Source organism: Algoriphagus zhangzhouensis (assembly GCF_900148515.1).
Taxonomy (GTDB): Bacteria; Bacteroidota; Bacteroidia; order Cytophagales; family Cyclobacteriaceae; genus Algoriphagus; species Algoriphagus zhangzhouensis.
Window position 1 is genome coordinate 576,715 of record NZ_FRXN01000002.1, and the last position, 115,343, is coordinate 692,057.

Here is a 115,343-nt window from a genome sequence, read left to right on the forward strand (position 1 = left end):
AACCGTAAAAACCTGCATCTTCCAACTTTACAATCAAAGTATCCTGAATATCACGACTTTGATGAGCTATGGTAAATGTATGCCTCAAGGGCAGGTCATAAACTTGATATGAGAGTTTCATAGTTTGAATTTTAGCTTTTTTATTCAGAATCAGGAGAAATTGAACAGATTTACCTAGTTTTAATTCCCTATCATTTGAAGACATGAAATTAATCAACAGAAATCAATTTAGCCTGTTTTTGCTGTTTTTAGTTTTTATAAGTGGATGCAAAACAGCAACAGATAATGAATTACCTCATTTGGAAGTTTCGCAACTCGAGCAAGCCTATGAGGAGAACAAGGAAGCGGCTATTACACATCGCCGATTCAAGCATGCCGACCTTCAGCCCCTGATTGAAAAGCACGCCAATTCATTCAAAGTAGAAGAATTGGGCAAGTCTGTGGAAGGAAAAAGTATTTCTTCATTGGATTGGGGAAATGGCCCAACCAAGGTCATGCTTTGGTCTCAAATGCATGGAAATGAAAGTACAGCCACCATGGCCTTATTTGATTTATTCAACTTTTTGGAAGCCTCTGGAGATGGATTCGACGAATTAAGAACCACTCTGAATGAAAACTTACACATCAAGTTTATCCCAATGATAAATCCTGATGGGTCAGATAAATTTCAGCGAAGAAATGCATTGGACATTGACTTAAATCGGGATGCCATTTCTCAGATTTCTCCAGAAGCAATCATCTTAAAAGGTGCCAGAGATTCATTTGAACCGGAATTCGGATTCAACCTTCACGATCAGCAGATTTATTACAATGTAGTCAACACACCTCAGCAGGTAACGATCTCTGTTTTGGCTCCAGGATACAATTATGAAAGGGATGTCAATGATGTAAGAGCCAAAGCAATGCAAATCATCGTTGGTATGGACAAAGTTCTTCAGCACGTAATTCCTAACGGAGTCGGGAAATATGACGATTCCTTTGAGCCAAGAGCATTTGGAGACAACATCCAAAAATGGGGAACAAGCACCATCTTGATCGAGTCTGGAGGCTATGTGGGTGACCCGGAGAAACAATACATCCGGAAACTCAATTTCATGATCATTTTGAATGCATTGGAGCAAATTGCTACCAAAGGCTATGAGCAATTTACCACAGAGCAATACTTTGCAATCCCAGACAACGATCTACAAATGGTGGATTTGAAAATCGAAGAGATGAATGTAGAAGTGGAAGGAAAGACTTTCCCAGTAGATTTGTCAATCCGAAGAAACGAAACTAATGCAGGTGACAGCTATTATGTGACTGGATCCGTCGTTGATTTAGGAGATATGCAGGTTTACTTTGGCTTCGAAGAAAAGGATGCAACCGGCTTGAATTATCAAGAAGGGAAAGTTTATGAAACTACTTTTGATGACATCTCAGACATCAGTTCCGAAAAAGCCTATGAGCTACTAAATCAAGGCTTTTTGGCAGTCAAGGTTAAAAACGGAGAAGCGGGAGACCTCCACAACTTGCCAATCTTAGTTTTGAAAAGCACCAACACTTTCCCGGCTGGATGGAAAACAGGATCTAAACCGAATTTTTACCTTTCAGATGGAACAAACTTAAAATTCGCAATAGTCAATGGTTACTGGATTGACTTGGCAAATCCTAAAGATCAATTGTTCAAGCAGGTGATCTATTAAGGTTAAAATTTCTTATTAATCCAAAAACCCGTCTCAATGGCGGGTTTTTTGTTTTCTACTTTTTAATTAGTTTTTACCTTTAAATCAACCAGTTATGAAATCAATTACCGCAATCATTTTTTCTGTTGCTATCGTCTTGGCCGCCATCGTCCTTGGCAATGCAGTAATCAATAGGAACAAACATCAAGGCACTATCAATGTGACCGGACTGGGAGAAAGTAATTTTACATCGGACCTGATTGTCTGGGAGGGAAATTTCAGCAGAAATAGTTCGGACATTCAATCTGCCTATGCCAATCTGGAAAAAGATAGAAAAGCCGTGACAGAATATCTGGTCAGCAAAGGGATTCCTGCCTCTCAATTGGTTTTCAATGCAGTCACAACAAACCCTCAATACCGACAAAACTACTCGGATGACGGTAGGTATTTGGGACAGACATTTACTGGATATCAGCTCAACCAATCCTTACAAATCGAATCCAAAGAGGTAGAAAAAGTAGAAAAAATCAGCCGCGAAATCACAGAACTACTCAATCAGGGAATTGCATTCTATTCACAGCAACCTCGGTATTACTATACTGAATTGGAATCTTTGAAACTGGAAATGATTGCAAAGGCCACCGAAGATGCCAGAATTCGCGCCGAAAAAATTGCTGAAAATTCAGGGTCCGAACTGGATGATTTGATTTCTGCCAATATGGGAGTATTCCAGATCACAGGCCAAAACTCAGGGGAGGATTATTCTTGGGGAGGCGCTTTCAATACGAATTCCAAAAACAAAACCGCATCCATCACCATGAAACTGGTTTTTGAGGTAGATTAAAATCTAGGGCTTACCTTTGTCTATGGCCGAAAAATCCGGACTTCATCCTAGAAATCTCCATCAAGAAAGATACGATCTCAAAAAGCTCAGTGAAGCATTTCCTGAGCTTTCTGATTTTGTTTTTACCAATGAATACGGCAATGAAACCTTGGATTTCTCAAATCCAAAAGCCGTAATCAGTCTCAACAAAGCCTTACTCTTAGCTTTTTACCAAATCGAATTTTGGGAAATTCCTGATGGATTTCTTTGTCCTCCTGTCCCCGGAAGAGCCGATTACATTCATTATTCAGCCGATTTATTAGCTGAGAAAAATAAAGGGAAAGTCCCAACAGGGAATAAGGTTGAAATTTTGGATATCGGTACGGGAGCCAATTTGATTTATCCGATTTTGGGTAGTTCGATTTACAAATGGAATTTCACTGGGGCTGAAATGGATTTAGTTTCCATCCAAAATGCTCAAAATATTCTTTCAAAAAACTCGAGATTGAGCCAAAATCTCGAGCTTCGAAAGCAGTCCAACCCCAATCATATTTTTGAAGGAATCATCCAGAGCGACGACTTTTTCGATTTAACGGTCTGTAACCCTCCTTTCCATGAATCAGAAGCTGAAGCCCAAAAAGGAACGCAGCGAAAACTGAAAAATCTAAATCTGAAGAAATCTGAACTGAACTTTGGAGGCCAGTCTGGGGAATTATGGTGTGAGGGAGGTGAAAGACAGTTTCTCAGCAATATGATTCAAGAAAGCCAAAAATTTAATCATCAAGTCTTTTGGTTCACATCCTTGTTATCAAAAGAATCTAATCTCAAACCATTAAAATCACTATTGAATAAAGCAGGAATTGTAGAAAGCAAAGTAATCTCCATGTCTCAGGGAAATAAAAAATCCAGACTTTTGGCCTGGACGTACCTTTCCCCAAAACAGCAGGAAAATTGGAGAAAATTTCGATGGGCTTAATTTAAAGGGCCAAGGCCATCGGAATCAAAACCAAATAACCTGCAAATCCGATTGCCCATCCGAATCCCATTTTCAAACCAGAAGAATACCTCAACTCCTCCGTGTTTTTAAAGATAATTCCACTGACACCTGCAGCAATCGGAGTTAGAATCAAAGGCAATAAAACCCCTTCAAATCCAAAGCCTTGGAAGAATCCTGCAATCAACAGAATCACAAGTGTAATGGCCGCATGGATGAAAAAAGTAATCCTATTAGAACCAGAGTTCTTGAATGGATGTGTGGTAGCTTCCATAGTATAGTGGTTTAGTATTCAATGACTTTTGTATAAAGTCCAATACCTATACCGAATAAAACAAAAACAGGTTCCGAAGAACCTGAATTTTTTTTCAATATTTTATCAAAAATCAATTGAGTGTGTACTCAACTGAAATTTCGGTATTCAAAACTTTTGAAATCGGGCAATTTTCCTCGGCATCTTTTACCTGCTCAGCAAATTGCTCTTCGCTGATTCCAGGCACTGTAGCTTTCAATACCAAATGGGATTTTTTCAAAACGCCTTCTTCAAAAGTGATGTTGCATGTCACATCCAATTCATCAGGAACAAAGCCTATTCCGCTCAAATTGAAGCTCAATTTCATGGCAAAACATCCTGAGTGTGCCGCAGCAATCAGCTCTTCTGGATTAGTACCAACTCCATCTTCAAATCTGGATAAATAAGAATATTGGGTCTTGTCCAAAACAGTACTTGGTGTACTCACATGGCCTTTGCCATCTTTTCCGCTGCCTTTCCATACGGCAGTTGCTTTTCTAATCATGGTTAAAGTATTTAGGGTTAAAAATTTACTTCACTAGTATAAGAGATTCGATCCGAAAATAGTTTGAATCATTTCTCATTTCTTGACAAATAAGCCTTTTATCCTCCGGAAAATCTGTTTTTCTTTTTCCCAGAAAAAATGAAACTGACCGAAGATAAAGCCATAAATCAACAAGAAAATCTGGTATAGAGGAAGAACGAGCAATAAATACAACATGGTATTTACAAAGCCCCCTTTTTCCACTTCAAAAAATTCCAAAATCGGACTTTTGATAAATAAGATTGTAAAACCTGTACAGGCAAAAACAACCAAAACCATGATCACCTGAAAGACACTGTCAAGCTTCCATTTGCTTTGAAGCCGTTTTAGAAATGGTTCCTTTTTTGGTGATTTGGACATAAAACAAAAATAATAGGAAATGGTCTAAATAAAAGTGGTTCCTTTCTAAAGCAAAAAACGTCATCGCGAGTGAAGCGAAGCGATCCCAAAGTCTATTTAAATAAACCAGAATAGATTGCTTCTCTTCGGTCGCAATGACGAATCTAATCTTTAATCCCAAACAAAAACCCCTTCATTCAATTGCTGAAGAGCGTCTTTTTTGAATTTGGAATCTATCAATAAGGATACATTGTGTCTACTTCCTCCATAGGAAACCATTCGAATCGGGAAATTATCCACGCTATCCAGCACAGATCTAACAACTCCTTGAGTTTCGGAAACCAAATTACCTACAATACAAACGATGGTTTGGTTTTGATCTACTTCCACTGATCCCAAAACTTCCAATTCTTCCAAGATTTGGCTCAAATGGGATAAATCATCAATCGTCACAGACACAGCTACCTCAGAAGTGGTAATCATGTCGATTGGTGTCTTGTATTTTTCGAAAATCTCAAAAACCCTTCTCAAGAAACCATAAGCCAAAAGCATACGGCTAGACTTAATCTTGATGGCAGTGATCCCATCCTTTGCAGCAATCGCTTTTACTCCAGTAGTTTCTACATTTTCCTTGATCAAAGTACCATGAGCCTCTGGATCCATGGTATTCAATAATCTTACGGGAACATTGTATTGCTGTGCCGGCCAAATAGACGCTGGGTGGAGGATTTTCGCTCCAAAATATGCCAACTCTGCTGCCTCATCAAATGAAAGCTCCGCAATAGGACGAGTCCTGTCTACAATTCGAGGATCATTATTATGCATCCCATCGATATCAGTCCAGATTTCACATACGGATGCATTGATGGCAGCTGCTACCAAAGAAGCTGTGTAATCAGAACCTCCACGCTTCAAGTTATCAACTTCGTTTCTGTGGTTTTTACAGATATAACCTTGAGTCACGAATAATTTTTGGCCAGGATGCTGAGCCAAAATAGCTTTCAGCTTCTCAGAAATTTTATTCAGTTCAGGCTCAGAATTTTCATCTATGCTCATGAAATCCAAAGCACTCAAGAATACAGCTGGAATTTCTAGTTCGCCCAAAAGCGTATAGAAAAGCTTCGTCGACAACAATTCTCCTTGAGCCAAAATATCACGATTGATAGCTTCATTGAAAGAAATCTTCAAGATGATATTCAAGAACTCAAAGTGCTCCTTAATAATGGATTCAGCGATTTGTCTAGCTTCATCAGTTTTCAAAAGCTTTGGATAAAAATCCAAGTAATGGGCATGAAGCTCATCGATTCTTTCTTTAGCCAAAACTCGATCAGCGCTTGCCAAAGCATCTCCGATTCCTACCAAAGCATTGGTAGTACCAGAAAGTGCAGAAAGAACCACAATAGTCGGCTCATCTCCGCGGGTTACCAGGTCTTTTACCTGGTGCATACGTTCGGGCTTCCCTACTGAGGTCCCTCCGAATTTCATTATTTTCATAAATAAACAGGTATTTGTAATAGGTATAGCTTGAGAGCAGGTCTCTTAAAATCCGAGCATTTTGATAGCGGTAATTGCAGCTTCGTCACCTTTGTTTCCATGCTTTCCTCCAGCTCTGTCAAGTGCTTGTTGCTGCGTATTAGGAGTCAAAACACCAAAGATTACTGGCTTATTGTATTTCAAGCTTACATTGGTAATTCCCTGAGCTACTGCATCACAGATAAAATCAAAGTGCTTGGTTTCTCCTTGGATCACACAACCCAAGCAGATCACAGCATCGATTTCCTCTTGCTGAGCCATCCATTGACCTCCCAATGAAAGCTCAAATGAACCAGGGACATTCTTTCTTATGATATTTTCTTTAGCAGCACCGTACTGAACCAAAGTTTGGTAAGCTCCAGAGTACAAAGCTTCTGTCACGTCTTCATTCCACTCAGATACTACAATTGCAAATTTCTTATTGCTGATATCCAAGATGTTTTTTGAGCTATGCTCACTTAGGCTTTTAAGAGATGTAGCCATAGGTATGATGTTTTTGATAGATATTGACTATAACAAAAAAAGAGTAAGACCTTTTGGGCCTTACTCCTCTAATTTCTGCGTATAAATAAGCATTACTTAGCGGCAAGGCCTTCCAAGCGAGCTTTTTGTTTTCGTGCTCCAGCAAACTCATAAGACTCGAAGTATTTCTCTTCGATCTCTGCGTAAGCATCGATAGCGTCCTGAGTTTTACCAGCTGTTTCATATGCTACAGCTAATTTGTAAAGATACTTAGGAGTGAAATATTTGTTTGGCTCATAGCTAGTAGCTTTCTCATAGTTAGAGATAGCCTTGTCTACATTACCAGTCTCCAAGTAAGCATCTCCCAACAAAGCATCCGCTTGTCCTTGGATCAAATAGTCATCAGCAGAGAACTGCTCCAAATAAGTGATCGCATCTGTGAAGTTTTTCTCAGAAAGGTAGATAGAGCCAATGTAGAAGTTTGCAAGGTTTGCAGCTTCAGTTCTTGGATACTCATCCACGATCTGAAGTAAACCTGCATTGATACCGTCACCATTCAAGGCAAAATCTAAACTATCCTGCTCGTAGAAGTAAACTGCCTGGAACATTTCTTCCTGAGCTTCTTCATTTTTATTAGCATTGCTGATTTGGAAAAATAAGATCCCTCCGATCAAAATGATCGCTGCAATCAATACTCCTCCTAATACTTTGCTATTCTTTTTCAAAAAAGCTTCACCACGACCAATAGACTCCGCAAGTGCTGCTGGATCCTCCAAAAGGTCATTATGATGGTCTGGGTGTACTTTTTTAGATTGTTTCGTTGCCATGTTACTCAATTTTCGAGTCGCAAATATACGCTTTTTATGATTTTCACAAAGCCCAATAAAAAAGCCATGAAACCAAATGAGAATCACGGCTTTTGAACTTCGTTATTAGGTTTATTCCATTACAAAAGGATAGTCCTCCTGAACATATACATCTTTGAATGCATCTTGTCCATCAGGCCATGGTGACTCTTCAGCAAATTTCACTGCGTCAGCCACTTTTTTCTTCACTTTGGCGATGATGTCGTTGATTTCTTCTTCAGTCAAAATATTATTGTCCTGAATGGTTTTCAATACCTGCTCAACTGGATCTTTTTGCTTGTATTCTTCTACTTCCTCTTTGGTTCTGTATTTCTGAGGATCGGACATAGAGTGACCTTTGTATCTGTAAGTTCTGAATTCCAACAAAGTTGGACCATCTCCTTTTCTCGCTCTCTCAGCTGCTTCAGAAACTGCCTCATGAACAGCTTCAACATTCATCCCGTCAACTGGGAAAGAAGGCATGTCATAAGATTCTCCGATTTGATAGAGTTCGGTCACATTGGAAGTACGGGCCACAGAAGTACCCATCGCGTATCCATTGTTTTCGATTACAAAAATCACTGGAGTTTTGTAAAGCATCGCCAAGTTGAAAGCTTCGTGAACAGCTCCCTGACGAACGGCTCCATCACCCATGTAGCAAATTGCTAGGTTTTTGGTGCCTTTGTATTTTTCGGCGAAGCCTAGACCCAAGCCCATAGGAACCTGAGCACCCACGATACCGTGTCCACCTACAAAGTTTTTCTCCTTGTCAAATATGTGCATAGAACCACCTTTCCCTTTGGTAGTTCCAGTTGCTTTACCGAAGAGCTCTGCCATCACTGCTCCTGGATCTGTACCCAATCCTAGTGGATGAGCATGACATCTATAAGCGGTGATCCACTTATCACCTTCTTCCAATGCAGAGATAGAACCAGAAGCACAAGCTTCCTGGCCAATATAAAGGTGACAGAAACCTCTGATTTTTTGCTGACCATAAAGTTGTCCGGCTTTTTCTTCGAAACGTCTCATTAAGAGCATGCTTTCATACCAGAATGCATAAGTTTCTTTCGAATATTTCACCTTAGACTTAGTCGCTACAGTTTTCTTTGCCATATCGTAATGATCAAAATATGCTATTTTAGGCCCCAAATATAACCAACCTCTCCTAAAAATAAGGCTGCCGCTAAAATAATTACCCAAACGGATGTATCTAAAGTCTCTGGAACTCTTACAATTTAAAAATCATCAGAAAACCCGACTGGACTTTAGCCCCCAGATTAATTGCTTTACTGGCCTCAATGGAAGCGGAAAAACCAACATTCTGGATGGGATTCATTATTTGTCATTGACCAAAAGCGCCATCCAATCTAGCGACACCTTGAACGTACTCCATGAGCATGATTTTTTTGCAATCAAAGGTCAATTTGAGTTAGATCATAAGCCTTTGGAAGTACGATGCACTTTTGAATTGGGGAAAAAGAAAATAATCTGGCAAAACGCAAAAGCCCTGGACAAGACCGCAGAACACGTCGGCTTGATCCCTTTGGTACTCATTGCACCGGATGATACAGAACTCATCAAAGGAGGAAGCGATGGGAGAAGAAAATTCTTCGATGGTCTTCTGTCCCAATTGGATAGAAATTATCTAAATCAACTGATTCGCTATCATCACTTCTTAAAGCAAAGAAATGCCCTCCTCAAACAATTTGCAGAAACAGGAAGAAGAGACTTGACCTTGCTAGGAGGCTATGACGAGCAAATGATTGCCTTAAGCCAAACTTTGGCAAAAAGAAGGTCGGAACTAATGCTGGAAGTAGCTCCGATGCTTCAGGCACACTATGAAGAAATTTCTCAGGGCCAGGAAAAAGTAACAATCGTTTATGATTCAAAAGCCTTGGATGAAAACTTTCCAGCTTATTTCAACTCCCTTCGAAAGAAAGATTTCATCACCAAAAACTCCAATGCCGGGATTCATAAGGATGATTACAATTTTCAAATTGGAGAACATCCGATCCGAAAGATTGGAAGTCAAGGTCAACAAAAATCTTTCATCATTGCCTTGAAATTGGCTCAATTCCAAGTTTTTGAAAAAGAGAAAGGAGAAAAACCTCTTTTGCTATTAGATGATATTTTTGACAAGCTGGATGATACAAGAATTGCTCAGATGATGCAGTTGATCTCAAAGCATACATTTGGACAGATCTTTTTGACGGATGCCCGACCAGAAAGATCACATTCTATTTTAACCGAGCTGGATTCTGAGGTTTACTTTTTTGGAGTGGAAAACGGGAAAGTAAAAGCGGAGCAATAAATCCCTCAATTTTTATCAGCTTTTGCGTTTACCTTATTTCTTTGAATTTCCTTTAGAATTCCCCAAGCTTTCTTTATCACAATCACCACAATTGAGATTAAAAATAAGGCTATCAAAAATATTACAGCCAGATATAGTAATGTCTTTATATACTCCATTACTTAATTTTTACTCTCAAGAATCTAATGATCAAATAAGCGAAGTATATGAGTACCGCTACTCCAAAAATTTGCCAAATAATTAAGCCCCAGGAGGGAGAGACCAAATCATACTTTCCCATTTTGAACTTTTGATTGTTTTAAAAATTTATTGATCGGTATAAAAACCAATTGCTAAGGCCATTAAGCTACTCCTAATTTTTCAGTTTAAAAAATTTGAAGTCAAGATCTATTTAAAAATCAATGGTCTAAAAATAAAAAAGAGGCCGAAGCCTCTTTCAATTTATTACCAAAGTTGAGCTGGATACTCCCCTTCATCATGCAATTTCTGCAAAGCAGCAATCACGATTGGTTTATCATCTGAGTAAGTTACTCCAAACCAAGTTTTTCCTCCCGGCAAAATCTCATAGGCTGCTTTTCCTTCTTTAATCAAGTTATTCGCGACGGTCGGGATATAGAACTCCGATTTAAGGTTGTCCAAATTGGCTGGAAGAAATTCTGCCCACATTCTTTCGATCTCACCAAATACACATTGGTGAAAGCCCCAGAAGTTCATACTTACAGGAGTATCTTCAGGAATCTCAAATACTTCTCCTTCACCACGGCTGATGATTTTATCACCTTCTCTTGCGATTGAGGTTCTTTCTACCATTCCTATTAATTGACCTTTTTCGTTGGTTTCGCAGACACCTCTACTTACTGTTCCATTATCAGATAGGACATTTTGCACTGCATATCCTACCATCGCATGAAGATCAGGCTTCACATCTGTTGCAAGGAACTTACCTAATACATCAAATGCCTCTTTTCCATAAAAATCATCTGCATTGATCACAGCGAAAGGCTCATTGATGGCATCTTTTGCACACAAAACAGCATGTGCAGTACCAAAAGGTTTCTTTCTGTCTTTCTGTTTCAATTCCTCAGGAACGAAGCTATTCAAGGTTTGAACAACCCAATCCACTTCAATTTTTCCCTCTAGCTTAGGCAAGAATATTTCTTTAGCCTCTTCTAGAATCTCCTGACGTACAATAAAAACTACTTTCCCAAACCCAGCCTTGATGGCGTCATATATGGAATATTCCAAAATGGTCTCCCCATTTGGTCCGAAACCATCAATTTGTTTGTCTCCTCCATATCTGCTCCCCATTCCGGCAGCTAAAACTAGTAATGTTGGTTTTTGAGTCATTGCTCTGTGTTTCTGTTAAAAGCGTGGGCAAAATTAATTGAATTGCTGTGCGGCGCAAGGATAATTCCATCCTTCATTCAAAATGGGAGGTTCATTTTACACCCTACTTCAAGAAATAAGAAAATTATTTTTCAGAGAAATGGATTCAAAAAACACTGTAAACAAACTTTTATACATGTTTTTTCTATAGTCAGGATATTTTTTTACCCTTATTTTGATTTTGATACAATTTTTGAATTACTTTCATGCCGAATTCTCAACAAACCATTAAACCCATTGAAAAAATGAAAAAAATAGAAGCGATCATCAGGACCTCGCGCTTTGAGCAAATACATACTTGTATTTCTGGTCTTGGAGTAAAATTTCTTTCCTTCTATGAAATCAAAGGGATGGGCTTTGAGCACGCACGTCAAGAAAAATATCGTGGTGTTGCTTACGAACCGGCATACATCCCTAGAACCAAATTAGAAATCGTAACCACTGATGACCTAGTAGAGCCTGTGATCCAATGCATCTTGAAAGAAGGTAAAACTGGAGAAATCGGAGACGGTAAAATCTTTGTTTTTGATGTCTTGGATGCTTACAGAATCAGAAACAACGACACAGGAGAAAACGCTCTTTAATCACCAATCGAACCTATTTAAACCTATGCAAGAATTATTTACCGTCAACAACCTATGGATGATGGTGGCTACCATTTTGGTATTCATCATGCACCTAGGATTTGCCAGTCTTGAAGCAGGACTAACCAGAGCAAAAAACACAGTAAACATCCTATTTAAGAACACCATTATCCCTGCAATCGGTCTTTTGACTTATGCTTTTGTAGGATTCAACTTGATGTATCCAGGAGCAGCTTTCGAAGGATCATTCTTCGGATTTGCAGGATTTGGCTTAAGCCTTCCAGAAGGCTGGGACACTTCCAACTACAACGAGGGATATACATTCTTCACAGATTTCATTTTCCAAGCGATGTTTGCGGCAACTGCAGCGACAATCGTATCCGGAGCTGTAGCTGAAAGAATCAAATTGGGACCATTTATCTTTTTCTCCATTCTCTATGTAGCCATCTGTTATCCTATTGTAGGTATGTGGAAATGGGGAGGAGGATTCCTTAATACCCTAGATATTCCTTTCTATGATTTCGCAGGATCTACCATTGTTCACTCTGTAGGTGGATGGGGAGCCTTAGTTGGCGCCTACCTTTTAGGCCCAAGATTTGGAAAGTATACTGAGAAAGGAATGAATGCGATTCCTGGTCACAACTTGCCATTGGCTACTTTGGGGGTATTCCTATTGTGGTTCGGATGGTTCGGATTCAACGGTGGATCTGTATTGAGCGCTGACCCAGGATTAGTTTCCAAAGTATTTGTTACCACCTCTCTAGCAGCCGCTGCCGGAGCATTTGGAGCTTTGATAGTTTCCTACATCAAATTCAAAAACTATGATATCACTATGGTTCTCAACGGAATCTTGGCTGGTCTTGTAGGTATCACCGCTGGTGCTGATGTGATGGGTCTTATGGACTCAGTAATCATCGGATTCATCGGAGGAGGATTGATCGTATTTGCAGTTGTATTCTTCGACAAAATAAAAGTAGATGATCCAGTGGGTGCTATCTCTGTTCACCTTGTAGGTGGAATCTGGGGAACCCTTGCAGTAGGTCTTTTTGGAGATCTTGCAGGTATGGGCCAAGTAATTTCCCAATTGATCGGGATTGCAGCTGTAGGAGTATTCTGCGTTCTATTCGCAGGAGTAATATTCTATACATTGAAGAAAACTGTCGGCATCAAGGTCGACGAAAGAGAAGAGATCGAAGGATTGGATATCAACGAACATGGTATGAGAGCCTATCCTGATTTCGCTTCTAAAGATTAACCAGATTACATTAACCAAACCACCAACCGAAGAGCCCCGGTCCGAAAGGATTGGGGTTTTTTACTTTCTCAATAAATAAATCTGAAATCAGTTTAAAAATTTGCCATATATCAAAAAACCCTGCTTTTGGCAGGGTTCAAATTTTAGATTGCGGGCTGAAAATAACGGTTGAGAATTGTCTTATGGACCTTCCCAAACATTTGATAACACCAGTCTTTAAATTCATCAACTTCATCCGGTAAAATAAGTCTCAGGCCTTTTCTCAGCTCTCTCTCAAATAAATAGGTAGAAAAGCTGACTTTCTGCAAAATGGTCTTCACATATTCTATCATAGTTTAAAGAGTTTTGGTTTATTAACTGATTTTAAGTTTCAATACGAAGGCATTTCCTCCATTGTTACGTAAAATTGAGTCAAGAGATATTTAAATATCCTTAATTTCGCAACTATGTCTAAAACGCTTATCACTTCTTGTTTGGTATTGCTTTGCACCTTTTTTACAGGAATTCTGCATGCGCAGGAGGTAGAAGTGGAATTGGGTCCGGATCAAATCGGACTAAACGAAACCTTCACCATCAAAATAAGTGTAGCCAACGAGAAAATCAAATCTTACGACCAATTCCCCGATATTCCTTCTTTCCAAAAGCAGGGGATTTCCCAATCCTCTTCCATGAATGTCATCAATGGTCAAGTGACGAGCTCCAACAGTATCATTCAATACTACAAACCATCCAAAAAAGGAACATTTACACTTCCAGCTTTTTCCATAACTATCAATGGCAATTCATTTGATTTTCAAGGAAAAACCATCACGGTAGGTGATGCAGTCAGCTCCCAAGGACTGGGAGGAGGAGATCCTTTTCAGGACTTTTTCAATAGAAATACTGAAGAACCAGAGTATATAGAATTGGATGATGAGGCCTTTTTCTCAGTGACTGTAGACAAGGAAGAAATCTATGCCGGAGAAGGATTCAACATCACTTTGGCATTTTACATGTCTGAAAACAATCAGGCACCTTTCAATTTCTATAAGCCAGGTGATCAACTCGATGAGGTTTTGAAAAAAATCAAACCGACCAACGCTTGGGAAGAGAACTACAATATTTCCAATATCGAGCCGGAGCAGGTTACCATCAATGGAAAAAGATGGGTTAGATATAAAGTATACGAAGCGACATTCTTCCCATTCTCGGACGGAAAGATTGAGATCCCAACCATTCCTTGGGAAATGATTAAATATAGGGTAGCAAAGAATCCGACTTTCTTCGGAGCCAATCGCCAAGAAGATTTTAAAACCTTCTATTCTGCTCCAAAGACCATCACGGTAAAGCCTCTTCCTCCACATCCTCTAAAAAATGAAGTCGCAGTTGGTCAGTTCCAGCTACGCGAGAATTTCAAGGATATCGAAGTAGAAACCGGCCAAGGTTTCGATTACAGTTTTGGAATTACTGGTGTAGGAAATATCAATGCGATCAATGCACCGAAGCTGATTTCTTCCCAAAACTTCAACACCTATGATCCAAATGTGCGTCAGCAAATCAATCGTGGGTATGGAAGAGTATCTGGAATCAAAGAGTTTAATTATTATATCACCATCAATGAGGCAGCAGATGTATCTCTAGACAAATACTTCGAATGGATCTATTTTGATCCAGCAAGAGCTGTTTATGATACATTGAAACCTCAAGCAAAAGTGAGGGTTGTCGGAGAAAGTAAAGTCAATCAGGCGATCTCTAGTCAAAGGCTCGGAGGAATCTATGACAGGATCAATAGTGAGGACAACCAATTTTTAAACGAGGAATATAAATACTATTTTACGACCGCAATTAACCTGCTTCTATTGGCCTCAGTGGTCTTTTTGGCGGTTGTAATCATTCGAAAAAAATAATGGGTAATTCATTCGGAAAGCTATTCAAAATCACCACGTTTGGTGAATCACACGGGGTAGCTTTAGGTGTCACAATTGAAGGTTGTCCAGCGGGTCTGGAAATAGATGAAAACTTCATCAGGACTGAGATGCAACGTAGGAAACCTGGGCAATCCAAGATCACTACGCAAAGAAAAGAGGAAGATGAAATAGAAATTCTTTCAGGAGTTTTTGAAGGAAAATCCACTGGAACACCTATCGGAATTGTCATCAGAAACGCAGATCAGAAGAGTAAGGATTACTCGCATATCGCAGACAAATTCCGTCCTTCCCATGCAGATTATACCTACTTCGAAAAATACGGAATTCGTGATTATCGGGGTGGCGGAAGAAGCTCAGCAAGAGAAACTGCTGCCAGAGTAGCTGCTGGAGCAGTCGCAAAAATGCTTTTGGCACATAAAGGAATTGAAATCCAAGCTTATGTCTCTCAAGTAGGTGGATTGGCTTTGGAAAAATCTTATCAAGAGCTGGACCTTTCCAAAACGGAAGACAATATTGTCAGATGCCCGGATCCTGTGGTGGCTGAGGAAATGATTGAATTAATTGATTCAGTAAGAAAAGATCGTGACACCATCGGCGGGGTCGTTTCCTGTGTAATCAAAAACACTCCTGCTGGATTGGGGGAACCAGTTTTCGATCGACTTCATGCCGAACTAGGAAAAGCTATGTTAGGAATCAATGCTGTCAAAGGCTTTGAGTACGGATCTGGCTTTGAAGGGGTAAAAATGAGAGGCAGCCAGCACAATGATCCTTTCGTAAAAGAAGGTGATCAAATCAAAACAACGACCAATTACTCCGGCGGAATTCAAGGGGGAATTTCCAATGGTGAGGACATATATTTCCGTGTTGCATTCAAGCCTGTTGCCACTATCATGCAAGACCAAGAGTCTGTGAATGAGGCAGGTGATGTTGTAACTGTATCCGGAAAAGGTCGCCATGACCCTTGTGTAGTTCCTAGAGCTGTACCAATCGTGGAAGCAATGGCCGCATTGGTCATAGCCGATTATTTATTATTGGCTAAAAGCAATAAACTAGTCGACTTATAAATCAAGCTACATGCTAAAAAAGATACCTTTACATACTCAGATTATTATTGGACTGGTTTTAGGATTAGTCTTTGGATTGGTGGTTATCAAAACCAGTATCCCCAACTCATTCACAATTGATTTCATCAAACCAATTGGTACCATTTTCATCAATTCTTTGAAGATGATTGCCGTTCCCTTGGTATTCGCTTCTTTGATAGTAGGGGTGTCTAATTTGGGAGATATCTCCAAACTTAGCCGAATCGGAGGAAAGACAATTGGCACCTATCTATTTACCACTGTTTTAGCAATTACCATTGGATTGGTTTTGGTTAATATTTTCCAACCGGGAAAAAGTCTTCCTGTGGACACTAGAGAGAACCTGATGAAATTGTATGAAGGAGATGCAGGCTCTAGAGTAAGTACAGCCGCTGAACTCCAGAAGCAAAGCCCTCTTCAACCACTGGTGGACATCGTTCCTCAAAATATTTTCGATGCAGCATCCAATAATGGGGCAATGCTTCAAGTAGTATTCTTCGCCATTTTGGTTGGTATCGCCTTACTTCAAATCCCAAAAGAAAAAGGAGATCCTGTGATAGCCTTTTTTGATGGAATGAATGAAGTAATCATCCGAATTGTGAATTACATCATGATGATCGCTCCTTATGGAGTATTCGCCTTAATGGCTTCCCTGATTGTGGAAATCGCAGGGGACAATCCTGATTCAGCCATAGAATTGTTACTTGCTCTATTGAAATATAGCCTAGTAGTTTTGGGAGGCCTTTTCACTATGATTTTATTGGTTTATCCATTGATTTTGATGGGATTTACCAAAGTGAAATACAAAGACTTCTTCAAAGCAATCAGACCTGCTCAGCTTTTGGCATTTTCTACCAGTTCCAGTTCTGCGACTCTTCCTGTTACTATGAAACAAGTGGAAGAGGAATTGGGAGTATCGGAAGAAGTTTCCAGCTTCGTTCTTCCATTGGGAGCAACTGTGAACATGGACGGAACAAGCCTTTACCAAGGTGTAGCAGCTGTATTTATCGCTCAGGCTTTGGGAATGGAGTTGTCTTTGACCCAACAGTTGATGATTGTATTGACGGCAACTTTGGCTTCCATCGGTTCCGCAGGCGTTCCGGGTGCTGGATTGATCATGTTGATTATCGTATTGGAATCTATTGGTGTTCCTGCTGCAGGAATTGCATTGATCATTGCTCCTGATAGAATATTGGACATGTTTAGAACAGTCGTGAATGTAACTGGAGATGCCACAGTTTGTACGATCGTGGCCAGTACAGAAGGAGAATTACCAGATGGATTGATCAGAAAAAGCAACCCGCTCACTCCAAACGAGTAAATCACAGAAAATTTCAATCAAAAAGGTCAGGGTCTCAGGGCTCTGACCTTTTGTCTTTTCTGAGAAAAACCGACGTTTTCAGGAACTTATGCCTTATTTTTGCGCTTGAAAAAGCAAAAAATACCCTATGCGCCAATCCTGGTGGAAAATTCTAGCCATTGGCCTGCTGCTGTACACGATCATTGCAGGTCTTCTAATGGATGTCCCTCGACTAGCCATCTTAAATGAGACGATCCGTGCCTTACACTTTCATGTGACCATGTGGTTTGGAATGATCTTCTTACTCATCATTTCGGTTTATTATAGCATCCGCTATTTGAGAACAAATAATCTGAAAGATGATGACATGGCTATAGAATTCACAAATTCCGCCATCCTATTCGGAGTTTTGGGAATTGCCACCGGGATGCTTTGGGCCAAATTCACTTGGGGAGATTACTGGAGTGGAGATCCTAAGCAAAACGCTGCTGCAATTGGAATCTTGATGTATTTCGCTTACTTGATTCTTAGAAATTCGCTGACCGATTTGCAGCAAAGAGCAAGAATTGGCGCGATCTACAATATCTTTGCTTTCGCAGCCTTTATCCCTCTGATATTTGTCCTACCAAGATTGACTGACAGCCTGCACCCAGGCAATGGAGGCAACCCTGGATTCAATGCTTACGACTTGGATTCCAAACTTCGAATGGTTTTTTATCCGGCTATCATAGGATGGACACTTTTGGGAGGTTGGATAGCAACCGTAAGAGTTAGAATGCGTAGGGTTGAAAGGGTTTTAGAAGATAAATTGATTAATTCCTGATAAATGAAAAAATTACTAACCGTATTGATGCTAGCTTTCAGCCTTTCTGCATTGGCCCAGGAAAAAATTCCGGTGACAGAATCAGACTATAGCAACAATTCTGTGGAAATGGCTGATAAAATGAGAGAAGATGGCAAAATCTACGTACTAGTAGGTGTGATCGCTATCATCTTTGTTGGCATCACGGTCTATTTGATCGGCACAGACAGGAAAATCTCCAAACTAGAAAAAACTATTTCCCCAAAATAACAAGACCATGAAAAAAGGACACATCATCGGAATCGGTATCATTGCCATCGCCATTGTGATCATTATGACTTCCATTGGGGATGCAAGTAGCTACGAGACATTTGATACTGCTTGGGAAATGAAAGAAGATGGCCTGGATAAAGCCATTCACGTAGTAGGTCAATTGAAAAAAGATACTGCTGGTGAAGTAACTGGACTCAATGTACGTGAAGACAAAACTTCTTTCACTTTCGTCTTGGTTGACAATGACGGCACAGAGCAGGAAGTATTCTATAACGAACCAGTACCAGCTGATTTTACCAGATCTGAATCTGTAGTAGTAATCGGCTCCTATAAAAACAAAGACATTTTCATCGCAGACAAAATCTTGATGAAATGTCCATCCAAGTACCAGGAAACAGAAGTGCAGGCGGCAGGCATGTGAGGTAGCAGCAAGACTTAAGAATTCATGATCAACACCTTTATCGGTAATCTCGGCCACATGATGACCATCGTGGCCTTTGTGAGTGCATTGGTGACAGCCTTTGCATACTTCCAGTATTTCAAGGCGAATGAATTAGAAAAAGCTAGCTGGAAACGCTTCAGTAGAGTTTCATTCTACATTCATGCGGTATCCAGTATCATGATTGCATTTTCTCTTTTTGAGATCATCTACAATCATCGATTTGAATACTTCTATGCCTACTCACACTCGAGTATGGCCTTGCCTGTCCATTACATGATTTCCAGCTTCTGGGAAGGTCAAGAAGGTGCTTTTATCCTCTGGATCTTCTGGAATGTAATTCTCGGGTTCTTCCTGATTCATACCAACAAAGTTTGGGAAGCACCAGTGATGATTGTTTTCGCCTTGGTACAGGCGTTCTTGGTCTCCATGATCTTAGGTGTAGTCATTGTGGACTTCAAAATCGGTAGCTCTCCATTTATCCTTTTAAGGGATGCCACCCAGGCACCGATTTTCCAGATGAACCCAGACTTCATTCCTGAAGATGGAACTGGACTGAACCCATTATTGCAGAATATCTGGATGGTGATTCACCCACCAACATTATTTTTGGGATATGCTTCTACTTTGATCCCTTTTGCTTATCTGATCGGAGGATTAGTCACCAAAAAATATTCAGAATGGATTAGACCGGCACTTCCTTGGGCGATTTTCTCCGCTATGATTTTGGGAATGGGCATCTTGATGGGTGCTTATTGGGCCTATGTAACATTGAACTTTGGAGGGTATTGGAACTGGGATCCGGTGGAAAACGCAGTATACGTTCCTTGGCTGATTATGGTAGCAGCGATTCACACCATGATCACTTTCAAGAAAAGTGCTACTGCTCTGAAAACTTCAATTGTCCTTGTAATCCTTTCTTTCATCTTGGTTCTCTATGCCACTTTCTTGACTAGATCAGGAATTTTGGGAGATGCATCTGTCCACTCATTCACAGATTTGGGATTGTCAGGACAGTTATTTATTTATTTGATTTTCTTCACCCTTGTGGCAATCTTCCTTTCAGCCCGCGCTTGGAAACATATTCCTAGCTCTGAAAAAGAGGCTTCAGTTTACTCTAGAGAATTCTGGATTTTCATCGGAGCGACTACATTGGGTTTGATGGGATTCCAAGTGATTTTGCCAACCTCAATTCCGGCTTGGAATGCAATGGTAGAAAGCTTTGGAGGAATCTCCAATATGGCTCCACCAGCTGATCAGGTTGAGTTTTACACCAAATTCCAGCTTTGGTTCGGAATTGCTTTGGCACTTTTGACAGCTGTTGGCCAGTTCTTCTGGTGGCAAAAAATGGACAAAAAGGCATTGAAAGATGCTTTGTTGACTCCATATATTATTTCCGTAGTGATTTCAGCCTTGATTATTGTCTTGGCCAAGGTCTATGATTGGAAATACATGATTTTGGTAGTGGCAGGGACTTTTACCATCGTAGCCAATGCCGTAATCCTTTCCAGACTGATGAAGAAATCTACCTTCAAATTGGCAGGTGGATCTTTGGCACATATCGGATTGGGAATGATGCTGGTGGGGATCATGTTTAGCTCTGGTTATTCTGAGACTATTTCTATCAATATGTCAGGTCTGACTTACAGCAATAGCTGGGAGGATGAATTGAATAAAGAGCACGTTCTTCTTTGGATCAATAAGCCTTTGCAGATGAAAGATTACACCGTCATCTACAGAGGAAGACAAAAGAAAGTGGTGGGTATTCCTGAATTTGTACCAGCCAAAATCCTTGAATCTACTGATCAAGTGAATGAGGCCATTGCATTGGAGGACTACAAAGATTATTTCAAAAAAGGAGATAAGGTCGATATCGTTTTGGAAGAGAATGACTATTTCAAAATCGATTATTACCAAAATGAAGTGATGAAGTTCTCTCTGAGCCCAATGTCCCAGTTCAATGCTGGAATGGGCGGATTGATTTCTTCTCCAGATTCCAAGATTTTCATCGATAAGGATCTATATACCTACGTAGCCGCGATGAATGACTACGAAGATCCAGAATGGAAGGAAGATCAATTTTATGAAGTCTCTCCAGGCGAGCAGTTCCACATTGCTGACTATGTTACCTATTTTGACGGAGCAGAAGTTTTAAGAGAAATCGATGATTATGTACTCCAAGAAGGTGATGTAGCAGTAAAGGCAAAGCTTAGAATCTTAGATTATGATGTGGAGAAAAAGATTGAGCCGACTTTCATCATCAGAAACAACCAAGTTGGGAAACTCCATGTGGTGGATAATGAATTAGGTATCAAAGTGACCCTAGACAATATCTTACCTGAGCAAAACAAATTCGTCTTCAAAGTCAATCAATATCAAAAGGACTATGTGGTGATGAAGGCAATTGTGAAGCCATATATCAATGTCCTTTGGATCGGTTCTCTGATCATGTTGATCGGGTTTACGGTAGCGATTTACCGTCGATTTGATGAATTCAAAAAAATGAGAGATAAAGGATTGGAATAAGAATTATCCTACATAATTTTGGAAAGGAAGGTGAATCACCTTCCTTTTTTCATTTAAAATGGACTTTTCAAAGAATTTTATCTATCCAACTGAGAAGAAACTAGTATATTTTGAATATTAAACACTACACCTAAACCCATTACGAATTATGAAGATCAGTAAGGATGACTTTTTGAAAATGCAGGAGAAGTACGATAAAGAAGTCAAAAAGGGCAAGCCAGCCAAAGACAAGAAAAACAAAGACATAGACAATCAAACCAATTGGGTGTTTTTTGACAAAAAGACTTTACAGGATATTTTGGATAAAGCAGATGATGTGAAAGGCGGCATCAAATTCTACATGACCGAATATACGGAAGACACAGCTCCAGTAGTAGATACTGATGAATATGTAGGTAGACTAACTTTGGTTCTTTCCCCGACAACATTGGAGGCTAGTGCAGGTTTAGGTGATCCAGAGGAAGAGGAATATTATAACAAGGGCCAAATGTGTCCCCCAAGTTGCCCTACACCCTAAAAAATGTTAAAGGAAGTTTTAGATCTAATTTCTGAAAATCCATATTTTATTGGAGTCCATATCCTAGCAATAACTGGTACAATTGCTTTCTTGTTTTTATCAAAAGAAAAGAAAAAAGAGCCCGAGTATTATTGGGCTTTTATTATTCTTTTGATTTCTTCAGTATATGAATTGATATCGTCAATTTCCTTGGTTAATAGAGATTTAAATGAATCAATCCATACTTTTATTTCAGACACACCTTATAAAGGTTATAATATTTGGGTCTATAATATTTTATATTATCAGGTATCAATGGTTCTTTTAATCCTCTGGATTAATTTTTTCATAGTAAACAAAAAACTCATTCGAATTAATATCTATCTCACTCTGGCTTACATCGGCGCTGCATTACTATTGGAATTAACCAAAATCCAAGAAATAACTGAGTTCCAACCAGTCATTTACTTTATGGGATATGTTCTTAGCATTATAGCCAGTGGACTTTTCTTCATGGATTTGATCAGCTCTGATAAAAACATTGACATCAATCCACTTAGATTTATCCCCTTTTGGTTTATCACTTTTAACTTATTCCAAAATGTTTTATCAATATTGGCAGATATTGCCTTAGATTACCTAGCGTTTAACAATCTCCAATTGTATTATTTCTTTAATTACATTTCGCAATTCCTATACATTCTAATGCTAATTTCAATTGTTGTAATATTTATTAATAAGGGTCTATTTATTGAAAAAAAAGTGAAAACAGCCTAGAGTAAAATGCTAAATAAAGTATTGGACAGGATTCTATCTCACCCCTATTTATTTGGGATTTTTTCTCTTGCCCTTATAGGAATCATTGCGTTTTTTTTTTACCTGTACAAAAGAAAAAACAACCAGAATTTTATTTGGCCTTCCTTTTCCTTTTGATTGTTTCATTTTATGAATTGATGGCGATCTATTTAGTTGAAAGTCAAGAATTAAACAAAAAAATCCACGAACTGATTTCGGATTCAGACTTTATGGGATATAATATTTGGGTCTTTAATATTTTCAATTACCAATTGTCGAAAATTCCTTTGATCCTATGGATCAATCGGTTCATTAATAATGTTAATTATCGAAAGATCAATCTTTCTCTTTTAGGAATTTTTATTTTCGCAGCACAAGTTTTAACCCTAACCAAAATTCAAGAAATCTCAGGATTTCAACCCCTGAATTATTTAATGAGTTATATCCTTGGAATTGTTGCATGTGGACTTTTTTTCGTAGACTTAATTAGTTCTGAAAAGTCCCTAGAAATTCACCCCCTAAGATTTATTCCATTTTGGTTCATAACCCTAACTTTATTCCAGCAAGTCATTGTATTCCTAGCCGAAATGTCCAATGATTACTTGGCCTTTAACGAAATCACTTTATACTACTTTTTCAATTATATCTCTATGACGCTCTATGTACTAATGTTGACTGCTATTGTTGTGCTGATTATTAATCAAGGTTTATTTATTGAAAAGAAAGCAAAAACAGCCTAATGGAAGAAGAAAGTCAGATTGTTTTTATCTTATTTGCCGGAGCCTTCTTGGCCGCCTTAATGGCAACTTTTGTTGTCGCCATGGTGATTTTGCATAGGCAAAGACAGGTGCAGAACAAGCAAAAAATGGAACAACTCCAGCTAGAACATGAGCGGACTTTGCTGAATATAGAAAATGAAATCCAGCAGGAAACCATGAGTCATATCGGGCGTGAATTGCATGATAACATCGGTCAGCTCCTTTCATTATCCAAACTGTATCTGGGTTCCTCCAAACCTGAAAAACAGGCAGAGGGTCGGGAACTCATTACCAAAGTAATTTCTGAAGTAAGGGGGCTTTCCAAAACCTTAAATCTAGATTGGGTGGAAAGCATTTCTATCCGCGAATTTGCAAAACAGCAATTAGATAGAATTCAAGCCACTGGTTTTTGCCAAACTGAACTTGATCAAGAAGGAGATCCTTGGGAATTAGAGAAAAATCAAAAACTGGTTTTTATCAGAGTGATTCAAGAGTGTCTGAACAATGCCATCAAGCATGCCTCTCCCAATCATGTTTCAATCCAAATCATCAAAAATGAATCGGGAAGAAAGATTATCATCAAAGATGATGGAAAGGGATTCGACACCACCATTCCTTCCAAGGGTAGCGGTATGACAAACCTCAAGAAACGGATGGAAACCATTGGTGGAGAATTTTTAATCCATTCTTCACTCGGAAATGGCACAGAGATCAAACTACTTTTGCCAAATTGATATTATAAACCTAATTTAGGTTTCACCCTTATTTATTATGATTCGGATAGCTATAGCCGATGACCATACTTTATTTGCCAAAGGCATTGAGGGATTATTGGAAGAACATGAGGACCTTTTGGTCATGGGGCTTTTTCCAAATGGTCAGGAATTGGTTGAATTTTTAGAGTCCAATACTGCAGATGTGGTGTTGACAGATCTCAATATGCCTATTTTAGATGGTTTCGGAGTGCTTTCTACTTTGAAACAACAAGAAGTTTGCCCCAAAATAGTGGTGCTTTCTATGTATGACGAGGAAAAAATCTACAAAGAATGCCTAGATAAAGGTGCCGACGGATTTATCCTCAAAGATGCAGATCCCGATGAATTGGTTTTCACCATCCGAGAAGTGCACGAAGGACGTCACGTTCTCAATTTTGACCGAGTTATAGAGCAGGCCAGACCCAATGCATTCTTTGATTCCTTTAGAGACAAATACCGTCTTTCTCGCAGGGAAGTGCAAATTGTTTCCTTGGTAAAAGAGGGCCATACAAATAAAGAAATCGCAGGTCAATTAGGTCTAAGCCCTAGCACGATTGAAACACACAGAAAAAATATCCATCAAAAACTAGGTGTAAATTCTCGAATTGAATTAGTGAAAAAAGCCTACGAAATGAATTTGTAATGAGCCTATTTTCTCCCATCAGAACTGGTATTGTAGGATTTGGTACAGTTGCCGAAAAAGTCCATGCTCCATTAATTGATGTTTGTCCAGACTTGGTTCTTTCGGCAGTAGTTGAAAGAAAAAGCAACAAATGCGAGCAAATCTATCCAGATGTGACCACCTATAGAAGTTTGGAAGAGCTTTTGGAACAAGATGGAGCAGATTTGATTGTCATCACAACGCCTAATGAATATCATTTTCCTTATGCCAAACTTGCTTTGGAAGCTGGAAAGCATGTAGTCGTGGACAAACCAGTGACGATTTTTTCTCATGAAGCTGAGGAATTAAAAACCCTTGCCGAGGAGAAGGGAAAAATCATTACTGTCTTCCAAAATCGAAGATTTGATGGAGACTTCCTGACTATTCAGGAATTAATCAAAAGTGAAACTTTAGGAAGAGTCGTCTATCTGGAATCTCATTTTGATAGATTCAGGCCTGAAGTCTCAGATAACTGGAGAGAAAAAGAAGTTCCCGGAAATGGGATTACTTATGATCTAGGCACTCACTTAATAGATCAAGCTATTGTTGCTTTTGGTTTACCGGAAAGCTTGCAAGCTGATATTCGAAAAGAGCGGGAACATGCTATTGCTGACGATCATTTTGACATCACCTTATTTTACTCAGATAAAAAAGTTAGGGTTACCGCTGGAGTATTAGTCGCTGCACCCACGCCAAAGTTTTTGCTATTAGGTGAAAAAGGTTCTTATCTCAAGTATGGTTTGGACGTCCAAGAAGCCGCATTAAAATCCGGTCAGAGACCGGAAGGAGCAGAATGGGGCCATGAATCTGAGGAAAAGTGGGGCAAACTGTACTTGGAGAATGAGGAAAAATCTCTGCACACCGTCCCCGGAGATTATCGGATTTTTTATCAAAACGTAGCTGACGCTCTGCTAAAGCAAAAATCTCTAAAAGTGGAATTATCGCAGGCTATCAGCGTTTTGAGGCTGATTGAGGCATCATTCCACAGTTCTAAAACAGGAAATAGAATCTCAAGGACCCAAGGAAATTGGTAATCGGAATTGAATTTGAATTAAGAGGGCAATTCAAATTCAATTCTTATGAAAAAGACATTAACCATTTTCTTCTTTTTATTCGGTCTAATCGCAACCGCAAAAGCTCAGGTAAGTGCTGGGGTTGATATTTTCTCCTCAGATACCTTTGTGACAATCGGAACCAATCCTGACAATGACCTTTTTGGTGAAGGTAGAATCAGTACTGGAGGTGATATCGGTATTGAGTTGATGGGGGGATACAACCTGATCAAAAAGCAAGATGTAAACTTTTACCTAGGTCTTGGCTTGGGAGTCAACGATGATAGAAGAGGAAATGACTTCTACATCGGGGTACCATTTGGGCTTTTGGTAAAACCCTTTGGAGGTGCACCAAACCTTGGACTTGTGTTAGAAGCTGCTCCGATCATTCCAGATGAAACTGACTCCTATTTTAGAGCCGGATTTGGTTTCAAGTATACTTTCAGGTAAGTAATTCAGAAGGGTAATTTCCCTAAATCGACATTACCGCCGGAGAGAATGATTGCTACTTTCTTTCCGGCAAATTTTTCTTTATTGGCCAACAAAGCCGCCAGAGGGACCGCAGAGGAGGGTTCAATCACGATTTTCATTCTTTCATACACCAACCTCATGGCTTCTATAATTTCTGATTCGCTAGCTAAAAGGATCTCCTCCACTAAATCGGAAATCAATTCAAAATTCAATTTGCCCAAGGAAGTCAAAAGCCCATCAGCAATGGTTTTTGGGCCTGTCTGAGGGATTAATTTACCAGCTTGGAAAGATTGAAAGGCATCATCAGCACCCTCGGGCTCTCCTGCGATCACTTTAATCTCAGGCTTCATCAAATGAACCAGCAAAGCCGTACCTCCCAATAAACCTCCACCACCAACTGGTGCCATCAGGATATCCAAATCTGGTTTTTCTTCCAAAATTTCCAATGCACATGTTGCCTGTCCTTCAATCACATCCATGAAATCATAGGGAGGTATAAAAGTGGCACCTGTCTCCTCCACCACTTTTTCCAAAGTCGTTTCTCTTGCTTGAAGGTTGGGTTCGCATTCGATGATGATCCCACCATACCCTTTTACAGCTTTTTTCTTGATCTCTGGGGCATTGGAAGGCATCACGATATAGGCTGGAATTCCAGCAACTTTTGCTGCTCTTGCCAAAGCAGCGGCGTGATTTCCACTGCTATGAGTTGCTACTCCAAGACTTCGTTCCTCTTCAGAAAGTTTCAAAACAGCATTTGCCGCACCTCTTGCCTTAAATGCACCTACCTTTTGGAAATTTTCGCATTTAAAGAAAATCTCACAACCGGCAATTTCATTGATGGCCGAAGATGACAATATTGGGGTGTGATGAACAAAAGGCTTGATTCTTTCTGCAGCTGACTTGATAGCCTCTAGACTTGGAAATTGAGTCGATTCCATGGGATTGATTTGTGACTAGGACTCAAATTAAAGGATAGATTTTGATTTCTTCCCATTCAATTTTTTGAAGCCGATAAATTCTTCTTTCTTCGGATATGAATTGGAATTCCTTTGATTTCTTCCCTCTCATGGGAGAAAAGCTAAACTCTCAAAATACGATGTCTCTTGATTTTTCACCCTCCAACACCTCCTTGGATGAAGTGGAAATTACTGATACTTCCACTTTCAACCTGTTTGTATTTGATCAGCTGAAAACAAGCGAGAAAAAGTATGGAATAGGTGGATATTTGGAGCATCGAGCGATTTACAGAAGGTCCCAAGTCTTTGCGACAGCAGAATCCGATTTTAGAGATATTCATTTGGGAATTGACATTTGGTGTGAAGCCGGAAGTCCTATTTACTCTCCCTTTGATGCGGTGATTCACAGTTTTCAGGATAATGCCAGTTTTGGAAACTATGGCCCCACCATCATCCTGGAGCATGATCTGGATGGAAAAAAACTTTACTCTCTCTATGGTCATTTAACTAGAACAGATCTTGACTCAATCCAAGTAGGTCAAAAACTGGAAAAAGGAGAGAAATTCTGCCATGTAGGCCCTTTTCCTGAAAATGGAGATTGGCCTCCCCATCTTCATTATCAATTGATGTGGGACATGCTTGGGAATTCTGGTGATTTTCCTGGAGTAGCTTCCAGAAAGGATTTGAATAAATTCTCTGAAATCTGTCCGGATCCCAATTGGATCATAGGCTTTGATTTGCCTGAGTAATCAATCTTAAGCCATTCAATGTTAGGTTCCGATCAATCAGATCGAATTCCTTCTCCAAAGGAGTCAAAATTTCAGACAACCCTCCAGTGGCGATTACCTTGTATTCCTGCTTTGTTTCTTCTTTGATTCGCTTGACCATTCCTTGGACCAAACCTGTATATCCATACAGAATCCCTGCTTGGATCGCATGAATGGTATCCTTCCCAATCGCAGATTCTGGAAGTTTTAATTCCACTTCTGGCAATTTAGAAGTATTGGTAAATAAGGATTTGATGGCCGTTCTTAAGCCCGGAACAATAGAAACACCTTGAACCTCTCCTTGGTCATTGACTACGGTAAATGTCAAAGCTGTTCCAAAATCCACAACGATCGCTGCTTGTTTAAATTTATCCCACGCAGCCACAACATTGCACATGAGATCTGTTCCCATTTCTTGTGGCCTTTGAGTTTTCACTTCCAAAGCATTATATGCTGTTGGAGAAATGAGGAAAGGCTCAATTCCAAAATAGTTTTTACAGAAATCTACGATCAGCCCATTGACTTCAGGAACTACCGAGCTAAATCCAATTTCGCGTATATCGGCAGCGCTCAAACCATGCTCCAAAAAGTATACAGGGACCTTTTTTGCCAATTGAGAAATCAATTTGGGAGTCTTAGTCTCTAATCTAAATTGGTTGGTCCAAGTCTGGGATTCTTGATTGTACAAGGCAAAAACTACATTGGAGTTACCGGCATCTATCGCTAAAAACATTCTTTTTTCATTTTTGACTAATTTAGGATTTCAAGAAAGGAAAATCCAAAAACACGAATCAAATATGTATTCACTTAGAGAAGGAAAAATCGAGGATTTGCCTCGCGTATTAGAATTAGTTAAGGAGCTGGCACTTTACGAAAAAGCTCCTGAACAAGTCACCAATACCATAGAAATGATGGAAAAGGACGGCTTTGGTCCCAATCCGGTTTATGGACTTTTTGTATGTGAAAAGGAGGAAACAAATGAGATCATTGGAATCGCCATCTATTACTACAGATACAGTACCTGGAAAGGAAGAAGAATGTATCTGGAGGATATTGTCGTGACAGAATCGGAAAGAGGAAATGGTGCAGGAAAATTGTTGTTTGACAGAGTGATGACCAAATCTCTGGAAGAAGGGTGTACCGGCATGATGTGGCAGGTTTTGGATTGGAATGAACCCGCAATCAACTTTTACAAAAAATACGGAGCTTACCTTGAAGCAGGTTGGCTAAATGCCCACTTACAAGACTTTGAGATCAAGCAATATTTTGATTAAAAAAAGAAGCCCGACCATTTGGCCGGGCTTACTTATTATGACTTCACACTATAGTTAGGAGCTTCTCTAGTAACACTCACATCGTGAGGGTGAGATTCTTTCACTCCAGCAGCAGTGATTTTTACAAATTTTCCATTCCTCTGAAGATCTTCAATAGTTTTGGTACCACAATAGCCCATACCTGCTTGAAGCCCCCCAACCAATTGGTACAATACTTCAGCAACTTGGCCTTTGTAAGGAACTCTACCAACGATTCCTTCAGGAACCAATTTTTTGATATTATCCTCAGCATCTTGGAAGTATCTGTCTTTTGAGCCTGATTCCATGGCTTCCAATGAACCCATACCTCTATAAGTCTTGAATTTTCTTCCTTCGAAAATGATCATTTCTCCAGGAGCTTCTTCAGTTCCTCCCAAAAGAGAACCAATCATGATTGAGCTACCACCAGCTGCAATGGCTTTTACCAAATCACCTGAATATCGGATACCGCCGTCAGCGATCACAGGAACGCCTCTATCTTTCAATGCCTCGGCACATTCAAATACAGCAGAAAGCTGAGGAACCCCAACACCTGCGATAATTCTTGTAGTACAGATAGAACCTGGTCCAACACCCACTTTCACAGCATCCGCACCTGCATCTGCCAAAGCGATAGCTGCCTCTGGAGTTGCAATATTTCCAACAATGACTTCCAGATCAGGGAAAGCATCTTTGATTTTTCTACAAGTATCGATTACACCTTTAGAGTGTCCGTGTGCCGTATCGATGGAAACAACGTCAACACCTGCATTTTTCAATGCTTCCACACGTTCTACGATATCTGCGGTCACACCCACTGCAGCTCCTACTCTCAATCTTCCGTATTCGTCCTTACATGCATTTGGCTTATCCTTTCTCTTTAGGATATCCTTGTAAGTGATCAAACCTGTTAGTTTATTCTCCTCGTCGACGATTGGAAGCTTTTCGATTTTGTATTCTTGAAGGATTTCTTCAGCTTCTTCCAATGATACTCCAGCCTTAGCAGTCACCAAGTTGTCGATAGTCATAATCTCCTTGATAGGACGATTAGCGTCTTTGATAAAACGAAGATCACGGTTTGTGATGATTCCTTTCAAAACACGGTTTTCATCCACTACTGGAATACCTCCAATGTGGTACTCCTTCATGATGCTTTCCGCATCTCTTACTTTGGCATTGATATCCAAGGTAATCGGGTCCAAGATCATCCCAGCCTGAGAACGCTTTACTTTTCTCACTTGAGCAGCTTGCTTCTCAATTGACATGTTTTTGTGGATGAAGCCCAAACCACCTTCTAATGCAATAGCAATAGCAAGTTCAGCCTCAGTCACCGTATCCATGGCAGCGGAAACAAGAGGAATGTTCAATCTGATTTTTTTGGTAAGCTGGGTGGAAGTGTTTGTCTCGCGTGGAAGAACTTCAGAATACCCAGGAACAAGAAGCACGTCGTCGTAGGTAAGTGCTTCGTAGAGGAATTTATCGGAGTTTCGATTCATAGCAAATATCGGTTGTAGGTAACCCTATTTGCCCGTCAAAGATACAAACAATTATCAATGTGATGCTAAGCCAAAAGAAAAAATCTTCCGTATCAGAAGATTTTTTCATCAATTTTAGAATTTCCTTCTTTTAACAAGCATTTTCTAATGCTCTCTCATTCCGACTGAAAGTCCAAGAATGAATTAAATTCTTTAAAATTATTCAGGAAGCTGAATCGAATAAGTCTTCCCTCTTCTGACATTCAGATTCTTATCTCTGAGCCAAGGATTATAAATTTTCAGTTCCTTGTAAGATGAACCCTGATCTTTTGCCCACTGAGCCAAGCTTTTGATATCCTGATCTACAGTGACCTCTTTCAACGCTGGTTCTTTGTAATAATCCTCAGGTCTAAGTCCAAATCCATATTTTTTCGGGTTTTCGAAAATAACTTTAAACGCTAAGATGCGAAACATATAACGACTCGTCTCATCATTGAGTAGAAGGTCATAATAGTTTTCTTGTAATTGCTCATTTTGTCTTCTGTTGAATCCTGTCTGACCCATATTATAGCTAGCAGCAACCGCAGTCCAGCTTCCGAACTTTTGATGGGACTGATTCAGGTATTTGGTAGCGGCCACTGTGGATTTTTGCCAATTATATCTTTCATCCACATCTTTAGAAACCTCCAAACCAAATTCCTTCGCGGTAGGTGCCATAAACTGCCAGAATCCTTTCGCTCCAGCTGGAGATGAAACATTCATCAATGCTGATTCCGCAATCGCCAGATATTTGAAATCATCTGGAACACCATTGGCTTTCAATATCTCACTGATTTCTTCCAAATATTTTCCAGAGCGCTTCATCAGTAAAACCATATTGGATTGCCAATAGGCATTCACATAGATCTCTCGCTCTAGTCTTTCATATACATCCTGGATTTCCAGTGGGACCTTTTCACCCGCAAATTCCAAAGAGGAAGGAATTTCAAAAATCCTCACAGAATCTGGAGGAAGAGTCGGAAGTCCCATCGCTCCCAATACAGGAGGCTCAACTTCAGGTTCTTTGGGAGTAGTTTTTTGCCACATTACTCCGACTAAAACTAGACAGATTAATACTAAGCCATATAAAATGTACGCGTGATTTTTTTGCATTAGAAATTAGGGCTAAGCAAGTACTTGCTATAGAAATCGTCAATCACCTGAACTGCCTCAGTCGCATCTTCGACGACAGAGAAAAGATCAAGATCTTCTTCATTAATGTATTTATGTTCCAAAAGGGTTTTCTTAATCCAATCCACCAGACCTTCCCAATAGCTCTTACCAACAAGCACGATTGGGAATCTTCCGATTTTGTTGGTTTGGATCAAAGTAAGCGCCTCAAAAAACTCATCCATCGTGCCAAAACCACCTGGAAGGACAACAAATCCTTGAGAATAGCGGATAAACATTACTTTCCTCACAAAGAAATAATCGAAGGTTATCAGCTTATCTCTATCGATATAGATGTTATTAAACTGCTCAAATGGCAATTCTATATTCAACCCCACAGATTTACCACCTTCTGAGTGTGCTCCTTTGTTTCCAGCTTCCATTATACCAGGACCACCTCCGGTAATCACTCCATATCCATGTCGGACTAATTTAGCAGCGATTTCTTCTGCCATTTTGTAATGGTTGTGATCCCTTGGTGTTCTAGCAGATCCAAAAATGGATACACATGGTCCAATTTTGGCCAACTTTTCAAAGCCATCTACAAACTCGGCCATTACTTTAAAAATCGCCCAAGAATCAGCACTTTTTATTTCACTCCAATCTTTCTCTTTAAAGGCCCTCCTAATTCGATCCTCTTGTTCTTTTGATTCTAGGTTACTCATGGTTTATTTACTTTTACTTAAAGAAAACGATCTTCATAGAGAATCGTCGACTTATTTAAAAACTATTGAATTATTCAATTTTTAATCACTTGAAAATCAAGTTAAAAAAATCTTGACGAGAAAGAATCAAATTGGTCTTTCCCTCGCTAATTTTGTTGCGCTTTTAAAAAATATTTGAATCTAAAAGATAAATCTCAAGCAGTCTTGGCCTTGTATCAGGAGCTTGGGGCGGAGGCAAAATCATTTGCTTCTGAGGGCAAATTAGGCTGTTATTCTGGATGCGGGCTATGTTGCGCCAATCCAAAAATCCCCGCGTCTCCACTAGAATTTTTACCATTGGCATTTGAGCTCTATGAAAAAGGGGCAGCAGATGCAACTTTAAGGATTATAGAGGAAAATCCATCAGCAAATTGTGTGCTTTTCAGAGCCCAAGACCCACAGGGAAACCAGGGTTTTTGCAGCAATTATAAAAATCGAGGATTAATCTGTAGACTATTCGGGTCAGCAGCAAGACGAAACAAAGTTGGCCAAAAGGAGTTGATCATTTGTAAAAAGCTCAAAGAAGGAAAGCCTGAGGAGTTTCTAGAAACAACTCAAAAAATCAATCAAGACCTAGAGGTTCCGATGGCCATGGCATATTACACTCAGCTTCGAGATATCGATGAAAATCTTGCCGAAGAATTCCCCATCAATGAAGCCATCCGCCGTTCTATTGAACTAGTTTTGCGTTTTAAGTATTATGAGGAAGAAGAAAAGGCAACTGAATTCTAATTTTTTTGCTCATAGCAATTAAATTATATTAGAGTTGTCAAAAGAATGCTTCATTTTTATTCTATAGTATGCTAAAGGTTACTGAAATAGTGCAGACTGTAAAAAGTCTGGTAGAAACCCGAATCAACATTGTCAAACAGGAGGTTCAAGATGAATTCTTAGGAATCGTCTCTCGCACCATCCTATTGATAGTGATTGGCGGATTGACATTACTTGTATTGTTATTTTTCAGTCTTTCATTGGCTTTCTATCTCAGCACCCATTTTGAATCTCCTTTCTTGGGCTTCCTAATCGTTGGGCTATTGTATTTGGTACTATTATTAGCTCTTTATATGGGAAGATATTCCATTGGAATTCAGGAAAAGGTTCAAGGAGGGCTCAAGGATTTTATTTTTAGCAAGATCAAAAAAAGAGAAGAAAAAGAAGATGAGTAAGGAATTGGAAAATCAGGCAGAAGAGTTAGAGCAAACCCTTCAAAAACAATTGGATCTCCTGAAGAAAGATTCTGAAGATTGGGTAAAAGTCGGAGGTGCAGTAGTAGCCGGTGGACTTTTGGCTTATGCAATTGTCAAGTTGGCAAAAGGGAAAAAAACCAAAAAGAACCTGAAAGCTCTTGAGGTACTTGAAAGAGAAGGTCTCCTTACAGAGGAGCTTGAAAAGAAGATTACTCAACCCAAAAAATCTACTTTTTGGCCAAGTTTGAGTCAGCGTCTTTTGATTTTGGGACTTGCCTTGGCAAAGGAAAAATACTTCAAAGACTTATTCACCAGCCCTGAATCTGATGAAGAGCAAAAAGAAAGTCATCGCTAAAACATTAAAAGCTCTTTCAAAACAAAATAAAAAGGGTATTGCATGGTTGATTGACCCTGACAAGTTTTCTCTAGCTGGTGGACTTAATTGGGACAGAATTCAAAACTCTAGCCTGGATTTTATTTTTGTTGGCGGAAGCCACTTTGACCAAGACAATTTTGAGGAGATAATTTCTCAAGTGAAAAAATTAGCCAAAGACATTCCTGTAGTACTTTTTCCTGGATCAAAGCTACAAGTCTCTTCCATAGCTGATGGTATTTTGTTTCTTAGTTTGATTTCGGGAAGAAATCCCGATTATTTGATCTCTCAACAAGTAAAAGCGGCAAAAAAGGTACATTCCTCTAATTTGGAAGTGCTTCCTACCGCCTATTTGCTAGTCAATGATGGTGAAATCAAAAGCGTTCACAGAGAATCCAATACCCTACCTATCCCTAATTCCAATGAAGAGCTGATTATCAGCACGGCTTTGGCAGGAAAATTATTAGGTATGGACTATTGCTTTTTGGATGCAGGAAGTGGAGCAAAAAACACTGTATCACCAAGCGTAATTTCCTCTGTTAAGAAACACCTCAATTCCCCACTGATTATTGGAGGTGGAATAGATTCTCTCCAAAAAATCAATCAGGCCTTTGAGTCTGGAGCTGATCTGGTGGTCATCGGAAATCAAATTGAAAAGGACCCCGATTTTCTATCAGAGGTCCTTTCATTTAAAGATTGGTATAATCAGAGTCTACACGTTAATTAGACTTTCTCTCCTTCTCATTTTACCTGCTGGTACTCCGTACATCATTTTGAATCTACGGCAGAAATAGGCAGTGTCTTTATATCCTACCTCTTTTCCAATGTCTCGAATAGATTTTTTAGTAGTCCTCAATAGATCTACAGCTGCCTCCATTCTCTGATATTCAATATAATCCTGAGGGTTGATACCTGTCAACATTTTGAAATATTGACCCACATAGTCTTCGGAAACGTTTGCAACCTTCGCAAGAACTTTATTGGAAAGATCGCCACCCAAATTTGTCTTGATAAATTTGAATAATTCGATCAATCGAGGATCCTTGAAATATGTCACATTGGTAGATAGCTCCTCTAGGAACAATCTATTTTTAAGGATATGTCTTAGTAATTCGATCACCAAAACCTCTGTCAGGGATCGTAAAACCCTTTCTTTACCCACGCTACTCTGCTCCAGCTCTTTCATGATATCCTCTATCAACATCCCAATTCGATCATTGAATCGGATGACAAAAGCAGGAATATCCAATGAGTTGAAGAAATTAACTACATCGAAAACCTTAGACTCAAAGCTGACTACAGAAACGCAATCTTCTTGTGCATTTCTAATATCCTTTATACTGACACTTTGCAGATACTTCTTCTTGTTCTCCTGATAATTATCCATGGAGATCTCAGCCTTTTTGGATCCACCTCCAAAAGTCAAAGATGTCTTTTTCTCACCAGGTAAGAAAAGTACTTCTCCTTCATTTAGAAGCTCTTGATCCTCTCCAAACTTCAGGCTTCCATGATGAAGTAGAATCAACATATTGTCAAATTCCTTATGATCGGAAATAGTCACTGGCTTTTCAACCAGGAAATTATTCCCTCTAAGAAATCTAACATTTACCGATTCTATGACCTTGTTGTAATATTCCATGAATTTTTTGAAGAAAAATTGTTTAACAAAAATATAATTTTTCCTATTATAAACCAGTATTTAATTACAGGATCAGTTAATTTCCATTAAAAAAGGTAATATTTTGTGCAATTAGACTAAAATAAACTAACTAATTCTTATTTAAGGACCCCTCTAGATATAACTATTCTTTGAATTTCTGATGTTCCCTCATAGATCTGGGTAATCTTAGCGTCTCTCATAAGTCGCTCCACATGGTATTCTTTCACGTATCCATAGCCTCCATGAACCTGAACTGCTTCAACTGTCACATTCATAGCAACTTCAGATGCATAAAGCTTAGCCATGGCAGAAGCATGGGCATAATCCTGTCCTTGATCCTTTAGCCAAGCTGCCTTATAAACCAGCATTCTAGCTGCCTCAATTTGGGTCGCCATGTCTGCCAATTTGAATTGAATAGCTTGATGCTGACTGATAGGTTTTCCAAAAGCCTTTCTTTCTTTCGAATATGCCAAAGCCAATTCATAAGCACCGGCAGCTATTCCCAAAGCCTGAGCAGCAATTCCAATCCTACCTCCATTCAAAGTCTCCATGGCATAGGTGAAACCGAAACCTTCATCTCCAATCCTATTTTCAGCTGGAACTTTGACATCAGTAAACATCAACGAATGAGTATCGCTTCCTCGTATACCTAGCTTGTCTTCTTTTTTACCGATCACAAAACCTTCCCAGCCTTTTTCTACAATAAAGCATGAGATTCCTTTATGACCTTTGCTTGCATCAGTTTGAGCAATAACCAAATAAACCGAAGCAGTGGATCCATTTGTAATCCAGTTTTTGGTTCCATTTAAGATGTAAAACTCTCCATCTCTTTTTGCTTCTGTACGCTGAGAAGTTGCATCAGACCCAGCTTCTGGTTCTGAAAGACAAAAAGCTCCAATCACCTCACCGCTTGCTAGTCTTTTAAGGTACTTCTCTTTTTGAGCTTCTGTCCCATATTTTTCAAGCCCCCAACAAACCAGTGAATTATTGACAGACATAGAAACTGATGCTGAGGCATCAATTTTGGATAATTCTTCCATCGCCAACACATAGGAAATAGTATCCATTCCTCCACCATTGTAGGCTGGATCTACCATCATTCCCATAAATCCCAGCTCTCCCATTTTTTGGACCTGTTCTTTTGGAAATTTGGCTTCAGAATCTCTTTCTATTACTCCTGGTAAAAGCTCCGTTTTAGCAAATTCTCTAGCTGCTTCTTGTACAGCCAGATGTTCTTCTGTCAATTGAAAATTCATTGGAAATAAATGGGTTTATTACTTTTTGGGAATTTAGGCTAAAAATAAAAAAGGGGCAAAAACTTGCCCCTTTCCGAATTTTATTTTGATTTGAATCAATCTCGATTTCCAAAGAAAACAAAAATGTAGTAAGCCAAAGTAGCTAATGATGCAAGGGCAGCAACTACATAGGTCATTGCTGCCCAAGTAAGAGCGTCTTTTGACATTGCATATTCAGAGGAAGTAACGATGTTTCTATTTTTCACCCAAGCCAATGCCCTATTAGAAGCATCAAATTCTACAGGTAAGGTCACCAAAGTAAACAAGGTCATAATTCCATATGCTCCTACTACTATGTACCCGATGAATTCATAAGGTAAGCCTAAAGCAAAACCACCAAATAAGGAGGCGATTAAGACGATGTTCAATATTTTTCCAGAAACATTCTGAAGTGGAACAAGTTTAGATCTCAGATTCAACCAAGCATATTGTGTAGCATGTTGAACTGCGTGACCACATTCGTGTGAAGCAACAGCAGCGGCTGCGGCATTCCTTCCATAATATACGTCTGGACTCAAATTGACCGTTTTATTGGCTGGATTGTAGTGGTCTGTCAATTGACCTTCTACAGATACTACCTGAACATCATGGATATTATTGTCAGCCAACATCAATTTGGCGATTTCGGCACCCGAAAGATTTGCTTCCAAGGCCGTCTGAGAGTATTTGCGGAATTTACTCTTCAGTTTGCTGCTGACTACCATGCCAGCGATAGCAAATACGACTACGATAAGTATTAATAGCATAATTATAAAGTTTGCAGGGATAAATACGAAGTTAGGCTTTGTTAGGTTTATTCCCAACCTGCTTTTGCATCATAACAAGCCAGCTCACAAAACCTCCTGCTAGCACCAAAATCACCTGCGTCCCATGAATGATAGCGGCAAAGATTTTCCCGTCTTGTTCTGATATCCCTAATTGTATCAAAATAAAGGCCACCAGTGCATGAAAGGTACCTATTCCGCCTTGAACAGGTGCAATCATGCCAATACTTCCCATTACCATCACCAAAAGGACCTCTCCAGGAGACAAATTGGCAGTACTCTGAAATCCCAAGGAAACAGTATACATGGTCAAAAAGTAAATCACCCAAATCACAATAGAGCTAATCCAAAACCCGGCAGGATTTTTCAACTTTGAGATGCCTTTGATTCCGCTGTACATTTCTCTTAAGAAATGTTGGATTTTTTGAATGAAACCATGATCTCTAAATCGTTGAAGAAGGAAATAAATCACTAAAACAAAAATCAACCCTCCGCCAATTAAAATTGGAAGATTTCGAAGCGCCAATTCGCCTAGGCTTTCCAGATTTACCAATTGATTAGCCAGACTTACAAACAGTTGGTTTTCCACCACAAATGCCAAAAAAATCGTAGCCATCATAAAGACTAGATCTATTGTCCTTTCTATGATGACTGTTCCCAACAAATGGCCAACAGATTGTCCATTGGTACGATTTAGTATGCCACATCGAGCAACTTCTCCAGCTCTTGGCACTAACAAATTTGCCAAATAACCTACCATCACAGCATGGTAAGCATCAGAGGTAGTCACTTTCCTACCCTCTGATTCGGTGATCAATAAAGTCCATCTCCATCCACGCAACCAATAGCCTCCTAATGCGATCAACATGGACAAACCAATCCAAGCCCAATTACTGGAAAGAACTTGGTTAACCAGGCTTTCAAATTCTATGTCTTTGTATAAAAACCAAAAAATCCAGACAGCGATCACTAATGAGATCGATATCTGGATAGCTTGTTTGATTCGAGGATTGATCATCAAATCAATTTATTGTGATCATCTGGAAAAATGACAACAGGTTTGAATTTTTTTGCTTCTTCGAATTCCATTCCTGCATAAGAAATGATAATTACAATGTCTCCAACGGAAGCTTTTCTAGCGGCAGGACCATTTAAGCAAATCTGTCCACTTCCTCTTTCTCCTTTGATTACATAGGTCTCCAAGCGCTCTCCGTTGTTCACATTGACGATTTGGACCTTTTCGTTTTCTATCAGATTAGCAGCATCCATCAAATCTTCATCGATGGTAATGGATCCTACATAGTGCAATTCCGCCTGGGTAATTTTCACCCGGTGGATTTTGGACTTCATGATTTGAATATGCATTGGCTTAGTTTTTCCGGCCGCGAAATTAAGAATTTATTGTAAGGTTATCTATTAATCTCACGTCTCCTATATACGCTGCAACACAAATAGAAGATTTCTTTGTGAGATCAAACTCTTTGAATACCTCAAACTTATCAGTTTCAACCAATTCAAAGTATTCCAATTCAGCACCTTCCAACTCTTCAAAATTTCGGGTAATTATTTGCTGGACATCTAACCAGTTTTGACCCTTTTCAAGTTCCTTCTTTGCAAAAACCAGCGAATCATGGAGAATAAGGGCCTTTTTCCTCTGTTCTGGATTTAGTCTTCTATTTCTGGAAGACATTGCTAGTCCATCTTCCTCGCGCCTAGTTGGTACCAGTCTTAGCTCCAAAGGAAAGGACAGATCATTTACCAACTTTCTAATAATTGCTACCTGCTGAAGATCCTTTTGACCAAAAAATGCAATATCTGGACTAATTGAATGAAATAGTTTTGAAACAATGACTCCAACTCCATTAAAATGTCCAGGTCTGAAAGCTCCTTCCAGAATTCTCTCCAAATCACCGAAATCAAATTGGAGTTTTGTAGGTGTAGGATACATCGTCTCCACTGATGGTACAAAAACGTAGTCGACACCTGCCTTTTCCAATAATTCGAGATCCGCATCCAGCGTATTGGGATACTTATCAAAATCCTCTTTATTGTTGAATTGAGTGGGATTTACGAAGATAGAAACTACAGCAACATCTGCATTTTTGATGCATTGATCCACCAAGTCAAGATGTCCTTGATGTAGGGCCCCCATAGTAGGGACTAATCCGATGGTTTTCGGGGCTTGAAGTAATTGGAGCCTGATTTCTTTCCATTCAGCTCCTGTGTGGAATACCTTCACTGGCTAGGGCAATACTTAGGGGAAATTGCCGCAAAAGTAGATTAATATTCAGAAAAACAATGCTTTCCGGCCTTTTTTTATTATCTTTGCGTCGTTGTTTATCACTTTACATTAAAAAACTATAGTATGTCTAAATTACGTATCCTCTACGTTGCCAGTGAAATCAACCCTTTTCTCCAAACTTCAGAAGTAGCCAATTTCTTACGAACCCTTCCTCAAGCCATGCAAGAGCGCGGTATGGAAATCCGTATTTTGGTACCTCGGTTTGGGCTCATCAACGAGCGCAAAAACCGTCTTCATGAAGTAGTGAGACTTTCAGGAATCAACATTGCCGTCGGCGAAGAAGAAAAGCCGTTGGTGATCAAAGTTGCTTCTATTCCAAATGCAAAGCTTCAAGTATACTTCATTGACAACGAGGATTACTTCCAGAGAAAGAGTGTTTTCCACGATAAGCAGCAAAAATTCTACGAAGACAATGACGAAAGAGCCATCTTCTTCTGCAAAGGAGTCATTGAAACCGTAAAAAAACTTGGCTGGGCTCCAGATATCGTTCATTGCAACGATTGGATGACTTCCTTGATTCCAATGTATCTAAAGACGACTTATAAGAATGAGCCGCTATTCAAGGATACAAAATCAGTATTTGCTATCTACAACAACGGATTTTCTCATACCTTTGGCGACGATTTGTTAAACAAGGTTAAGATGGTGGACATAGATGACACTATTTTAGCACCTTTGGAAAGCAAAGACTTCGAAGGCTTTATCCGTATGGGCATGGAATATGCCGATTTGATTGTAAAAGGCGGAGAAGTTTCAGATGAATTAAGCAAATTAATTGAAGATTTCTCAAAAGACAAGAAGTTTGAAATCAGTATTGAAGAAGAAGAACAAGCTCACGAAGAGCTTTACGGCATTTATACAAACCTCGCAGGCTAAGCTAGCCAGCTTGGCCCTCTTGTCCATCATTGTAAACAGTTCCTGTTCAGATCCATCTTCCGTAGGTCTCGAATTAGACCCAGGAAACAACCAAGTAGGTGTTTTCTTTGTCGATTTCGAACTTCCTGCGGAAGTTGTTTTATTGGACTCTTTCAACACTACCAATCAAGATATTTTGGTAGTTGGAAACGAAGAGGATTCCTATTTTGGAAAGACAATTAGCACTGGATATTCAAGAATGCATTTTAGCTCCACGGCCACTAAGCCGGAAAGCGATGCTATCCTTGATTCTGTCATGTTTGATTTAAGTTTTGTCAGCGTCAATGGGCAAAATTTGGATGAAGCAAAGACTTATACAATCCACCAACTTTCTGAGCAAATTCAGGATACAGTCTATTACAACTTTGACAAAATCCCTTTCGAGGAAACCCCTTTTGCTTCAACTGAAATTACTTTTGGTGAAGTGAAGGACACTGTCAATACCTTCCATGTTGAAGAGGAGTTTGGCTTAGATTTGTTTGACAAGTTGAAAAGAAGCAGTGTTTTTGATAATATTTTCACCTTTAGAGAATATTTCCCTGGGATCGCTGTTCAAGCTAAAGAAGGTGACAATACCACTGCAGGAATTGAAACAGGAGCTGACACCAAGCTTTCATTCTATTATCATTATGTAGGAGATACAGTTTCTACATCCTTTGCAATCACTACCTCTTCTTCCAGAAATTTCAATGGAATAGAAAGTGATCGATCCGGAACAGCAACTGAAGCAATACAAGATCTTAATACATCCTACGAAACAGGAAGCCTAGTAGGAATGAAAGCAGGGCTTGGATTGGCAATTAGATTAGATACATCTCCCTTAGATGTTTTCTTAGATACTCTTTCAGGTGTAGTATTCAAGCAGGCCAATCTTTTGATTGGAGAAATAGAGGATGTACCGGAAGGTCAAAATCCAACAGCTGCCTTTGTCGCATATTTTGTTGATGCAAATAATAAGATCATAAGAAGATCCAGTGACGGCGCTAGGCTAACTGTCCAAAGAGATGGCCAACCTCAAACAGAATTGGTGGATGAAGATGTTGAAGAACCTACCTATAGTGCGTACGCTACGGGAACCATCAATACTGACACGAATATCTATACCATGGGAATTACCTCCCATGTAAATGCTTTGTTTAGAAATGAACTGACGAGGAAAGACTGGATGTTGTATGGAGGTTATGTTTCTACTGTATCTGCAGATGAATTCAAAAGATCTCTTCGACAGTTTAAGGTTGGGACCAATAAAATAAAAGTTCAGGCAATCTATTCTAAGATTCAATAATTAGATTTTAAAAAAGAATACCGAATCCACTTTCAAATTTTAAGAAAGTGGATTCTTTTTTTTGGCACGAAAGGTGTTTCTTTGTGGAAGTTCAATTTCACCATAAGAATTTTTCAATATGTGCGGAATCGTAGCCTATGTTGGACAGCAAGAAGCTCTACCAATTATTATCAAAGGTCTTAAAAGATTAGAATATCGGGGATATGATAGTGCTGGAGTAGCATTATTGGATCAAAAAGGCCTTAGCATTTACAAAAAGAAAGGTAAAGTCACCGAACTTGAGAAGCATCTTTCTTCTCAAGGAGATGTCTTTTCAACAATTGGAATCGGACATACCAGATGGGCCACACACGGCGAACCCAATGATGTCAATGCCCATCCCCATTATTCATCTTCTGAAAAAATAGCAATGATCCACAATGGAATCATTGAAAACTATGAGGTACTCAAAAAAGATCTCATACATAAAGGATATACTTTCCAATCAGAAACGGATACAGAAGTCTTCATCAAGTTTATTGAAGACATTCAGCTTAATAATCAATGTTCATTAGAAGAAGCTCTGAGATTAGCACTTCATAAAGTTGTTGGAGCATATGCTATCGTTCTAATCAACAAAGAAGAACCAAACACATTAATTGCGGCAAGAAAAGGCTCCCCTCTGGTTATTGGAGTAGGAGATGAAGAATATTTCTTGGCCTCGGATGCTACCCCAATTATCGAATACACCAATAAAGTGGTCTATTTGGATGACTATGAAATAGCAGTCATTCGAAACAACAGACTTCAAGTCAAAACGATAGAAAATGTAGAAACCAATCCATATATCAATCAATTGGAAATGGAACTGGAGGCTATTGAAAAAGGAGGTTATGAGCACTTTATGCTCAAGGAAATCTACGAGCAGCCCAAATCCATCGCTGATTGTCTTAGAGGAAGATTGGACGCAAAATCAGGAAGATTAGTCTTAGGAGGCTTAAGGGATTACATGAACAAATTCCAAAATGCAGAACGCATCATCATCACAGCATGCGGAACATCATGGCATGCAGGATTAGTTGCAGAATATCTCTTTGAAGAATTTGCGAGGGTACCTGTTGAAGTAGAATACGCCTCTGAATTCAGATATAGAAACCCTGTTATCAACGAACGTGACTTTGTCATTGCTATATCTCAATCAGGAGAAACTGCCGATACATTGGCTGCCATAGAGCTGGCAAAATCTAAAGGAGCAACAATCTTCGGGGTTTGTAATGTAGTAGGCTCTTCCATTCCAAGAGCAACGCATGCTGGTTCATACACCCATGCTGGCCCTGAGATCGGAGTAGCTTCTACAAAAGCCTTTACAGCCCAAATATCTGTTTTAGCAATGATGGCCTTAAAATTAGGCTATCAAAGAGGAACACTCCCTGAAAGCAAATACATTCAGCTCTTGCATGAACTAGCAGCCATTCCAACTAAAGTTGAAACTGCTCTAAAGTCCAATGAACAAATCGAATATATCGCTTCTGAATACAAAGACGTAAGAAATGCACTTTACCTAGGCAGGGGTTACAACTTTCCTGTAGCTTTGGAAGGCGCTTTGAAGCTAAAAGAAATATCATATATCCATGCTGAAGGCTATCCAGCAGCGGAAATGAAACATGGACCAATCGCTTTAATTGATGAAGAAATGCCAGTGATATTCATTGCTACCCAAGACAGTTCTTATGAAAAAGTTGTTTCCAATATTCAGGAAGTAAAAGCACGAAAAGGAAAAGTAATAGCTGTAGTGACAGAGGGAGATACTCAGGTCAAGGAGATGGCAGACCATGTCATTGAAATCCCAGAAACTCATGAGGCATTTGCTCCTTTGGTAGCTGTTATTCCTTTACAATTACTCTCTTACCATATCGCAGTGATGAGAGGTTGCAACGTCGACCAGCCAAGGAATTTGGCCAAATCAGTAACTGTGGAATAAACCTAGATCAGGCTGTCAGAAATGGCAGCCTTTTTTTATTCACATTCGCCCTCGGTCCAAGAAAGTAGACCCGAATTTTTAGCATGGCACGAATTACTGTAAGTCTTCCCGTCACATCCACAAACAGGCTGATAAATTTCAATACATCCATCATCTGAAACTTTATCGGGGTCAAAACAATCATTCTTCCTTGAATCTTCATCATTACAGCTAAAAGCAATGAAGACCAAAAGTGAAAGGCCGGTGAATTTCAAGAATTTCATAATTGAAGAACGACAATAAAAGGTAGATTGCTACTCAACCCTTCAGGAACAGGACACAATTTTATTTTTAAATTGTTCTTTTCGAAAAATCAAAACCCAAAAAATCCATGAAAGTCTTTCTTTCGCTCCTTCTTAGCTTTTTTTTAATCAGTAATTTTCATGAAGAAAACCCTAAATGGGTAGCAATCGGTGACTCTATTACTTACCTCAATGATCACCAAGATGAAACTGGAAATCGGGTTACAAAGGGTTATTTGACCCTAATTGGAGAGGAGTTTCCAGAATTGGACATAGTCAATAAAGGTTATAATGGATGGACTGCCGTGGCTATTGCAGAAAAATTTAAAGATCTAGAAATTCCAAAAGCTGATTTTTATTCGATTTTCTTGGGGACAAATGATTGGTGGGGGAGTAAGCCACTTGGCACCTTCAAAGATTTTCAAAATGCTACTGGAAACTCTACAGTTAATGGAGCTTTTAGAACTATTCTGGACAATATAAAATCACTAAATCCGGATGCAAAAATAATCTTGATCACACCCATGAAGCGTGTTGATTTTGTTTATATCAATAATTATAAAAACAATGCTTTTGGCTCTTACAAAACTAAAAATGATCAAGATTTAGAAGATTTTGCAAAAGCAATTAAAAAAATTGGCAAGAAAGAAGGAATACCAGTCATAGACCTTTACCACCATAAGCAAATGGATTTTCCAGATTTGATCAATTTCAAAAGATTGAAAAACCCAGAAACTGGAAACTACCAGAATTATCCTTTTCCCGAATTCATCGACATTCCTTTTGACCCAGAAAATGATCAATACCCATATCCAGAAGAAAGCATTAATATTACCTTTGATGGGCTTCATCCTTCAGACAAAGGGTATCAACTGATTTTTGAGGGCTTGTCCCCCTTATTCAAAGGCTGGCTTGAAAGGTAATCTTCGAGCGATTATTCTGATTAATGCAGCGGATTGGAAACTACCTTTCCTTTCTGATGGAGAAATTTCCCTACTTTTGCGACAGCGAATAAAACTATGCTGGATAAATTACAAACCCTCAAAGATAGATTTGAAGAAGTAGGACAATTGATCATTTTGCCTGATTCCATGGCAGACATGAGCAAATATGCCAAGCTTACCAAAGAATACAAGGATTTGGAAAAGGTCGTTCAGGCCTATGACGAATACCTTTTAGTTCTTCAAAACATAGATAGCTCTAAGGAGATCTTGGAAAATGAAAAAGACCCAGATTTCCGCGAAATGGCAAAAATGGAGCTGGATGAACTAAGAGGCAGGAAAGTAACTTTGGAGGAAGAATTAAAGCAATTACTTATTCCTAAGGATCCAAATGATTCCAAAGACTGTATTCTTGAAATCAGAGGAGGAACCGGAGGAGACGAAGCCGCGATTTTTGCAGGAGATTTATTCAGGATGTATGAGCGCTTCTGCGAAATGCAAGGGTGGAAGCTGACTGTTTTGGATTTGACCTTTGGATCTGCTGGTGGCTACAAAGAAATCATCGCTACTGTTTCCGGAGCAGACGTCTATGGAATGCTGAAATATGAATCCGGTGTACATCGAGTTCAAAGGGTTCCCGCTACAGAATCTCAAGGGAGAGTTCATACTTCCGCAGCATCGGTTGCTGTACTTCCGGAAATGGATGAGGTAGAAGTTCATTTGGACATGAATGACATCCGTAAGGACACCTATTGTTCTTCTGGACCGGGTGGACAGTCCGTCAACACTACCTATTCAGCAGTTCGTTTGACCCACAATCCAACAGGATTGGTGGTGACATGTCAGGATGAAAAGTCTCAAATCAAAAACTTTGAGAAGGCTCTAAAAGTTCTTCGATCTAGATTATATGAAATTGAGCTAGCCAAACACAACGAATCTGTAGGAGCTCAAAGAAAATCAATGGTGGGCAGCGGTGATAGATCTGATAAAATCAGAACATACAATTATCCCCAATCAAGGGTAACGGATCATCGTATCAACAAAACCGTCTACAATCTTCCAGAGGTAATGGATGGACACATTGAGGAGTTTATCTCCGCATTGAGACTAGCCGAGAACTTGGAAAAGATGCAAAGCTCAGGATTGGAGGATTAGGATCACCTTTTGCATAATTGTTTCGGGTTTTTTGCAGAATGTGCATTTTGCCTATTATCTTGAGTAATTAACCGTTAAGTTTTTATGATCATCTCCGGAGAAAGAGATATTAACCTGGTCACTTGGAATGAGGCTCACTTTCATCAGCTTTATCCTCTGGCTAATAACCCAAAAATCGCAATGAATCTGCGGGACAGTTTTCCGCAGCCATATACTATTCATGATGCCCGTCACTGGATAGAGCATAATCAGAAATTTAATCCTCCACACAATTTCGCAATTGAGTTTGAAGGCAAATTAGCTGGCTCCATTGGATGTGATCGAGGCAAAGATGAACTAAGAACTAACATGGAACTCGGATTTTGGGTTGGAGAACAATTCTGGGGAAAAGGTATAGCAACAGAGGCCGTGAAACTATTTACTCAGCATCTTTTAGATCGGTTTGATATTCAAAGAATTTATGCTCAAGTGTATGATTTCAATGTCGAATCCATGAATGTGCTTGAAAAAGCTGGCTACATCCCAGAGGCTATTTTGAAAAAAGCCTTTATAAAAAGAGGCGTCGTCGGAGATATATTCCAATACGTCAAAATCAGAGGAGAATCTTAATAAAAAGGTGAGCTTAAAAGCTCACCTTTTCTTTTGTAGTACTATTTCAATACTTATCTATCAATTTGATCCAAGGCCTGAGAAATATCCCAAATCAGGTCTTCAAAATGTTCAACCCCAATTGACAGGCGAACCAGATTTTCTGAAATACCGATTTCTATTCTATCTTTTTCATCCACATCGCTATGAGTCATAGTTGCTGGATGTTCGGCCAATGACTCGGTACTTCCCAAGGAAACTGCCAATTTGAATAACTTGAGACTATCTAGGAATCGGAATGCCTCCTTTTCTCCCCCTTTTACATCAAATGAAACCATCGCTCCAGCACATGTTAAATGGCTTTTGAAAATCTGATATTGAGGATCGCTTTCTGTCAAATGCCCCAAATAATATACTTTGGAAACTTTTGGGTGGTCTCTCAAAAAATCAGCTACTTTTTCGGCATTCAATGCCTGTTGGCTCATTCTGACTTTTAGAGTTTCCAAACTTCTCATCAACAACCAACCTGTCCACGGACCAGCCATATTTCCCAAGAAAGTTCGAAGTCTTCTAACTCGGCTCATCAATTCACTCCTACCCAATACTGCTCCAGCAATCAAATCGGAATGTCCCCCAATGTATTTGGTAGCAGAATAAACAACTAAATCTGCTCCTAACTCCAAGGGATGCTGCCAAAGAGGCCCCATATAAGTATTATCAACAACAACATAAACTGGGCTTTCTGAAGTGCTCAATTGATCTGCTACTTTTCGGCACAACTTTAAATCAAAAAGTGCATTGGTAGGATTTGCAGGTGTTTCGACGTAGATCAGCTTGATATTTTTCCCTTTTGCCAAAGCCAGCATTTCTTCCTCATTCATAGAATTGGTAAAGCCCAATCCCTTAATCTGATATTGCGGCATAAGCTTATTTATAAAATGATCGGTACCTCCATAAACCGGTTTGCTATATAGCATTCCATCTCCTGGCCTTAAAAACTCGAGTAGAACTGTGGAAATCGCAGACATGCCACTTTCAAAGACAGCGCATTCATCGGCTTTATCCCAAAGGGCAAGTCGCTCCTCCAAGATTTGAAGATCAGGATTGTTCAACCGAGAATAGATCAATCCCGGTTGCTCGCCTGGATTCTTTTCTCGTTTTCCATAGGCTAATTCAAAAAAGTCCTTTCCTTCTTGAGCTGATTTGAAGACAAAAGTAGAGGTTTGAAATATGGGGCATTTGACTGCACCTTCTGATAATTCAGGCTTATAGCCATGAGACATCATCAGGCTTTCTGGGGCGAAAGATCTCATCATAATATTTGGGTTTAATTCCCCCAAATGATGGAATATTTTATCAAATTTTCAAATCACATTTCGAAACAATATTCTGAATGAATATTATAATCAGGAACATATTTTGAATATTTGAAATAAAAAGTATATGATTTTATATTTGCCAAATAAAATTTTGTTTCCATCGATTTATTGGGTACTCGAAAATATACTATGCTGTGGAAAATTTTATTAAAAATTATTGAACTAAAAGCTTTCTTACCACACTTCCACTGTGCCCATCCAATCTCAAATAGTACACACCTGGTTTTAAATCATAAAACTCCAATTTCCTCTGACCGGAATGTATCGAGGTTTGGCTTAGAATCTGTCCAAAACTGGTGATCAAAACTGCATCATTCCATTGATCTAAAAATTCAGCTTCCACTATAAATCGTCCATGAGAAGGGTTTGGATAGACTTTTAATCCTTCCAGATCTGGGCCAGGCTCTAAACCCGTGATCAAGCTTACTTTGACAGCTAAATCTCTTTCCGGGCTATCATCACAAGAATTCTGACCTTTTACCTGAAGTACATAATCCCCTTCTTCTTCCCAAACAACTTGAATGGAAGCAGTACCTTGACCAGAAATAATGGTTCCGCCACCATTCAAATCCCATTGATAGCTGATCCCTTCTTCAGCAACAACCGAGTAAATCTGTTCTCCAAAAGCGACCAAGGACTCACCTGTAATTTCACTTGGTTGCACAGGAAGCGGATTAATGGTAATTGGTAAAGAAATAGTCTCAGCTTTACCGCAAGAATTTTCGGGAGTTACAGTAATAATACCTGCACCAGAAGTATTCCATTTGACTGTCAAACTCGCTGTGCCTTGACCATCTATTATTTCCCCTCCATCTATTGTCCAAGAATAGCTTATCCCTTCCAGTTCAGGCATAGTATAAGTTTCCTCATTTCCTTGACAAACAATCCCATTCCCAGCAATTACTTCTTCTGGAGCAGGCAAATCAGAAACAATCACTTCTATATAAGAGGTCTCTCCTGCTCCACAAAAATTTCTTCTATCTACAAAAACTCCCCTTCGACCTACATCCTTCCAGTTTACCTCAATGGTATTCGTCCCCTGACCAGAAATAATATCTCCACCATCCACTCTCCAATTCAATTGTGTACCTGGAATGATGCCATCTGTTATGCTATATTTTTGAATCTCAAGACAGGATTGAGTTAAGCCACTTATTTCACTCAAAGCCCCTTCAGCTGGCATACAATTGTAAACAAGAATACTTCCATCTTCCCCTACGGCATATGCCATTGTGGGAGAAGTTGCACTTACAGAAACCAGATCCCGGCTAGTTCCACTTTCAATTTGAGTCCAAGAATTGCCCCCATCTTTCGTGACTAAAGTAAACCCTTCTTTCCCAGACACAAATCCATAATTCTCATCAAAAAAATCAACTGATAATAAATCTTGGTCAGTCCCTGAATCAATAATTTTAAATGACTTAGCCATGTCGTCTGTTTTTACAATAAGTCCATTGTCTCCAACCATTACAGCACTTAACCCGCTAACTTTTGCTAAACCATTGAAATTTTCGTTTGTTAAGCTTTCAACTTTTTCCCAATTAGTTCCTCCATATGAGTATAATATCTCACCATTCGAACCAATTGCAATTCCTTCAATAAAATCAAAAAACATTAGATCCTTCAGATCATTTGGAGTACCACTATCTATGTTCAAATCCCATGTAACACCTGAATCTGAGGATCTAGTGATAAAACCTCCTGTTCCAGCCAAATAAAGAACAGAAGGAGCAAAAAGATAAAAACCATCCACCCTTTCATTGGTATTAATACTAAAATCACCCCAATTCACTCCAGAATTACTGGTTCTATAGATTTTTCCAGCAGGTCCGGAAACATAACCAAAGCTGGTATTCCAAAAATCAATAGTAGATATATCAATTTCTTCAGGAATTGGCCTACTTACAAAAGACTGTCCATAGTTTGTAGAGATGAGGAACTGCCCCTTTTGCCCAGCAACAAATCCAATTCTGTCACTTTTGAAGTCTACAGATGAAAAATTATTTCTATATCCAGCCAGCTTTTGCGTAAAAGTAGAGCCGGCGTTTGACGAAGAAATACCATAACCATCAACTCCAACCCCGAAAACTTGATTTGTTTGGCCAACAAAACTTATTTCTCTTAAGCCTCGAGAGTTTGTAGCACCAAGATTTATTTTCGAAAAACTTACCCCAGCATTTCCTGACCTTATTATTGTTGCTGTTTCTCCAGCTGCCACTAGGATTGAGGAGTTCAATTTCGAAATAGAAAGTGAATTGAGATCACTAACAACCCCTGTTACCAAACTTTGCCAAGTCTCACCTCCATCTATTGTCTTAATTGCAATACCTCCTTCACCTACTGCGTAACCAATAAAATCGGATGAAAATTGGATATCATTTAAGCTTGTACTAATTCCTGAATTCAGCTTATCCCAGGAATCTCCTCCATTATAACTTCTCAGAATAATTCCTTTTTCTCCAGAAGAATAGACCGTGTCTTGATTGAGGAAATTAATTGAATTTAAGCCCTCACTTACACCACTTTCAAGTTTTTGCCAAGAACTCCCATCATCTATCGATTGATAGATATCACCACTTTCACCTACTATTAGCCAATTGTCATTTCCGTTATAAGCGATATCCTTCCAATTAAAATCACCGCTAAGAGAAATAGAATTCCAAGAAGCCCCTCCATCCTGAGTTTTCAGAATTAAAGAATTCTCTCCAACTGCAATTCCTGAATCGGCATCTTCAAATTGTAGTCCCTGAATCCTTCCTTCAAATTCAATTGGTAACTCTTGCCAGCTTTGCCCAAAGTCCGTTGTTTTAATGAGTAGGTTTTCTCCACCAGCAAAAGCAACACTGTCATTGACCCAAACTATAGCTTCTAAATCCAAGCCCCAGCTTTGAAGACGCGTCCAAGTTTGTCCAAATGTTCCTAAGGAGATCAAAAAGAAAAGGCTAAAAAGAATCGAAAGCTTTCGCATGGGATATTTTGTAGATAAACAAAAATAAGTCATTTCCCTTCTTCTCAAAGAATTAAAGAAGCTCCCATGGAAAATCTAAAAGCATACAATTCTTCCTTCTTGAAAAATTGGGTAATTTTATCCTAATCAACCAATCCCTCCTATGAAACGGTTTACAATTCTTGCTCTTCTACCTATTTTATTTTCTTGCGGATCTGGAGAAAGGGTTTCCAAGGAAGTTTTTGAAGAAGTAAATAACTCGATGGAGGTAAAGAAACTTAGTGATGCCGAAATCCTGGCATCAGCATTGGAATGGGGAGACAGTATAAGCGCAAAGGCTCAAGCTGAGCTAATTTCCAACCTCCAAAAAGCAATAAGTGAAAAGGGTATACCAGGTGCCGTAGAATTTTGTAGCACTGAAGCAATGTCAATTAAAGAAACCATAGGATCTGAGTATGGAGTTACTATCAAACGAGTCTCTAATGCATTTCGAAATCCAAATGACAAACCTGACGAGATGGAAGGGAGAATTTTGGAGACTTATGAATACGACGTAGAAAATCAGATCAAACCAACTCCAAATATTCAAGCTGTAGATGGAGGCGAGGTATTTTTATATAGTAAGGCCATCGTAATTCCCAGCGGTCTATGTTTAAACTGCCATGGGGAGCCTCAAAAAGAAATCAATTCCGAAACACTTTCCAAAATAGATTCAATCTATCCCGAAGATCTGGCGCGGAATCATAAAGTCGGAGATTTGAGGGGAATGTGGGCTATTTACATCCCGAAGAGTGAAATCGTTAAAAAATTGTGATTTTTTGTCCGCTTTCGATACAAAGTCCTGCTAAAAAACTGCATTTCCAAATAATGAAAGGGCTATTAGGGCTTTTACACTAGACCCGAGACATCTTATCCTACCAAAAATGCATTTGATCAAAATTTGGCTATTTTTTTCCAAATTTTTGCAAAAAATGACAAAATACAGTCAGCTTCTGTTAAGATTCAGCAAGACTTTTAAGTCAAAAAAATAGACGTTTAGGGGTTAAATAAATCAATTACTAACCCAAAAGCCTGTCTATGAGGAATCTCGACAAACTTAAGCTGTTTGGCTTAACATTTTTGCTATGTCTTGGCATTACGGCCTCGACTATGGCCCAGACCCGGGAGGTGTCTGGAGTAGTTATTTCAGGGGAAGATAATTTCCCACTTCCAGGAGTTTCAATCCTGGTCAAAGGTACCACTACAGGTACTGTAACGGATGTTGATGGTAATTTCAATATTACTGTCAATTCAGACAATCCAGTTTTAGTCTTTTCTTTTATCGGATTTATGACTCAAGAGGTCGAAGTGGGCGCCAGAACCACTTTGGACATCACCTTGGCTCCTGACACCAAATCTTTGGAAGAAGTAGTCGTGGTAGGTTACGGTGAACAGAAAAAGGAAACTATTACTGGATCAGTAGCCACAGTTAAAGGTAAAGAGCTGACAAAATCTCCAGCTTTGAACCTTTCCAACTCAATCGCAGGTCGTATGGCTGGGGTTGTTGCTGTAAACCGTAGCGGTGAACCAGGATATGATGATTCTGGAATCCGTATTCGTGGTAGCAATACCCTTGGAAACAACGATGCATTGGTGGTAATCGATGGAATCCCTGCTAGAGCAGGTGGTCTTTCTCGATTGAATCCAAATGACATCGAAAGTATTTCCGTATTGAAGGATGCTTCCGCGGCGATTTATGGATCTCGTGCAGCGAATGGTGTAATCTTGGTAACCACTAAAAGAGGTACCACTGGTAAGCCTGAGCTAACGTTCCAAATGAACCAAGGCTGGGCTCAGCCTACAGTAATCCCTAAGTTGGCTGATGCTGCTCAATATGCAGAGATGCTGAACGATTTGGATATCTATGCTCTTCCAGTAGATGAGTGGGGTGCAGCTAATGATGCTTACAAACAATCTGGAGTTTACACCAGACCTGATGGGCAAGTTAGAAACGCACCTTATACTCCTGATGAATTGGAGCTTTATAAAAATGGGTCTGATCCTTGGTTCTATCCAAATACCGATTGGTATGGTGAAACTTTGAAAACATGGTCTCCACAAAGCAGATACAACCTTCAATTGGTAGGTGGTAGCGAAAATGTGAAGTACTTGACTTCTTTGGGTTACCAAAATCAAGATGCATACTATAAGAATGCTGCAACTGGTTATAAGCAGTATGATTTTAGAATCAACTTGGATGCTAACATCAATGAATATGTAAAAGTTGGTTTGGGAATTCTAGCAAGAGAAGAATTTAGATTCTTCCCTACTAGAGGTGCCGGAGCAATTTTCCGTATGCAGATGAGAGGTAAGCCAAATCAGCCTGCATACTGGCCAAATGGTCTTCCAGGACCAGATATCGAGAATGGTGAAAACCCAGTGGTAATTACTACCAATGCCACAGGATATAATCGTGATAAAAGAGATTATATTCAAACAACTGGTAACCTCGAGATCAAGATTCCTGGCGTAGAAGGCCTTAAATTCACTGGTACTGCTGCCATTGATAAATACATTAGATATACTAAAAACTGGCAAATTCCGTGGACTCTTTATGAGCTAGGTAATGGCTATGAAGCAGACGGTGTCACTCCAGTTTTGGTAGGAAACCAAAGAGGTCCTGCAGAACCTAATTTGAGTGAATACACAAGTCAACAATTGAATATCCTTTTGGGAGGTGTATTCAACTATGACAAAAAAATCAATGAAGACCATACCATCAATGTAGTAGCAGGAGTTAACCGTGAGACTATTGAAGGAAATGATTTCAATGCTTACAGAAGGTTCTTTATTTCCACAGCGATTGACCAAATGTTTGCTGGTGGTGATTTGCAGAAAGACAATGGTGGTGGAGCATTCAACAGAGCTCGTTTGAACTACTTCGGTAGAGTTGCCTATAACTACAAAGAGAAATATCTGGCAGAATTCCTTTGGAGATATGACGGTTCTTACATCTTCCCTGAAGATACCAGATTCGGTTTCTTCCCAGGCGTAATGCTAGGTTGGGTTGCTTCCGAAGAAGGATTCTGGAAAAACTCTGGTATCGGACAAACTTTCGACTTCTTCAAAGTAAGAGGTTCGTGGGGTCAGTTGGGTAATGATCAAATCGGTGAATTCCAGTATTTGTCTACCTATGGATTCAGCTCCTATATTGTCGGAGGCGCTGAGACCAAAACCCTATACGAAACGAGAATCCCTAACAGAGCTATTACTTGGGAAGTTGCAAACAACTCCAACCTAGGTTTCGAAGGACAATTCCTACAAGGAAAAATCTTCTTCGAGTTTGACCTATTCTACAATAAGAGAACAAATATCTTGTGGCAAAGAAATGCCTCAATTCCTCAAAGTACAGGACTTTCACTACCTGCCGAAAACATCGGTGAAGTGGAAAACAAAGGATTCGATTTAAACTTGGGCTACCGTGGTGGCAAAGGCGAATTCCAGTATTCAGTTAGTGTGAATGGTGGCTATGCCAAAAACCAAATTCTATTCTGGGATGAGTCTCCAGGTGCTCCAGAATGGCAACAATCAACTGGTTCTCCAATGAATACCTTCTTGGTATATCAATATGATGGTGTATTTAGAGATCAGCAGGAAATTGATGCTGAAACTTTAGATTATTCTGCTGTAACTGGTAACCTAAGACCAGGTGACATGAGATACAAGGATTATGATGGAGATGGTAAAATTACTCCTGATGACCGAGTAAGAATGGATCAAAACAATATTCCAACATTCCAAGGAGGTCTTAACTTCAATGCAAATTGGAAAGGTTTTGATTTCTCTCTCTTGTTACAAGGAGCTTTGGGTGCTAGACAATATGTAAGTGCTGGCGAATCTGGAAACATCGGTAACTATTTGTTGGATTTCTATGAAAACAGATGGACTATCGACAATCCAAGTTCTACTGATCCTAGAATTGCAAACAGATCTGATCAATGGTACTCTGGAGGCAACACCTATTGGTTTAGAAAAACTGATTACTTGAGATTGAAAAACTTGGAAATTGGATACAATCTTCCAGCACATTTGACTCAGAAGGTAGGAATCCAGAATGCTAGATTCTATGTAAATGGATTGAACCTGATCACTTTTGACAAGTTGAAGGTATATGATCCAGAAGGAAGTAGCTCTACTGGACAGTACTACCCTCAAGCGAGAGTAATCAACACTGGTCTTTCTGTTTCATTCTAATAATTGATAACATGAAAAATAACCTAAAAAATATAGTTGCAGCATTGTCCATTGGATTAGTTATGGCAAGCTGTAATAACGATTTCTTGAACGTTGATCCTTTGGGTGAAATATCTGAATCTGCTGTATGGACCGATCCTGCATTGGCTGAGGCATTTGTTACAGGTATTTATCAAGGATTTGGTAACGGTGGATTTGATGAGCAAATGCTTGCTTCATTGACTGATGAATCAATTTTCACTCACCCAGGCAGAGGTATTACTACGATCACTGAAGCTAGATCTAATCCAGCTGATATCGGATGGGTAAACAACACAATTTCTTGGGGTAATATGTATTCCTACATCCGTAGAGCCAATATTGCTATTTCAAACTTAAGCGAAACCGAAATCGATGATCAGGCAACTGTTGATAGATTGTTGGGTGAGGCTAAGTTTATGAGAGCATATTACTATCAGCAATTAGCTAGATATTATGGTGGTGTGCCTTTGGTAGACAGACCATATGATTTGGGTGAAGAAACTTATGAAGCTCCTCGTAATACCTGGGAAGAAACAATTGATTTCATCGTAGCAGATTTGGATGATGCAGCAAGCCTTTTGGCTGGCAAATCCATGGCTTCAGGTAGAGCAACAGAATTAGCTGCTTTAGCCTTGAAATCAAGAGTTCTTTTGTATGCAGCGAGTGATCTTCATGATGCTCCTACCGCTCAAGGTAACTCTTCTGTTTTGGCAGGATTTTCAAACATTGAGTTAGTAGCATACACAAGCGGAAGTCAAACTGAAAGATGGCAAAAAGCTCAAGCTGCTGCCAAAGCAGTTTTGGACAAAGCATCTGGTGCTAATTACGGACTTTCTGCTCCAGTTTCTCAAGAAGAAGGTATCCAAAACTATATCAACACTTCCCTATCCAGAAATGGTGGTGAAGCTGATTTGATCTTAGGTAGATACTTCATCAGTGCAAAAAGAGAAAATGGTGGACGTCAAGGCTTGTTCAATGGTCCAAACGGATACAACAACTGGGCAGGTAATACTCCGGTTCAATTGCTTGTTGATGACTATCAAATGATGGATGGTTCTGATTTCGATTGGGACAATCCTGAGCATGCTGCAGCTCCTTACGAAAACAGAGAGGCTAGATTCTATGCTTCTTTCTTGTACGAAGGTGCTCAATGGAAGCCAAGATCTACTGCTAACCAAGCAAAAGATCCACTTGGTCAAATCCAAACTGGTACTTATGAAGTCAACCCTGGAGGAACAGTTCAAACTCACTTTGGATTGGATACCAGAAACTCTTCAATTGAGGACTGGAATGGTAGCTACACTGGCTACTACATGAGAAAATTCATCGATCCAGATCCAGCTATTGTTGATCAAAATACTTGGCAGGAAGTTCCTTGGCCAGTATTGAGATATACAGAGGCTGTATTGAACTATGTGGAAGCTTCAATCGAATTAGGACAAGAAGATGAAGCTAGAAACTGGTTGAACCAAATCAGATACCGTGTAGCGCTTCCGGCGATCACTGCAACAGGTGAAGATTTAGTTGAGGCCTATCGAAATGAAAGACGTGTGGAAATGGCTTACGAAGAGCAAAGATACCATGATGCAAGACGTTGGATGATTGCTGCCGAAACTTTAGGCAGAAAAGCTAACATCATCAGCATCACCGGTACCTTGAAACCTGGTGCAAGCGTTTCTATCTACAGACACGATCCTGAGGTTTACGATTACGATTATTCTGTTTTCCCTATTGACCCAGGAAAAGAAAACCGTACTTGGTTGGATAAAATGTATTTCATTCCGATTCACAGAGATGAGATAAACCGAAACTCAAACTTGATCCAGAACCCTGGATTCGATTAAGTTTCTTAAATTTCCAGGCTGTCCAAATTGGGCAGCCTGGATTTTAATATTGCCATGAGAAGAATATTAACACTAATTACCCCAATAACCCTATCATTTTTTTTTTCCTGTAGTCCCACACAGGAACCAGAAGAAATAAAGCAGGAAGTCAATGACCTCTTATTTCTTAAGATTGATCCTCAAGTTTCTGGAATTACTTTTCAAAATAAACTTCAAGAATCCCTTAACCTCAATGTACTGATGTATGAATATCTCTATAATGGTGGCGGTGTCGCTATCGGAGATGTCAACAATGATGGTTTAGAGGATATTTATTTCTCTGCAAACGTCAGCGGAAACAAATTATATCTCAACGAAGGGAATCTTAAATTCAAAGATATTACCGATCAAGCTCAGGTAGCTGGAATCCCTGGTCCCTGGAATACCGGAACCGTTATGGCCGATGTCAATGGCGATGGATTACTAGACATCTACCTTTGTAGATCTGGCGCTTTACCTCCAGAAAAAAGAAACAACCTACTATTCATCAATAAGGGAAACAACGAACAAGGCTTCCCAACTTTTGAGGAAAAAGGAGCTGAATTCGGATTGGATTCAAATGCTCCTAGTACCTCAGCAAGTTTTTTTGACTATGATCTTGATGGGGATTTGGATCTGTTTTTACTCAATCACAATACCAAGTCCATCCAAAATCAAAATGTCTCAGTAACGCAAAAACTGATGACTGAGAGACATGAAGCAGGATCTCAGCTTTTCGAAAATCGAAATGGAAAATTCGTAGAAGTCACTGACAAAGCCGGCATTTCAAGTTCCATGTTTTCTTATGGCTTAGGAATTTCTACTGCAGATATCAATCAGGATGGATGGCCAGACATTTACATTGGAAATGATTACTCTATCCCTGATTTCCTTTACATCAATCAGAAAAACGGGACCTTCAAAGATGAACTTTCCGAAAGGCTGGGACACATTTCCAATTTCTCAATGGGAAATGATCTGGTCGATGTAAACAATGACGGCTTGGTGGATATTTTCACCTTGGACATGCTTCCAGAGGACAATGAAAGACAAAAGCTTTTGCTTGCTCCCGACAATTTTGAAATGTTCCAACTCAATGTAGATAGAGGATGGCATCATCAATACATGAGAAATATGCTGCATGTCAACGACGGAACGGGCACCTTTTCAGAAGTCGGCCAGTTCTCAGGCATTTCGAATACAGATTGGAGCTGGTCAGCGCTTTTTGCAGATCTAGACAATGATGGGCTAAAGGACCTTTTCATTACCAATGGATACATGAGAGATTACAACAATCAGGATTTCCTCAATTACATGGATAACTATGTGAGAACTTCTGGTGGAAAACTCAAAAGAGAAGATCTTTTGAATTTGGTGAAGTCCATGCCGTCTACAGAATTGAATAATTATGTCTACAAAAACCTAGGCAATCTTCAGTTTGAAAATGAAGTGAAAAACTGGGGATTTGATCAGGCATCCAATAGCCATGGAGCTGCCTATGCTGATTTGGATTTAGATGGCGATTTAGATTTAGTCATCAACAATGTAAATGCACCAGCAGGAGTATACGAGAATAAAAGCAATGAAAAATCAGAAGCAAATTTTCTTAAGCTGAAGCTTAAAGGCGAAAAGAAAAATCTATTTGCTATCGGAACGCAAATCAAGGTTTTTGCTAATGGAACTGTCCAGTATTTAGAGCAAAACCCTTTTAGAGGATATCAATCCTCAGTCAGCCCAACACTTTTGATCGGACTTGGAAGCATTCAAAAAGTGGACTCAATTGAGGTTTCTTGGCCAGGAGGTCCTAAAAAAGTAATCAGGGATATATCTATAAATCAAACATTGGAAATTAGCCCTGAAACAGGTGAGAATTTGAATCCAAAGGCTAATTCTATCAAATCCCTTCTTTCTCAAAAAACAATCATCAATTTACCACAAGCAAAAGCTAGCAACGACTACAAACGTCAACCTTTAATGCTTCACCCTGTTTCAAACCAAGGAAAAGCGATGGTTTCGGCTGATTTCAATCAAGATGGAAAAATGGACTTGTTTGTTGGAGGTGAGGCAGGAGCATCAGGATCTGTTTATCTCCAATCAGGTAATGGAAGCTTTTCAGGTGGAAAATCATCTGCATTTACATCCTTTGCCAATCAAGCAGACACAGATGCAATAAGTTTTGACGCAAATGGCGATGGCAATTCTGATTTGCTTGTTGTGACAGGAGGCTTGTATGATTTTTATGCTGACTCAAAGGCTTGGACTGCACACTTATATCTGAATAATGGCTCAGGCAATCTTCAAGAGAAGTCAAATGCATTCCCAAGCTTTAGCCAACCGGCTTCCTCAGTCATTAATTTGGATTTTGACCAAGACGGTGATCAGGATATCATCATCGGTTTTAGACAAGTTCCTGACCAATACCCTAGCTCAAAAGGAATTCAAGTTTGGGAGAATGATGGAGACGGAAACTTCTCCATAAGTTCTACAAATCAGTCTTGGATGGAAGATCTGGGAATGATCACAGATATCATTTCTGCTGATCTATCTGGAAGTGAAAAATCTGAAGTTGTTGTAGTCGGGGAAAGCACCCCAATCACCGTCCTTTCATTTGAGTCTAGATCTTGGAAAAACGTTTCCTCAACTTATTTCGAAAGACCCATGGTAGGGCTCTGGAATCAAGTAGAAGCCAGCGATTGGGACGGCGACGGTAAAATGGAGCTTTTGGTAGGCAACTTGGGATTGAACACCCAATTGAAAGCTAGCTTTGAGCGACCAATGGAGTTGCTTTACAAGGACATTGACAATAATGGAACAATCGATCCAATCTTTGGCTATTACATTGGAGAGCAAAAATATCCCCTCGCCAGCCGAAACGAATTAATTGCCCAAATCCCGATTCAAAAGAAAAAATATCTGGATTTTAAAATCTATTCACAGACTCCTTTTGATAAACTTTTTACACCAGAAGAAAGAGCAGGAGCAACCACCATTCAGATTAATGAGCTGGAAACTGTTTATTTAGCGCAGGACGCATCAGGTATTTACCGCAAAAAAAATCTTCCTATGCAAGCCCAGTTTTTTCCAGTATATAGTTCATTGGCTGTAGACATCAATAAGGATGGAAATCTTGATATGATTTTGGGAGGAAACTTAGGTTTTGGAAAGCTCAGTCTTGGTAAGTATGATGCTGGAAAAGGCCTGGTACTTTTAGGTAATGGAAAAGGAGATTTTATAGACCTTTCCTATCAAGAATCTGGAATTCTAATCAGCGGTGATATTAGACAAACCTTAAAACTCAATGAACAACTCTTATTCCTTGTGAAAGGAAAAGGAGTCTACATCTATCAATAATCAATTTTCAGTATAATCCAATGATTAAAAAGTTTACCCTTATTTGTTCCCTTTGGCTATTTGGGCCAACCCAAGGGGAGGGAGTTTTTGAGCCTTATTCACAGAAAATCCCAGGATCTCAAGTCACTTTTGATATGACTCCGATTCCTGGAGGTACATTTACAATGGGGTCAGAAAACGGTGATTCAGATGAAAAGCCAAGCCATTCGGTCAAAATTGATCCTTTTTGGATGGGAACCCACGAAGTGACCTGGGATGCATTTGAAATGTTTTTGGATAAAAACTACGAACTAGCTATTTCAGAAGGGCCAATCGGAGACATTGTTGATGGTTTGACCAGACCTAGTATTCCTTATTTGGATATGACTTTTGGAATGGGCAAAGAAGGCAAACCTGCCATCGGAATGACTCAATACGGAGCCGTCCAATATTGCCACTGGCTTTATTTGAAAACTGGCATCTTCTATAGACTTCCGACAGAAGCTGAGTGGGAATATGCTGCGAAAGCCGGAACTGACACTCCCTATTTCTTCGGAACTGATTCTTCTCAAATGGGAGAATATGCCTGGACCAAAGAAAACTCAGAAGAATTAACCCATACCGTAGGCACCAAAAAGCCAAACCCTTGGGGATTATATGACATTTATGGAAATGTACTTGAATGGACAGCAGATCAATATGATCCTGAGTTTTATGCGAGTTCACCAGAAGAAAATCCATTGAATCCATCCAGTGAATTGTATCCGAGAGTGGTAAGAGGTGGAAGCTATGATACTCCAGCTGCAGAAATTACTTCTTCGAAACGATATGTTTCCAGCTCAGATTGGAAGCGAATCGATCCGCAGATTCCAAAAAGTCAATGGTGGTTCCCTGAAGCGCCATTTTTAGGCATGCGACTAGTAAGACCTTTGAATCCTCCAAGTGAGGAAGAAATCAAAGCTTATTATACTGCTGCCCCTATCACTGATTATTAAACCTAAAAACAACCATATTATGAAATTAGAAAACTCAAGAAGAGATTTTATCAAGACTTCCGCCCTGGCAACAGGCGGTTTGCTTGCCTCCTCGTTTGTTCTTCCTGGTGCATATGCAGCACCTGTTACTGAGCTTAAACTTGCTTTGATCGGGTGTGGTGGTCGTGGAACCGGAGCTGCATTTCAAGCTCTAAATACTGGCCACAACATCAAATTGGTAGCTATGGCTGATGCCTTTAGAGATCGCTTGGATGGCGCCTACAAGCCATTGATCGAAAAGTATGGCAAAGATGTCATCACTGTCTCTGAAGACAAAAAATTTGTAGGATTTGACGCTTACAAGCATGCAATCGCTGAAGCTGATGTTGTAATCTTGGCAACACCTCCAGGCTTCCGTCCAATGCATTTTGAGGAAGCTGTCAAGCAAGGAAAGCAAGTTTTCATGGAAAAGCCGGTTGCGGTTGATGCCGCTGGTATCCGTAAGGTCTTGAAAGCTGCTGAAGAAGCAAAAGCTAAAAAATTAAACGTAGTGGTAGGTCTTCAGAGACATTATCAAGCAAATTACGTCGAAACCATCAAGAGAATTCACGATGGTGAAATCGGAGACATCATCAATGGTCAAGTGTATTGGAATGACGGTGGTGTTTGGGTAAGAGAAAGACAGCCTGGCCAAACTGAAATGGAATACCAAATGAGAAACTGGTATTACTTCAACTGGCTATGTGGGGACCATATCAATGAGCAGCACGTCCACAACATCGATATCGCCAACTGGGTGAAAAAAGGCTATCCGGTAAAAGCAGAAGGTACTGGTGGTAGATTGGTAAGAACTGGCAAAGAGAACGGTGAAATCTTTGACCACCATGTTTTGACTTACACTTATGCAGATGGCTCTGTGATTCACTCTGAGTGTAGACACTTCCCAGGTGCTCAAAATAGAGTAGATGAAAGCTTCCAAGGAACCAAAGGAACTGCTTACCTAAGTGCAGGAAACTACGGGACTTTGAAAGACTGGAAAGGAAATGTCCTTTACGATCACGATAGAAAAAATCAGCCAAACCCTTATCAGGTAGAGCACGATTTGCTTTGGGAAGCTCTTTTCAATGGTGATTACAAATATGCCGATGCTGAAAACGCTGCAAAAAGTACAATGACTGCTATCATGGGAAGATATGCGACATATTCTGGTAAGCCATTAACTTGGGATGAAGCATTAAACGGAACAGTGGATTTGATGCCAGAAACTTTGGCTTGGGATGCTATGCCTAAAGTATTGCCTGGTGAAGACGGTTATTATCCACATGCTGTTCCTGGAAAAACTAAAGTAATCTAAGCCATGGAAAGAAGAGGATTTATCAAAAAAGTAGGCCTAGGAAGCACAATCATGGGTGTAACTGGTGCCATGTCTATCCCTGCATTTGCTGAGGAGAAAAAAGCAGCTCCTTTCAAAATGGACTTTGCTCCACACTTTGGAATGTTCAGAAACTCCGCTCCTGGTGGAGTTGTGGACCAATTGAAATTCATGGCAGATCAAGGCTTCCGTTCTTTGGAAGACAATGGTATGTTGGGAAGATCTGTGGAAGAGCAAACTCTGATTGCAAAAACCATGGAAGAACTCGGAATGAGAATGGGTGTTTTCGTAATCGATGGCGGAGACAACTGGAAAGTTTCTTTAACCAGTGGCAAAAAAGAGTTCATGGACACTTTCTTGGATACATGTAGAAAATCCGTGGAAGTTGCCAAGCGTGTCAATGCAAAGTGGATGACTGTGGTACCTGGATATTTCGAAAGAAATCTTCCAATGGGAGTGCAGACAGCCAATATCATTGAAGCTTATAAAAGAGCATCTGAGATTTTTGAACCACACGGTTTGGTGATGGTGATGGAGCCATTGAGCGACAATCCTGACCTATTCTTGAGACACGCTGATCAGTCTTTCATGATTTGTAAGGCTGTTGATAGCCCTGCATGCAAAATCTTGTACGATATCTATCATATGCAGCGAAATGAAGGTAACCTAATCGCCACCATGGAAAAGACCTGGGATGAGATAGCCTACATTCAAATAGGAGATAATCCAGGTAGAAAGGAACCAGGAACAGGAGAAATCAATTATGCTAATGTCTTTAAGTATATTCATGACAAAGGCTTTGATGGTATCTGTGGTATGGAGCATGGAAATGCCCATCCAGGTACAGAGGGTGAACTTGCCCTGATCCAAGCCTACAGAGATGTGGACGTTCCTTAATTTAGAAATATGATCAAAAGAAGTATTATGGCGCTTTCCCTTGGGTTAGCGCTTTTTTCCTGTCAAAAAAAGAATCAAGAACCAGAAGCTCCTACTGGATGGCAGATTTTTGAAACACCAACTGAAGCTTCATTCCGTGGACTCTCACCTGTCACAGGTGATATTGCTTGGGTCAGTGGCAGCGAAGGCACCTGGATGAAAACTCTTGATGGTGGAGCCACTTGGAGCCATGGAGTTATTGGTGGCTTAGACTCTGTTGATTTTCGATCCATTCAAGGCTTTGATGCTGAAACCGCAGTTGCCGTTTCAGCTGGACAACCTGCTGTCATCTACAAAACAACAAATGGAGGTGAAACTTGGGAATTGAAACATCAGGAAGTGGAAGAAGCCTTTTTGGATGGAATTACCTTTTCTGATGAAAATAGAGGTTATGTTTTCGGAGATCCAGTTGAAGGAAAATGGATGATTCTTCAAACCTTAGATCAAGGGGAGTCATGGACTCCTATTGACTCTTTACCACAGGCAGCAAATGGTGAAGCGGGGTTTGCCGCTAGTGCCTCTTCATTATTAGCCGAAGGTGAAAACCTTTACCTAGGAAGCGGAGGAACTGAAGCTTCACTTCACATTTCCACAGATCAGGGGAAAACCTGGTCAAGAAATCCTAGCCCATTAATTCAAGGAAAAGCTTCCCAAGGAATTTTTGCTTTGACATCCACCAGAAATGGAGAATTAATCTTGGTAGGTGGAGATTATGTGGCACCTGAAGAAACTCAAAAAAATGCCGGAATCTTTCGAACTACAGACAACCAATGGATAGAATATCAATCAGGTCCATTGGGATATAGATCTGGAGTACAATATTTCCCAAGATTCAATTGGGTAATTACAGTTGGCACCAACGGCTCTGACTATTCAAATGACTATGGTTTGACCTGGAGCTCCTTTTCTCAGGAAGATTTCCATGCGGTTAAACTTAGCTTGACGGAAGGAACAATTTGGGCATCTGGTGGAAAAGGAAAAGTCGCAAAATTGACTTTCTAAAGTCAAGCGAAAAAGTGATCTTTTCCTGAGATTATTTGTCCGACTAGTTTAAAAAATTGTGAAGAATTGAATTTGGATAGCATAGGATCCACCCCTTGTCTATTATCTTAGGGTAAAATTTAACCTATTCATCCCAAAAACCTATACTAATGTTTGAAATCATCCCTTCTATTTGGCTTATCAACGGAAAATGTGTTCGTTTAGAACGAGGAGATTTTGCCACAGAGGAGGTGATTTCCAATAATCCACTGGAAATAGCTCAGCAATTTGAATCCGTTGGGATCAAAAGGTTACACTTGGTAGACTTAGATGGAGCGAGAAGAGGAGAGCCCAAAAACTATCATATTCTTGAAACCATTGCTGGTTATACAGATCTGAAGATTGACTTTACAGGAGGAATTTCAACTGATGGAGATGTCATCAAAAGCTTTGAATTTGGTGCAAAAACTGTCACCATATCTTCTGCAGCTGCCAACTATCCGGAGAGATTTACCCAGTTTATTCTTTCCTACGGGAGAGAAAAAATAAACCTTGCTGCCGACACCAATCCTGTTGATTACAAAATAAAAATCAGAGGATGGTTAAAAAAAACCTCAATTGACCTATTTGACCATATAGGCTTTTTCTACGATAGAGGACTCAAATATTTGAAATGCTCAGATGTCACCAGAGACGGAGTGATGGAAGGACCAAACTATGAGTTATTTCAAAAGATCATTGAGAAATTTCCTGAAATCCATTTAGCTGCAAGTGGTGGAGTAAGAGGGATTGATGATTTTAAGCAAATGCGAGATATGGGTATCAAAGCAGCTGTCTTTGGAAGGGCATTTTATGAAGGAAAAATAAGCCTCGAAGACTTAGAGGCATTTAATAAAGAACAATAAAAAAAGAGGCTTGAAGCCTCTTTTTATTTTTATGCTAATTAGTGTTTAGTCTGCTTTGAGTTTATCCACGACATAGAGGAAAATATTGAAAGATAAAGTTGATGGTACAGGCTCAACCTTTTTTCCCTCAGGATTCAAAACCACTTCTCTTCTAATTGGAGTAGAAGGAATAGGCAATGGATTTGAAGTGGACTTATTTGAAGGTGCAATTACCTTAGGAATAACTAGTTCCAAACCATGTTGGTCTTCAACTAAAGGTCTATCAACGGTTCTGTTCGCTTCAGACTCAGCTTTTTCTTGCTCATTTTGAGCAAAAGAATCTTCTGCAAAAAGGCACATTCCCAGAACAGCTCCACATAGAAAGCCAGCTTTTTTAAAAGGAAATGATGAATATTTGAACATTTTCAGAATAGGATTAGCAACAATTAAGCTTTAGGTTTGCAATCAGTTTCTAAAAATAACAAATTTTTCTTCTATGCAAACGATTGGTATCGAAGATTTCATCAAAATTGATATCCGAATTGGAACGATAATACGAGCAGAAAATTTTGAGAAAGCCAGAAAACCCGCCTATAAAATTTGGGTAGACCTCGGCCCAGAATTAGGCATCAAGAAATCTTCCGCCCAAATTACTGTACACTATTCGCCTGAGACACTTATAGGCCGTCAGGTAGTATGTGTGGTTAATTTTAAGCCTAGACAAATAGCTGACTTTATGTCTGAAATCTTGATAACAGGATTTTCTGATGAGGATGGAGCTATTATCTTAACAAGCTCGGAAAGACCTGTACCAAATGGAGCAAAACTTCACTAAGAACCAAATGCAAAACATGAAATCAAAATTCATTTTCCTCTTTTGCCTGATTGGAATAATCTACCAATCCCAAGCTCAGGATACAGTTGAAATTCCAGATTCCCCCAGAACTTTTGTGACCCAACATTCTGGAACATTTCATGGACAAAAAGTCAATTACAAAGCGATTGTAAAAGAAACTTTTCTCAAAAACTCAAAAGGAGAAAAATCAGCTTCCATGTGGAGCACTTCTTATTTGAGAGATGGAGTTGATCCTAAATACCGTCCTGTCACCTTTATTTTTAATGGAGGCCCAGGTTCAGCTTCCATTTGGCTTCATATGGGCTTTTTTGGCCCCAAAGTGGTCAAAGTGGACTCTAAAGCAGAATCTGACGATGGAGCCGCACCTTACCAATTGGTGGATAATACGGAGGCTTTACTTGATATCTCAGATTTGGTTTTCATCGATCCTATTGGAACCGGTTTTAGCAAAGTTATTGGCAATGGAAAAAATGAAGACTATTGGGGCTTGAATGAAGATGCAGAATCCATTGCCCAGTTTATCCGAATCTGGTTGAGAGAAAACAAAAGATGGCAATCTCCAAAATTCCTAGCTGGCGAAAGCTTTGGAACCACTCGAGCAGCCAAACTAGCGGAAGTCTTGGAAGGTGACGGGCAAAGTGTTTCCCTGAATGGAATAATATTGATTTCTCAGGCCTTGGATTATCAGGGTTCTTCCTCTTGGCAAGATAATTTGATTTCAAATTTCACCTATCTACCATCGATGGCGGTGACCGCTCGATATCATGGCAAAGCAGGAGAAGGAAAAAGCATTGAAGACTTTGCTCAGGAAGCTAGAGATTTTGCCTATAACGAGTATTTACCCTCCATCTTCAAAGGAGAACTACAAACAGAATCAGAAAAAGATGCAATTGCTGAGAAATTAGCCTATTTCACTGGATTGGATAAAACCTACATTCTCCAATCAGATAATTCCATTTTGATGCATCGATTCAAAAAAGAGTTATTAAAAGATGAAGGTAAGGCTATTGGAACCCTAGACGGAAGATTTGCGGCTGTTGAGACCGATCAAGTGGCGGAAGGTCCAGTATTGGGTGATCCGAGCGATTATATGACCGAGGGAGCCTATACCGCGTCATTCAATCAATATTTATTGGATGATTTGTCAGTGGATTTGGAAGACCCCTACCTTTCTTCCAATGGACAAATTGGAAGTGCCTGGAGATGGAGACCTGTACCAGATGGCCGCTATTGGGAACCCACCTACGTCAGCACAGCCAGATCTCTCAGCGAAGTGATGCACAGAAATACATCTTTGAAGGTTATGGTTGCAAATGGCTACTATGATTTGATCACACCATTTTTTGACGCAGAATACACCTTTGCAAGACATGATTTCCCTCAGGAAAGAATAGAAATGAAGTATTACGAAGCAGGCCACATGATGTACAACCGCCAAGAAGATTTTGATGCTCTATCCCAAGACATCAGATCGTTTTTAGAAGATGTATTGAAAAAGGATTAAACCTCCTGCTCTTTTAACAAAGGTAAAAGTTCATCCAAATACTCACGATTATTGGCTAGGCGTGGCACTTTATTCTGTCCGCCTAGTTTTCCTTTTTTCCTAAGCCAACTTTCAAAAAGTCCTGCCTGAGCAATGTGGATTATCGGCTCGGTCAAAGCTAGCCCCTTATGTCTTTTTGCATCATAATCGGAATTGATTGATCTCAATTGGCTGTCCAAAAGCTCTTTAAACTTTTCTTCATCATTTGGATGGGTTTTGAACTCCACAATCCACTCATGAGCTCCTTTGGCACCACTTTGATCAAAGTAAACTGGCGCAGCTGTGAAATTTACAATCGTTGCGTCCGTACAATCAGCGGCATATTCAATGGCCTTCTCGGCATTTTCTACAATAACTTCCTCTCCAAAAGCATTGATGAAATGCTTGGTTCTACCAGAAATTCTGAAACGATAAGGATATGTAGATGTGAATTTGATCGTATCCCCGATTTTATACCTCCACAATCCTCCATTGGTTGAAATCAAGATCGCATAGTTTTTCCCAACTTCTACATCTTGTAATGGTACCACAGTCGGGTTCTCTTTCTCCCATTCTTCCATTGGAATGAATTCATAGAAAATTCCGTAATCCAAAAGTAAAAGCAACTCGTCAGATTCTGGACGATCTTGAATTCCAAAGAATCCTTCAGAGGCATTGTAGGTCTCCATATACCTCATCTTGTCGGAAGGAATCAGTTCTTTAAATAAGGATCTATAAGGACCAAAGGCAACAGCCCCATGAAAAAAGACCTCTAAATTTGGCCAAACCTCGAGGATATTGTTGGCCCCTTTGATCTCAAGAATTCTCTTCATCAAGACCACTGTCCAAGTAGGCACACCCGCAATACTGACCACATTTTCATCCATGGTCTCCCGAGCCATTTTTTCTATTTTGGCCTCCCATTCGCTCATCAAAGCGGTCTCTAGGGACGGAGTCCTTACTATCTGCGCCCAGATCGGCAAGTTCTGCATGATCACTGCAGAAATATCTCCAGCCTTGGCCGTTCCTTCTGGATTTAACGGATTCTTTTCAAGCGTCCCACCAATGGTAAGATTCTTACCGGCAAAGAGTCTGGAATCAGGGAAATTATTGACGTAGATAGACACCATATCTTTCCCTCCTTTGTAATGACACTCTTCAAGGCTTTCCTCAGATACTGGGATGTATTTACTCCTGCTAGAAGTTGTTCCAGAGGACTTAGAAAACCATTCTATCTCCGTGTTCCAAAGGACAAACTGCTCACCTTTCATTACCCGGTCTATGTAGGGCTTGATCCCATCATAATCCAAAATGGGCACTTGACGAGCAAAATCCTGATAGCTTTTGATAAATGAAAAACCAAACTCTTTTCCAAAAGCAGTCTTTCTTCCAGCCTCTATCAATTCCCAAAAAATCTCTTCTTGAACCTGAACTGGGTTCCTTTTAAAATTATCTATCTGACCTAGCCTGTTTTTAAAAATCCAGGTCATGAAGCTGTTAAGCACTTCCATTTCTAATTAAAAATTTTACGTTTTAGCTCAAACTGACTTCCCAAGTAAACCTTTCTCACTTGTTCATCTGCCGCTAACTCTTCTGCAGTTCCTGCTTTCAGAAGCTTTCCTTCAAACATCAAATAGGCACGATCAGTGATCGACAATGTTTCATTCACATTGTGATCTGTAATCAGGATTCCGATGTTCTTGGTTTTCAGTTTGGCTACGATTGTTTGAATCTCCTCTACGGCAATAGGGTCTACTCCCGCAAAAGGTTCATCCAACAATACAAATTTTGGGTCTACCGCTAAGGCTCGGGCAATCTCTGTTCTTCTTCTTTCACCTCCTGAAAGCACCATTCCCAAGTTTTTGCGAACGTGGGTCAAGCTAAACTCTTCCAAAAGGCTTTCAACTTTTTCCTTCTGTTGTTGCTTTGGCATTTTGGTCATTTCCAATACTGCCATGATATTCTCCTCAACGGTCAATTTTCTAAAAACAGAAGCCTCTTGAGCCAAATAACCAATCCCTTCCTGGGCACGCTTGTACATAGGAAGGCTGGTGATATTTTCATTTTCCAAAAATATGTTCCCTTCATTGGGCTGGATCAATCCTACAATCATATAAAAGGAAGTAGTCTTTCCAGCTCCATTGGGACCCAAAAGTCCAACAATTTCACCTTGCTCGACTTCCACGGAAATGTCATTGACGACACGTCTTCCTTTGTAGATTTTGACCAAATGTTCTGCCCGAAGTTTCATCTTTAATCAAATTTGATGTCTTTCACATAGAGTTGCAAGCTACTCTTATCTCTGAAAAAATTCTCTCTCATTTCTCCCACAATGTCAAATCGCATTCTGCTGCGAAGCATATCGACTGTGGTCAAATCAGGATCTTTGGCTCTATCTGCCATACCAAAACCCAAACAAACCGGAGTCGTCACTTGACCGTCTTGCACGATCTTGAAACGAAGATGTTTGTCTTTCAGCACCACCACATCCTCAGCGTATACATTGGAAATGCGGAAAATTGGCTCTGGATTTCCTGGTCCAAATGGAGCCATCTGACGGAGAATGTTATGGAATTTATAATTGATCTGATCCAAAAGCAATTCATCATCTACCTCAATGACTGGCTTGCGATGGATCTCCTCGATTCTTCTTTTGACAACCTGCTCAAACTTTTCCTGAAAAGCTGGCACTTTATCCACAGACAAAGTCAAGCCTGCGGCATATTTATGCCCTCCAAATTGATCCAGCAATTCTGAGCATTCAGCTATCGCTTCGTAAATATCAAAATCCACAACCGAACGGGCACTTCCCGTAGCTTTGGCATTGGATTCCGTCAAAATGATAGTTGGACGATAGTATTTTTCGATGCATCGACTCGCAACTATTCCGATCACGCCTTTATGCCAATCCTCTTTGAAAAGTACAGTGGAATTCCATTCAGCATCCTCTTCACGGGCAGCTATCATCTCAAAAGCTTCCTTGGTGATATTCTCATCAAAGTTTCTACGGGTGGCATTCACCTCATCCACCAACTTCGCTCGCTCAATGGCTTCTTCCAAATCGGTAGAAATCAACAATTCTACAGATGCTTTTGCATGCTCCAATCTTCCAGAGGCATTGATTCTAGGCCCGATCTTGAAAACGATATCTGAGATTCCAATTTCTTTCTCGATTTTACTTCTCAAAATCAATGCTTTCAAACCAGCCCTTGGCGTATTATTAATCCGGTCTAGGCCATAAAATGCCAAAATTCTGTTTTCACCGGTAATTGGAACGATATCCGCTGCAATACTTACCACCAAAAGGTCCAGATAAGCATAAAGCCCGGATTCTTCCATCCCTTTCTTTTTGGCGAAAGCCTGAATCAGCTTAAATCCAACACCACAACCGCTCAGTTCTTTATAGGGATAGACGCAATCTTGTCTTTTGGCATCCAAAACTGCAATCGCTTGAGGCAGTTCATCTCCTGGAGTATGGTGATCGCAAATGATAAAATCGACACCCAGCTCCTTCGCTAAATTGACCTTATCAATTGCTTTTATTCCGCAGTCCAAGGCGATGACTAAGCCAAAATCATTTTCGGCAGCATGTCTTACACCTCGTTCGGAAATACCATAGCCCTCTTTGTATCGATCTGGGATATAAAAATCAACTTTGGGATAAATGCCTTTTAAAAAACTATAAACCAAAGCTACCGCCGTGGTCCCATCCACATCATAATCCCCATAAACCAGAATTTTTTCCTCTCGGTCGATCGCCAATTCAATTCGTTCCACCGCGGCTTGCATATCCTGCATCAGAAATGGGTCATGCAACTGGCTTAGATTAGGACGGAAATAGTCCTTTGCCTGGTCAAAACTCTCCACTCCTCTATTGATCAACATATTCGCCAAAGTCGGATTCACATTGATCTCTTTGCCAAGTTTTTCAACAGCAGATTGTGAGGCTTTGGGTTTTTGCTTCCAGACGTACTCCATTTGGCTAAATTACGAAAGTATTTGGGATAGATTCCGCCCAAAATCAGAGGGCAATAGAGAATCAAGCTTAGAATCCGGGAAAAAGTTTCAGAGATTCTAGCTCTTTGTTTTCCGATACTGAAACCAGAAATAGCCGGGAAAAATCAAGGCCTTGAGCTTCCAGTCATTTTTCTCCTTGATGCTCAGCGAATTATCTTCATGAACAACTCGATACATTTTGCCCGCCAAGAGGCAATGCCCAATCAAAAGGGCAAAGACAATTGCATAAATAACCAACTCCTGCATCTTAAGCTTTTTTAAGAACTAAAGCTGCCCATTGGTTCTTTTCGGAGGTTTTTACAAGCTCAAAACCCAATGGTTCTGCCACTTCCATAAGATCAGCGATATCTCCTGTGTAAAATCCGCTCAAAAGTAAATTTCCTCCTGACTTGACCAGAGAAGCATACACTTCCAGCTCGTCTAGGAGAACATTCTTATTGATATTAGCCAAAACAATGTCATATGTTCCTTCGGGCTTCACCTCCCGAATGGTTCCCAAGCCCATTTGAATGGAAAGATTATTAAGTGCAAAGTTTTCATTTCCATTCTCCACACACCAATCATCAATGTCGAAAGCCTCTACCTTGTTTGCTCCCAGCAAATGAGCCATAATGGCCAAGATTCCAGTGCCGGAACCTACATCCAATACTCTTTTTCCTTGATGATCGATTTCCCCTTGCAGTCGAAGCATCTGAAAGGTAGTAGCATGATGCCCTGTCCCAAATGACATTTTGGGATTAATGACAATTTCATGCTTGAAACCCTCTTGAGCTGGGTGAAAAGATGCTCTCACGTAGACTAGGTCATCTACAGCAATTGGGTCGTAATTTTTTTCCCACTCTTCATTCCAATTTACTTTGGCAACTTGGCCCTCAGTGATGGTGATTTGAGCAGGTGCTTTATAGGTATTGATGACTTCCTCAAATACCGCTCTTTCAAAAGAATCAGAAGGGGCATAAACTTCAATTCCCTCCTCAGTCTCGAGGAAGGAATCAAAGCCAATTTCAGAAAGTTCAGCAATCAGGATTTCCCGGAATTCCTCCAGGCACTTGATTTTAAACTCCAGGTAATCCATGTTATTAGTATGATTTAACGATATCGATAAAGTCTCTTGATTTCAAAGAAGCTCCTCCGATCAAACCTCCGTCAACATCTGGTTTGGACAGCAATTCAACAGCATTGTCAGGCTTCATGCTTCCTCCATAAAGGATAGAAATTTCAGCAGCCACATCTTTACCATATTTTGCACCCAAATGTCTTCTCAAAGCAAAATGCATTTCTTGAGCTTGATCAGCAGTAGCAGTTTTACCAGTTCCGATAGCCCAGATTGGTTCGTAAGCAATCACAACTTTTTGGATATCTTCTGCACTCAAATCAAATAGAGAGTCAGTCAATTGGAATTTCACATTCGGCTCATGAGTTCCAGCTTCTCTGATCTCCAAAGACTCACCGCAGCAGAAAATTGGAGTCAATCCACTTTCTAAAGCTTTTTTCACTTTTACACTCAAAAGCTCATTGTCTTCCTTGAAATATTCTCTTCTCTCAGAGTGACCAATGATTACATATTCCGCTTCAAATGAAGCAATGATTTTAGCTGATACCTCACCAGTATAAGCTCCTGAATCTTTATCAGAGCAATTTTGTGCTCCAACAGAAATACCTGGAGTATCACCGATTAGTTTTTTAACAGGAAAAATATGTGGAAATGGAGGATTCAAAACAACAACAACATCGGAGATCTTCTCATCCTTGTACATGTTGACGATTTCTGATGTCAATTTTTGTCCCTCATCTAGGGTCAAGTTCATTTTCCAGTTTCCGGCAATGATCTTCTTTCGCATAGTGGTAGTAAAATTTATTAGGTTTGAGTCTATCAAATAGGTAAAATCGAATAAAAGTAAGGAAAATGTCCGGTTGGCGAAAAAATAACCCCTCACCGTCCATAAAAAAGTCTTGGTCCCATGAAGAGGCCAAAGAGAAGCTATCTACCTATTGTGCCTATCAAGAAAGATGCTCTTGGGAAGTGAGGAGAAAGCTTTTTGAAAAGGGTATTTCAGGTGACATTGTGGAGGAACTCATTGACTTTCTTGTGGATGAAAAATTTCTTGATGAAGAGCGCTATGCAAGATCTTTTGCAAGGGGAAAATTTCGACTGAAAAAATGGGGCAGAAATCGCATCAAAATGGAGCTGAAAATGCGCCAGATTCCTGAAAATTTGATCCGAAAAGGATTATCAGAAATTGACCCTGAAGAATATTATGACACACTACTTTCTGAAACAGAGAAAAAATGGGAAAAAACCCATGACTCAGATCTGTACAAAAAGCGATTTAAAGTAGTTGGCTATTTGATGCAAAAGGGATTTGAGCAGGATTTGATACAGGAAGCGATAGATAGTATTCAGTCTCAGTGATCAGTATTCATAGTTCACTAAATGAGAAATACGATCCCGATAATTATCGGGAACGAGCAGCAGAGTGGATTTTTAGTCCTATATCTCAAAATCTCTGTTCTCTCAATCTCCTAATCTCGAACATCGAATGATGAATTTCGAATAATGAATAAAGGGAAACCAGCTTCTATCGACCATGGACAATCTCCAATCTCTATTCTCTAAATCTCTTATCTCAGAAATATCGAACGCCGAATGATGAATTTTGAATAATGAAGAAGGGCAAGAATTAGACTCAGGGCCTAATCTTCCAATTTTGGAATAAAATCACTCATAATCTTCGCAGAAAGCAAAGAAAGGGGAATACCTCCGCCAGGGTGAACAGAGCCTCCACAGAAATACAGGTTTTTGATCGAGGAAGAATAATTCGCATGTCTCAAAAATGCAGCGAACTTATTATTAGAGCTATTGCCATACAAGGCCCCCTGAGCACTGGAAGTCTTGATTTCAATCAATCTAGGATCCAAAATCTCCTCGACTTCAATTAAGGATTCTAAGTTGGTCTTTAGAACTCGATTGATTTTGGCAATCATATTTTCCCTCGCTTCTGCAATCAACTTGTCCCATTCCTGTCCCTGATTATTGGGAACATTGATCATGGTAAACCAATTCATGCATCCTTCTGGAGCATCATCCGGCTTACAAACAGAAGTGATATTGATATAGACAGTGGGATCATGATATATTGAGCCTTTCTGAAAAATGTACTCAAACTCTGCCTTATAATCTTCTGAAAACAGAATATTGTGAAGGCCTAACTCTTTAAACTCTTTCTTGATTCCCCAGTAAAAAATCAAGGCAGAGCTGGACTTGGGTTGATTGAGGAGAAGTTTGGGTTGCTTTTGTTTCTTCAAAATGGTCTTATAGGCATTGACCATATCCATATTATTCACGACTAGATCAGCCTGATACTTTTTCCCACTAACCATAACTCCAACGGCTTTTCCATTCTCAACGATTACCTCCTCGACCTTTGAATTGAAATGATAGGCTACTCCTAAATCTTTGCTGAGTTGAAAGAGGCTAAGCGTAATATCATGCATTCCTTTCTTTGGAAAATAAGCGCCAATATTGAACTCCAAATGAGGAATGATATTCAATGTAGCAGGAGTCTGATAGGGATCAGAACCATTATATGTCGCATAGCGATTGAAAAGCTGAACCAATTTTGGATTTTCAAATAGCTTTTCATTGGCTTGGTTCATGGTGGAAAAAATGCCAAGCTTTCCCATTTTTCCATAGGATTTCAATGCATCTGTTCCGGTCCAGGTACTCAGCTGATGGAGAGATTTATGCATAAAAAGTGGAGCCAAGTGCTTATAGATAAAAGAGGAATCTTTTAGAGCCTTTCGAATATTTCCAGCCGGTTCTCCCAATTTAGTCTCCACCTCCTCTGCGAAACGATTGATATCAGCCCAAGCCTGAATTCTTTTTCCATCCTCCCAAAAATAATGACAAGTCACATCCAGCTTTTGGTAGTCAAAATGGTCCTTTGCTTTCTTTCCTGCCAAATGAAATAATTCCTCCACTTGCTCGGGCAAAGTAAAAAGTGATGGTCCTGCATCGTATCGATATTTTCCTTTTCGGATTTCAGACAGTTTCCCTCCAGGAAAGGAATTGGCTTCAAAAACTTCAACTTGATAGCCCTTCACGGCAAGGCGAATAGAGGCAGCTATTCCTGCAATTCCTGAACCGATGATCAATGCAGTTTTTCCCATTTTTCTAAAAAAAGATAAGCTAAAGTAAGGTGAAAGAATTAGACAATAAACCCGAGCCTATTGTTCAGATAAATATTCCAATGTCTCTATAAATTAAAGGAATACAGTTTTAACTAATAAAATATCCACTTGTAACATTTTTAGAAATTATTATTTCAAAACCATTTTTTTGTATTTGAAAAACATTTAATATTGATTAATAAAATCCGACACTATGAAAAAAACTTTTACTTCAAGCTTTTTGGGATTGGCAATCTCAGGCTTGCTTTTAGCTTCTTGTAGCCAGATGGCTAGCTATGAAAATGAAGATCTTGCTTTGGAACAAGCCAGAGCAGACAAGGAGGGATTCACTTTGAGTCCTTTTGGTTCTGTAATAGGACTTAATTTAAAAGAATATATTGAATGTGAGGATAGAACAGTAGATGACTGTATTACCGATGATCCTATCACATGGTATGTTCAATCAACTACTAGCTCTTTCACCTCTAACCAAGGAGATATTACTGTAGAGATCTTTAACACTCCAACACATTTGAATTATTCTTTTACTAGTTCTACAGGAGACAAAATAAAAAAAGTAACAATCAATGATGTGGATATTTATGCAAGTAATCAGCCTTCTGCTGAGCCATTAATTCATTCTGTTCCATTAGGCGAATATAATGTGGATTGGTTCGCTTGCGATGAGGTTACTGACAAAATTGAAGTAAAACGGGTAAATAGTTCTGGGATTGGTGATGGTCAGTATCTATTATTTAATACATCTTATGACCTTCTTCCAGTTTGTGAAGTTCCAGAGGAAGAATGCACCCTATCATTCGATAAAAAGTTCATCGAGATTGATGAAGATGGATATTATATATATGAGTTTCATTTTACAAGCGACACAGAAATTTTAGATGATGAGAATTCATGGGAAGTTCAACTTACAGTTCCACAGATTTCTGGATTTAAGGCATTAGATGGAAGAACTTATAAAGGTGAAGGTGAAGATGATGAAAATGTTTTAAGATGGGATGGTCAAATTGATGCCTGCGTTCCTTATACTTTCAAATTAGGATTTTTACCAAATTGTTCACTCAATGATGAAGATGGTAAAAAAGTTAAGAAGGCAATTATTGTATCCACTTTTAATGTAAAATCGAAAGGAAATAGGCTTGGCGGTCCTATTTCTATTGACTGCCCTGAATAATTAAAGATTAAAATATTCAACCACCCCTGAACCCAAATTCAGGGGTGGTTTCTTTTTCTACCCACACCGAATTTTTTCCGTCCAGAAAAAGCTTTATTTCTAGCAGGTTGGTTTTTATATTTTTAAAGATTCAAACCAATTCTCTATTTGATGAAAAAGCATTTTCTATGGGGGCTTTCACTTTTAGCTCTCGCTTGCTCCACTAAAACTGAAACGAAAGAAGAAGCACCTCAGCTTTCCGGCAATCCAATTTTCGAAGGTTGGTATGCTGACCCGGAAGGGATCGTCTTCGGTGATGAATATTGGGTTTACCCGACTTTTTCAGCGAAATACAAGGAACAATTACACTTCGATGCATTTTCTTCCAAAGACTTAGTGACCTGGGAGAAGCATGCAAATATCCTAGATACCGCAGCCATCAAATGGGCCAGACAAGCCATGTGGGCTCCGGCGGCAATTGAAAAGGACGGAAAATACTTCCTCTTCTTTTCTGCCAATGATATCCAAACTCCGCAGCGTCCGGGCTACGATCCGAATAACGACATCAACCACTTTGGAGGAATAGGTATCGCTGTTGCGGACAATCCAGGAGGACCATTCAAGGACTATTTAGGAGAGCCTTTACTTTCTGAATTTTACAATGGCGCCCAACCGATCGACCAGTTTGTATTCAAAGATGTGGATGGAACCCATTACTTCTTTTACGGAGGTTGGGGACACTGTAATCTTGGAAAATTGAATGCAGACTTCACCGGATTCGAACCTTGGGAAGATGGTGAGCTTTTTCATGAAATCACTCCAGAAGGCTATGTAGAAGGTCCTTTTATGTTTTTGAGAAATGGAACTTACTATCTAATGTGGTCTGAAGGTGGCTGGACGAATGAAAGCTACAAAGTGGCTTATGCCATGTCTGATTCTCCAACAGGACCATTTGAAAGAGTGGGAACAATCCTAGAAAGAGATAGCATCGCAACCGGAGCAGGACACAATTCAGTGATCCAAAAACCTAATTCAGACGAGTGGTATATGATCTACCATAGAAGACCGATTCCAAACGAGGACAGAGATCATCGAGTGACTTGTATCGATGTGATAGAATTCAATGAAGATGGAACCATCAAGCCTATTGTAATGACCTTTGAAGGAGTGGCAGCGAATCCAATTGATTGATATTCAGAAGGATAAAGCTTGAAAGCTGAAAAGTACGTATAATAGGAGCTTTCGTGAGGACACGAAACCAGACGGATTTGAAAATCTATCAAATGGAATTCAAATCTTGCCTTCCAATAATGGCCATGATTTCGACAATCCCATTTTCAATTCTAAAGTAGATACTGTCTGATCCACAAACGCATCGCCTATATCCTTCTTTTACAAAATCGACAGACTCGAAGGAATAAGGCCTTTGGGCAATAATGTCGAAATATTGAAAAAATGAATTGAAATATTTGTCAGCCTGAGCCATTCCAAATCGCTGGACACCATAATGATGAATACGAATCAAGTCAGCCTTGGCAGCATTGCTTAAGCGATATTCAGCCATTTAGCATTGCCTTTGATTGAGCCAAAATCTCTTCTTTACTCTCAGCTGTAAACCCACTTGATTCGGCTTTTTCTAACTTTTCTCGGATCCAATCAATTTCTACCTGCTGCTTCCTGGCCTGGCGAATCAAATCATTGACCAATTCACTTTTGCTGGAATACTCCTCTTTATCCACTTGGGATTTTAGCCATTCATCATTTGGCTTTGTCAAAGTGATACTTTGTCTAGTCATAGCAATTTCGTTTGATGTAAATATACACCAAATACGTATCAAAACTGAAATTTCTTGAGTTCCTCGGAATTTGCAATTCCGAGGTTATACCATAGGATTTAAAATCCGCAACTAAATATTCAAAATGGAACGAGTTCCAACTTCCCTTTTCTAACGCCATGAAAATCACAAGCACTGCTCCATAAGTATTCCTCTTCCTTTTCAACAAGCCCACCTCTCACAGGATTAAGGTGAATGTAATTAGATTTTTGATTAAAAAACTCCAAACTATACACCTCTTGCCCATAATATCCTTCTTCCCAAAACCAAATTCTATCATCGTAGCTTAACATGCTACAAATCCAATCTTTTCGGCTTTCCTTCAAGTTACTTTCAATAGATTGAAAAATATTTTTTGAGGTGAATTTTTTAAAGTCTCGGATTATATCACTCAGATTTTCATCCCTAGCCCGTAGAATTAAATGACAATGGTTAGTCATTAAAACCCAACAATAGATCTCCAAACCTTTATGGTTTTGGCAATACTTGAGACTTTCTATAAGCTTTTCTCTATACAAATCTCTGGTAAAAACATCGACCCATTGATGTACCGTAAACGTCACAAAATGAACCGCACCTTGGTCTTTAATTTGATACGCAAATACCACTTAATAATTTAGGTATATAGGATTATTAATCCTACAATCAAGCTTCGGAATTCCGAATAACAAAGGATATATAAAAGGCTTCGTGAGGACACGAAGCCGGGCGGCATAGAACTGGGCGAAATAAATCAAAAAAGCCTTGAGAATTAATTTCTCAAGGCTTTTTTAGGATTCGGACATTCAATTTCCGAGATTATATCTTTTCGAAAATTCTTCTGAAGCTGGTTGCCTCAGCGATTTTGCCATGCAATTCAGAGATGGAAACTCTTTCTTGCTCGGTGGTATCTCTATGTCGGATAGTAACAGTATTGTCCTCCAAAGTCTGATGATCCACTGCAATACAGAAAGGTGTTCCGATCAAATCCTGACGGGTATATCTCTTCCCAATTGAAGCAGCATCTTCATAGATGATGTTGAAATCATACTTCAACATTTCCACGATTTCCTGAGCTTTCTCTGGCAGGCCATCTTTCTTGGTAATAGGAAGGATAGCAGCTTTCACTGGAGCAATAGCCGGATGGAATTTCAAATAGGTTCTGCTCTTCTCTTCAGTTTTTTCTTCAGTGAAGGCATTACAAAGGGTCAACAGGAACAAACGATCTGCACCAATTGAAGTCTCAATCACATAAGGAATATAGTTCTTGTTGATTTCCGGATCGAAGTATTGTTGCTTCTTCTTGGAGAATTCCTGGTGGGATTTCAAATCGAAATCAGTTCTAGAGTGAATCCCTTCCACTTCTTTGAAACCGAAAGGGAATTCATATTCGATATCCATGGCAGCATTGGCATAGTGAGCCAGCTTCTCATGGTCATGCTTTCTCAATTTTTCAGCCGGCGTACCCAAAGCCAAATGCCAGTTCATACGGGTTTCAGCCCATTGCTTGTACCATTCCAATTCGGAACCAGGACGTACAAAGAATTGCATTTCCATCTGCTCAAATTCACGCATACGGAAGATAAACTGACGGGCAACGATCTCGTTTCTGAAAGCTTTACCAATCTGGGCAATCCCAAAAGGAACTTTCATTCTGGCAGTTTTCTGAACATTCAGGAAGTTGACGAAAATCCCCTGAGCTGTCTCTGGACGCAAATAGATAGTGGAAGCATCCTCTGCCACCGAACCCACTTGAGTAGAGAACATCAAATTGAACTGACGAACATCCGTCCAATTGGTAGTACCACTGATCGGACAAGCGATACCGGTATTCACGATCAAATCACGAACCCCTGCCAAGTCTTCCGCTTCCAGCAATCTTGCCAAAGCCGCAGTCAATGCCTTTGCCTCGTCTTCTTTTCCTTCATTTTCCAATTTGGCAGCATGCTCCTCAACTAACACATCAGCGCGATAACGCTTTTTGCTGTCTTTGTTGTCAATCATAGGATCATTGAAAGAATCCACGTGTCCGGAAGCTTTCCAAGTAGTCGGATGCATAAAAATCGCTGCATCAATCCCCACGATATTGCCATGAAGACGAGTCATGGTTTCCCACCATAGACGCTTCAGGTTGTTTTTCAACTCAACCCCATAAGCACCATAATCATAGACTGCCTGCAGGCCATCATAGATTTCAGAACTTGGGTATACAAAACCATACTCTTTGGCATGGGAAATAATATCTTTCAATTGGGCGTTTTCCGCCTGGTTCGCTGTCTTTGCCATAGGGCGCAAAAATAAAGAAACAAATTGATTTGCAGGAAGAGAAATGGAAAATCAAGCCTTTGAAAAGCAAAATCAGGTAGTAAATGGATTAAGTATTCAGTTTGAAGTGAATAGATTCAATATTTTCCCACATATCTAAATAGAAAAACACACTGATTTTCACAGGTTCTTAATAAAAAATCCCACCTCCTTAGAAGTGGGATTTTACTTATCTATTTTTATTTCAGTCTATTCGATCGAAATCATAGTCTTATGGATTTTTTTCCATTGCCCTGTATCGTCGAGTGAATAAATCAAGTAATTTGTTTCGCCTCCAAAAGACTCCACTATTAAAGCAAACTTGTCATTCTCTTCATTAGAAATTACAATTGGCTTTGTAAAATACAGGATAGTAGACTTGCCTTTTCCTTTCTTAATTTGCGAACTAATCTTACTTTTTATGATTTTTGAAGCCTTATCATCCTTTAGTTCAAGCTCAATTTTTGATTTCGCATTATCCTCCCCTAATAAACTATCCAAATCTAGATTTCTATTTAGGGCGAATAGATCCGAATATTCAACTTGCTTAGGGTCTAAATCCTTATAACTTTCAAAGCCCTGAGAGCTCCAGGACAGAAATTTTCTATTTACCTCACAAGTATTTCTTTCTTTAAGCAATTGATCTATCAATGAATACTCTAAATCTTGAGCAAAGACACTTTTAGAAGAAATAATTAAGGCAAAAAGAATAATTGATCTGAATATGAGGTTTACCTTTAGCATAAGTATTGAAAGTTTCCTTATTTATTATATTTTGAATTCTAAGTCTTTCGGATTGAGAGCTAACTCTCTCTTCGAAAACATAATTTCAATCATACCACTCCGATTAATAGGTTATTATATATATATATGGATTATCGAATCGACCAACTTAATTGAATCAAACTTAGGACAACATAGTCCAGTGCTTATTTGTATAGTTCCATCTCCGAATCGGTAAAATTTAACTTTAATACCGATTCGTTCAGTATCTAAAAATAGCTCTTTGAATAATTCAAAGAGCTATAAAAGGAACCTACATGTCTCTAAATAATACTAACTGTAGCTTTATGAATTTCAACCCATTTTCCTTCAAATAGTCTAAATAGTTTTAAAGTTTCATCTCCACTTTCTCCGAAAGGGCCTATAGTCCTTACCAAAACAAATCCATATAGAATATCTTTTTTCCCTCTTTGAATTAAGGGGTAGGAAAATTGATACAAAATATTATGATCTTCACCAGGACTAATCAATGCTTGTTTATTAACAACTTTCTTTGTTTCAAATGATAATGGACCTTGCTCTTTAAGTTTCTTTTCAAAATTCAATTTTTGATGTTCATCAAATAAACTATCCAGATTAAATTTCTCGTTTCCAAATAGAAAATCTGATTCAAATGCCATTGAAAATTCATTAAAATTCGTAAATCCTTCTTCTTTAAAACTAAGAGCTGTAGTAGAAACAGTCTTGCTTTTCAGTCCATCAAGCATTTGATTAAGCAGGTCGTATTCAAAACAATTCCCCACGAAAAAAATAATCAAATTAGTTACAATCCAACCCTTTAGCATAGCTGTTATTAGTTTTCTCGTTAATCATCAAAAATAGAAAGCTTCCTAAAAACGAATGTTTTTTAAACCTCCTAAAGGCTACATAGTGGGGGGGGGGGGTACTCTTAATTCTCATAAAATTTTGGGTTTATTATTAATTTTTTCGCAAAACTATGTTCTTATCTATACATAAGCAACAAAATCCAAAAAATAATCGATTTAATTATATATTGAGAAAATTATTGTGCTTTAAAACATTTTTTAATCCCCTGCATTACAGAACCTTAACCAATAATCATAAAAAAATCCCACCTCTCTCGAAGCGGGATTTTTAGATTTCAGACTTAATATTTCTGATTTATTTTTTGCTTTCCGCTACCGCGTGATGGGCAGCTCTAGCAGCAAAAGCCATATATGTCAAAGAAGGATTTTGAGTTGAAGTTGAAGTCATGGATGCTCCATCTGTCACATAGACATTAGGTACTGCATGCAATTGATGATTGGCATTCAACAAAGAGGTTTTCGGATCTTTCCCCATTCTTACTCCTCCCATTTCATGGATATCCAATCCCGGACGTCGATGATCGTCATTCACTCGGATGTTGGTAAATCCTGCCTTCTCAAACATATCAGACATTTGCTCCTGATAGTCCTTGATCATTTTCTCATCATTGTCATCATAATCGATATTGATGCTCAATAATGGCATTCCCCACTCATCTTTTTGAGTTGGATCCAGCTTCACATAGTTGCTCTCCTTTGGAATGGTCTCACCCATCATATGTGATCCCACATACCAAGGTCCATCCTGATCCGGATTCAGCAAATTGTTTTTCAGGTCCATTCCCAACCCTTCGGTATTTGGCCTGACGCCGCGGCTTGCAGAAAATCCTGCTGCATATCCTCTCAAGAAGTCTGTTTCTTGCTTGTGGACATTTCTAAATCTTGGGAAATAGCCGCTAGTCGGTCTTCCTCCAGATGTGGTGTATTCTGAATGTCCTTCATGAATTCCTGAAACCTGCGCTCTGTAGTTATGGAAAGCAACATACTTACCCAAAAGACCACTGTCATTGCCCAGGCCATTCGGGAATCGGTTGGAAGTGGAGTTCATCAAGACCAAGTTGGAGTTTAGAGCCGCTGCATTTAAGAAAATAACATCTGCATAGAATTCCTCCACTTCTTTGGTCAGTCTATCGATGACTCTGACACCCGTAGCCTTTCCTTTTTCATCATCATAGATGATGGACTCGACCACTGCATCCGGTCTGAGGGTCAAGTTCCCCGTTTTCAAAGCCCAAGGAATGGTCGATGAATTGGAGCTAAAATAGCCACCAAAAGGACAACCTCTTTGGCAAAGGTTTCTGTTTTGGCACATGGTTCGGCCTTGCTGCGCATAGAAATCCACATTGCCATGGATGTGCGCGCATCTGGCAGAAATCAAATGTCTGTCTCCTCCATAATGCTTCTTCAATTGATCCGCAAAGTGCTTTTCAACGATATTCAGATCATAACCAGGCAAAAACTCACCATCAGGAAGCACATCGATTCCATCTTTGAAACCGGAAACTCCGGCAAACTTCTCCACGTGGCTGTACCACTTTTCCAGATCCTTGTATCTAATTGGCCAATCGACAGCAAAGCCATCTCGTGCAGGTCCTTCAAAATCCAAATCAGACCATCTTTGTACCTGACGAGCCCAAAGCAGGGATTTTCCTCCTACCTGATAGCCACGAATCCAGTCAAATGGTTTCTCCTGAACGTAAGGATGCTCCTGATCTTTCACGAAAAAATGCATAGCATCTTCCCGGAACGCATAGCAGCGACTGACTACTGGATTGTCCTTTTTGATATCCTCAGGAATCTGACCTCGATGCTCAAACTCATATGGAAGCATATTCGTAGTCGGATAATCTTTGACATGCTCTACATTTCGGCCTCGCTCCAACATCAAAGTTTTGACACCTAAGTCACAAAGTTCTTTCGCTGCCCATCCTCCACTGATTCCGGAGCCGATTACTATGGCTTCATAGGTTCTTTCTTGTTTGTTGCGAATGTTCAGGTTAGCCATTGATGCGAGGTTTTTGGATGTCGGAGATCAATACAGCCCCATTGTAAGGACCAGGAATTAAAGAATAAGGGATAACTTCTGTTTGGATATACTCGGAAGCCATATAGCCTTGAATAGTCAATCTCTTCGTATTGTTTAGGAAAAATGCGATATCCTTTTGCTTTTGTCCGGCTTCTGAATCATCTCCTTCCAAGGAAAGTCCTTCCTGAATTTTAGCCTCTCTTTCTTTCACAGAAAGTCCAGCAAAACCAGATCCTGCAAATTCAGGGAATGCTTTTAGTCCATTAACAAATTTCCCTTGGGCTTCTTCGGTGTAGCAATCATTGACCATCACCAAAATAAAATCGGGCACGGCTATATCTAAAGCTCCTTTGATTTCTCCAGAAGGAATTATTGTATTGGAAACTACTCCCAAGAGTTCTTTTTGGGAAGCAGTAACTTTTAATTTCTCATAAGCGGCAAGAATATCATCGCTACTGAAATCACAGGAAGGAATCAGGGCAAGTCCTCCTGAGATTAAAGCGATATGCCGCAAGGCATGACGTCTGTTCATAGGTAATTGGTGGGGGTTTATTAGCAAATTGACCGAGAAAGTAGGGATATTTTTCCTCAAAAACCCATTTTCCTCGATCAATTCAATCTAACAGTATTTTATTTGGTTAAAACTCCCAATTCTGCCAAGGTTGCCGGATTTCCATCTGCCGTTTTAACAGCTTTGATTTTGATCCATTTGGCTGGGGTACTATCAAAACGGACTTTCTGCTCAATCGGGCTATTGACCACATTTGAAAACTCACCGCTTGCTACTTCTTTCCACGATTTTCCATCCTGACTCACTGCAAATGCATAATTCGTAATGTGCCCGCTTGGATATCTAGCCTGCATTGGGAAATAGCTAAATCCTTGAATTTCCAATGTCTCGCCCAAATCAACGATCAGCTCATTGTTTTTTGTAGTCACATAGGAATGGATATTTTCATCCAATGCTTTCTCGCCGTTTTCAGCATTAGTTTCCCATTTTGCTTTAGGGTAATCCAAGTCCACTCGCTTCGGATCACTAGCTTTTCCTGAAACAGGATCATAAGTGATGGTTTGTAATGTAATGGCTTCATCAACTTGAATTGGCGCAGAAAATTTCTGAGAAGAATTACTTGGCGCTGATCCATCCGTGGTATAATAAATATCCAATCCTTCGTCAGGAGATACCAAAGTCAAGAGACCTGATTTGTCTCTTTTCACATCCGGAGCCAAAAGCAATTTTGGAGCATAGTAAACTCCAAGTTCGGAAATCACCGGAATACCTTTTCCATCTTCGAAATTGATTCGGATTTTCTCTGCAGTCACATCAGGGAATCTCAAAATTCTCTTGTAACCTACCGTAGTTCCTTCTGCGATTTTCTCCCAAGCACCATTGACTTCTTTTTCCAATGAAAAAGCTTTCACTCGCTGACCCAATGTGGTATATTCTTGCAAAAGAAGACGGTTGAAAGAGGTCTCTTTTCCAAAATCCAATTCCAAACTAGCTTTTGCACCAGCTCCATCTTCCAAGGTCCAATAGGTTTCATAGTCGCCATCCGTAGTCAATTCTGCCTCATAGCCATAGCCACGGTCAGCACTTGCAGAAATAGAGGCCTGAGGAGCTAAATTATTCGCAAAGTCTTCTTTGACCTTGGCAGCCATTTTCAAGATTGCTGCTTCATCATTTTCATGAATCAAACCTCTCGTATCTACTGGGAAGTTGATCAACAAGGAAGAGTTTTGTCCAATACTTTTATAAAAAATCTCCATCAAGTCTGGCAGAGATTTGACCATATGGTCTTCGTATTTATGATAATACCATCCCGGGCGGATACTTACGTCCGCTTCACCTGGAACCCAATAATTTCCATTCTCCTGACCTGGCGCCCACTTTTGAGAATATTCAGGCATTCCTGCATAAATAGAATCTCTTTCCAAATTGGACCAAGTAGTCTCATAGGCGAAGCCATGCTCATTTCCGATCCACCTCACATCTGGACCGCCATCTCCAAAAATCATGGCGGTTGGTTGAAGCTCTCTCACTAACTCGATGACAGATGGCCATTGATAGTATGATTTCTTATCAACCTTTCTACTTTCATTGGCACCACCATACCAACCGTCACCACCATTGGCTCCATCAAACCAAACTTCACTGATTTCACCATAGTTGGTCAAAAGTTCAGTTAGCTGATTTTTCATATAGGTCCTGTACTCAGGCTTTCCATAGTCCGGATGATTTCTGTCCCAAGGGGAATAATAAATACCGACTTTCAAACCGTATTCTCTACAGGCATCTACAAATTCTTTTACCAAATCACCCTTTCCATCTCTCCAAGGGCTATTTTTCACTGAATGCTCTGTGTATTCAGAAGGCCAAAGTACAAATCCATCATGGTGCTTGGCTGTAATGATCAGTTGCTTCATTCCTGCCTCCTTTGCAATTCTTGCCCACTGTCTTGCATCCAATTCCGTAGGATTAAATTGCTCTGGTTTTTCATCTCCAAATCCCCATTCCCGATCAGAGAAGGTATTCATATTGAAGTGAACGAAACCATAAAATTCCAATTCCTGCCAAGCAACCTGGCGCTCATGTGGAACAGGTAAAATGGGTTCTGGTGCAGGAGCCTTTTCCTGGCAATAACTTAATCCTAAAGCCAATAGAGGCCAAGCATATCTTTTCATGTATTCCAAATTTTAGGGCATTTTACCTAAATTAAAGTAAAATTTAAAGCAAGTGATGGATAGATTTTTAAAATTATTTAAAAATGGAAAAAAGTCCCCCACCATTCAGGGAATAAAAAAATATCCAGATCCCCAATTATGAAATTAATTTCAAGCTGGTCGATATTTATTTTTTCCGTTGCTCGAAAACAAAAACCCCTTTTTTGTTGGCAATCACTACATCCCGCAATCCATCTCCATTGATGTCTTCAGCCACCACATTCAAACCTACTCCAGAATCATCATCAATTTGGTGAGCTTTCCAAATGGGGTTTTCACCAGGAACGAATTCAAACCAATACAAATAGGAAGGTTCCAAAGCACCGGTTCCTTCTCTCATATGAGCGTAAAAGCGCTTCCCGGTAACAAAATCCTTTTGCCCATCTCCATTCATATCCTCAAAAGCCACCGCATGAGTTTCCGACATTTCTTCAGTCAGCAAATGGGGAATGAACTCCTGATTGGATCCATTACCCTTGTTTTCATACCACCAAATTCCTCGTTCATGAGCTGAAGCTCCAAACACATCCGTCGCTCCATCCTGATTAAAATCAAAAGCATTCAAATGAGATTGCGGCTCACCCAAATTTGAAGGGTGCCAAGTCCAATCAGGCTGAGTCGGATTGCCTGGGTTTTCCCACCAACCTTCACGGATGATCACGTCTGGGTTTTCATCACCATTCATATCGGAGTAGCCCAATCCATGGGAAAAATTCTCAGAACCAGGTGTGCCGGGCAGGCTGATGGTATATTTTTTCCAAGATTCATCTCCGGGAAAAGTCGGCGCTTTGAGCCAGATCATTTGCTTATTGGCTACATCTCCGCATAAGATATCCTTGCGACCATCTCCATCTATATCCACAAAATTGGGAGACTCATTTCCGACCGTTTCATGGATCATATGAACTTTCCAATGTCCTTCTTTCCCTTGGGGATTCTCATGCCAGTAAACAGCCTTTCCTGGAAAGTCCACCCGAATCAAGTCAACCCAACCGTCTTGATTGACATCCAGGTCAAAGTTGAGCATGGAATTACTCCATTCCTTTTCTGGTACATAAAGTTTGGGCTCGTAGATTTCATGCCTCTCCCAATTGGGTGCCTCAAACCAATAAGGGCCAGCCATTACATCAATTTTCCCATCCCGGTTCACATCCCCAATAGCTACTCCCTCGGACACAAAATCTGAAAAAAGCACTGTCTTCTTGAAGGGAATATCCGCACTTTGATCTCGATCTGCCATCAATTGAGCTTCACAGACAACAGATGTGACCAAGGCTATTGAGAAAAGAAAAATATATCGTTGAATCTTCATTTGATTGAGTTTGAAAATGTACAAGGTCCCAGGTACAAAGTACCAAGCAAGGGGGCCTGAGATTATTTCTGGGTTAATAAATAAGCGATTAAATCATCGAAATCTTCTTCGGAAATACTCTCCCCAAAACTGTCCGGCATCAGCGTGTATTGGGACACTTTCTTTTCCTGAATCAGATCCTTTGAGACCGTGAATTCCTGTCCACTGGCATCTGCATAAACCTCCAACTCACCTTCATCTCTTCGGAATAATCCACTTTGGACTTTTCCATCTTTCAGAGTGACCGTATAAGTTTTAAAAGCCTGGGAAATATTCCGATTGGGGTCCAAAATCTTCTCAGTCAAAGCTCTTCTTCCCCAGTTGCCAATTCCATCCAGTTGAGGGCCGATGATCCCTCCATCTCCTTCGATCTGATGGCAAATCGTACAGGTATTGATAAACATAGCTTTTCCGTTTTCCAGATCTGGTTTGGGAACAAATCTTGCCAGTCGGGCATCAATCAATTGTTGCCTTTCTTCTAAAACCGACTCCATTCCGGAAGTTAAAGCCACATAGTCTCGGGTTTGTGCCGGACTCATATTCGCTAACAATTGCTCATTGACTCCTCGATCCAAAAGAATTCTCGGAGAGATATCGCCATCCTTAGCCAGTTTCAATAATTGATTTCGTCCTTGATTGGAATTCACCAAAACAGATGCGATGGCAACCTGAAGGCTAGAAGGTGCGGTTGGCAAGGCCTCAAAAAGCATTTCCTGAGTTCCGGAATAGCTAGAGTTTCCAATATTCCTCGCAATTTCTTGCCTTAAACCCAAGTTTGAATCTGAGTCCAACAAAATTGACTCAACCTGCTCTTTGTTTCCATTGGGATTGATATCCAATAATGCCTTTGCCCCCATGGCACGAGGACGATTTTTGGCCCAATCTGCAGCCAAAAGATCTCTCAATCCTGATTCATAGGAACTCAGTTTATTTTCACTTGCCAACTGAGCTGCGAAAATCTGCTGTCTGGCGACTTCTTCGAAGTACTCATATTCCTCGTCCGCATGGGCCGAAGGTTTATCTGCAACAGGAGTTGGTTTTTGATCCAGGTTTTCCAAGAAACCTCCCGCAAAGCTCAAAGCCCATTTTTTCATGGCTGGAGAATTAGGATTTCCTCCACGTTGGCCAATTCCAGTTTGGATGGTTTGATACAGCGCATATTGACCGGCTGGATCCCCATCAAATTTTTCCTGAATAAAAGAGATCACTTGACCCAATTGGCTTTCTGGCACAAATCTTCCCACGTGACCCATATACCCCAACATGCGATCATGAGAGACTTCTAGCTCCTTGAGGTTGGAAAAGATAAATTCTGAAGCTACCCGAGATGGTACATCCGTCATTGCATCCATCAGTACCAACTTTTCTGAATCTTGCCAATCTCTTCCAATTGCGCTTTGAAGAATCTCTGGATTTTTCAGATGATCTCTCAAGCCAATCAGCAAAGTATATTTCAAATGGCTGTCTGCCTCAGGCGTTTTCAAAATTGTCGCAACCAAAAATTGAATATTCAACTTACTTGGGTGCTTTACCAGCACATCCGCAGCAGCTCTTTGAGTATGCGGGTCTGGATATTGGAGTCCATTTAATGCTAAGTTTTCTTTTTCCGGATCCAATTCAGGATACTCTGCCAACACTCGATAGGTATGAACTCTGACTTCCTGACTTTCGCTTTCAGCGGCATGTCGTAGTTCTGGAAATGTCAAGGCATCCAACCTTTTCAAAGCCCAAAGAGCATGTACTTTTTGCTTAGGTTTTGCATTTGGATCAGCCAGAATCGCCTTCATTGGAGCAATGGCCTTTTCTCCTTCAAAATCCACCAAACGATCAGTGGCCAACATCCGATGATGAAAAATTTCACTTCCCAATCCTTCTATCAATTGATCGATTGTTGCCTGAGACCAATCCACTTTTTCACCAGCATCCCCTTGGTAAGTAATCCTCCAAATTCTCCCGCTTTTTCGATCCCTTCCTGGATGATCCAAAGGCACTTCATAATGGCCGATAATCCGGTTGTAAAAATCAGCGATATACAAAGCTCCATCCGGACCGATTTTGATATCAACTGGCCTAAACCAAGGATCTTCACTGACCAAAAAGTCCTTTTCACGAATCGCCTGTGGGGTAGAACCCACATAATCCACGGAATTTCTACTTACACGGCAAGCTACCACATCTCCGGAGTAAAAGCTATTTCGATACTCTTCCGGAAAATCCAGTCCATTGTAATATTCCAGTCCAGAGAGTGCCGTCGAACCAATCTGATAATCCATCATCTGAGGTCCAAAGCCCAATCCTGGGGCCTTCTTTCCGAAGTGGGGATAATCCCCTTGGTTGATGATCTGATAAATCGGCATAGAGTGGCAATCCGCCGAATAGATATAGCCCAAATCATCCACCGCGTACCCAAAGGGATTCACTCTTCCATAAGTCGTCTGCTCCACTCGGCTTCCATCAATTTTGAATCGGAATGTATTGCCGGAAGTCATGTGAATGCTATCTCCATCTGCTCCGGCGATATGCGAAGTATTGCGAAAGCCATGAGATGCATGAATCCAGCCATCCAGACCGCGCATGAAATTATTGATCATGCCATGGGTATCCTCATGTCCAAATGGCCCCAACAAGACCTTTTTTTCATCATATCGATCATCTCCATCCTGATCTTCAAAAAAATAAATATTGGGAATACTGTAGGCGATTGCACCTCCTTTGACAGGCATGATCCCGATTGGAATATTCAGATCACTGGCAAAATCTATAAACTTATCCGCTTTGCCATCTCCATTGGTATCCTCCAAAATCGTGATTTTGTCGGTTCCTGAGCCAGTTGAGGCTTCATAGGGATATTCGATCGAATGGGTCACCCAAAGCCTGCCTTTATCATCAAATTCCATATTGATAGGCTTGGTAATATCCGGCTCAGAAGCATACAGATTGATTTCAAATCCCGGGGGCAAATGAAAACCAGCCATCTCTTCTTCGGGCGTCTGATAATCTGTCACTCTGATATGATCTTTAAAAAGCTCTGGATCCACAAAAGAATCTGGATCATACTCTTCCTCACTTCGCTGAGGTGCCTGACAGGAAAAAATCAAAAAAAGCATCAGTAATAATGGCAAGCCATTTTTCATAGATTGATGGGTTAGGTTGGGTTGGTAATTCTGGCTTTTTCAAACCAAATTCCTTAGAAATTATTCCTTTAAATGCTGAAATCCAAGACCTTCCTGTCCAAGGGTAGAATTAATTAGATCAAAAAACCAAAATCCCTAAGATCAAACTCAAAACTCACCTTTCTCCAACTTTTCCTCCCTACTCTCCATCAATCCTAGTATTTTTCCAGAATGAAAAACACCCTGACCCTTTTATTCTTTTTAATAACAATAGCGACCCAAGCCCAAATCCAATTAAACATCACAGATCAGGTGACTGGACAAGCCTTGGAAAATGTCAGAGTTCGGCCAGAAAATCAAAAATTCCTGACCACTAATGCCAGCGGAATAATCGCCATTCCGGGAGATGGAATCCGCATTTCTTTTGCCAAAGAAGGATATGAATACTTGGAAAAATGGTTTGAAGCGGGGGAATACCAAGTAGAATTGATTCCTGAAGTCATGAATCTATCCGCGGTTACAGTTTCAGCTTTTGAGTCAGAAAGACCACTTTTGGAGCAATCAGCTGCTATTATCAAAGTAAACGAACGTGATTTCGCCAGATACAATGAGATTTCTCCGGTCAATGCATTCAATCAGAAGGCCGGTGTAAGAATTGAAGAAAGAGCTCCTGCCAGCTATAGAATTTCTATCCGTGGAAGTTCCTTGAGAGCCCCATTTGGGGTGAGAAATGTGAAGGTATATTGGAACGATGTTCCCTTCACCGCTCCTGATGGAACCACAGCTTTAAATCTCTTGGATCTTTCCAACATCAAAAGTTCGGAAGTCGTGAAAGGCCCATCCGGAAGTATTTATGGAGCAGGAAATGGCGGAGCAATATCCCTTTTCAGTCAGCCTAATTTGAATTCAAATAGGATTTCAACAGATCTTTTGACTGGAAGCTATGGACTGATGAAATATAGACTCGGATTGACTCAGGCTATCGGAAATGGAGGAATCGAGGCTTCTTTCGTCAGCCAAAAGTCAGATGGCTATCGAGAACAGTCTGCTGTGGATAGAAAAGTCTTCCAATTGGGCGGCTATTTCCCAATTTCAGAAAAGCAGGAAATCCGAACGCAGATGCTTATTTCGGATTTGAACTACCAGATTCCGGGAGGTCTCAATGCCGATCAATTGGCTGAAGATCCAACTCAAGCTCGTCCCGGGTCAGTAGATCAAAACAGTTCTGTCGCTCAAAAAGCATTACTACTTTCCATGGGTCATGTTTATCGCTTTTCTGAAAAAACCCATAATAGCACGACTCTCTATCTAAACACCAATGATTTCAAAAATCCATTCATTTTGGATTATAAAAAGGAGCTTGGGTTTGGCTATGGGGCAAGAACCAAGTTCACCCATGAAAGTCAATTAGGAGGGAAAGCCCTACGCATGATTTTTGGAGCAGAATACCAAAACAGCTGGACGGATGCCCAGAATTTTGGAAACAGATCGGGAGTCGCTGATACAGTTCGATTTGCTGATAAACTACGCGCCTATCAAGGTTTTCTTTTCCAACAGGCAGAGTTGAATTTCACAGAGAAAATCTTATTCACAGTCGGATTGAGTGAAAACTTCTCCGGATATGAAATCGACCGTCAAATCGATGCCTCTGGAGGTCCGACAGGAGTAAACAGCCGCACATTTGATCCAGTTGTCGTTCCAAGACTTGCCCTAAACTATGGCATTTCTACTTTCAGCTCAGTCTATGGATCTGTTAGCGGCGGATTTTCCCCACCAACAATCGACGAGGTAAGAACCAATGAAGGAAGTGTCAATCTGGATTTGGAAGCTGAAAAAGGAACCAACTTCGAAGTGGGTTATAGAATGGGGAAAGAGAAATTCAATGTGGAATTGATCGCCTATTATCTAAAACTGAAGGAGACGATTACTACCTATACCAATGAAAATGGAGTGGTGCTATTCCGGAATGCCGGAGCAACGGATCAAAAGGGAATCGAAGCTTCTCTGGATTATGCAATCTTGAGAAATGGAGATGGATTTTTGAAAGATTTCTTGGTGGGAACAGCCTTTACTGGGCAGTTTTTCGAGTTTAAAAACTATCAAAAGGGAGACAATGACTTCTCTGGAAATGAACTGACAGGAGTGCCAAAAACCAATTTAGTAACAAGGTTAGATCTGAGAACACAGCCGGGAATCTATCTGAATCTGACTCATCAATACACTGGAGAAATCCCACTCAACGATGCCAACACCGTTTATTCAGATCCTTTCAATTTGATCAATGCACGATTGGGATATATCCGCACTTTCCAAAACTGGGATTTTGAAATCTTCGGCGGTGTGGACAATCTCTTGGATGAATTGTATTCTTTGGGCAATGACCTGAATCCATTCGGGGGAAGGTATTATCAACCAGCTCCAGCTAGAAATTATTATGGAGGAATTAAGGTCGCCTTTAATTACTAACCTTAGGGATTGAGATTTTCAATCCCTCTTCCACGATTTCGACTGGATAAATTTCCAATTCTCTACACATCCCTGCTTTTACGGCTCCGGTTTTCAAATCAAATCGGTAAGAATGAAGTGGACAAATGACTTCCTTTTCCTCTGAAATATCTCCAGGAATCAAAGAAGTCATTCGGTGAGGACAGGTACTTTCAAAAGCAAAAAACTCATCCCCAATTCGGGTTATTCCTACTTTCAAACCATCCAGATCAACCTGTCTGATTTCCTTTTCAGGAAACATCTCATGAAGCTTGGTTTGGGGAAAAGGAAGAATAAAATTTTTCATTGCGCTATTTTACCTAAGAAAAGCCACCATCGACACATAAAGTGTTGGTTTTTCGGTATTTGTTTTGGAATTTACTGGAAAGACATCAATCAAAACTCAATCTAGGCTTCAGAGGATTTTTCATTGTTTGGGGCCACAAATTAAAATAAGCCCATGAAAAATTTTCTGTTAATCCCCCTGCTTTTTGTGATTGGTTTGGTAAATGCACAGACTCTGGATGGAGCCTGGAAAATGACTCACCAAAATGGACAGCCCATTACTGAGGTTGAGTACATCAAAATTTATCAGGATGATTACTTCGCTTTTGGAGCCAAAAAAGTAGAAGACAATCATTTCATAGGAGCTGGGGGAGGTCCTTTCACCTGGGATGGAAAGAACTATACCGAGACTTTGGATTTTTTCACCTTGGACCCATTTCAAGTAGGAACTGTCAATAAGTACAAATTGGATTATGTCGATGGAAAAATTGTGATTTCCTCAGAGATCAAAGGGAATATGTTGGTGGAAATCTGGGAAAGAATTCCTGCGGAGCAAGATGATTTGACAGGAAACTGGGTAATCACGGGAAGAAAAAGGGATGGAGAAATTTCCAGAAGTACGCCAGGCGCCAGAAGAACCATCAAAATACTTTCTGGGGGTAGATTCCAGTGGGTAGCATTTAATTCCGAGACTAAAGAATTTTCCGGATCAGGTGGCGGCACCTACACTGCCAAAGACGGAAAGTATACTGAAAACATCACCTTCTTTTCTCGAGACGATTCTAGAGTGGGAGCAAGTTTGAGTTTTGATTATGAAGTCATCGATGGAGAATGGCATCACAGCGGTTTAAGCTCAACAGGAAATCCTATATACGAAATCTGGACTCCTTATGCGATTGGGTATAATCCGGGGAATTAAAATAATTGAAATATGCTTCGCGAGATAATGTCGCTTCGCTCCTGAAATATGCCTTCGGCGAGATAGAAATCTGTGACTTTTTCTGTGCCAATCCGTGGGAACAAAAAAATAGCGCGAATCTGCAAAGCAAATCCGCGCTAATCTGGGGGAGTAAATCCTTTCAGCTCCCTTGATTTTTATGCCTCTACTGCGTAGAGCTCTTTTAATTTTTCAACTGCGTAGTCTACATCTTCGATGGTGTTGAATCGGCTGAAGGAGAATCGAACTGAATCTCTTTCTGGACTATGATTCAATGCTCTCAAGACATGAGATCCCACTGTTGCCCCAGAACTGCAGGCAGATCCACCAGAAGCAGAAATTCCTGCCAAATCCAAGTTAAACAACAACATCCCAGCATTTGCTTCAGATGGTGGCAAGCTCACATTCAAAACCGTATATAAGGACTTTTCCAAGTCAGCAGACAATCCATTGAATTCCACATCTGGAATACCAGCTTTCAGACTTTCGATGAAATGCTTCTTCAACGCTTTCACGTGAGTTTCATGACCAGCCATATCTTCATAAGCCAATTCCAATGCTTTCGCGATACCAATGATACCAATCACGTTTTCCGTTCCACCTCTCATGTTTCTTTCCTGAGCTCCACCGTGAATGAAAGGATGGATCTTCTTGTCTTTTCTCACATACAAGAAACCAGATCCCTTAGGTCCGTGGAATTTATGTCCACCAGCGACAATAGAATCGATAGGCAAAGATTTCAGATCATGAACATAATGTCCCATGGTCTGAACAGTATCAGAATGGAAGAATGCTCCATATTCCTTTGCCAAGGATCCGATTTTATTCAGGTCATTGATATTACCAATTTCATTGTTGGCATGCATCAAAGAAACCAATGAATTAGGATTCGCTTTCAGGCTTGCTTCCAGCTGATCCATGTCGATTACACCCTGCTCATTGACATCCAATTTGGTCAATTTGATTTTGCCTTTTTGCTCACAAACTTCCAAGGTGTGCAATACAGCATGATGCTCCAAAGGAGAGGTGATGGCATGGGTAATGCCATGAGTTTCGATGCCGCAAACCAAAGCCGTATTATCCGCCTCAGTTCCGCCTGATGTAAAGAAAATCTCAGCTGGAGTGGCATTCAGCAACTCAGCAACTTTCTTTCTTGATCTTTCGATAGCAGTTCGTACCTCACGTCCATGACTGTGCACAGAAGAAGGGTTTCCATAATGGTCCCTCATAAACGGCAGCATGGCTTCGATCACTCGATCGTCCATTGCTGTTGTTGCGGCATTATCAAAATAGACTTTCATCTCTCTATAAATTGGGTTTGTATTCTATTTTCAAAGCAAAGAAGCTGAAACCACCTCTTTGATATCCTGCATGATTTTCTTAGCCAAATGTTCAGCGGTTGCTTCAGAATCAGACTCAGAGTAGATTCTGATAATCGGCTCAGTATTGGATTTTCTCAAATGCACCCACTCCTTTTCAAACTCGATTTTTACACCATCGATGTCATTGATAGGATGCTTTTGGTATTTGGTTTTGATTGCCTCCAGAATACGATCCACATTGATCTCTGGAGTCAATTCAATTTTATTTTTAGAAATATAATAATTCGGGTAAGAAGCTCTTAATCTGGAGATTGTCTTTCCAAATTTAGCCAAATGAGTCAAGAATAAACCGATTCCTACCAAGGCATCTCTTCCATAGTGGGAGGTTGGGTAAATGATTCCACCGTTTCCTTCACCACCGATCACCGCATCTACGGCTTTCATTTGGTTAACCACGTTCACTTCACCCACTGCGGCTGCTGTGTAAGCTCCACCTCTTTTTTCAGTCACATCTCTCAATGCTCTGGTTGAAGAAAGGTTGGAAACGGTATTTCCTGGTGTTTGTGAAAGCACATAATCTGCAACAGCCACCAAGGTATATTCTTCACCAAATGGAGAACCATCTTCGGTGATAAATGCCAAACGGTCTACATCTGGATCCACAACGATACCAAGGTCAAAGCTTCCTTTTTCCAACTTTTGAGAAATATCTCTCAAGTTTTCAGGGAGTGGCTCAGGATTGTGAGGGAAATGACCATCAGGAGTACAGAACATTTCTTCAATTACTTCTACTCCCAAAGCACGAAGCAATTTAGGAACAGCAATGCCTCCGGTGGAATTGACTGCGTCCACGACAATTTTGAAATTACGGGCTTTGATGGCTTCCACATCTACCAATTCCAAATCCAATACATGCTGGATATGACGATCGATATAGTCATCAACAAAAGTGTAAGCCCCCAATTTTTTCACCTCAGCAAAAGTGAAATCATCATTTTCAGCTTTTTGAAGAATGTCTTTGCCTTCAGCATCTGAAATAAACTCTCCTTTGGAGTTCAACAATTTCAGAGCATTCCATTGAATAGGATTATGGCTGGCAGTAAGGATAATCCCTCCACCGGCTTTTTCCAAAGGAACCGCAAATTCAACTGTAGGGGTGGTGCTCAGACCTAAATCAATCACGTGGATTCCCATTCCCTGTAGGGTGGCAGAAACCAAACGCGAAACCATGTCACCAGACAATCGGGCATCCCGACCGATAACAACTTTCGCATTTCCGGTTTTTTCCAAAACCCATGCACCATAAGCAGATGCAAATTTGACTACATCAATGGGAGTGAGACCCTCTCCAGCTTTTCCTCCAATAGTACCTCTGATACCAGAGATAGATTTGATTAACGACACGTACAGAAGTGAATTAAGTACAACTTATTAAAAAATCCCGCCCAAGCGGGATTGAAAATTACTTGAATTTGGCTAGGACCTTGTCGACTTCATTGTCAGGATTTCCGCAGCTGCTGTTGGCATCCACAGTTTTTCCGCAATAGCTGCAAGTTCCGCCATCTTTATTTAGATAGGGATTTTGGGAGGCACAGGTGCCTTTGAATTCTCCGTTTTTAAGGAATAAGAGCCTAACAGACATCAAAACGAAGAATAATGCCACAAAGCCCAGGGTTATTAATACTGTTGTCATAACGGATAAATTTGCGCAAATTTAAAGCTTTACTTCGAAAACGACCACAAATCAAACTTAGTTTCCCACGCAATGTCAAATTTGAGTACTCGGGCTGAACAATTAGCAGCCTTTGACAGACTATTAACGATCATGGATGAGCTTCGAGCCCAATGCCCTTGGGACATGAAGCAAACCACTGAAAGCCTGAGACATCTGACGATTGAGGAGACTTTTGAATTGTCCGACGCAATCTTGGATGGCGATCCCGAAGAAATCAAAAAGGAACTCGGGGACATCCTACTTCATATAGTCTTTTATGCCAAAATTGGTTCCGAAGAGGGCAATTTTGACGTAACTACCCTCATCGATGCACTTTGCGAAAAGCTAATTCGCCGTCATCCCCATATCTATGGTGATACTGAGGCCAATGATGCGGAGACTGTTAGCCAGAACTGGGAAAAGATCAAGCTGAAGGAAAAAGGGAATAAATCCGTTCTTGGAGGAGTGCCTCGTTCTCTTCCAGCCTTGATCAAAGCGATGAGAATCCAGGAAAAAGCCAGAGGTGTAGGTTTTGACTGGGAGGAAAAGCATCAGGTTTGGGAAAAAGTGGAAGAGGAAATGCAGGAGTTCAAGGCTGAATTCAATGCAGCCGATGATAAAGAAATAGACCAAGAAAAAGCCAGCGGAGAGTTCGGAGACTTACTTTTTTCTCTGATCAATTATGCGCGATTTATTGATATCAATCCCGAAGAGGCTTTGGAACGAACCAACAAAAAATTCATCAAACGATTCCAGTACCTAGAAAATGCAGCCAAAAATGCCGGAAAGAACCTTTCTGACATGACATTGGCAGAAATGGATGTCTTTTGGGAAGAAGCGAAGAAGCAGTGATTCAGTGGGCAGGGGTCGGTGAGCAGTTGGCAGAGGTCAGTCTACAGTTAGTAAAGTGAGGTTTTATAAGTGGTGAGTGGTAAGTGGTACGTCATTGCGAGCCTGCCTTTCAGCAGACTGGAAGGAAGGACGAAGCTATCTAACTCGACAAAGCTGCATCTTAAATCAAAAAGATAGCCCTTCGGGCAGATAATTAAAGATAGCTGCGCAGATAGAAAATTATCTCGCCGAAGGCTTATCTCAGGAGCGAAGCGACAATATCTCGCGAAGCGTATCTGATAGAATTAATCCCCCTTCCCCCCTTGCAAAGGGGGAATTGCTTCATTCTCCTAATTGATTCCTTATTTATTTTTTCAGTAAAGCTCTATTTCTATTCTATTTCGCCGAAGGCCTATTTCCACCATATTTCGCGAAGCGTATTTCAAATTTAGACTGCCACGTTCCGCAAGCTCCACTCGCAGTGACGATTAACTCGCCGTCATTGCCAATCTCTTCCAATTCTCCTTATTTTTGAACCTACTTTGTACCTTGTACTTTTTACTTGGTACAAAAATCTAGTTACTTTAAAATAATATGGCAAACCAAATCATCTTTACCCCAGAAGCTCCGGCTCCAATTGGACCTTATTCTCAGGCAGTTTTGGCAGGAAATACTTTGTATGTATCCGGTCAGATTCCTTTGGATGCTGATACCGGCGAACTAATCAATGAAAATATCACGGAAGAAACTCACGCGGTGATGAAAAACCTGGAGGCTGTTCTTCGTGCTGCTGACTTTGGCTTTGGCGATGTGGTGAAGTGTACCATTTTTATCAAATCCATGGATGAGTTTGCCACAATCAACGAAGCCTATGGACAATATTTCAAAAGCAATCCTCCTGCACGTGAAACGGTAGAAGTTTCCAAGCTTCCAAAGAATGTGAATGTGGAGATTTCTTGTATTGCTGTGAAGTGATAAAAGTTGGGAAGTTGGAGGTAGGATGTAGGAAGTTTATCTAAACACGAAATCGCTGGCTTTACTTCTTTATTCGAGATTGAGAGAATTGAGATTAAGAGATTGTCCATGGTCCATAGACGATAGAGGATTCCAAAACTTCATTATTCGCTATTCATCATTCGGTGTTCAATATTTCAGAGATTGGAGATTTAGAGATTGAGTAGTTGAAAGGTTGGAAAGTGGCAAGGTTGGAAGGTTCTTTTTTAATTGAAAAATTGGAAAATTAATGCCGGTCACCCTGAGCGGAGTCGAAGGGTAAACTGACGGACTAAAGTATAATTTCATTATTCGAGATTGAGAGAATTGAGATTGGAGATTGTCAATAGTCCATGGTCCATAGACGATAGAAGCGGGATTTCCAATCTTCATTATTCAACATTCATCATTCGGTGTTCAATATTTCAGAGATTGGAGATTTAGAGAATAAAGATCAAGAGACTCGAGATTCGCCAAAATCTTCTCTGCTGCCCGTATTTCTACTTTCGTATTTCGTAATTCTAGTTTCGTATTTCTAAATTACCTTCAAAAAGATGTTAACCCCATGACACTGATTCCTTTCCATAGCGAAACGCTTGTCAGCGCTCTTTCCAAAGAGGAGGTCATGGAGCATATTTCCAAAAAAACACTGGAGGTCAATTTTCTCGACAAACGAACCGAGCTTTCCCGCAAGGCTTCCTTCAATGGGATCGTCGGCAAAAACAGTTTTCGCATTTCCAAAGTCATCAATCGAAGCAATACCTTTCTTCCTTTGATCTTGGGAGAAGTCGAGGAAACTGCTCGGGGTTCTATCCTTTTTCTCCAATACAAACTATTTCCGGGAGCCCTCTTTTTTGTGGTTTTCTGGAGCATCATCCTATTGGCTTTTGCTGGATTTTTTCTGGGCTTAGCAGATAATTATCTCAATGGATTTATCTGTCTGGCTTTGGCTATTTTGAACTATTCCCTGGCCATTTTCTTTTTTCACAGACAAGTCAAATCCTCCAGGGAGGAATTTCACCAACTGATTAACCTACAAATGAAGGATTAAAGCGCTCGCAACTAGGGAAAAAAGCCTTTTGCCCTTATTTTAGCGGCCGGAAATCTGAATTCAATAAATCCACTGTCATGAGCATACGCATAGAAAAAGACACGATGGGGCCTGTTGAGGTGCCTGCAGACAAATATTGGGGAGCGCAAACTCAGCGTTCTATCAACAACTTCAAAATCGGTGGCGAAAAGAACCGCATGCCGATCGAAATCATCCGCGCTTTTGCCATTTTGAAAAAAGCTGCTGCGCAAACCAATGCTGAATTGGGCGTTTTGGCTCAGGAAAAAGCAGATATCATCTCTACGGTTTGTGATGAGATTTTGGCAGGAAAACTGGACGATCAGTTCCCTTTGGTGGTTTGGCAGACCGGTTCTGGTACCCAATCCAATATGAACTCCAACGAGGTGATCGCCTACAGAGCGCACGTATTGCAGGGAGGATCTTTGGAAGATGCCAAAAAATCCATCCACCCAAATGACGATGTGAACAAGTCTCAGTCTTCCAATGACACCTACCCAACGGCTATGCACATCGCTGCATACAAAATGGTGGTAGAAACGACCATCCCGGGCGTTCAGAAATTGAGAGATACCTTGGATGCCAAATCCAAAGCTTTCAAAGATGTGGTGAAAATCGGCCGTACCCACTTTATGGATGCGACTCCACTGACTTTGGGACAGGAATTTAGTGGATATGTAGCTCAGTTGGATCATGGATTGAGAGCATTGAAGAATACCTTGGCTCACCTTTCTGAATTGGCTTTGGGTGGAACAGCCGTAGGAACCGGACTAAACACGCCACAAGGATATTCTGAATTGGTAGCGAAGAAAATCGCAGAATTCTCCGGACAGCCTTTCGTGACTGCCCCTAATAAATTCGAAGCTTTGGCAGCACATGATGGCATGGTAGAAGCACATGGCGCCTTGAAGCAATTGGCTGTTTCCTTGATGAAAATCGCCAATGACATCCGTATGCTTTCTTCTGGTCCAAGATCCGGTATCGGAGAGATCTTGATTCCTGAAAATGAACCAGGATCATCCATTATGCCAGGAAAGGTAAACCCAACTCAGGTAGAGGCTATGACGATGGTCGCTGCCCAAGTGATGGGAAATGATGTGGCTGTTTCCATCGGTGGATCCAATGGTCATTTCGAGCTGAATGTATTTAAGCCAATGATTGCGGCCAACTTCCTACAATCTGCAAGATTGATCGGAGATGCTTGCGTATCTTTCAATGACAACTGTGCTGTAGGTATTGAGCCAAATACGCCGATGATCCAACGTCACTTGGAAAACTCCTTGATGCTGGTAACAGCTTTGAATACCCATATCGGCTATGAAAATGCTGCTGCAATCGCCAAGAAAGCACATAAAGAAGGTACCAGCCTTCGTGAAGCTGCTATCGCCTTGGGTCTTCTTACCTCAGAGCAATTCGATGAATGGGTGAAGCCTGAAGATATGATCGGAAGTTTGAAATAAGAAAGCTGAAACGTGACCAATTCCCCCTTATCAAGGGGGCAAGGGGGATGTTCAATACAAAGCCTTTCCAGCAATGGGAAGGCTTTTTTATTTTTCGATTTTCACCACAGAGACACAGAGAACGCGGAGCTTTCAATGAGAATTTCTTTCCGTCATTGCGATCCGCCTCGGCAAAGTGGCAATCTCTTCCTCCAACAGATAAGCACAGGTTTTAAATCTACGCGCATCCAATTCCCCCTTATCAAGGGGGCTAGGGGGATGCTCTAATTGGATAATTCAATCCCCTTCTTCCAAAAAACTATCTCCAAACCACAAAATTACTTACTCAAAACACCAAAAATACCCAGTACAGGGTATTGCGAAACTGAGATGATTTTTCGTTTTTAATAACCAGAAATCGAGGAAAAGAAAAAAACATTGTATTATTAAATAACGAAAACAATCAAATACATTCAATATAAATTAGATTTTTAGTCCAATTTGGAAATAAAATGAACAGAGGTTCAAAACAAAACGCAACAGATTCAACTAAAGCAATTGCTTATCAATTCTGCATTGCATTAGAAAAATGTTTTGAATTAAACGAAGGACAATCTGTAATAATAGAATATTATGGAGACGTTTCAATTTCTGGAAAAACTCAAATAGAAGTAAAAAACTACAAAAGATCACTTTCAAATCTTGACCAAAATTTTTGGAAAACATTAAAGAATTGGATGGAGGATGAATTTCCAAGAGAAAATTTTCAAAGTTTTATTTTGTGTACAACACAACAAATAAGCCTTAAATCTGAATTTTTGACATGGAACGAAATAAGCAGAAAAGAAAAACTTGAAATTCTAAAAAAAATATTTGAAGAATATCAATTAAAAAAAAGAAAAGATAAAAATACTGTAGAATATCTTAATTATGTGATGAGTCAAAATAGAAGAGAAAATCTAAATTTTATTTTAGATAGATTTACAATTCAAAGTTCTCATTACAACTATCAGGATAAATATAAAAAAATAAAAGAAATATATTCAAAGCCAATTCCAAAATCTAGTCAAGAAAAATTTATTAATTCACTAATTGGCTTTATAATTTCACCAAAAATTTCAAATGAGAACAAATGGGAGATAACTTATAATTTATTTATTTCGGAAGTTCAAGAGTTAACTAAAAGACTAAAAGATGAATCCGTAATTTTCCCAGAAAAAATTAAAATAAAGGAAATAAAGAATAGTGAATATATGGATTCATTATTTGTGAAAAAAATAAAGAAAATAGATTATCATGAAGTAATAATAGAAGCAATATCCGATTATATTCATACAAATAGCATTGCAATCGAAGATTTTAAAATTGGAAGTAAGTTTAAACAATTACAAGATTATAAAAATGATATTCATGAGAATTATAAAATCAAATATAGATTTGCAAAAAGAAATGCAAGCCAAATAAATACAAATAATAGTGCTAAAGATTTTTATGACAACTTTTTATCAGAAAATCCACCATCATTCTCAACATATAACACTGTTCCATCATATTTCCGAAGAGGGTTAATTCATAATATGGCAAATTCTGACAAAACATTTAATATAAAATGGAATCTAGACGATGAATGATTTTGGTGAAAGCATATATAAAATATACAATAATCCATTTATTTTAACTCCCATAATAATTTCTTTTTATAAAAATTATTATGGGAATGAGAAAGACATTTTACTCTCTTATTTAATACTTCCTATTGTACTAGAAATAGATCATCTTTCAGAGATCAAAATGATAAATGTTAAAACCCCATTAAGTAGGTTTACCAAAAACAAAGAATTCATGGCAGGTTTTTATGATCGATTTGAACATTATCAACATATTACAAACCTTTGCCTAAAATATGCTCTAGAATGTGATTACATAAAAATTAATCAAAACTTAAAAGTGACTGTAATAACTGATGAAATATTATATACAGACCCATCATTAAAAAAATCTTTAGAAATTTCAAATAATTTACACAAAGTATTTAAAAAAATAAATATTGTAAATATATATCAAGCATTTGGGATAAAGAAATTATGAAAAGTCATATAGCAAAATTAGGTCTATTCGATAAGAACGGAAGAGAGCATTCAATTAGGTTAGAAGAAGGGGTAAATATAATAACAGGCCGTTCTTCAACAGGAAAAAGCTCATTAATAGAAATATTTGATTATTGCTTTGCTAGTTCCGAATACACTATTCCCGATGGTGTTATAACAGAAAATGCAAGTATCTACTTCACAATAATATCAATAAAAGATGCATTTTTGGTTTTAGCAAGAGATCCCGAAAGACATACAAGAGCTTTTTTTAGATATGATTTAAAATTTAGTTCAAATTTAGAGATAAATATTTCTTACTTTGAGGATGATTATTTTTTGAGATTAGGAGACTTTAAATCAATCCTCGGAAATTTTTTGGGAATAGACATTGTCGATACAGATGAAGATTTAGAATTAAAAAAACAAAGAAACAAAAGTAAAGGACGACCTTCAATAAGAAATATGACATCATATTTCTTACAACATCAGAATTTAATAGCAAACAAACATTCATTATTTTATCGTTTTGATGAAAAAGAAAAAAGAGAACAAACTATTGATCAATTCAAAATATTCTGTGGATTTGTTGATCAGGAATATTATATAAAAAAACAACAGCTTAACGAATTATTTATAGAATTAGAAAAGATTAAAAAACAGAACAATATCTTAGATGAAAGTAAATCTCATCTTTCAGAAAAACTTCAAGAATATTTGGAGGAATATAAAATAATAGTTGGAAAACCACTGTTTAATACTTTTGATCTACAAATAATTTCAAATCCAAAGGAATACCTTGATATTATTGAAAACTATGAAATTGAAGCAGATTATGAATCAAATGAATTTATTAAAAGGTTAAATCAATTAAATTTTAAAAAGAACGAAGAATTAGCAAATCGAAGGGAAAAAATTTTTCGCCTTAACCAAATAAATTCCACAATAGAATACGCAAGAAAATATGAGAACACCATTGACAATATAAAACCTCTTGAGGATGTTCGAATGACAAATTCTGAATGTCCATTTTGTCACCACAAAAATGGTGATTTAAAAAATGAATCAAACAAACTTTCCGAGGCAATAAATTGGTTAAATACTGAACTTTTAAAGACACCACTTCTTATTGACTCTTTAAAGCCTGAAAAACGAAACATTACAAAAGAAATAGAATTTATTGATAGTGAAATTTCTTTTTTGAATAGGCAAATAAAGGAAATTCATAAAATAAATGAAGAGCTTAAAAGAAATAAATCTTTGGAAGAACAGGGCTTAAAGATAATACTACAAATAGAAAATATTCTTGAGGAAGTAATTCAAATAAATAATAAGTTCTTAGATCAAAAAGTAAACAATTTAGAGTTCAAAATTAATTCCCTAGAACTGGAGTTGAAGTCAAAATACAATTTTAAACAGAAATTGGAAAAGGCACAGAAATATATTAATAAACATATGAACAGGCTAGGGTCTAACCTGGATTTTGAGAAAACATATAAACCAATAAATTTAAATTTCAATATTGAAACTTTTGAACTTTATCACCAAAGAAAAGATAAAAAGAAAGTTTATTTAAGATCAATGGGAAGTGGTGCAAATTGGCTTTATTCTCATATATGTTTATTTACTAGTCTACTTAGATATTTTTGTTCTTTACAAAACAAATGCAAAATTCCCTCGATACTATTCCTAGATCAACCTAGCCAAGTATACTTTCCAACAATCTTGGATACAAGTACCACAGAATTTAATCCTGAAATTCTCAAAAAATTGGAAAATAAAACCGAAATGATAGATGAAGATTTGAAAGCTGTAACAAATCTTTTTGATCAATTAGTTGATTTGTGTAATTCAATTCAAGAAGAATCAGGCTTTAAACCTCAAATAATTATTACTGACCACGCAGACAATCTTCATTTGAAAAATGGAGACTTTGAAGAACTTGTTAATGGAAGAAGGTGGAGAGGCAAAGACAGTGGTCTAATAAATTTTTCCAAAATGAATTAGAATTTCCCCCACTAAGCGTAGATTGCATCTACGCTTTTATATTTCTAGGGATTGGCAATTCAAACACCAATTACTCAACTGACCACTGATCCCAAACCACTACCCACTCAAAAAGCCCCTTTCACCATTTTTAACGTGCCGATCCAGTCTCTTTTTCGATTACAGGCGTTACATTCAACTATGATTAAATCCAATTTGAAAAATCTGGCAGGAATGGGATTGATCACCCTTACCCTGGCTACTTCTTGTACCACTTCTTCCCTGATTACTGCCCCTCCGATTACTTATTCTTCTCTTTCCCCCAAGCAAGCTGAACTCACCGATCAGCAAAGTCGCCATTGGGGACATCTGGATCTTCAAAAGGATACCATCCCAGGAATGAGTGTGGATCGTGCTTATGCGGAGCTTTTGAAAAAGAAAAAAGGCGAACCGGTTATCGTAGCGGTGATTGATTCGGGAATTGATCTGGATCATGAGGATATTCAGGAGGTTCTTTGGACCAATCCGGGCGAGAAACCGGGTGATGGCATTGACAATGATGGAAATGGCTACATCGATGATATCCACGGCTATAATTTCCTAGGCGAATCCTACAATGAGCAAATGGAAATGGCTCGAATCCTTCGCTTGAAACTCGGAGACGAAGCCTATCAGCAAGCGGCTCGCGAAAAGCTGGATGAGAAAGTCGCTGAAGCCAAGTCTACTTTGCCTCAGATCAGACAAATCAGACAGGTGATCACCATGGCTGATGGCATGATGCAGGAAGCTTTGGGAAAGAAGACCTATACCTTGGAGGATTTGCAGAACTTCGAACCACAAAATGGCCAGCAACAGCAGATCGTGGCTATGCTTTCTCAAGTTTATGAAATGGGACAGACCGTTCCTGAGGCTCTTCAAGACTTGGAAGAAGGAGCCAAATATTACAATGAGCAGCTGAAATACAATCTCAATGAGACTTTCAATGGCAGAGAGCCTGTTGGAGACGATCCTTATGATTTCTCCGATCAGGACTATGGAAATGGAGATCCGAATATCCGCGTTTCCGATGAAAGTCACGGTTCCCATGTGGCCGGGATCATCGCTGCTGCCCGAAACAATAAAAAGGGAATGGATGGTGTGGCTCAGAATGTTCAGATCATGTCTGTTCGAGCCGTTCCCAATGGAGACGAATATGACAAGGATATCGCTTTGGCGATCCGCTATGCCGCAGACAATGGCGCCAAAGTCATTAATGCAAGCTTTGGAAAGCCCTTTTCTCCAAATTCGGAATGGGTCTATGAGGCTTTGGAATATGCAGCTTCCAAAGATGTGCTCTTTGTGCAGGCAGCAGGAAATGATGCATTGGACTTAGACAATCCGAAGAACACAGCTTTCCCAAATGATCATCCTGAAAGTGAGTCTAAAGAGTTTATCAATAATTATCTAACCGTAGGTGCTTTGTCACCTTATTTAGGAACTGATCTAGTGGCTATATTTTCGAATTATGGTAAAGAGAATGTGGACATTTTTGCTCCTGGTGATGAGATTTATTCCACAATTCCTGATGATGGGTACAAGTTTGAGGGTGGAACCTCCATGGCTGCTCCGGCAGTTACGGGTGTGGCTGCGATGATTCGTTCTTACTATCCGACATTGACTGCACCGCAGGTGAAGAAGGTGATTATGGAATCTGGAATTCCATTGGATATGGAAGTGTTGGTGGGTGGAGCTGATGGAGAGGAGAAGCCATTTTCAGAAATCTCCAAGTCAGGCAAAATCGCCAATCTCTACAATGCTCTGATCTTGGCTAGCCAAGTCGCGAATGGAGAGGTTAGTTTGTAGAACAAAGTTTAAAGAAATTCTAAAGGTGCAGCTTTATTTGCACCTTTTTTTGAACCTTTGAGGTTTGAAAACCTCGAAGGTTTTATTTTTTCATTTTCACCACAGAGTCTCGGAGAACGCAGAGATTTCACTGAGAATTTCTTTTCGTCATTGCTATCAGTCTCAGCGGAGTGGCAATCTCATTTTTCACACAGATCAACACAGAAAAAGTTACAGGTTTTCACAAATCCAAAATCGAAAACGCAAACAATTCCCCCTTTTCAAGGGGGCAAGGGGGATGTTTTTTACCTTGACTTACCAGAAATGAGAAGGTCTTATTTCTTCATTCTTACCACAGAGACGCAGAGAACGCAGAGGTTTCACTGAGTATTTCTTTCTGTCATTGCGAACGCAGGGAAGCAATTCTCACCAGATTTATTAATGCCAATCCATCACCAGCCACTTCAAAGCAAATTTCGAAATCTCTCAATTGCCATCTATTTATAAATTTTGTTCTTAGCTCAACTCTAGTGGCGCGGTGGGAAGAGCTGGCAGCGGGGTGTGCGGTTGGATTGTGGGTGGAAGTCCCGCAGCTATCGGGACCAGATCTTGTCCTCGATAGCAATCGGGATTTTGGTTCTTTTGTGTCAAGACAAAAGAACATAATTAAATAAAAATGAAATGATCATTAATGGCTTATTAGGACTTTAATAAATATTGAAATTATCCTTTATGAAAACTTAAAAACTTCATCAGCGATAGCTCGCCACACTTCACTGTTTCCAATCGGGCGAACAAAGAAATATAAAAGATTAGCTGCGGCCACGAGCAATAATGCCGGATGCCATCTCTTCAGCCTCCAACAAATAATGATAATGGGCAGAATGCAAAAAATGGTGGAAAAGAAAATCACATCGATAAAGTCATACCGCTCAGTCCCGAAAAATATCATAAATGGAATAATCGCTAACCTAGATAAGGCCGGCATAAATGCCCAAAACACAGTAGATATCATCCACATGGCATGATCTTCTAAATTTTTCACCTTGAAAATTCCTATCAAAACACTGGCTGCAAAGCCTATGATCGTAATTAGGTCTGTAAAAGAAACCCCATAAAGGAAGTCAGCTGAAATTATCGGGTTGGTCTCCAATGTTTCAAGTGCCCTTAAGTTATTGGGAATAATCGTCAGAGCTGAAAATGTCACTCCACCAGCTAAAAACAAGGCCATGGTTCCAAAAAACTTATGTTGTTTGACCTTACCCCGGGTAATCAAATAAGGCTGAATAATGATCAGGACATACCAAAGTATAGAGGAAATGCCATGCATATGGTGATGCCAGGTGGCCTCTGGCAACCTGAATAAATAACCTCTTGAAAAACCCATCAGGGCAACCACCAATGGAATAATCAGCCATATATGGGCATTCTTAAAATCAGCTAGAGTCAATTTATTTGGCATAATATCTCAAAATACAGAATTATCCGTAGAATAAATTAACTAATAATCAAGTAGTTACGTCCATAAATCATAACTCTGATTATTTTTTCAAAATGATTTTTAGACTTAAAAATAGAGTTGAATACCAAGTCGGGTGACTTATACCGATAAATAGTCTGTTTTATTGATTCTTTCGGCACCTCCTCGGCAATAAGATGGTAACTATTAACAATATATCGTGGCCGAGGTGAGACGTAGGAAACATTCTCAACCCCGGGCTAAAGCCCAGGGCTATTCATCTTCAGCCCCTCCAGGGCTAGAAACGTAAATATGAATATCATTCATTCTGAAAGAGCCCATTTGTAATAGAGCAAGTCTCCCGACTTGGACATAAAAATATTGCAGTCTAAGACTGCATTATTAGAATCACAAGTCAGGAGAATTGAACCCGTAGGACATTCTCACAATCTGGAAAATGACATAGAATTAGGATGATGGTTCAATTCCAGCAAACTTCGGTCATCGGACATCGGTCTTCCGTCCCTGATAAACAAAGAGAATTTGGATAATGGAGCATTCGCACATATTCAGATTATTTTAATTTACTCCCAAACTCATAAGTCCCCGAAACGACTTCAAAAACTGCCTTTCCATCTTCATACTTGATGAATTTTAGGCCTTTGGCTTGATCAACTGGCTTTCCGCTTTCAGAAATATCTGAAACCGAAGTAGAAGGAAGATAAAGCGTTGCCGAGGTATTGGCTGGGACAGTCGCTTTGTACATCAACTGATCTCCCTCCACTTTCCAATCGCTTTCGATTTTGCCATAAACAGTATCAATATAGCCAGAAGCAAAAGTCATTTGACCTGTAGGATCTGGAGTAGGCTGAAGAATAAAATGCTTGAATCCTGGAATCACAGGATCTCGCTGAATCCCCAGGGAATAATTATACATCCAGGCCCCAACTGCTCCAAAGGAATAATGATTGAATGAATTCATGCTGTTATTTCCTCCAAAACCATTGTCAACGGTATAGGAATTGAGCCTTTCCCAGATAGTCGTGGCCCCATTGATCACAGGATAGAGCCAACCCGGATAGTTTGTTTGTTGTAAAAGGTTGTAAGCTAAATCATGCCTTCCAGCGGTAGAAAGAGCCTCATTGATGGAGGCCGTACCGATAAATCCAGTCATCAAAGAATACTTCGGTCTGGTCACACCAGAATCATCGATATTTTCCCTCTCAATCGTAGCGAAGAAATTTTCCTCCACTTTTGGTCGGTTTTCTTCTGAAATGGCCTGCATATTCAATGGAATAGCATAAGATGCCTGAGTATCCATAGGCTTGCCCTCTGGGGATTCATTGCTTGGCGCAGGCGCCCCAAATCCCGCACTGACCAATTCGGATTTGACAGTTTTCCTATTCTTATCCAGATACTTTTGATTCAAGAACTCGATTCGAGCTTCCCTTTCTTTCCAGAAATCAGCGGCATCAGCAGTTTTCCCCAAGAGCTCAGCTGTTTTAGCCAAAATCTCCAAATCATAAATTTGGTAGGAAGTCCAAAAGAGCGTGTTGTCATTTTTGCCATTTTCTGGACTCAGCCAATCTCCCAATGGACCTTCATTTAAGATTCCATTTTCAGGGTCTATTTTGCTTGCCAAAAAGTCCACATAGCGCTTCATGGCTGGATAGTTTTCCTCCAAAATCTTCAAATCCCCGTATTGGCGATACACTTCCCAGGGAATGATGATGCCAGCGCTCCCCCAAAGCGTACCTCCAAAACCACCACCCACCGGAGCCACATCAGTAAATCGTCCATTCTCTCCTTGCATATCACGCATTGCCATCATATGCCTTCTTAAGAAAAGATCCGCATCAGCGAGATAGGTGGATGCTTTCGCAAAAACATTGATATCGCCACTCCATCCCATGCGTTCATTTCGAGCAGGAGTATCCGTTGGGATAGAAAGGAAATTGCCTCTCAAAGACCAGGTGATATTTTCCCAAAAGCGATTGACCAAAGGATTGGAGGTAACATAAGAAGAATTGATTTCCTCAATGGAACTGATCACCAAGCCTTCGATATCATCCATAGGTATCGCCTCATCAATTCCTGTAATTTCAAGAAATCGAAATCCATGAAATGTAAATTTAGGCTGGATGGTTTCATCTCCTCCTTTTAGCTTCCAAACATCCTGAGCCAGTGCTGCACGGATATTTTCCAACATGATCATCCCAACTTCTTCACCATGCTCCTGAAGATCTGGATATCGCACTTCGGCATATCTCAAGACGACTTCTTGTCCTGCTTTGCCATTTTTCATCTGTATTTTCGGTACACCAACCATGTTTTGTCCCATGTCATAGACAAAGACACCCGGCCTGACTTCCTCCACTGATTGAGGCTTCATCACCTTGACAACTTTGGGACTATTTCCCAACTGGGCTATGATTTGCAAGTCGTCATAACTCACCGATTCAGGACCAAACCTTCCCTGAAAAGTTCCTACATAGGCAGTTCCTTCTAGCGGAACTTCGACAGCTGATTTCCACTTTTGGTCATCATAGTCTGCCTTCGTCCAACCTGTAATCGCGCTTTCTTTGGAGCCATCATAAACTTCCCCTTGGAAAAAGCTTCCATACCGAATCGGCCCATCCAAAAACAATTTCCAGGATTCTGGATCAGAAATGATTTCCTGAGTACTTCCATCAGAATATGTCACTACCAATTTGGAGAGTAGGGACTGTCGATCCCCAAAGAAATTCCAGTGGTCTCCGGAGAAAGTAATATTTCCACTCCACCAGCCTTCACTCAACCATGCTCCCATGGCATTGGGCTTCCCGGACTGAATCATATCCGTGACATCAAAAGTCTGGTACATGTGGGTTTTGTTGTATTGGGTCAAGCCTGGATCAAAATAATCATCACCTACTCGCTCGCCATTGAGAAACATTTCATAAATCCCCCTCGCTGTTAAATAAAGGCGAGCTTTTTCGATTTTTTTATTCTCCGCAGTAAAAACCGTCCTCAGCATTGGAGAGGCATTTTTACTTGGATCTGCCAAAATCAAGCTGGCTTTCCCATCCCCAGAAACCATCAAACCATTGGAAGTTAAGTCTGACTTGGAAACCGATGGGCTAAAGATTCCCTGATAATTCTGATTGAAATTTTCCTGATAAAGGGCATTGGAAGGAAAGCGATGATTGCGGACTTCTACCTTAGAAAAAATGGCCTTTTCGCCCACACCCACATAAAATCCAATATCGCCAACCATCGGGAAAGAGATATAATCATTCCCTACTCCAATTGGATTCAAATTCACTCCTGAACTGGCAAAAGGACCTTGGCCGATCTTTTCTTCCTGTGTCAAATTATAATCTCCCAAAAATATATTGGTGATCCCAAAAATGGTTTCGATACGAAAATCCTTTTTGCTGTATTGATTTGCCTGATTGAGGACTTCCGAAGGGATGGCCAGAGACTTAAGTGGAGTTTCATTACTGTCCTTTTTATCATATCCAACGCGGAAAATATGAAGTTGTGCCAAACCTTCCGCTGAGCCATTTATACCTGAAATATCGAGTTCGAAACGGATATAACTCTCATCTTTTCCAACCTGAACACCCATGATATTTTTATTGCGATCCATCAATCTGCTGTCATTGGCACCGAATACGAAAGACGCTTTTTTACTCTCACTTGCCTGATCCAATTGAAGGGAATACAGAATCTTGAAAACCGATAAATAATGGGAGTAAAAGTTCAAATCCTCGTCTCCTCCACCTATCCATTTGGCCCCAGACCAAGCTTCAATGCCCGGATTCATCAGCCCCGTTTCAAACCAAGATTCAGTAGTGCTTGATGCGCTATCCTGATCCCAAA

Annotated in this window: 103 protein-coding genes (2 of these 103 only partly in view); 56 read left to right on the forward strand and 47 right to left on the reverse strand. The window is 39.8% G+C overall.

Annotation, left to right across the window (positions count from 1 at the left end; genetic code table 11):
• Positions 1-121: the beginning of a dipeptide epimerase gene (locus tag BUF13_RS08375; RefSeq protein ID WP_073571723.1), read on the reverse strand. The gene continues 893 nt to the left of window position 1, outside the view; only the first 121 of its 1,014 coding nucleotides appear in the window; it begins with the start codon at positions 119-121; the stop codon falls past the left edge of the window.
• Between the two features lie 82 nt (positions 122-203).
• On the opposite strand from BUF13_RS08375, the gene BUF13_RS08380 reads away from it, so the two are divergent.
• The 3 genes from BUF13_RS08380 to rlmF all read left to right on the forward strand — a co-directional run bounded on the left by BUF13_RS08380 (position 204) and on the right by rlmF (position 3,463).
• Positions 204-1,685 (forward strand): M14 family zinc carboxypeptidase, encoded by a 1,482-nt coding sequence (locus BUF13_RS08380; protein ID WP_073571320.1) that lies wholly within the window; start codon positions 204-206, stop codon positions 1,683-1,685.
• A 94-nt stretch (positions 1,686-1,779) separates the two neighbouring features.
• Complete coding sequence (locus BUF13_RS08385; protein WP_073571321.1) at positions 1,780-2,508, forward strand: SIMPL domain-containing protein; 729 nt, start codon at positions 1,780-1,782, stop codon at positions 2,506-2,508.
• 22 nt (positions 2,509-2,530) lie between these two features.
• Complete coding sequence (rlmF, locus tag BUF13_RS08390) at positions 2,531-3,463, forward strand: 23S rRNA (adenine(1618)-N(6))-methyltransferase RlmF (protein ID WP_073571322.1); 933 nt, start codon at positions 2,531-2,533, stop codon at positions 3,461-3,463.
• 1 nt (position 3,464) lies between these two features.
• Here the strand turns inward: rlmF and BUF13_RS08395 are convergent, their stop codons facing one another.
• The 7 genes from BUF13_RS08395 to pdhA all read right to left on the reverse strand — a co-directional run bounded on the left by BUF13_RS08395 (position 3,465) and on the right by pdhA (position 8,609).
• Positions 3,465-3,755, reverse strand: a complete 291-nt coding sequence (locus tag BUF13_RS08395; RefSeq protein ID WP_073571323.1) for a hypothetical protein — start codon at positions 3,753-3,755, stop codon at positions 3,465-3,467.
• Positions 3,756-3,867: 112 nt separating this feature from the next.
• Entirely contained in the window at positions 3,868-4,278 is a 411-nt protein-coding gene (locus BUF13_RS08400) for an OsmC family protein (RefSeq protein WP_073571324.1), read from the reverse strand.
• A 75-nt stretch (positions 4,279-4,353) separates the two neighbouring features.
• Complete coding sequence (locus BUF13_RS08405) at positions 4,354-4,677, reverse strand: DUF6787 family protein (protein WP_073571325.1); 324 nt, start codon at positions 4,675-4,677, stop codon at positions 4,354-4,356.
• Between the two features lie 150 nt (positions 4,678-4,827).
• A complete protein-coding gene (locus BUF13_RS08410) occupies positions 4,828-6,150 on the reverse strand; it encodes an aspartate kinase (RefSeq protein WP_073571326.1) in 1,323 nt (440 codons plus the stop codon).
• 45 nt (positions 6,151-6,195) lie between these two features.
• Positions 6,196-6,672 (reverse strand): 6,7-dimethyl-8-ribityllumazine synthase, encoded by a 477-nt coding sequence (ribH, locus tag BUF13_RS08415; RefSeq protein ID WP_073571327.1) that lies wholly within the window; start codon positions 6,670-6,672, stop codon positions 6,196-6,198.
• 92 nt (positions 6,673-6,764) lie between these two features.
• Positions 6,765-7,478: a tetratricopeptide repeat protein gene (locus BUF13_RS08420; RefSeq protein WP_073571328.1), complete on the reverse strand. Its 714-nt coding sequence runs from the start codon at positions 7,476-7,478 to the stop codon at positions 6,765-6,767.
• A 111-nt stretch (positions 7,479-7,589) separates the two neighbouring features.
• The gene (gene pdhA / locus BUF13_RS08425; protein WP_073571329.1) at positions 7,590-8,609 is read right to left on the reverse strand and encodes a pyruvate dehydrogenase (acetyl-transferring) E1 component subunit alpha; all 1,020 of its coding nucleotides are present in this window, start codon (positions 8,607-8,609) and stop codon (positions 7,590-7,592) included.
• A 91-nt stretch (positions 8,610-8,700) separates the two neighbouring features.
• On the opposite strand from pdhA, the gene recF reads away from it, so the two are divergent.
• Positions 8,701-9,807 carry a DNA replication/repair protein RecF gene (gene recF, locus BUF13_RS08430; protein WP_073571330.1) on the forward strand — a complete coding sequence of 369 codons (1,107 nt, stop codon included), beginning with the start codon at positions 8,701-8,703 and terminating at the stop codon, positions 9,805-9,807.
• A gap of 444 nt (positions 9,808-10,251) precedes the next feature.
• On the opposite strand, the gene BUF13_RS08435 is transcribed toward recF, so the two are convergent.
• Positions 10,252-11,154, reverse strand: a complete 903-nt coding sequence (locus BUF13_RS08435; protein ID WP_073571331.1) for a nucleotidyltransferase family protein — start codon at positions 11,152-11,154, stop codon at positions 10,252-10,254.
• Between the two features lie 284 nt (positions 11,155-11,438).
• Here BUF13_RS08435 and BUF13_RS08440 point away from each other — a divergent pair, with 284 nt between their 5' ends.
• The 16 genes from BUF13_RS08440 (at position 11,439) to BUF13_RS08520 (ending at position 26,328) form a co-directional block, all read left to right on the forward strand.
• Complete coding sequence (locus tag BUF13_RS08440) at positions 11,439-11,777, forward strand: P-II family nitrogen regulator (protein WP_073571724.1); 339 nt, start codon at positions 11,439-11,441, stop codon at positions 11,775-11,777.
• Between the two features lie 25 nt (positions 11,778-11,802).
• Positions 11,803-13,032, forward strand: coding sequence for an ammonium transporter (locus tag BUF13_RS08445; protein WP_073571332.1), 1,230 nt, complete (start codon positions 11,803-11,805; stop codon positions 13,030-13,032).
• Between the two features lie 446 nt (positions 13,033-13,478).
• The gene (locus BUF13_RS08455; RefSeq protein WP_073571334.1) at positions 13,479-14,918 is read left to right on the forward strand and encodes a BatD family protein; all 1,440 of its coding nucleotides are present in this window, start codon (positions 13,479-13,481) and stop codon (positions 14,916-14,918) included.
• Positions 14,918-16,003: a chorismate synthase gene (gene aroC / locus BUF13_RS08460; protein WP_073571335.1), complete on the forward strand. Its 1,086-nt coding sequence runs from the start codon at positions 14,918-14,920 to the stop codon at positions 16,001-16,003. The genes BUF13_RS08455 and aroC overlap by 1 nt, the downstream gene beginning before the upstream one ends.
• A 10-nt stretch (positions 16,004-16,013) precedes the next feature.
• Positions 16,014-17,342: a dicarboxylate/amino acid:cation symporter gene (locus tag BUF13_RS08465; RefSeq protein ID WP_073571336.1), complete on the forward strand. Its 1,329-nt coding sequence runs from the start codon at positions 16,014-16,016 to the stop codon at positions 17,340-17,342.
• A gap of 127 nt (positions 17,343-17,469) precedes the next feature.
• The gene (gene ccsA, locus BUF13_RS08470; protein WP_073571337.1) at positions 17,470-18,144 is read left to right on the forward strand and encodes a cytochrome c biogenesis protein CcsA; all 675 of its coding nucleotides are present in this window, start codon (positions 17,470-17,472) and stop codon (positions 18,142-18,144) included.
• Between the two features lie 3 nt (positions 18,145-18,147).
• A complete protein-coding gene (locus tag BUF13_RS08475) occupies positions 18,148-18,393 on the forward strand; it encodes a CcmD family protein (RefSeq protein ID WP_073571338.1) in 246 nt (81 codons plus the stop codon).
• A gap of 7 nt (positions 18,394-18,400) precedes the next feature.
• Positions 18,401-18,817: a cytochrome c maturation protein CcmE domain-containing protein gene (locus BUF13_RS08480; protein ID WP_073571339.1), complete on the forward strand. Its 417-nt coding sequence runs from the start codon at positions 18,401-18,403 to the stop codon at positions 18,815-18,817.
• 24 nt (positions 18,818-18,841) lie between these two features.
• Positions 18,842-21,361, forward strand: a complete 2,520-nt coding sequence (gene ccsA, locus BUF13_RS08485; protein ID WP_073571340.1) for a cytochrome c biogenesis protein CcsA — start codon at positions 18,842-18,844, stop codon at positions 21,359-21,361.
• A 148-nt stretch (positions 21,362-21,509) separates the two neighbouring features.
• The gene (locus tag BUF13_RS08490) at positions 21,510-21,878 is read left to right on the forward strand and encodes a hypothetical protein (RefSeq protein ID WP_073571341.1); all 369 of its coding nucleotides are present in this window, start codon (positions 21,510-21,512) and stop codon (positions 21,876-21,878) included.
• A 3-nt stretch (positions 21,879-21,881) separates the two neighbouring features.
• Positions 21,882-22,634, forward strand: a complete 753-nt coding sequence (locus BUF13_RS08495; RefSeq protein WP_073571342.1) for a hypothetical protein — start codon at positions 21,882-21,884, stop codon at positions 22,632-22,634.
• A gap of 452 nt (positions 22,635-23,086) precedes the next feature.
• Positions 23,087-23,392, forward strand: a complete 306-nt coding sequence (locus tag BUF13_RS20510) for a hypothetical protein (protein ID WP_134204379.1) — start codon at positions 23,087-23,089, stop codon at positions 23,390-23,392.
• Complete coding sequence (locus tag BUF13_RS08505; RefSeq protein WP_073571344.1) at positions 23,392-24,144, forward strand: sensor histidine kinase; 753 nt, start codon at positions 23,392-23,394, stop codon at positions 24,142-24,144. Before BUF13_RS20510 ends, BUF13_RS08505 begins: the two co-directional genes overlap by 1 nt.
• A gap of 37 nt (positions 24,145-24,181) precedes the next feature.
• On the forward strand, positions 24,182-24,808 hold the full coding sequence (locus BUF13_RS08510; RefSeq protein ID WP_073571345.1) for a response regulator transcription factor: 627 nt from the start codon (positions 24,182-24,184) through the stop codon (positions 24,806-24,808).
• A complete protein-coding gene (locus tag BUF13_RS08515; protein ID WP_073571346.1) occupies positions 24,808-25,860 on the forward strand; it encodes an oxidoreductase in 1,053 nt (350 codons plus the stop codon). The genes BUF13_RS08510 and BUF13_RS08515 overlap by 1 nt, the downstream gene beginning before the upstream one ends.
• A 45-nt stretch (positions 25,861-25,905) precedes the next feature.
• Complete coding sequence (locus BUF13_RS08520) at positions 25,906-26,328, forward strand: outer membrane insertion C- signal (RefSeq protein ID WP_073571347.1); 423 nt, start codon at positions 25,906-25,908, stop codon at positions 26,326-26,328.
• 5 nt (positions 26,329-26,333) lie between these two features.
• Here BUF13_RS08520 and BUF13_RS08525 read toward each other — a convergent pair whose 3' ends face one another.
• Positions 26,334-27,287, reverse strand: a complete 954-nt coding sequence (locus BUF13_RS08525; RefSeq protein WP_073571348.1) for a pyridoxal-phosphate dependent enzyme — start codon at positions 27,285-27,287, stop codon at positions 26,334-26,336.
• Between the two features lie 95 nt (positions 27,288-27,382).
• Here BUF13_RS08525 and BUF13_RS08530 point away from each other — a divergent pair, with 95 nt between their 5' ends.
• The gene (locus BUF13_RS08530) at positions 27,383-28,054 is read left to right on the forward strand and encodes a peptidoglycan DD-metalloendopeptidase family protein (RefSeq protein ID WP_083586408.1); all 672 of its coding nucleotides are present in this window, start codon (positions 27,383-27,385) and stop codon (positions 28,052-28,054) included.
• Here BUF13_RS08530 and BUF13_RS08535 read toward each other — a convergent pair.
• Positions 28,029-28,805: a type III pantothenate kinase gene (locus BUF13_RS08535; RefSeq protein WP_073571350.1), complete on the reverse strand. Its 777-nt coding sequence runs from the start codon at positions 28,803-28,805 to the stop codon at positions 28,029-28,031. The genes BUF13_RS08530 and BUF13_RS08535 overlap by 26 nt on opposite strands.
• 64 nt (positions 28,806-28,869) lie before the next feature.
• Between BUF13_RS08535 and BUF13_RS08540 the strand changes: the two genes are divergently transcribed.
• Entirely contained in the window at positions 28,870-29,346 is a 477-nt protein-coding gene (locus BUF13_RS08540) for a GNAT family N-acetyltransferase (RefSeq protein WP_073571351.1), read from the forward strand.
• A 35-nt stretch (positions 29,347-29,381) separates the two neighbouring features.
• Here the strand turns inward: BUF13_RS08540 and guaB are convergent, their stop codons facing one another.
• The 3 genes from guaB to BUF13_RS08555 form a co-directional block, all read right to left on the reverse strand.
• Positions 29,382-30,860, reverse strand: a complete 1,479-nt coding sequence (gene guaB / locus BUF13_RS08545; RefSeq protein WP_073571352.1) for an IMP dehydrogenase — start codon at positions 30,858-30,860, stop codon at positions 29,382-29,384.
• Between the two features lie 198 nt (positions 30,861-31,058).
• A complete protein-coding gene (locus BUF13_RS08550) occupies positions 31,059-31,991 on the reverse strand; it encodes a lytic transglycosylase domain-containing protein (protein WP_073571353.1) in 933 nt (310 codons plus the stop codon).
• On the reverse strand, positions 31,991-32,713 hold the full coding sequence (locus tag BUF13_RS08555) for an LOG family protein (RefSeq protein WP_073571354.1): 723 nt from the start codon (positions 32,711-32,713) through the stop codon (positions 31,991-31,993). The genes BUF13_RS08550 and BUF13_RS08555 overlap by 1 nt, the downstream gene beginning before the upstream one ends.
• Positions 32,714-32,887: 174 nt before the next feature.
• Here BUF13_RS08555 and BUF13_RS08560 point away from each other — a divergent pair, with 174 nt between their 5' ends.
• The 4 genes from BUF13_RS08560 to BUF13_RS08575 all read left to right on the forward strand — a co-directional run bounded on the left by BUF13_RS08560 (position 32,888) and on the right by BUF13_RS08575 (position 35,039).
• The gene (locus BUF13_RS08560) at positions 32,888-33,484 is read left to right on the forward strand and encodes a YkgJ family cysteine cluster protein (RefSeq protein WP_073571355.1); all 597 of its coding nucleotides are present in this window, start codon (positions 32,888-32,890) and stop codon (positions 33,482-33,484) included.
• 68 nt (positions 33,485-33,552) lie between these two features.
• Positions 33,553-33,918, forward strand: coding sequence for a phage holin family protein (locus BUF13_RS08565; RefSeq protein ID WP_073571356.1), 366 nt, complete (start codon positions 33,553-33,555; stop codon positions 33,916-33,918).
• Positions 33,911-34,294: a hypothetical protein gene (locus BUF13_RS08570; RefSeq protein WP_073571357.1), complete on the forward strand. Its 384-nt coding sequence runs from the start codon at positions 33,911-33,913 to the stop codon at positions 34,292-34,294. Before BUF13_RS08565 ends, BUF13_RS08570 begins: the two co-directional genes overlap by 8 nt.
• Complete coding sequence (locus BUF13_RS08575) at positions 34,266-35,039, forward strand: geranylgeranylglyceryl/heptaprenylglyceryl phosphate synthase (RefSeq protein ID WP_073571358.1); 774 nt, start codon at positions 34,266-34,268, stop codon at positions 35,037-35,039. Before BUF13_RS08570 ends, BUF13_RS08575 begins: the two co-directional genes overlap by 29 nt.
• On the opposite strand, the gene BUF13_RS08580 is transcribed toward BUF13_RS08575, so the two are convergent.
• From BUF13_RS08580 to panC, 6 genes are all read right to left on the reverse strand, one after another.
• Positions 35,025-35,951 (reverse strand): helix-turn-helix domain-containing protein, encoded by a 927-nt coding sequence (locus BUF13_RS08580; RefSeq protein ID WP_073571359.1) that lies wholly within the window; start codon positions 35,949-35,951, stop codon positions 35,025-35,027. The genes BUF13_RS08575 and BUF13_RS08580 overlap by 15 nt on opposite strands.
• Positions 35,952-36,088: 137 nt before the next feature.
• A complete protein-coding gene (locus BUF13_RS08585; protein WP_073571360.1) occupies positions 36,089-37,228 on the reverse strand; it encodes an acyl-CoA dehydrogenase in 1,140 nt (379 codons plus the stop codon).
• Between the two features lie 95 nt (positions 37,229-37,323).
• On the reverse strand, positions 37,324-38,013 hold the full coding sequence (locus BUF13_RS08590; protein WP_073571361.1) for a zinc metallopeptidase: 690 nt from the start codon (positions 38,011-38,013) through the stop codon (positions 37,324-37,326).
• 31 nt (positions 38,014-38,044) lie between these two features.
• A complete protein-coding gene (locus BUF13_RS08595; protein WP_073571362.1) occupies positions 38,045-39,049 on the reverse strand; it encodes a lysylphosphatidylglycerol synthase transmembrane domain-containing protein in 1,005 nt (334 codons plus the stop codon).
• The gene (panD, locus tag BUF13_RS08600; RefSeq protein ID WP_073571363.1) at positions 39,049-39,396 is read right to left on the reverse strand and encodes an aspartate 1-decarboxylase; all 348 of its coding nucleotides are present in this window, start codon (positions 39,394-39,396) and stop codon (positions 39,049-39,051) included. The genes BUF13_RS08595 and panD overlap by 1 nt, the downstream gene beginning before the upstream one ends.
• Positions 39,397-39,421: 25 nt before the next feature.
• Positions 39,422-40,270: a pantoate--beta-alanine ligase gene (panC, locus tag BUF13_RS08605; RefSeq protein WP_073571364.1), complete on the reverse strand. Its 849-nt coding sequence runs from the start codon at positions 40,268-40,270 to the stop codon at positions 39,422-39,424.
• 126 nt (positions 40,271-40,396) lie between these two features.
• Between panC and BUF13_RS08610 the strand changes: the two genes are divergently transcribed.
• The 3 genes from BUF13_RS08610 to glmS all read left to right on the forward strand — a co-directional run bounded on the left by BUF13_RS08610 (position 40,397) and on the right by glmS (position 44,493).
• Positions 40,397-41,209: a glycogen/starch synthase gene (locus BUF13_RS08610; protein ID WP_073571365.1), complete on the forward strand. Its 813-nt coding sequence runs from the start codon at positions 40,397-40,399 to the stop codon at positions 41,207-41,209.
• Positions 41,148-42,533 (forward strand): DUF4270 family protein, encoded by a 1,386-nt coding sequence (locus BUF13_RS08615; RefSeq protein ID WP_166669821.1) that lies wholly within the window; start codon positions 41,148-41,150, stop codon positions 42,531-42,533. Before BUF13_RS08610 ends, BUF13_RS08615 begins: the two co-directional genes overlap by 62 nt.
• A 118-nt stretch (positions 42,534-42,651) precedes the next feature.
• Positions 42,652-44,493 carry a glutamine--fructose-6-phosphate transaminase (isomerizing) gene (gene glmS, locus BUF13_RS08620; RefSeq protein ID WP_073571367.1) on the forward strand — a complete coding sequence of 614 codons (1,842 nt, stop codon included), beginning with the start codon at positions 42,652-42,654 and terminating at the stop codon, positions 44,491-44,493.
• Between the two features lie 35 nt (positions 44,494-44,528).
• On the opposite strand, the gene BUF13_RS08625 is transcribed toward glmS, so the two are convergent.
• Positions 44,529-44,756: a Kazal-type serine protease inhibitor family protein gene (locus BUF13_RS08625; RefSeq protein WP_073571368.1), complete on the reverse strand. Its 228-nt coding sequence runs from the start codon at positions 44,754-44,756 to the stop codon at positions 44,529-44,531.
• A 107-nt stretch (positions 44,757-44,863) separates the two neighbouring features.
• Here BUF13_RS08625 and BUF13_RS08630 point away from each other — a divergent pair, with 107 nt between their 5' ends.
• From BUF13_RS08630 to BUF13_RS08640, 3 genes are all read left to right on the forward strand, one after another.
• Positions 44,864-45,697, forward strand: a complete 834-nt coding sequence (locus tag BUF13_RS08630; RefSeq protein WP_073571369.1) for an SGNH/GDSL hydrolase family protein — start codon at positions 44,864-44,866, stop codon at positions 45,695-45,697.
• A 96-nt stretch (positions 45,698-45,793) separates the two neighbouring features.
• Positions 45,794-46,870, forward strand: a complete 1,077-nt coding sequence (prfA, locus tag BUF13_RS08635) for a peptide chain release factor 1 (protein WP_073571370.1) — start codon at positions 45,794-45,796, stop codon at positions 46,868-46,870.
• 84 nt (positions 46,871-46,954) lie between these two features.
• Complete coding sequence (locus BUF13_RS08640) at positions 46,955-47,479, forward strand: GNAT family N-acetyltransferase (RefSeq protein WP_083586410.1); 525 nt, start codon at positions 46,955-46,957, stop codon at positions 47,477-47,479.
• A 53-nt stretch (positions 47,480-47,532) separates the two neighbouring features.
• Here the strand turns inward: BUF13_RS08640 and BUF13_RS08645 are convergent, their stop codons facing one another.
• On the reverse strand, positions 47,533-48,774 hold the full coding sequence (locus BUF13_RS08645) for a cystathionine gamma-synthase family protein (protein WP_073571371.1): 1,242 nt from the start codon (positions 48,772-48,774) through the stop codon (positions 47,533-47,535).
• A gap of 217 nt (positions 48,775-48,991) precedes the next feature.
• Positions 48,992-51,805: a YCF48-related protein gene (locus BUF13_RS08650; protein ID WP_073571372.1), complete on the reverse strand. Its 2,814-nt coding sequence runs from the start codon at positions 51,803-51,805 to the stop codon at positions 48,992-48,994.
• A 142-nt stretch (positions 51,806-51,947) separates the two neighbouring features.
• On the opposite strand from BUF13_RS08650, the gene BUF13_RS08655 reads away from it, so the two are divergent.
• From BUF13_RS08655 to BUF13_RS08695, 9 genes are all read left to right on the forward strand, one after another.
• Complete coding sequence (locus BUF13_RS08655) at positions 51,948-52,598, forward strand: Tll0287-like domain-containing protein (RefSeq protein WP_073571373.1); 651 nt, start codon at positions 51,948-51,950, stop codon at positions 52,596-52,598.
• A 335-nt stretch (positions 52,599-52,933) separates the two neighbouring features.
• On the forward strand, positions 52,934-56,017 hold the full coding sequence (locus tag BUF13_RS08660; protein WP_394345359.1) for a SusC/RagA family TonB-linked outer membrane protein: 3,084 nt from the start codon (positions 52,934-52,936) through the stop codon (positions 56,015-56,017).
• An 11-nt stretch (positions 56,018-56,028) separates the two neighbouring features.
• The gene (locus BUF13_RS08665) at positions 56,029-57,882 is read left to right on the forward strand and encodes a RagB/SusD family nutrient uptake outer membrane protein (protein WP_073571375.1); all 1,854 of its coding nucleotides are present in this window, start codon (positions 56,029-56,031) and stop codon (positions 57,880-57,882) included.
• Between the two features lie 54 nt (positions 57,883-57,936).
• A complete protein-coding gene (locus tag BUF13_RS08670) occupies positions 57,937-61,251 on the forward strand; it encodes a VCBS repeat-containing protein (RefSeq protein WP_073571376.1) in 3,315 nt (1,104 codons plus the stop codon).
• A 20-nt stretch (positions 61,252-61,271) separates the two neighbouring features.
• Entirely contained in the window at positions 61,272-62,225 is a 954-nt protein-coding gene (locus BUF13_RS08675; RefSeq protein WP_073571377.1) for a formylglycine-generating enzyme family protein, read from the forward strand.
• A 19-nt stretch (positions 62,226-62,244) separates the two neighbouring features.
• A complete protein-coding gene (locus tag BUF13_RS08680; protein ID WP_073571378.1) occupies positions 62,245-63,558 on the forward strand; it encodes a Gfo/Idh/MocA family oxidoreductase in 1,314 nt (437 codons plus the stop codon).
• A 3-nt stretch (positions 63,559-63,561) separates the two neighbouring features.
• The gene (locus BUF13_RS08685) at positions 63,562-64,473 is read left to right on the forward strand and encodes a hydroxypyruvate isomerase family protein (protein ID WP_073571379.1); all 912 of its coding nucleotides are present in this window, start codon (positions 63,562-63,564) and stop codon (positions 64,471-64,473) included.
• 9 nt (positions 64,474-64,482) lie between these two features.
• Entirely contained in the window at positions 64,483-65,514 is a 1,032-nt protein-coding gene (locus BUF13_RS08690) for a YCF48-related protein (RefSeq protein WP_073571380.1), read from the forward strand.
• A gap of 149 nt (positions 65,515-65,663) precedes the next feature.
• Positions 65,664-66,398: a 1-(5-phosphoribosyl)-5-[(5-phosphoribosylamino)methylideneamino]imidazole-4-carboxamide isomerase gene (locus BUF13_RS08695; RefSeq protein WP_073571381.1), complete on the forward strand. Its 735-nt coding sequence runs from the start codon at positions 65,664-65,666 to the stop codon at positions 66,396-66,398.
• A gap of 45 nt (positions 66,399-66,443) precedes the next feature.
• On the opposite strand, the gene BUF13_RS08700 is transcribed toward BUF13_RS08695, so the two are convergent.
• Complete coding sequence (locus tag BUF13_RS08700) at positions 66,444-66,800, reverse strand: hypothetical protein (protein WP_073571382.1); 357 nt, start codon at positions 66,798-66,800, stop codon at positions 66,444-66,446.
• A gap of 73 nt (positions 66,801-66,873) precedes the next feature.
• Here BUF13_RS08700 and BUF13_RS08705 point away from each other — a divergent pair, with 73 nt between their 5' ends.
• Entirely contained in the window at positions 66,874-67,212 is a 339-nt protein-coding gene (locus BUF13_RS08705) for a tRNA-binding protein (protein WP_073571383.1), read from the forward strand.
• 16 nt (positions 67,213-67,228) lie between these two features.
• A complete protein-coding gene (locus tag BUF13_RS08710; protein WP_073571726.1) occupies positions 67,229-68,737 on the forward strand; it encodes a S10 family peptidase in 1,509 nt (502 codons plus the stop codon).
• On the opposite strand, the gene BUF13_RS08715 is transcribed toward BUF13_RS08710, so the two are convergent.
• The 5 genes from BUF13_RS08715 to tpiA form a co-directional block, all read right to left on the reverse strand.
• Positions 68,734-70,266 carry a GH3 auxin-responsive promoter family protein gene (locus BUF13_RS08715; RefSeq protein ID WP_073571384.1) on the reverse strand — a complete coding sequence of 511 codons (1,533 nt, stop codon included), beginning with the start codon at positions 70,264-70,266 and terminating at the stop codon, positions 68,734-68,736. The two genes, BUF13_RS08710 and BUF13_RS08715, sit on opposite strands and share 4 nt — an antisense overlap.
• A gap of 2 nt (positions 70,267-70,268) precedes the next feature.
• Positions 70,269-71,006: an LPS export ABC transporter ATP-binding protein gene (gene lptB / locus BUF13_RS08720; RefSeq protein ID WP_073571385.1), complete on the reverse strand. Its 738-nt coding sequence runs from the start codon at positions 71,004-71,006 to the stop codon at positions 70,269-70,271.
• Between the two features lie 2 nt (positions 71,007-71,008).
• A complete protein-coding gene (gene recJ / locus BUF13_RS08725; protein WP_073571386.1) occupies positions 71,009-72,733 on the reverse strand; it encodes a single-stranded-DNA-specific exonuclease RecJ in 1,725 nt (574 codons plus the stop codon).
• Between the two features lie 286 nt (positions 72,734-73,019).
• The gene (gene prmA, locus BUF13_RS08735; RefSeq protein ID WP_073571388.1) at positions 73,020-73,847 is read right to left on the reverse strand and encodes a 50S ribosomal protein L11 methyltransferase; all 828 of its coding nucleotides are present in this window, start codon (positions 73,845-73,847) and stop codon (positions 73,020-73,022) included.
• A 4-nt stretch (positions 73,848-73,851) separates the two neighbouring features.
• Positions 73,852-74,613 carry a triose-phosphate isomerase gene (tpiA, locus tag BUF13_RS08740; protein ID WP_073571389.1) on the reverse strand — a complete coding sequence of 254 codons (762 nt, stop codon included), beginning with the start codon at positions 74,611-74,613 and terminating at the stop codon, positions 73,852-73,854.
• Positions 74,614-74,678: 65 nt separating this feature from the next.
• Between tpiA and BUF13_RS08745 the strand changes: the two genes are divergently transcribed.
• Complete coding sequence (locus tag BUF13_RS08745; RefSeq protein WP_073571390.1) at positions 74,679-75,185, forward strand: regulatory protein RecX; 507 nt, start codon at positions 74,679-74,681, stop codon at positions 75,183-75,185.
• Positions 75,186-75,466: 281 nt separating this feature from the next.
• Here BUF13_RS08745 and crtD read toward each other — a convergent pair whose 3' ends face one another.
• A complete protein-coding gene (crtD, locus tag BUF13_RS08750; protein ID WP_073571391.1) occupies positions 75,467-76,942 on the reverse strand; it encodes a 1-hydroxycarotenoid 3,4-desaturase CrtD in 1,476 nt (491 codons plus the stop codon).
• 214 nt (positions 76,943-77,156) lie between these two features.
• On the opposite strand from crtD, the gene BUF13_RS08755 reads away from it, so the two are divergent.
• Together BUF13_RS08755 and BUF13_RS08760 are read left to right on the forward strand one after the other, a co-directional pair.
• On the forward strand, positions 77,157-78,134 hold the full coding sequence (locus BUF13_RS08755; protein WP_073571392.1) for a hypothetical protein: 978 nt from the start codon (positions 77,157-77,159) through the stop codon (positions 78,132-78,134).
• Positions 78,135-78,284: 150 nt separating this feature from the next.
• Positions 78,285-79,304, forward strand: coding sequence for a glycoside hydrolase family 43 protein (locus BUF13_RS08760; protein ID WP_073571393.1), 1,020 nt, complete (start codon positions 78,285-78,287; stop codon positions 79,302-79,304).
• Between the two features lie 88 nt (positions 79,305-79,392).
• On the opposite strand, the gene BUF13_RS08765 is transcribed toward BUF13_RS08760, so the two are convergent.
• From BUF13_RS08765 to BUF13_RS08815, 11 genes are all read right to left on the reverse strand, one after another.
• A complete protein-coding gene (locus BUF13_RS08765) occupies positions 79,393-79,677 on the reverse strand; it encodes a type II toxin-antitoxin system RelE/ParE family toxin (protein ID WP_073571394.1) in 285 nt (94 codons plus the stop codon).
• Positions 79,670-79,909: a ribbon-helix-helix domain-containing protein gene (locus tag BUF13_RS08770; protein ID WP_073571395.1), complete on the reverse strand. Its 240-nt coding sequence runs from the start codon at positions 79,907-79,909 to the stop codon at positions 79,670-79,672. Before BUF13_RS08770 ends, BUF13_RS08765 begins: the two co-directional genes overlap by 8 nt.
• 119 nt (positions 79,910-80,028) lie before the next feature.
• Complete coding sequence (locus BUF13_RS20880; protein WP_073571396.1) at positions 80,029-80,556, reverse strand: REP-associated tyrosine transposase; 528 nt, start codon at positions 80,554-80,556, stop codon at positions 80,029-80,031.
• Positions 80,557-80,746: 190 nt separating this feature from the next.
• Positions 80,747-82,213: a glycine--tRNA ligase gene (locus BUF13_RS08780; protein ID WP_073571397.1), complete on the reverse strand. Its 1,467-nt coding sequence runs from the start codon at positions 82,211-82,213 to the stop codon at positions 80,747-80,749.
• Between the two features lie 228 nt (positions 82,214-82,441).
• Positions 82,442-82,975, reverse strand: a complete 534-nt coding sequence (locus BUF13_RS08785) for a hypothetical protein (protein WP_073571398.1) — start codon at positions 82,973-82,975, stop codon at positions 82,442-82,444.
• Between the two features lie 302 nt (positions 82,976-83,277).
• A complete protein-coding gene (locus tag BUF13_RS08790) occupies positions 83,278-83,799 on the reverse strand; it encodes a hypothetical protein (RefSeq protein WP_073571399.1) in 522 nt (173 codons plus the stop codon).
• 337 nt (positions 83,800-84,136) lie between these two features.
• Positions 84,137-85,846, reverse strand: coding sequence for a GMC oxidoreductase (locus BUF13_RS08795; protein WP_073571400.1), 1,710 nt, complete (start codon positions 85,844-85,846; stop codon positions 84,137-84,139).
• Positions 85,839-86,399: a gluconate 2-dehydrogenase subunit 3 family protein gene (locus BUF13_RS08800; RefSeq protein WP_073571401.1), complete on the reverse strand. Its 561-nt coding sequence runs from the start codon at positions 86,397-86,399 to the stop codon at positions 85,839-85,841. Before BUF13_RS08800 ends, BUF13_RS08795 begins: the two co-directional genes overlap by 8 nt.
• Before the next feature lie 98 nt (positions 86,400-86,497).
• Complete coding sequence (locus BUF13_RS08805) at positions 86,498-88,549, reverse strand: alpha-L-fucosidase (protein WP_073571402.1); 2,052 nt, start codon at positions 88,547-88,549, stop codon at positions 86,498-86,500.
• Positions 88,550-88,715: 166 nt separating this feature from the next.
• Positions 88,716-89,900 carry an FG-GAP repeat domain-containing protein gene (locus BUF13_RS08810; RefSeq protein ID WP_073571403.1) on the reverse strand — a complete coding sequence of 395 codons (1,185 nt, stop codon included), beginning with the start codon at positions 89,898-89,900 and terminating at the stop codon, positions 88,716-88,718.
• Positions 89,901-89,962: 62 nt separating this feature from the next.
• A complete protein-coding gene (locus BUF13_RS08815; RefSeq protein WP_073571404.1) occupies positions 89,963-93,073 on the reverse strand; it encodes a PVC-type heme-binding CxxCH protein in 3,111 nt (1,036 codons plus the stop codon).
• 210 nt (positions 93,074-93,283) lie between these two features.
• Here BUF13_RS08815 and BUF13_RS08820 point away from each other — a divergent pair, with 210 nt between their 5' ends.
• Positions 93,284-95,518, forward strand: a complete 2,235-nt coding sequence (locus BUF13_RS08820) for a TonB-dependent receptor family protein (RefSeq protein ID WP_073571405.1) — start codon at positions 93,284-93,286, stop codon at positions 95,516-95,518.
• On the opposite strand, the gene BUF13_RS08825 is transcribed toward BUF13_RS08820, so the two are convergent.
• Positions 95,508-95,843 (reverse strand): Rieske (2Fe-2S) protein, encoded by a 336-nt coding sequence (locus tag BUF13_RS08825; RefSeq protein ID WP_073571406.1) that lies wholly within the window; start codon positions 95,841-95,843, stop codon positions 95,508-95,510. The two genes, BUF13_RS08820 and BUF13_RS08825, sit on opposite strands and share 11 nt — an antisense overlap.
• A 153-nt stretch (positions 95,844-95,996) precedes the next feature.
• Here BUF13_RS08825 and BUF13_RS08830 point away from each other — a divergent pair, with 153 nt between their 5' ends.
• On the forward strand, positions 95,997-96,740 hold the full coding sequence (locus BUF13_RS08830; RefSeq protein ID WP_073571407.1) for a hypothetical protein: 744 nt from the start codon (positions 95,997-95,999) through the stop codon (positions 96,738-96,740).
• A 176-nt stretch (positions 96,741-96,916) separates the two neighbouring features.
• Here BUF13_RS08830 and BUF13_RS08835 read toward each other — a convergent pair whose 3' ends face one another.
• Genes BUF13_RS08835 through BUF13_RS08845 form a run of 3 tightly spaced genes read right to left on the reverse strand, consistent with a single transcriptional unit; the run spans position 96,917 to position 99,773 of the window.
• Entirely contained in the window at positions 96,917-98,059 is a 1,143-nt protein-coding gene (locus BUF13_RS08835; RefSeq protein WP_073571408.1) for a cysteine desulfurase family protein, read from the reverse strand.
• Between the two features lie 30 nt (positions 98,060-98,089).
• Entirely contained in the window at positions 98,090-99,484 is a 1,395-nt protein-coding gene (glmM, locus tag BUF13_RS08840) for a phosphoglucosamine mutase (RefSeq protein WP_073571409.1), read from the reverse strand.
• A gap of 58 nt (positions 99,485-99,542) precedes the next feature.
• Positions 99,543-99,773: a hypothetical protein gene (locus tag BUF13_RS08845; protein ID WP_026956058.1), complete on the reverse strand. Its 231-nt coding sequence runs from the start codon at positions 99,771-99,773 to the stop codon at positions 99,543-99,545.
• 72 nt (positions 99,774-99,845) lie between these two features.
• Here BUF13_RS08845 and mazG point away from each other — a divergent pair, with 72 nt between their 5' ends.
• The 8 genes from mazG to BUF13_RS08885 all read left to right on the forward strand — a co-directional run bounded on the left by mazG (position 99,846) and on the right by BUF13_RS08885 (position 110,041).
• Positions 99,846-100,646 (forward strand): nucleoside triphosphate pyrophosphohydrolase, encoded by an 801-nt coding sequence (mazG, locus tag BUF13_RS08850; protein ID WP_073571410.1) that lies wholly within the window; start codon positions 99,846-99,848, stop codon positions 100,644-100,646.
• A 573-nt stretch (positions 100,647-101,219) separates the two neighbouring features.
• Positions 101,220-101,600: a RidA family protein gene (locus BUF13_RS08855; RefSeq protein WP_073571411.1), complete on the forward strand. Its 381-nt coding sequence runs from the start codon at positions 101,220-101,222 to the stop codon at positions 101,598-101,600.
• Between the two features lie 583 nt (positions 101,601-102,183).
• On the forward strand, positions 102,184-102,669 hold the full coding sequence (locus BUF13_RS08860) for a hypothetical protein (RefSeq protein WP_073571412.1): 486 nt from the start codon (positions 102,184-102,186) through the stop codon (positions 102,667-102,669).
• Positions 102,670-102,746: 77 nt separating this feature from the next.
• Positions 102,747-104,147 (forward strand): class II fumarate hydratase, encoded by a 1,401-nt coding sequence (gene fumC / locus BUF13_RS08865; protein ID WP_073571413.1) that lies wholly within the window; start codon positions 102,747-102,749, stop codon positions 104,145-104,147.
• A gap of 491 nt (positions 104,148-104,638) precedes the next feature.
• Positions 104,639-105,757, forward strand: coding sequence for a hypothetical protein (locus BUF13_RS08870; protein WP_073571414.1), 1,119 nt, complete (start codon positions 104,639-104,641; stop codon positions 105,755-105,757).
• Positions 105,750-106,214: a three component ABC system middle component gene (locus tag BUF13_RS08875; RefSeq protein WP_073571415.1), complete on the forward strand. Its 465-nt coding sequence runs from the start codon at positions 105,750-105,752 to the stop codon at positions 106,212-106,214. The genes BUF13_RS08870 and BUF13_RS08875 overlap by 8 nt, the downstream gene beginning before the upstream one ends.
• The gene (locus tag BUF13_RS08880; protein ID WP_073571416.1) at positions 106,211-108,220 is read left to right on the forward strand and encodes a DUF3732 domain-containing protein; all 2,010 of its coding nucleotides are present in this window, start codon (positions 106,211-106,213) and stop codon (positions 108,218-108,220) included. The genes BUF13_RS08875 and BUF13_RS08880 overlap by 4 nt, the downstream gene beginning before the upstream one ends.
• 180 nt (positions 108,221-108,400) lie before the next feature.
• Positions 108,401-110,041, forward strand: a complete 1,641-nt coding sequence (locus BUF13_RS08885) for a S8 family peptidase (RefSeq protein ID WP_073571417.1) — start codon at positions 108,401-108,403, stop codon at positions 110,039-110,041.
• Positions 110,042-110,750: 709 nt separating this feature from the next.
• On the opposite strand, the gene BUF13_RS08890 is transcribed toward BUF13_RS08885, so the two are convergent.
• Both BUF13_RS08890 and BUF13_RS08895 read right to left on the reverse strand, forming a co-directional pair.
• Positions 110,751-111,482: a hypothetical protein gene (locus BUF13_RS08890; protein ID WP_073571418.1), complete on the reverse strand. Its 732-nt coding sequence runs from the start codon at positions 111,480-111,482 to the stop codon at positions 110,751-110,753.
• 571 nt (positions 111,483-112,053) lie between these two features.
• On the reverse strand, positions 112,054-115,343 hold the 3' portion of the coding sequence (locus tag BUF13_RS08895) for a family 78 glycoside hydrolase catalytic domain (RefSeq protein WP_073571419.1). Its footprint extends 334 nt past the window's final position; only the last 3,290 of its 3,624 coding nucleotides appear in the window; its start codon lies beyond the right edge, outside the window; the stop codon is at positions 112,054-112,056.

Excerpts from the sequence above, each read along its gene's own strand:
- BUF13_RS08820 (WP_073571405.1), top strand. The coding sequence starts at position 93,284 with ATGAAAAACACCCTGACCCTTTTATTCTTTTTAATAACAATAGCGACC.
- BUF13_RS08575 (WP_073571358.1), top strand. The coding sequence starts at position 34,266 with ATGAAGAGCAAAAAGAAAGTCATCGCTAAAACATTAAAAGCTCTTTCA.
- BUF13_RS08505 (WP_073571344.1), top strand. The coding sequence starts at position 23,392 with ATGGAAGAAGAAAGTCAGATTGTTTTTATCTTATTTGCCGGAGCCTTC.
- BUF13_RS08510 (WP_073571345.1), top strand. The coding sequence starts at position 24,182 with ATGATTCGGATAGCTATAGCCGATGACCATACTTTATTTGCCAAAGGC.
- BUF13_RS08610 (WP_073571365.1), top strand. The coding sequence starts at position 40,397 with ATGTCTAAATTACGTATCCTCTACGTTGCCAGTGAAATCAACCCTTTT.
- BUF13_RS08880 (WP_073571416.1), top strand. The coding sequence starts at position 106,211 with ATGAAAAGTCATATAGCAAAATTAGGTCTATTCGATAAGAACGGAAGA.
- BUF13_RS08885 (WP_073571417.1), top strand. The coding sequence starts at position 108,401 with ATGATTAAATCCAATTTGAAAAATCTGGCAGGAATGGGATTGATCACC.
- BUF13_RS08805 (WP_073571402.1), bottom strand. The coding sequence starts at position 88,549 with ATGAAAAGATATGCTTGGCCTCTATTGGCTTTAGGATTAAGTTATTGC.
- pdhA (WP_073571329.1), bottom strand. The coding sequence starts at position 8,609 with ATGGCAAAGAAAACTGTAGCGACTAAGTCTAAGGTGAAATATTCGAAA.
- BUF13_RS08585 (WP_073571360.1), bottom strand. The coding sequence starts at position 37,228 with ATGAATTTTCAATTGACAGAAGAACATCTGGCTGTACAAGAAGCAGCT.
- BUF13_RS08400 (WP_073571324.1), bottom strand. The coding sequence starts at position 4,278 with ATGATTAGAAAAGCAACTGCCGTATGGAAAGGCAGCGGAAAAGATGGC.
- glmS (WP_073571367.1), top strand. The coding sequence starts at position 42,652 with ATGTGCGGAATCGTAGCCTATGTTGGACAGCAAGAAGCTCTACCAATT.
- BUF13_RS08495 (WP_073571342.1), top strand. The coding sequence starts at position 21,882 with ATGTTAAAGGAAGTTTTAGATCTAATTTCTGAAAATCCATATTTTATT.
- BUF13_RS08640 (WP_083586410.1), top strand. The coding sequence starts at position 46,955 with ATGATCATCTCCGGAGAAAGAGATATTAACCTGGTCACTTGGAATGAG.
- BUF13_RS08645 (WP_073571371.1), bottom strand. The coding sequence starts at position 48,774 with ATGATGAGATCTTTCGCCCCAGAAAGCCTGATGATGTCTCATGGCTAT.
- BUF13_RS08875 (WP_073571415.1), top strand. The coding sequence starts at position 105,750 with ATGAATGATTTTGGTGAAAGCATATATAAAATATACAATAATCCATTT.
- BUF13_RS08860 (WP_073571412.1), top strand. The coding sequence starts at position 102,184 with ATGACACTGATTCCTTTCCATAGCGAAACGCTTGTCAGCGCTCTTTCC.
- BUF13_RS08660 (WP_394345359.1), top strand. The coding sequence starts at position 52,934 with ATGGCCCAGACCCGGGAGGTGTCTGGAGTAGTTATTTCAGGGGAAGAT.
- BUF13_RS08830 (WP_073571407.1), top strand. The coding sequence starts at position 95,997 with ATGAAAAATTTTCTGTTAATCCCCCTGCTTTTTGTGATTGGTTTGGTA.
- BUF13_RS08855 (WP_073571411.1), top strand. The coding sequence starts at position 101,220 with ATGGCAAACCAAATCATCTTTACCCCAGAAGCTCCGGCTCCAATTGGA.
- BUF13_RS08515 (WP_073571346.1), top strand. The coding sequence starts at position 24,808 with ATGAGCCTATTTTCTCCCATCAGAACTGGTATTGTAGGATTTGGTACA.
- BUF13_RS08665 (WP_073571375.1), top strand. The coding sequence starts at position 56,029 with ATGAAAAATAACCTAAAAAATATAGTTGCAGCATTGTCCATTGGATTA.
- BUF13_RS08625 (WP_073571368.1), bottom strand. The coding sequence starts at position 44,756 with ATGAAATTCTTGAAATTCACCGGCCTTTCACTTTTGGTCTTCATTGCT.
- BUF13_RS08835 (WP_073571408.1), bottom strand. The coding sequence starts at position 98,059 with ATGAAAGTCTATTTTGATAATGCCGCAACAACAGCAATGGACGATCGA.
- BUF13_RS08890 (WP_073571418.1), bottom strand. The coding sequence starts at position 111,482 with ATGCCAAATAAATTGACTCTAGCTGATTTTAAGAATGCCCATATATGG.
- ribH (WP_073571327.1), bottom strand. The coding sequence starts at position 6,672 with ATGGCTACATCTCTTAAAAGCCTAAGTGAGCATAGCTCAAAAAACATC.
- BUF13_RS08675 (WP_073571377.1), top strand. The coding sequence starts at position 61,272 with ATGATTAAAAAGTTTACCCTTATTTGTTCCCTTTGGCTATTTGGGCCA.
- BUF13_RS08525 (WP_073571348.1), bottom strand. The coding sequence starts at position 27,287 with ATGGAATCGACTCAATTTCCAAGTCTAGAGGCTATCAAGTCAGCTGCA.
- BUF13_RS08790 (WP_073571399.1), bottom strand. The coding sequence starts at position 83,799 with ATGCTAAAGGGTTGGATTGTAACTAATTTGATTATTTTTTTCGTGGGG.
- prmA (WP_073571388.1), bottom strand. The coding sequence starts at position 73,847 with ATGGATTACCTGGAGTTTAAAATCAAGTGCCTGGAGGAATTCCGGGAA.
- BUF13_RS08475 (WP_073571338.1), top strand. The coding sequence starts at position 18,148 with ATGAAAAAATTACTAACCGTATTGATGCTAGCTTTCAGCCTTTCTGCA.
- lptB (WP_073571385.1), bottom strand. The coding sequence starts at position 71,006 with ATGAAACTTCGGGCAGAACATTTGGTCAAAATCTACAAAGGAAGACGT.
- BUF13_RS08385 (WP_073571321.1), top strand. The coding sequence starts at position 1,780 with ATGAAATCAATTACCGCAATCATTTTTTCTGTTGCTATCGTCTTGGCC.
- rlmF (WP_073571322.1), top strand. The coding sequence starts at position 2,531 with ATGGCCGAAAAATCCGGACTTCATCCTAGAAATCTCCATCAAGAAAGA.
- guaB (WP_073571352.1), bottom strand. The coding sequence starts at position 30,860 with ATGAATCGAAACTCCGATAAATTCCTCTACGAAGCACTTACCTACGAC.
- BUF13_RS08815 (WP_073571404.1), bottom strand. The coding sequence starts at position 93,073 with ATGAAAAATGGCTTGCCATTATTACTGATGCTTTTTTTGATTTTTTCC.
- BUF13_RS08595 (WP_073571362.1), bottom strand. The coding sequence starts at position 39,049 with ATGATCAATCCTCGAATCAAACAAGCTATCCAGATATCGATCTCATTA.
- BUF13_RS08770 (WP_073571395.1), bottom strand. The coding sequence starts at position 79,909 with ATGACTAGACAAAGTATCACTTTGACAAAGCCAAATGATGAATGGCTA.
- BUF13_RS08435 (WP_073571331.1), bottom strand. The coding sequence starts at position 11,154 with ATGACTCAAAAACCAACATTACTAGTTTTAGCTGCCGGAATGGGGAGC.
- tpiA (WP_073571389.1), bottom strand. The coding sequence starts at position 74,613 with ATGCGAAAGAAGATCATTGCCGGAAACTGGAAAATGAACTTGACCCTA.
- BUF13_RS20510 (WP_134204379.1), top strand. The coding sequence starts at position 23,087 with ATGAGTTATATCCTTGGAATTGTTGCATGTGGACTTTTTTTCGTAGAC.
- recJ (WP_073571386.1), bottom strand. The coding sequence starts at position 72,733 with ATGGAGTACGTCTGGAAGCAAAAACCCAAAGCCTCACAATCTGCTGTT.
- BUF13_RS08760 (WP_073571393.1), top strand. The coding sequence starts at position 78,285 with ATGAAAAAGCATTTTCTATGGGGGCTTTCACTTTTAGCTCTCGCTTGC.
- BUF13_RS08580 (WP_073571359.1), bottom strand. The coding sequence starts at position 35,951 with ATGGAATATTACAACAAGGTCATAGAATCGGTAAATGTTAGATTTCTT.
- BUF13_RS08685 (WP_073571379.1), top strand. The coding sequence starts at position 63,562 with ATGGAAAGAAGAGGATTTATCAAAAAAGTAGGCCTAGGAAGCACAATC.
- BUF13_RS08550 (WP_073571353.1), bottom strand. The coding sequence starts at position 31,991 with ATGCAAAAAAATCACGCGTACATTTTATATGGCTTAGTATTAATCTGT.
- BUF13_RS08650 (WP_073571372.1), bottom strand. The coding sequence starts at position 51,805 with ATGCGAAAGCTTTCGATTCTTTTTAGCCTTTTCTTTTTGATCTCCTTA.
- BUF13_RS08825 (WP_073571406.1), bottom strand. The coding sequence starts at position 95,843 with ATGAAAAATTTTATTCTTCCTTTTCCCCAAACCAAGCTTCATGAGATG.
- BUF13_RS08540 (WP_073571351.1), top strand. The coding sequence starts at position 28,870 with ATGTATTCACTTAGAGAAGGAAAAATCGAGGATTTGCCTCGCGTATTA.
- BUF13_RS08680 (WP_073571378.1), top strand. The coding sequence starts at position 62,245 with ATGAAATTAGAAAACTCAAGAAGAGATTTTATCAAGACTTCCGCCCTG.
- BUF13_RS08870 (WP_073571414.1), top strand. The coding sequence starts at position 104,639 with ATGAACAGAGGTTCAAAACAAAACGCAACAGATTCAACTAAAGCAATT.
- BUF13_RS08630 (WP_073571369.1), top strand. The coding sequence starts at position 44,864 with ATGAAAGTCTTTCTTTCGCTCCTTCTTAGCTTTTTTTTAATCAGTAAT.
- BUF13_RS08555 (WP_073571354.1), bottom strand. The coding sequence starts at position 32,713 with ATGAGTAACCTAGAATCAAAAGAACAAGAGGATCGAATTAGGAGGGCC.
- BUF13_RS08800 (WP_073571401.1), bottom strand. The coding sequence starts at position 86,399 with ATGAACAGACGTCATGCCTTGCGGCATATCGCTTTAATCTCAGGAGGA.
- BUF13_RS08530 (WP_083586408.1), top strand. The coding sequence starts at position 27,383 with ATGAATTGGAATTCCTTTGATTTCTTCCCTCTCATGGGAGAAAAGCTA.
- BUF13_RS08420 (WP_073571328.1), bottom strand. The coding sequence starts at position 7,478 with ATGGCAACGAAACAATCTAAAAAAGTACACCCAGACCATCATAATGAC.
- ccsA (WP_073571340.1), top strand. The coding sequence starts at position 18,842 with ATGATCAACACCTTTATCGGTAATCTCGGCCACATGATGACCATCGTG.
- BUF13_RS08710 (WP_073571726.1), top strand. The coding sequence starts at position 67,229 with ATGAAATCAAAATTCATTTTCCTCTTTTGCCTGATTGGAATAATCTAC.
- BUF13_RS08535 (WP_073571350.1), bottom strand. The coding sequence starts at position 28,805 with ATGTTTTTAGCGATAGATGCCGGTAACTCCAATGTAGTTTTTGCCTTG.
- BUF13_RS08655 (WP_073571373.1), top strand. The coding sequence starts at position 51,948 with ATGAAACGGTTTACAATTCTTGCTCTTCTACCTATTTTATTTTCTTGC.
- BUF13_RS08670 (WP_073571376.1), top strand. The coding sequence starts at position 57,937 with ATGAGAAGAATATTAACACTAATTACCCCAATAACCCTATCATTTTTT.
- BUF13_RS08380 (WP_073571320.1), top strand. The coding sequence starts at position 204 with ATGAAATTAATCAACAGAAATCAATTTAGCCTGTTTTTGCTGTTTTTA.
- BUF13_RS08565 (WP_073571356.1), top strand. The coding sequence starts at position 33,553 with ATGCTAAAGGTTACTGAAATAGTGCAGACTGTAAAAAGTCTGGTAGAA.
- panD (WP_073571363.1), bottom strand. The coding sequence starts at position 39,396 with ATGCATATTCAAATCATGAAGTCCAAAATCCACCGGGTGAAAATTACC.
- BUF13_RS08520 (WP_073571347.1), top strand. The coding sequence starts at position 25,906 with ATGAAAAAGACATTAACCATTTTCTTCTTTTTATTCGGTCTAATCGCA.
- BUF13_RS08780 (WP_073571397.1), bottom strand. The coding sequence starts at position 82,213 with ATGGCAAAGACAGCGAACCAGGCGGAAAACGCCCAATTGAAAGATATT.
- BUF13_RS08480 (WP_073571339.1), top strand. The coding sequence starts at position 18,401 with ATGAAAAAAGGACACATCATCGGAATCGGTATCATTGCCATCGCCATT.
- recF (WP_073571330.1), top strand. The coding sequence starts at position 8,701 with ATGTATCTAAAGTCTCTGGAACTCTTACAATTTAAAAATCATCAGAAA.
- BUF13_RS08690 (WP_073571380.1), top strand. The coding sequence starts at position 64,483 with ATGATCAAAAGAAGTATTATGGCGCTTTCCCTTGGGTTAGCGCTTTTT.
- BUF13_RS08465 (WP_073571336.1), top strand. The coding sequence starts at position 16,014 with ATGCTAAAAAAGATACCTTTACATACTCAGATTATTATTGGACTGGTT.
- BUF13_RS08845 (WP_026956058.1), bottom strand. The coding sequence starts at position 99,773 with ATGACAACAGTATTAATAACCCTGGGCTTTGTGGCATTATTCTTCGTT.
- BUF13_RS08395 (WP_073571323.1), bottom strand. The coding sequence starts at position 3,755 with ATGGAAGCTACCACACATCCATTCAAGAACTCTGGTTCTAATAGGATT.
- BUF13_RS08765 (WP_073571394.1), bottom strand. The coding sequence starts at position 79,677 with ATGGCTGAATATCGCTTAAGCAATGCTGCCAAGGCTGACTTGATTCGT.
- mazG (WP_073571410.1), top strand. The coding sequence starts at position 99,846 with ATGTCAAATTTGAGTACTCGGGCTGAACAATTAGCAGCCTTTGACAGA.
- BUF13_RS08705 (WP_073571383.1), top strand. The coding sequence starts at position 66,874 with ATGCAAACGATTGGTATCGAAGATTTCATCAAAATTGATATCCGAATT.
- fumC (WP_073571413.1), top strand. The coding sequence starts at position 102,747 with ATGAGCATACGCATAGAAAAAGACACGATGGGGCCTGTTGAGGTGCCT.
- BUF13_RS08405 (WP_073571325.1), bottom strand. The coding sequence starts at position 4,677 with ATGTCCAAATCACCAAAAAAGGAACCATTTCTAAAACGGCTTCAAAGC.
- BUF13_RS08695 (WP_073571381.1), top strand. The coding sequence starts at position 65,664 with ATGTTTGAAATCATCCCTTCTATTTGGCTTATCAACGGAAAATGTGTT.
- prfA (WP_073571370.1), top strand. The coding sequence starts at position 45,794 with ATGCTGGATAAATTACAAACCCTCAAAGATAGATTTGAAGAAGTAGGA.
- ccsA (WP_073571337.1), top strand. The coding sequence starts at position 17,470 with ATGCGCCAATCCTGGTGGAAAATTCTAGCCATTGGCCTGCTGCTGTAC.
- BUF13_RS08700 (WP_073571382.1), bottom strand. The coding sequence starts at position 66,800 with ATGTTCAAATATTCATCATTTCCTTTTAAAAAAGCTGGCTTTCTATGT.
- BUF13_RS08410 (WP_073571326.1), bottom strand. The coding sequence starts at position 6,150 with ATGAAAATAATGAAATTCGGAGGGACCTCAGTAGGGAAGCCCGAACGT.
- BUF13_RS08570 (WP_073571357.1), top strand. The coding sequence starts at position 33,911 with ATGAGTAAGGAATTGGAAAATCAGGCAGAAGAGTTAGAGCAAACCCTT.
- BUF13_RS08490 (WP_073571341.1), top strand. The coding sequence starts at position 21,510 with ATGAAGATCAGTAAGGATGACTTTTTGAAAATGCAGGAGAAGTACGAT.
- BUF13_RS08440 (WP_073571724.1), top strand. The coding sequence starts at position 11,439 with ATGAAAAAAATAGAAGCGATCATCAGGACCTCGCGCTTTGAGCAAATA.
- BUF13_RS08455 (WP_073571334.1), top strand. The coding sequence starts at position 13,479 with ATGTCTAAAACGCTTATCACTTCTTGTTTGGTATTGCTTTGCACCTTT.
- BUF13_RS08445 (WP_073571332.1), top strand. The coding sequence starts at position 11,803 with ATGCAAGAATTATTTACCGTCAACAACCTATGGATGATGGTGGCTACC.
- BUF13_RS08715 (WP_073571384.1), bottom strand. The coding sequence starts at position 70,266 with ATGGAAGTGCTTAACAGCTTCATGACCTGGATTTTTAAAAACAGGCTA.
- crtD (WP_073571391.1), bottom strand. The coding sequence starts at position 76,942 with ATGGGAAAAACTGCATTGATCATCGGTTCAGGAATTGCAGGAATAGCT.
- aroC (WP_073571335.1), top strand. The coding sequence starts at position 14,918 with ATGGGTAATTCATTCGGAAAGCTATTCAAAATCACCACGTTTGGTGAA.
- BUF13_RS08785 (WP_073571398.1), bottom strand. The coding sequence starts at position 82,975 with ATGCTAAAGGTAAACCTCATATTCAGATCAATTATTCTTTTTGCCTTA.
- BUF13_RS08590 (WP_073571361.1), bottom strand. The coding sequence starts at position 38,013 with ATGCTATTAATACTTATCGTAGTCGTATTTGCTATCGCTGGCATGGTA.
- BUF13_RS08795 (WP_073571400.1), bottom strand. The coding sequence starts at position 85,846 with ATGGCTAACCTGAACATTCGCAACAAACAAGAAAGAACCTATGAAGCC.
- BUF13_RS08810 (WP_073571403.1), bottom strand. The coding sequence starts at position 89,900 with ATGAAGATTCAACGATATATTTTTCTTTTCTCAATAGCCTTGGTCACA.
- BUF13_RS08755 (WP_073571392.1), top strand. The coding sequence starts at position 77,157 with ATGAAAAAAACTTTTACTTCAAGCTTTTTGGGATTGGCAATCTCAGGC.
- BUF13_RS08745 (WP_073571390.1), top strand. The coding sequence starts at position 74,679 with ATGTCCGGTTGGCGAAAAAATAACCCCTCACCGTCCATAAAAAAGTCT.